68 protein-coding genes (1 of these 68 only partly in view) are annotated in these 111,641 nt (G+C 72.6%); 43 read left to right on the plus strand and 25 right to left on the minus strand.

What is annotated here, in order from left to right; all coding sequences use genetic code 11:
- The 9 genes in view from I4Q55_RS34635 to acpS are tightly spaced (at most 3 nt apart) and all read left to right on the plus strand, a layout consistent with a single transcriptional unit that may run on beyond the window.
- A protein-coding gene (locus tag I4Q55_RS34635) for an ATP-grasp domain-containing protein (RefSeq protein ID WP_206794129.1) crosses the window boundary here: on the plus strand, window positions 1–578 show its final stretch. Its footprint begins 766 nt before the window's first position; only the last 578 of its 1,344 coding nucleotides appear in the window; the start codon falls outside the window, past its left edge; the stop codon is at window positions 576–578.
- Complete coding sequence (locus tag I4Q55_RS34640) at window positions 575–1,873, plus strand: type III PLP-dependent enzyme (RefSeq protein WP_206794131.1); 1,299 nt, start codon at window positions 575–577, stop codon at window positions 1,871–1,873. Before I4Q55_RS34635 ends, I4Q55_RS34640 begins: the two co-directional genes overlap by 4 nt.
- Window positions 1,870–2,136 carry an acyl carrier protein gene (locus I4Q55_RS34645; protein WP_086848245.1) on the plus strand — a complete coding sequence of 89 codons (267 nt, stop codon included), beginning with the start codon at window positions 1,870–1,872 and terminating at the stop codon, window positions 2,134–2,136. Before I4Q55_RS34640 ends, I4Q55_RS34645 begins: the two co-directional genes overlap by 4 nt.
- A 3-nt stretch (window positions 2,137–2,139) precedes the next feature.
- Entirely contained in the window at window positions 2,140–3,003 is an 864-nt protein-coding gene (locus tag I4Q55_RS34650) for a hypothetical protein (RefSeq protein WP_206794134.1), read from the plus strand.
- Window positions 3,003–3,950, plus strand: a complete 948-nt coding sequence (locus I4Q55_RS34655) for a 3-oxoacyl-[acyl-carrier-protein] synthase III C-terminal domain-containing protein (protein ID WP_206794136.1) — start codon at window positions 3,003–3,005, stop codon at window positions 3,948–3,950. Before I4Q55_RS34650 ends, I4Q55_RS34655 begins: the two co-directional genes overlap by 1 nt.
- Window positions 3,947–4,555 (plus strand): acyl-CoA dehydrogenase family protein, encoded by a 609-nt coding sequence (locus tag I4Q55_RS50720; protein ID WP_206794138.1) that lies wholly within the window; start codon window positions 3,947–3,949, stop codon window positions 4,553–4,555. The genes I4Q55_RS34655 and I4Q55_RS50720 overlap by 4 nt, the downstream gene beginning before the upstream one ends.
- Window positions 4,552–5,691: an acyl-CoA dehydrogenase family protein gene (locus tag I4Q55_RS34665; RefSeq protein WP_206794140.1), complete on the plus strand. Its 1,140-nt coding sequence runs from the start codon at window positions 4,552–4,554 to the stop codon at window positions 5,689–5,691. Before I4Q55_RS50720 ends, I4Q55_RS34665 begins: the two co-directional genes overlap by 4 nt.
- Window positions 5,684–6,433, plus strand: a complete 750-nt coding sequence (locus I4Q55_RS34670) for a hypothetical protein (protein ID WP_206794142.1) — start codon at window positions 5,684–5,686, stop codon at window positions 6,431–6,433. The genes I4Q55_RS34665 and I4Q55_RS34670 overlap by 8 nt, the downstream gene beginning before the upstream one ends.
- Window positions 6,430–7,092 carry a holo-ACP synthase gene (gene acpS / locus I4Q55_RS34675; protein ID WP_206794144.1) on the plus strand — a complete coding sequence of 221 codons (663 nt, stop codon included), beginning with the start codon at window positions 6,430–6,432 and terminating at the stop codon, window positions 7,090–7,092. Before I4Q55_RS34670 ends, acpS begins: the two co-directional genes overlap by 4 nt.
- Before the next feature lie 192 nt (window positions 7,093–7,284).
- Here acpS and I4Q55_RS34680 read toward each other — a convergent pair whose 3' ends face one another.
- Window positions 7,285–8,268, minus strand: a complete 984-nt coding sequence (locus I4Q55_RS34680; RefSeq protein WP_206794146.1) for a LuxR C-terminal-related transcriptional regulator — start codon at window positions 8,266–8,268, stop codon at window positions 7,285–7,287.
- 184 nt (window positions 8,269–8,452) lie between these two features.
- On the opposite strand from I4Q55_RS34680, the gene I4Q55_RS34685 reads away from it, so the two are divergent.
- The 5 genes from I4Q55_RS34685 to I4Q55_RS50725 all read left to right on the plus strand — a co-directional run bounded on the left by I4Q55_RS34685 (window position 8,453) and on the right by I4Q55_RS50725 (window position 15,095).
- A complete protein-coding gene (locus I4Q55_RS34685) occupies window positions 8,453–8,719 on the plus strand; it encodes a phosphopantetheine-binding protein (protein WP_206794148.1) in 267 nt (88 codons plus the stop codon).
- The gene (locus I4Q55_RS34690; protein ID WP_242547324.1) at window positions 8,712–10,244 is read left to right on the plus strand and encodes an acyl-CoA ligase (AMP-forming), exosortase A system-associated; all 1,533 of its coding nucleotides are present in this window, start codon (window positions 8,712–8,714) and stop codon (window positions 10,242–10,244) included. The genes I4Q55_RS34685 and I4Q55_RS34690 overlap by 8 nt, the downstream gene beginning before the upstream one ends.
- A gap of 88 nt (window positions 10,245–10,332) precedes the next feature.
- The gene (locus I4Q55_RS34695) at window positions 10,333–11,172 is read left to right on the plus strand and encodes an ABC transporter ATP-binding protein (RefSeq protein ID WP_206794150.1); all 840 of its coding nucleotides are present in this window, start codon (window positions 10,333–10,335) and stop codon (window positions 11,170–11,172) included.
- Complete coding sequence (locus I4Q55_RS34700) at window positions 11,156–11,917, plus strand: ABC transporter permease (protein WP_206794151.1); 762 nt, start codon at window positions 11,156–11,158, stop codon at window positions 11,915–11,917. Before I4Q55_RS34695 ends, I4Q55_RS34700 begins: the two co-directional genes overlap by 17 nt.
- A gap of 22 nt (window positions 11,918–11,939) precedes the next feature.
- Complete coding sequence (locus tag I4Q55_RS50725) at window positions 11,940–15,095, plus strand: beta-ketoacyl synthase N-terminal-like domain-containing protein (RefSeq protein ID WP_206794153.1); 3,156 nt, start codon at window positions 11,940–11,942, stop codon at window positions 15,093–15,095.
- A 255-nt stretch (window positions 15,096–15,350) separates the two neighbouring features.
- Here I4Q55_RS50725 and I4Q55_RS34710 read toward each other — a convergent pair whose 3' ends face one another.
- The 8 genes from I4Q55_RS34710 to I4Q55_RS34745 are packed head-to-tail and all read right to left on the minus strand — an operon-like array spanning window position 15,351 to window position 40,895.
- Entirely contained in the window at window positions 15,351–16,097 is a 747-nt protein-coding gene (locus tag I4Q55_RS34710; protein WP_206794156.1) for a thioesterase II family protein, read from the minus strand.
- On the minus strand, window positions 16,094–17,170 hold the full coding sequence (locus I4Q55_RS34715; RefSeq protein ID WP_206794157.1) for an HAD family hydrolase: 1,077 nt from the start codon (window positions 17,168–17,170) through the stop codon (window positions 16,094–16,096). Before I4Q55_RS34715 ends, I4Q55_RS34710 begins: the two co-directional genes overlap by 4 nt.
- Entirely contained in the window at window positions 17,167–18,306 is a 1,140-nt protein-coding gene (locus I4Q55_RS50730) for an acyl-CoA dehydrogenase family protein (RefSeq protein ID WP_206794158.1), read from the minus strand. The genes I4Q55_RS34715 and I4Q55_RS50730 overlap by 4 nt, the downstream gene beginning before the upstream one ends.
- Window positions 18,307–18,309: 3 nt before the next feature.
- Window positions 18,310–18,561 (minus strand): acyl carrier protein, encoded by a 252-nt coding sequence (locus tag I4Q55_RS34725; RefSeq protein ID WP_003066161.1) that lies wholly within the window; start codon window positions 18,559–18,561, stop codon window positions 18,310–18,312.
- A 27-nt stretch (window positions 18,562–18,588) separates the two neighbouring features.
- Window positions 18,589–19,431, minus strand: a complete 843-nt coding sequence (locus I4Q55_RS34730; RefSeq protein ID WP_206794159.1) for a 3-hydroxyacyl-CoA dehydrogenase family protein — start codon at window positions 19,429–19,431, stop codon at window positions 18,589–18,591.
- 35 nt (window positions 19,432–19,466) lie between these two features.
- A complete protein-coding gene (locus I4Q55_RS34735) occupies window positions 19,467–28,379 on the minus strand; it encodes a type I polyketide synthase (RefSeq protein WP_206794160.1) in 8,913 nt (2,970 codons plus the stop codon).
- A gap of 8 nt (window positions 28,380–28,387) precedes the next feature.
- Window positions 28,388–32,926, minus strand: a complete 4,539-nt coding sequence (locus I4Q55_RS34740; RefSeq protein ID WP_206794161.1) for a type I polyketide synthase — start codon at window positions 32,924–32,926, stop codon at window positions 28,388–28,390.
- Window positions 32,927–32,954: 28 nt separating this feature from the next.
- Window positions 32,955–40,895: a type I polyketide synthase gene (locus I4Q55_RS34745; RefSeq protein ID WP_206794162.1), complete on the minus strand. Its 7,941-nt coding sequence runs from the start codon at window positions 40,893–40,895 to the stop codon at window positions 32,955–32,957.
- Between the two features lie 483 nt (window positions 40,896–41,378).
- On the opposite strand from I4Q55_RS34745, the gene I4Q55_RS34750 reads away from it, so the two are divergent.
- The 10 genes from I4Q55_RS34750 (at window position 41,379) to I4Q55_RS34795 (ending at window position 53,901) form a co-directional block, all read left to right on the plus strand.
- Window positions 41,379–42,608, plus strand: coding sequence for a pyridoxal-dependent decarboxylase, exosortase A system-associated (locus I4Q55_RS34750; protein ID WP_206794163.1), 1,230 nt, complete (start codon window positions 41,379–41,381; stop codon window positions 42,606–42,608).
- A gap of 121 nt (window positions 42,609–42,729) precedes the next feature.
- Window positions 42,730–45,120: an AfsR/SARP family transcriptional regulator gene (locus I4Q55_RS34755; RefSeq protein WP_206794165.1), complete on the plus strand. Its 2,391-nt coding sequence runs from the start codon at window positions 42,730–42,732 to the stop codon at window positions 45,118–45,120.
- A 192-nt stretch (window positions 45,121–45,312) separates the two neighbouring features.
- Window positions 45,313–46,239 carry a TIGR03564 family F420-dependent LLM class oxidoreductase gene (locus I4Q55_RS34760; RefSeq protein WP_206794167.1) on the plus strand — a complete coding sequence of 309 codons (927 nt, stop codon included), beginning with the start codon at window positions 45,313–45,315 and terminating at the stop codon, window positions 46,237–46,239.
- Between the two features lie 122 nt (window positions 46,240–46,361).
- The gene (locus I4Q55_RS34765; RefSeq protein ID WP_307793395.1) at window positions 46,362–47,285 is read left to right on the plus strand and encodes an ABC transporter permease; all 924 of its coding nucleotides are present in this window, start codon (window positions 46,362–46,364) and stop codon (window positions 47,283–47,285) included.
- Entirely contained in the window at window positions 47,285–48,280 is a 996-nt protein-coding gene (locus tag I4Q55_RS34770; RefSeq protein ID WP_206794169.1) for an ABC transporter permease, read from the plus strand. The genes I4Q55_RS34765 and I4Q55_RS34770 overlap by 1 nt, the downstream gene beginning before the upstream one ends.
- A 10-nt stretch (window positions 48,281–48,290) precedes the next feature.
- Window positions 48,291–49,961, plus strand: a complete 1,671-nt coding sequence (locus tag I4Q55_RS34775; RefSeq protein WP_206794171.1) for an ABC transporter substrate-binding protein — start codon at window positions 48,291–48,293, stop codon at window positions 49,959–49,961.
- The gene (locus I4Q55_RS34780) at window positions 49,958–51,616 is read left to right on the plus strand and encodes an ABC transporter ATP-binding protein (protein WP_206794173.1); all 1,659 of its coding nucleotides are present in this window, start codon (window positions 49,958–49,960) and stop codon (window positions 51,614–51,616) included. Before I4Q55_RS34775 ends, I4Q55_RS34780 begins: the two co-directional genes overlap by 4 nt.
- Before the next feature lie 156 nt (window positions 51,617–51,772).
- Window positions 51,773–52,507: an aldo/keto reductase gene (locus I4Q55_RS34785; protein WP_206794175.1), complete on the plus strand. Its 735-nt coding sequence runs from the start codon at window positions 51,773–51,775 to the stop codon at window positions 52,505–52,507.
- Window positions 52,508–52,576: 69 nt separating this feature from the next.
- Window positions 52,577–53,314, plus strand: a complete 738-nt coding sequence (locus tag I4Q55_RS34790) for an alpha/beta hydrolase (protein WP_206794178.1) — start codon at window positions 52,577–52,579, stop codon at window positions 53,312–53,314.
- Window positions 53,311–53,901, plus strand: coding sequence for a TetR/AcrR family transcriptional regulator (locus I4Q55_RS34795; protein WP_206794180.1), 591 nt, complete (start codon window positions 53,311–53,313; stop codon window positions 53,899–53,901). The genes I4Q55_RS34790 and I4Q55_RS34795 overlap by 4 nt, the downstream gene beginning before the upstream one ends.
- Here the strand turns inward: I4Q55_RS34795 and I4Q55_RS34800 are convergent.
- Both I4Q55_RS34800 and I4Q55_RS34805 read right to left on the minus strand, forming a co-directional pair.
- Window positions 53,887–56,736 (minus strand): glycoside hydrolase N-terminal domain-containing protein, encoded by a 2,850-nt coding sequence (locus tag I4Q55_RS34800; protein ID WP_206794182.1) that lies wholly within the window; start codon window positions 56,734–56,736, stop codon window positions 53,887–53,889. The two genes, I4Q55_RS34795 and I4Q55_RS34800, sit on opposite strands and share 15 nt — an antisense overlap.
- Window positions 56,737–56,751: 15 nt before the next feature.
- Complete coding sequence (locus I4Q55_RS34805; protein ID WP_206794184.1) at window positions 56,752–58,098, minus strand: RICIN domain-containing protein; 1,347 nt, start codon at window positions 58,096–58,098, stop codon at window positions 56,752–56,754.
- A gap of 283 nt (window positions 58,099–58,381) precedes the next feature.
- On the opposite strand from I4Q55_RS34805, the gene I4Q55_RS34810 reads away from it, so the two are divergent.
- Window positions 58,382–60,721 (plus strand): beta-L-arabinofuranosidase domain-containing protein, encoded by a 2,340-nt coding sequence (locus tag I4Q55_RS34810; protein ID WP_206794186.1) that lies wholly within the window; start codon window positions 58,382–58,384, stop codon window positions 60,719–60,721.
- 184 nt (window positions 60,722–60,905) lie between these two features.
- Here the strand turns inward: I4Q55_RS34810 and I4Q55_RS34815 are convergent, their stop codons facing one another.
- Window positions 60,906–61,556 carry a DUF4230 domain-containing protein gene (locus I4Q55_RS34815; RefSeq protein WP_242547325.1) on the minus strand — a complete coding sequence of 217 codons (651 nt, stop codon included), beginning with the start codon at window positions 61,554–61,556 and terminating at the stop codon, window positions 60,906–60,908.
- A gap of 71 nt (window positions 61,557–61,627) precedes the next feature.
- Between I4Q55_RS34815 and I4Q55_RS50335 the strand changes: the two genes are divergently transcribed.
- Window positions 61,628–61,762, plus strand: coding sequence for a hypothetical protein (locus I4Q55_RS50335; RefSeq protein WP_277992029.1), 135 nt, complete (start codon window positions 61,628–61,630; stop codon window positions 61,760–61,762).
- A gap of 1 nt (window position 61,763) precedes the next feature.
- Here I4Q55_RS50335 and I4Q55_RS34820 read toward each other — a convergent pair whose 3' ends face one another.
- Window positions 61,764–62,336, minus strand: coding sequence for a TetR/AcrR family transcriptional regulator (locus I4Q55_RS34820; RefSeq protein WP_206794188.1), 573 nt, complete (start codon window positions 62,334–62,336; stop codon window positions 61,764–61,766).
- 128 nt (window positions 62,337–62,464) lie between these two features.
- Between I4Q55_RS34820 and I4Q55_RS34825 the strand changes: the two genes are divergently transcribed.
- Window positions 62,465–63,016: a hypothetical protein gene (locus tag I4Q55_RS34825; RefSeq protein WP_206794190.1), complete on the plus strand. Its 552-nt coding sequence runs from the start codon at window positions 62,465–62,467 to the stop codon at window positions 63,014–63,016.
- Here I4Q55_RS34825 and I4Q55_RS34830 read toward each other — a convergent pair.
- Window positions 62,994–64,322, minus strand: coding sequence for a glycoside hydrolase family 6 protein (locus I4Q55_RS34830; protein ID WP_206794254.1), 1,329 nt, complete (start codon window positions 64,320–64,322; stop codon window positions 62,994–62,996). The genes I4Q55_RS34825 and I4Q55_RS34830 overlap by 23 nt on opposite strands.
- Window positions 64,323–64,706: 384 nt before the next feature.
- Between I4Q55_RS34830 and I4Q55_RS34835 the strand changes: the two genes are divergently transcribed.
- Window positions 64,707–67,076, plus strand: coding sequence for a ricin-type beta-trefoil lectin domain protein (locus I4Q55_RS34835; protein ID WP_206794192.1), 2,370 nt, complete (start codon window positions 64,707–64,709; stop codon window positions 67,074–67,076).
- Between the two features lie 115 nt (window positions 67,077–67,191).
- On the opposite strand, the gene I4Q55_RS34840 is transcribed toward I4Q55_RS34835, so the two are convergent.
- On the minus strand, window positions 67,192–67,473 hold the full coding sequence (locus I4Q55_RS34840) for a hypothetical protein (RefSeq protein ID WP_206794194.1): 282 nt from the start codon (window positions 67,471–67,473) through the stop codon (window positions 67,192–67,194).
- Window positions 67,474–67,631: 158 nt separating this feature from the next.
- Here I4Q55_RS34840 and I4Q55_RS34845 point away from each other — a divergent pair, with 158 nt between their 5' ends.
- The gene (locus I4Q55_RS34845; protein WP_206794195.1) at window positions 67,632–67,886 is read left to right on the plus strand and encodes a hypothetical protein; all 255 of its coding nucleotides are present in this window, start codon (window positions 67,632–67,634) and stop codon (window positions 67,884–67,886) included.
- A 27-nt stretch (window positions 67,887–67,913) separates the two neighbouring features.
- Here I4Q55_RS34845 and I4Q55_RS34850 read toward each other — a convergent pair whose 3' ends face one another.
- Together I4Q55_RS34850 and I4Q55_RS34855 are read right to left on the minus strand one after the other, a co-directional pair.
- Complete coding sequence (locus tag I4Q55_RS34850) at window positions 67,914–68,696, minus strand: ABC transporter permease (RefSeq protein WP_307793396.1); 783 nt, start codon at window positions 68,694–68,696, stop codon at window positions 67,914–67,916.
- Window positions 68,689–69,654 carry an ATP-binding cassette domain-containing protein gene (locus I4Q55_RS34855; RefSeq protein ID WP_206794197.1) on the minus strand — a complete coding sequence of 322 codons (966 nt, stop codon included), beginning with the start codon at window positions 69,652–69,654 and terminating at the stop codon, window positions 68,689–68,691. The genes I4Q55_RS34850 and I4Q55_RS34855 overlap by 8 nt, the downstream gene beginning before the upstream one ends.
- 102 nt (window positions 69,655–69,756) lie before the next feature.
- Between I4Q55_RS34855 and I4Q55_RS34860 the strand changes: the two genes are divergently transcribed.
- Complete coding sequence (locus I4Q55_RS34860; RefSeq protein WP_206794199.1) at window positions 69,757–70,611, plus strand: TetR/AcrR family transcriptional regulator; 855 nt, start codon at window positions 69,757–69,759, stop codon at window positions 70,609–70,611.
- 90 nt (window positions 70,612–70,701) lie between these two features.
- On the opposite strand, the gene I4Q55_RS34865 is transcribed toward I4Q55_RS34860, so the two are convergent.
- On the minus strand, window positions 70,702–75,318 hold the full coding sequence (locus I4Q55_RS34865) for a DUF6531 domain-containing protein (RefSeq protein WP_206794201.1): 4,617 nt from the start codon (window positions 75,316–75,318) through the stop codon (window positions 70,702–70,704).
- Between the two features lie 245 nt (window positions 75,319–75,563).
- Between I4Q55_RS34865 and I4Q55_RS34870 the strand changes: the two genes are divergently transcribed.
- Window positions 75,564–77,177: a long-chain fatty acid--CoA ligase gene (locus tag I4Q55_RS34870; protein ID WP_206794202.1), complete on the plus strand. Its 1,614-nt coding sequence runs from the start codon at window positions 75,564–75,566 to the stop codon at window positions 77,175–77,177.
- 4 nt (window positions 77,178–77,181) lie between these two features.
- Here the strand turns inward: I4Q55_RS34870 and I4Q55_RS34875 are convergent, their stop codons facing one another.
- Window positions 77,182–78,870 (minus strand): GAF domain-containing protein, encoded by a 1,689-nt coding sequence (locus tag I4Q55_RS34875; RefSeq protein ID WP_206794204.1) that lies wholly within the window; start codon window positions 78,868–78,870, stop codon window positions 77,182–77,184.
- Window positions 78,871–79,015: 145 nt separating this feature from the next.
- On the opposite strand from I4Q55_RS34875, the gene I4Q55_RS34880 reads away from it, so the two are divergent.
- Both I4Q55_RS34880 and I4Q55_RS34885 read left to right on the plus strand, forming a co-directional pair.
- Window positions 79,016–80,398 carry an MFS transporter gene (locus tag I4Q55_RS34880; protein ID WP_206794207.1) on the plus strand — a complete coding sequence of 461 codons (1,383 nt, stop codon included), beginning with the start codon at window positions 79,016–79,018 and terminating at the stop codon, window positions 80,396–80,398.
- Window positions 80,399–80,403: 5 nt separating this feature from the next.
- Entirely contained in the window at window positions 80,404–82,005 is a 1,602-nt protein-coding gene (locus I4Q55_RS34885; RefSeq protein ID WP_206794209.1) for a tannase/feruloyl esterase family alpha/beta hydrolase, read from the plus strand.
- Here I4Q55_RS34885 and I4Q55_RS34890 read toward each other — a convergent pair.
- The 3 genes from I4Q55_RS34890 to I4Q55_RS34900 form a co-directional block, all read right to left on the minus strand.
- Entirely contained in the window at window positions 81,986–85,642 is a 3,657-nt protein-coding gene (locus I4Q55_RS34890) for a glycoside hydrolase family 3 C-terminal domain-containing protein (RefSeq protein ID WP_206794212.1), read from the minus strand. The two genes, I4Q55_RS34885 and I4Q55_RS34890, sit on opposite strands and share 20 nt — an antisense overlap.
- A 221-nt stretch (window positions 85,643–85,863) precedes the next feature.
- Complete coding sequence (locus I4Q55_RS34895) at window positions 85,864–86,193, minus strand: L-rhamnose mutarotase (RefSeq protein WP_206794214.1); 330 nt, start codon at window positions 86,191–86,193, stop codon at window positions 85,864–85,866.
- A gap of 46 nt (window positions 86,194–86,239) precedes the next feature.
- Complete coding sequence (locus I4Q55_RS34900) at window positions 86,240–86,998, minus strand: FadR/GntR family transcriptional regulator (protein WP_206794216.1); 759 nt, start codon at window positions 86,996–86,998, stop codon at window positions 86,240–86,242.
- A 154-nt stretch (window positions 86,999–87,152) separates the two neighbouring features.
- On the opposite strand from I4Q55_RS34900, the gene I4Q55_RS34905 reads away from it, so the two are divergent.
- Genes I4Q55_RS34905 through I4Q55_RS34920 form a run of 4 tightly spaced genes read left to right on the plus strand, consistent with a single transcriptional unit; the run spans window position 87,153 to window position 91,353 of the window.
- Complete coding sequence (locus I4Q55_RS34905; RefSeq protein ID WP_206794218.1) at window positions 87,153–88,421, plus strand: ABC transporter substrate-binding protein; 1,269 nt, start codon at window positions 87,153–87,155, stop codon at window positions 88,419–88,421.
- Between the two features lie 4 nt (window positions 88,422–88,425).
- Window positions 88,426–89,373 (plus strand): sugar ABC transporter permease, encoded by a 948-nt coding sequence (locus tag I4Q55_RS34910; RefSeq protein ID WP_307793397.1) that lies wholly within the window; start codon window positions 88,426–88,428, stop codon window positions 89,371–89,373.
- The gene (locus tag I4Q55_RS34915) at window positions 89,373–90,200 is read left to right on the plus strand and encodes a carbohydrate ABC transporter permease (RefSeq protein WP_206794220.1); all 828 of its coding nucleotides are present in this window, start codon (window positions 89,373–89,375) and stop codon (window positions 90,198–90,200) included. The genes I4Q55_RS34910 and I4Q55_RS34915 overlap by 1 nt, the downstream gene beginning before the upstream one ends.
- A gap of 1 nt (window position 90,201) precedes the next feature.
- Entirely contained in the window at window positions 90,202–91,353 is a 1,152-nt protein-coding gene (locus I4Q55_RS34920) for a mandelate racemase/muconate lactonizing enzyme family protein (protein ID WP_206794222.1), read from the plus strand.
- Window positions 91,354–91,696: 343 nt separating this feature from the next.
- On the opposite strand, the gene I4Q55_RS34925 is transcribed toward I4Q55_RS34920, so the two are convergent.
- The 3 genes from I4Q55_RS34925 to I4Q55_RS34935 form a co-directional block, all read right to left on the minus strand.
- The gene (locus I4Q55_RS34925) at window positions 91,697–91,927 is read right to left on the minus strand and encodes a hypothetical protein (RefSeq protein WP_206794224.1); all 231 of its coding nucleotides are present in this window, start codon (window positions 91,925–91,927) and stop codon (window positions 91,697–91,699) included.
- A gap of 141 nt (window positions 91,928–92,068) precedes the next feature.
- Window positions 92,069–93,298, minus strand: a complete 1,230-nt coding sequence (locus I4Q55_RS34930; protein WP_206794226.1) for an HNH endonuclease signature motif containing protein — start codon at window positions 93,296–93,298, stop codon at window positions 92,069–92,071.
- A gap of 152 nt (window positions 93,299–93,450) precedes the next feature.
- Window positions 93,451–93,966 (minus strand): hypothetical protein, encoded by a 516-nt coding sequence (locus I4Q55_RS34935; RefSeq protein ID WP_307793398.1) that lies wholly within the window; start codon window positions 93,964–93,966, stop codon window positions 93,451–93,453.
- Window positions 93,967–94,003: 37 nt separating this feature from the next.
- Between I4Q55_RS34935 and I4Q55_RS34940 the strand changes: the two genes are divergently transcribed.
- The 6 genes from I4Q55_RS34940 (at window position 94,004) to I4Q55_RS34965 (ending at window position 111,543) form a co-directional block, all read left to right on the plus strand.
- Window positions 94,004–94,369 carry a MarR family transcriptional regulator gene (locus I4Q55_RS34940; protein WP_307793399.1) on the plus strand — a complete coding sequence of 122 codons (366 nt, stop codon included), beginning with the start codon at window positions 94,004–94,006 and terminating at the stop codon, window positions 94,367–94,369.
- Window positions 94,370–94,424: 55 nt separating this feature from the next.
- Complete coding sequence (locus I4Q55_RS34945; RefSeq protein WP_206794230.1) at window positions 94,425–95,603, plus strand: serine hydrolase; 1,179 nt, start codon at window positions 94,425–94,427, stop codon at window positions 95,601–95,603.
- Window positions 95,604–95,860: 257 nt separating this feature from the next.
- Window positions 95,861–98,884: a DEAD/DEAH box helicase gene (locus I4Q55_RS34950; protein WP_206794232.1), complete on the plus strand. Its 3,024-nt coding sequence runs from the start codon at window positions 95,861–95,863 to the stop codon at window positions 98,882–98,884.
- Window positions 98,877–99,596, plus strand: a complete 720-nt coding sequence (locus I4Q55_RS34955; protein ID WP_206794234.1) for a hypothetical protein — start codon at window positions 98,877–98,879, stop codon at window positions 99,594–99,596. The genes I4Q55_RS34950 and I4Q55_RS34955 overlap by 8 nt, the downstream gene beginning before the upstream one ends.
- Window positions 99,597–99,699: 103 nt before the next feature.
- Window positions 99,700–100,377, plus strand: a complete 678-nt coding sequence (locus tag I4Q55_RS34960; RefSeq protein ID WP_206794237.1) for a helix-turn-helix domain-containing protein — start codon at window positions 99,700–99,702, stop codon at window positions 100,375–100,377.
- 240 nt (window positions 100,378–100,617) lie between these two features.
- Window positions 100,618–111,543, plus strand: coding sequence for a calcium-binding protein (locus I4Q55_RS34965; RefSeq protein ID WP_206794239.1), 10,926 nt, complete (start codon window positions 100,618–100,620; stop codon window positions 111,541–111,543).
- Window positions 111,544–111,641 lie beyond the last annotated feature (98 nt).

Consider the following 111,641-nt stretch of genomic DNA (forward strand, 5'->3'; position numbering starts at 1 on the left):
AGTTCGTCGTCTCCCGCACCGGCGGCGTCCGGTTCGAGACGGTCAAGGCCGCCGTGCTGAAGAACGGCGTCCACCAGGGCCACCGCTTCCCGGTCGAGCTGCCGCCGGTCGCGGCGCGCGAGCTGGCCGAAGCCGTCGAAAAGATCGGGCGCGCGCTGCACGACGAAGGCTTCTTCGGCATGGTCGGCGTCGACGCGATGCTCGCCGCCGACGGCACGCTCTACCCGTGCCTGGAGATCAACGCCCGGTTCAACATGTCGACCTACCAGAGCCGGATCGCCGAGAAGTTCATCCCCGAGGGCCGGCACGCCATCGCGGCGACCTTCTCGCTGAAGCTGCGGCGTGAACACACTTTCGCCGAGGTCGAAAGCGCGCTCGGCGACCTGTTCTTCACCGGCGCCGGCGACACCGGCGTGCTCGTCAACAACTTCGCGACGCTGAACGCCGCGAACACCGGCGAGGGCTCCTTCCACGGCCGGCTCTACGCGATCTGCGTCGGGGACTCGCCCGAGGAGGCCCTCGCCGTCCGGACCGAGGCCGAGCGCCGTCTCGCCGCCATGGCAGGAGAGGACGCATGACCGAGATCGACTACCAGGACCTGGCCGCGCGCTTCGGCACGCCGCTCTACGTCTACGACGGCGACGTCCTGCACGCCACCATCACCGGCCTGCGGGCGGTGCTGCACCCCGCGATCGAGGTGTTCTACTCCCTCAAGGCGAACCCGAACATCAGCGTCTTCGCCGCCCTGCACCACGGCGGCGCGCGCGCCGAGGTTTCGTCCATTGTGGAGCTGCAGACCGTGCTCACGGCCGGGGCTCGGCCCGGCGACATCATCTTCCTCGGCCCGGGCAAGAGCGAGCAGGAACTGCGCGCGTGCCTGGAAACCGGCGTGTACGCGATCGTTTGCGAGTCCTTCGACGAGCTGGACGACATCGAACGGCTCGGCGCCGAGCTGGGCAAGCAGCAACGGGTGCTGCTGCGGATCAACCCGACCTGCGCGATCAGCGGCTCCCGGCTCACCATGGGTGGCAAGCCCCGCCAGTTCGGCATCGACGAGGCCCAGGTCCTCGCCGCCGGGCCGCGGCTGGCGGAGTACCGCCACGCCGACGTCGCCGGCATCCAGGTCTACATGGGCACGCGCATCCTCGACGCCGACGTCATCGGCAAGAACACGCGCTACGCCCTCGACCTGGCCGAGCGGGTGGCCGCCGAGACGGGGATCCGGCTGGAAGCGGTCGACATCGGCGGCGGCCTCGGCGTGGCCTACTTCGAGGGCGAGGACGACCTCGACGCCGCCGACGTCGCCGCCGAGATCAACCCGATGCTGGAGGCGTTCCACCGGGCGCACCCGGCGACGCGGCTGATCATGGAGTCCGGCCGGTTCCTGGCCGGCCGCGCCGGGGTCTACGTGCTCGGCGTCCGGTACGTCAAGGAGTCCATGGGGGAGCGGTTCGCGATCGCGGACGGCGGCACCCACCACCACATGGCGGCCGTCGGCATCGGCTCGTTCGTCAAGCGCAACTTCCCGGCCGTCCTGCTCACCCCGCGCGCCGCAGGCGAGGACACCGACGACACGGTCGAGCCGGGCCCGTGGACCGTCACCGGCCCGCTGTGCACGCCCAACGACACCCTGCTCAAGCAGGTGAAGCTGCCCGACCTGCGTCCCGGCGACCTGGTCGGCGTCCTGAACTCCGGCGCCTACGGGCCGTCGGCCTCGCCCGGGCTGTTCCTCAGCCACGGGTTCCCCGCCGAGGTGCTCGTCCGCGGGGGTGCGGCCTACCTGGTCCGCGATCGCGACGAGCCCGCGGACCTGCTGCGCAAGCAGCACCTGCACCAGCCCTCCACCGACAGCATGGGAAGTGAGCCGAGATGAACCGCACCGAGATCGTCGCCCACCTGGAGATCGCCCTGTCCGCCGTGCTCAACAAGGAGATCGGCGGCGTCACCCCGGAGCTGCGCCTGTTCGAGGACCTGGCGCTCGACTCCACCAGCGTCATCGAGCTGCTGATGAGCCTCGAGGACACGATCGGCCTCGAGATCGACCCGGACGAGCTCGGCCCGGAGGTCTTCCGCACGGTCGGCAGCCTGACCGACTACATCGAGTCGGCCTTCGCCAGGTCCGCCGCGGCGGTCTGAGCCATGTCCCTCCAAACGCTCGCGCCGCCGGGCCGGGCCGCGGTACCCCCGCGCCCGGCCGGGGTGCACCTGAGCGGCGTCACGCACCGGGTGTTCACCGAACGGGCCAAGCCGGTGTTCGGGATGCGCCCGGAGCTCGCGCGGCTCATGGTCGAGACCTTCGGCGCCGCGGCGGACCAGGAGGACTTCCTGGCCCGCACCGGCAACGGGTTCATCGAGATGACCGAGGCCCTCCTGGAAGCCGCGGGCACCCCGCTGCCGCCGCTGGACGCGGTGGTGCTCGCCTACCACTCGCCCGACCTCTACCACTCGGAGGTCGCCGGCTGCTACCTGGCCGGACGCCTGCCCGGCAACCCGGAACCGTGCTCGGTCGCGGCCCCTGGCCCGGGTGCGGCCTTCACGGCACTGCGCCTGCTGGACGGCCTCTGCCGGATCGGCGAGGCGGCCTCGGCGGCGCTGCTGGTGTACGACCAGAACGCGGTGCTGTGGGACAGCGGCCACCCGGCCACCCACCGCCCCGACGCGGCGGTTCTGCTGCGGGCGGGCGCGACCGGCGACGTCGCGGTGACGGAGCTGGAGGAGGTCCGGCTCGGCGGAACCGGCCCGCACACGGCGACCCTGGCGTTGGCGGACGTGCTGTACCGCCACCCGGGCGTCCGGGTGCTGGCCGGCGCGGGCCTGGCCAAGCGCCTCGCGGGCACGCCGTATGCGGGCCGCGTCGAGGCGGTGCCGGACCTGTGGTGCACCGGCGTGTGGGCGGGGTTGGCCCGCCTGTGGCCGCTGGCGGAACCGGTGCTGCTGGCCGACTTCGAGCCGGCGAGCGGGACGTTCTGCAGCTGCCTGCTCGTGCCGGGGAGGGAGCGCTGATGGACACGGGGCTGTCCCAGGTCGCCGTGCGGCTGCCCGGCCGCGTCGAGGCCGTCGACGACGTGCTCGTGCGGTCGGGCGCCAAACCCCTGGAGCGGCGCATGTTCGGCCGCATCTACGGCCTGCGCGACAGCCCGGTGCTCGCGCCGGGCGAGCGGATGGCGAACCACCTGGCCGAGGCCGGACGGACCGCGCTCGGCGGCGGGCCGGCGAGCCTCGTGCTCTACGGCCACACGCTGCTCATCGCCGAGCTGGATCTGTGCGGGGAGTTCCCCGACCGGCTGCGCGACGCGCTCGGCCTGCCCGGCGTCCCGTTCTTCGGGGTGTCGCACGTCAACTGCACGTCGGTGCTGCGCTCGGTCGAACTCGCCCGCCGCTACCTGGCCCGGCCCGGCGCGAGCCCGGAGGACCGCGTGCTCGTGCTCGGCGGCGACCAGGGCAGCGCGAGCGACCGCGGCCGCTACATCCCGGGCACGACCGTCGCGGGCGACACCGCCGCCGCGGTCGTGGTCGGGACGGGGCCGTCGCGCTACCGCTACCTCGGCGGCGCGAGCGCCCGCGACACGCGGTTCCACCGCAGCCTGCGGATGACCAAGGAGGAGTTCGCGCTCTTCGGGAAGGTCTGCTGCGAGCAGGCCGTGTCGGTCGTCGGCGCCGCGGCCCGGAACGCCGGCCTCGCACTGTCCGATGTGGACTGGGTGCTGCCGGACCTGTCCAACCGCATGTTCTGGCGCACCTTCAGCGGGCTGTCCGGGTTCCCGGCCGCCCGGATCCCCCTGGACCTGGTCGCCGAGCGCGGGCACAACTTCGGGGTCGACTCCCTGCTCGCCCTGCAGCACGCCGACGCGGCCGGCCGGCTGCGTCCCGGGCAGCGCTGCGCCCTGGTCTCCGTGGGCCAGGGCGCCTACTTCCAGTCGGTGATCGTCGAGGTCGTGGAGGAGAAGTGACCACCAGCCTGCTCGAATGCGAGCGAGCCGCGCGCAGCGACGGCCTCGCCGCCGGCCTCGCGCGAGCCCTGCCCGCCACCCCGGCCGACCGGCTGGCGCCCGGCCGGTACGCGGCCGTGCCCGCCGCGGCCGTCCCCGAAGGCGCCGAGGTACGCACGCACAGCCTGGCCGACCGCGAGGACATCGTCTTCCTCGCCACCCCGGGGCGTCCCCGCGAAGAGCGGGACGCCCTCGCGCTGGCCGACTTCGGCCGGCACCTGGCCGCGGTCCGGCTCGGGGTGCTGCGCTCGGTGCTCGACCACGTCGTCGAGCACCTGTCGCAGCGCACCAGCGGCGACGAACCGCTGATCCGCAAGCAGCTCGTCGTCGGCGCGATCGGCGACGTGATGGCCGCGGTGGAACGGCTGCGTGCCCAGGTGCGCTCGCAGCGGCACCCGGTCGCCGTGGCCGACGTCCACCGCGAGCTGGACGAGCTGGGCTGGCGGGTGGCCCAGCACCTCGGCGCCTCGGGCTTCCTGGCCACCTCGCCCGCGCGGTCGCTCTACGTCTCGGCCCTGGTGGCCGGCACCTGGGTGGACCGGGAACCGGAAGGAGAACCGGCATGATCGAGCTGAGCGACCGCGTCCGCGCGGTCCGCGACCTGAGCCGCGAGGCGGCCGTGGACCTGCGGGCGCGGGCCCTGGCCATCGACACCGACCCGGACGCGATGGAGGAGCACTACGGCTCGCCCGTGTTCGAAATGGTCCGGCAGGCCGACACACCACCGCGGTACCGCGAATCGCTGCCGTCGACACCGTTGCTGCGCGCGATGGAGCGCGGTTCGTGCCTGGAGAACGTGGCCGGGCTGATCGAGCTGGCCCGCGGCGACGTCGGCGCGATCCTGGCCTGCCCGTCACCCGGCCTGGCCGGGGTGTTCGTCGAGCTGCTCGGCACGCCCGAGCAGCAGGAGTGGTTCTTCACCCGGCTGCACGGCGGCCGCCGCTGGTCGTTCTTCGCGATGACCGAAGAGGGTCGCGGCAACGACGCGACGGCGATGGAGACCCGCTTCGACCGCGACGGCGACGGCTGGCGCCTCACCGGCGGCAAGTGCTACGTCGGCAACGCCGCCCGCGGCAGCGTCGGCGTGGTGTTCGGCCGCACCGGCCGCGGCGCGCTGTCGATCCGCGCGGCACTGGTCGAGGTCCCCACGCCCGGCTGGCACGGCGAGAAGCTCGAGATGATCGGCCTGCGCGGCGCCTACATCAGCCGGCTGTCCTTTTCGGACGTCGCCATCCCCGCCGGCCGGATGCTGGGCGACCACCTGCCGGCGACGCGGCGCGGGATCTTCGCCGCCATCACGACGTTCAACCACATGCGCGTCCGGATCGCCGCGTCCGCCGTGGGCACCGCCCTCGCCATGGTCGAGTACGTGCTGGAGCACCGCAAGAACGCCCCCGGCGGGCAGCTCGCCCTCGCCCGCGCCGAAGCGGGCCGCGAGCTGGTGTACGAGGCGGCGGCGCGGATCGACGGCGACCCCGAGCGCGGCTACCTCTCCAGCGCGGCCAAGCTCGGCGCGGTCGGCCTGGCGGTGGGGACGGCGCACTGGGCGTCGGCCGCGCTCGGCCCGGCCGGCCTGATCGAGCACCCGCTGCTGGAGAAGTGGACGCGGGACGTGCACGCGTTCGAGTTCATGGAGGGCACCAGCAACATCCACCGCCTGCACGTGGCTCGCGGGTACCAGGCGGGAGACGCGGATGCCTGACCTCGGGATCGACACGATCGCGTTCGCCGCGGCCCGCCGCGAGGAGTACGTGCCGCTGTCGTCGTTGCCCGGCGCCGCCGACCTGGTGCCGCCGGAGCGGCTGGCCGCCGCGGGGATCCCGGTGTCCCGCCTGATGGTCCGGATCCCGGAGGACGACGACGTCGACGTCAGCGCGCAGGTGCTCGCCGCCCTCGGGCCGCCGGTCGTCCCGCAGCCGCTGTTCTTCGTGCGGTCGGGTCCGCTGCGCGACCCGAACGTCGCGGCGCTGGCCGGGCTGGTGCACCGCAGCGGCTGGGCGGGCGAGGACGTCGGCCTGTCGCACCTCGACGAGCTCGGCGGCACGGCCGTCTTCGGCCTGCTGGAGTGGGCGGTCGAGAGCGAGGCGACGGCGGTGATCTGCGACGAGCCGCTGTTCGCCGACGCGGCGGGCGGCCACCCGCGGTTCGCGGCGGTCGGCCTGCGGCTGCGTCGTGGATCCGCCGCGCTGACGGTTTCCGGTTGCGGAGAAGGGAAACCGGCGCTCACGGGTACTCACCGGTTCACCGGGCGGGGCCCCTGCGACGCGTGGCTGGCGTTCTGCGCGGCACTGGCCGAAGGCGTGGTCGCCGACGGGGACCGAGTCCTGCTGCACACGCGCGGGCCGCTGCGTGAGGGCTGGCTTTCGCTGCGCGCGGTGGACGTCTCCGCGGTCCGGCTGGTCCCCGCGGCCACGGCGAGCTTGCTCGGGGGGCGGAGTGGATGAGAATCGGCGTGGACCTGATGTCGATCCCGCGGTTCGCGGAGGTCGCGGCGCACCACCGGTACCGGACGCTGGTCTTCACGCCGGTGGAGCTGGAGCAGGCCGCCCGGATGGGTGCCGAACGGTCCCTGGAACGGCTGGCCGGGCGGTTTTCCGTCAAGGAGGCCACGTGCAAGATGCTGGGCCGTGGTTTCGGCCAGGGCCTGCGCTGGCGTGACATCGAGGTCACCAACGACGACTGGGGAGCGCCGCTGGTGACACTGGGCGGCGGCGCGGCGGAGATCGCGGAGGAAGCGGGCCTGGAGGAGATCGTGGTGACGTTGAGCCACCAGGCGGACCTGGTGGTCGCGGTCGCGGCGGCGGGGTGCGCCCGTCCGCCCCGCCCGTTCCGCCGCGCGGCGGAACCTGCTTCGGCCGCACCGGTCCCGGCCCGCTTCGACGAGCTGGCGGCCTTGGCGGCCGACTTGTTCGCGGTCCCCGCCGGCGAGGTGGCCACGGCGACGTCGTTCGCGGGCGACCTGGGTGTCACGTCGGTGGTGGTGATCGAGCTGCTCGCCCGGATCGAGCACCGGTACGGCATCCGGATCCCGGAGGCCGGCATCTACCGGATGACCGATCTGCGGCGCACCTACGGCGTGGTCGCCGAGGCGGCCGGCTGGTAGGGCGGGCAGCGAGAAGGGGCCTTCCGCAAGCGCAAGGCCCCTTCTCGCCAGTGAGTGTCGCTCGAGGACCTGGCTGGGCGCGGCCAAGCGCCCCAATGTGGCCTTCGGTGCGTTGGACGCACCCAAGGTGGCCTTCGGTGCGTTGAGCGCAACCAAGGCCACATTGGGGCGCTGGGGAGCCGGGGTCGCGGATCAAGCCAGCGTGAAGCGGGCGGCCGCCTGCACCCCGGCCTGGAAGCGCGACACCGCGTCCAGGTTCTGCAGCATCGCGGCGATGTGCCGGCGGCAGGTCCGCACCGACATCCCCAGCCGGCGCGCCACGACCTCGTCCGTCAGGCCCTGGGCCATCAGCCGGGCGATCGTCTGCTGCAGGTCGTGGGCGATCTCGCCGCTGTAGCCCTGGTCCTCGGCCGAAAACGGCGTCGCGCCGTCCCACAGCTGGTCGAACAGGCCCAGCAGGAACCGCACCATGCCCTGGTCGCGCACGCGGCGGGCCGACAGCTCGGCGACGTCCAGGGTCACCGCCAGCGACCGGTCGAAGACCACCGCCGCCTCCGGTACCCGGCTCAGCGTGCGGATCTGCGCCCCGCGGCCCGCGAGCTGCGTCAACCGGGCGCGGGCCGCGTACCCCGCGCGGCTGCGGTGCGGGCACACCACCCGCACGCCGACGCCGTCGCCCAGTACCGCGCAGCACGCGTCCAGCAGCTCGTCGACCAGGTCGTCGGCCGCCTCGCCCGGGTGCAGCACCACCAGCTCGTCGCGGCAGACCTCGGCCGCCAGCTTCACCAGGCCGCGGATCTCGGCGACGCCCTCCAGGCGGTCGAGCGTGCCCGCGGCGCCCGCCGGGGCGCGGGTGATGCCGTCGATGCGCTCGCGCAGCCGGTCGGCCAGCTCGCGCCGCTCGTACATCGCGCGCTCCAGCGGCGTCACGACGAGCTCCGCGGCCGCCGCGGGCTCGCGCGGGACGAAGCCGTCGGCGACCGCCCGCAGCAGCTGCAGCTCGACCAGCCGGGCCGCGGCCGCCCGGACCGTGTCCGCGGGCAGGCCGAGGTGCGCCGCGGCGGTGTCCACCGACGAAATCCGGCCGCAGCGGGCCGCGTAGCGGTACAGCTCGGCTTCGGGGTCGGGCTCGGGCACGGAGAACGCCCCGAGCGGCGGAAGAGTGGCCGTCGACATCGTGCCTCCCAGGAAATCCGGCTTCTGCGGCTTCCACCGTCGCAGCCGGGCTTCTCGGCCCGCTCTCATGCTGCTCTCGCCCGGCGGTGGCCGGATGAGAGCGCGGTGATGGCCCGGTGATTCCGGCCGGTGGTGTCCTCGGGAGGACCACGGTTGACCGCCGAAAGCGAAACAGGGTGACGCAATGTCCGACACACTCCCCATCCCGCAAGGGTTCCTCGAGATCCTGATCGCGCACCTGCCCTACGCGCTCGGGGACCGGATCGCCGAGGACGACGACCTCGCCGCGCTCGGGCTCGACTCGATGGGCGTCGTGCAGCTCGTCACCGACCTGGAGGAGACCTTCGGGTTCGAGCTGCCCGACGAGCTGCTCACCGAGGACACCTTCGCCACCGCGGGCAGCCTGTGGACCGCCGTCGCGGAGTTCGTCCCGGAGCCCGCCGATGTCTGAGGCCGCCGCCCCGGTGCGGCTCGACGCGCTCCTCACCCGCGGCGCGCCCGGCGATCCCGCCCTGACCTACAAGGACCGGACACTGACCTACGGCGAGCTGGCCGACCAGGTGAGCCGCGTAGTCCGCGGCCTGCACCGGCTCGGCGTCCGCCGCGGCGACCGGGTGGCGGTGTACGCCGAGAAGCGCCTGGAAACCGTCGTCGCGCTGTTCGCCGCCGCGGCCGCCGGCGCGGTCCTGGTGCCGCTGAACCCGCTCTTCAAGGCCCGGCACCTCGCCCACGTCGCCGCCGACTGCACGCCGAAGGTGGTGTTCACGACCGCCGAGCGGCTCGCGACGGTCCGCGAGGCGGTGCCGGAACCGGCTCCGGTCGTGGTCTTCGGCGAACCCGCGTGGGACGCGTTGACCGCGGCCGGACCGGAAGCGGTCCCGAGCGCGGTGATCGACCAGGACCCGGCCGCCATCATGTACACCTCCGGCAGCACCGGCGGCCCCAAGGGCGTCGTGCTCTCCCACCGCAACCTGCTCGCCGGCGCCGCGAGCGTCGCGGAGTACCTCGGCCACACGCGCGACGACGTCGTGCTCGCCGCGCTGCCGCTGAGCTTCGACGCGGGCTTCAGCCAGCTCACCACCGCGTTCGCCGCCGGCGCGCACGTCGTGCTCGTGAACTACCTGCTGCCGAAGGAAATCGTCCGGCTCTGCGCCCGGCACGGCGTCACCGCGCTCACCTGCGTGCCGCCGCTGTGGCTGCAGCTGGTCACCCAGGAGTGGCCCGCCGAGGCGACCACGCGGCTGCGGTACTTCGCCAACACCGGTGGCCGCATGCCCCGCGCCACGCTGACGCGGCTGCGCGAGATTTTCCCGCAGGCGCAGCCGTTCCTGATGTACGGCCTCACCGAGGCGTTCCGCTCCACCTACCTCGACCCGGCGGAGGCCGACCGCCGTCCCGGCTCGATCGGGAAGGCGATCCCGAACGCCGAAGTCCTCGTGCTGCGCCCCGACGGCTCGCCCTGCCGTCCCGGCGAGCACGGCGAGCTGGTGCACCGCGGCGCGCTCGTGGCCCTCGGCTACTGGAACGACCCCGGGCGCACGGCGGAGCGCTTCCGCCCGGTGCCGGGCCCGGACGGCCTGGTGCGGCCGGAGATCGCCGTGTGGTCGGGCGACACCGTCTACCGCGACGAGGAGGGGTTCCTCTACTTCGTCGGCCGCGTCGACGAGATGATCAAGACGTCGGGCTACCGCGTCAGCCCCGCCGAAGTCGAAGAGGCCGCCTACGCCACCGGCCTGGTGGGGGAGGCGGCCGCGTTCGGCGTGCCGGATCCCGCGCTGGGCCACCGGATCGTGCTGGCGGTCGCGCCCGAAGGGGACGCCGAGGCGATTTCCCGGGCGCTGGCGAAGGAACTGCCCGCGTACATGCTGCCGCGGCGGATCGAGGTGCTGCCAAAGCTGCCCCGGTCGGTCAACGGCAAGTTCGACCGCGTCGCGCTGCGCGAATCGCTGACCGCGGTGCCCGCCGTCCCCGAATGACGGCAGTTTCCTGCCACCGCGGGAGCCCGCCGCTCCCGCCGTCCTCGTGCGACAGTCCGAAAGCCGTGAACCGCAAGGAGCGATCCCCATGTTGCAAGCAATCGACCTCCGGAAACGCTATGACGAAGTGCAGGCCCTCGACGGCTTCAGCCTCGAGGTCGCCGCGGGCGAGATCGTCGGGCTGGTCGGCCACAACGGCGCCGGCAAGACCACGTTCGTCGAGATGGTGTCCGGGCTGCTGCGCCCGGACAGCGGCACGGTGCTCGTCGACGGCGAGTCGCCGACGCGCGCCCGCGACCGCATCGGCATCTCCCCGCAGCACATCGCGCTCTACCGCCCGCTGACCGTGCGCGAGCACCTGGAGCTCTACGGCCGCCTCGCCGGCCTGCGCCGGGCCGCACTGCGCTCGGCGATCGACGACCTCACGGCCGCGCTGCGGCTGGAGACCTTCCTGAACCGCACCTGCGGCCTGCTCTCGGGCGGCCAGCAGCGGCGGGCGCAGGCCGCGACGGCGCTGGTGCACCGGCCGGCGCTGCTGCTGCTCGACGAGCCGACCGCCGGTGCCGACCCCGAGACCCGTCAGGCGCTGCTCGACGTGGTCAAGCAACGAGCAGGCGAGGGAGCCGCAGTGGTCTACACCACCCACTACCTGACCGAACTGACCGACCTGCAGGCCACGATCGCGGTGGCCGCCGAAGGCCGGGTGATCGCGCGCGGCGGCGCGGACGAGCTGCTGTCGGGCCTGCCCGGCGAGGTCCGCGTGCGCACCGCCGACGACGAGGTGGCCGTCTCGACCACCGACCCCACGGGCACGCTGCTGGAGCTGCTGCCCACGGTGACGCGGCCGGTCGAGTCCGTCGAGCTGCGCAACCCCAGCCTGGACGACCTCTACCACTCCCTGGCGGTGACCGATGTCGACGCGCGCTGACTCCCTGTCCCGGGCCGGTGCCCTCGTCCGCTACAACGCGATCCTGCGCCTGCGCGACCCGTCGCAGCTGATCAGCTACCTGATCACGCCGATGATCTTCATGGTGCTGTTCCAGCCGCTGTACGTGAAGGCGCTGGGCAGCGGCGCGGTCGAGGCCGTCACCGGGCAGTTGGTGATGTTCTCGGTGTTCGCGATGGCGATCGTGGGCAACGCGATCTTCGTCGAACGCGAGTGGCGCACGTGGGACCGGCTGCGGGCCAGCCGCGCCGCCCGCGCGGAACTGCTGATCGGCAAGGCGGTCCCGGTGTTCGTCGTGCTGCTGATCCAGCAGGGCGTGCTCATCATCTACGGCTGGCTCGTCGTGGGCATGCCGTTCCCGGTGTCGCCCGGCCTGGTGTTCGCGGCGATGTGCCTGTGGGGCTTCATGCTGCTGGCCATGGGCGCCGCACTGTCCACTGTGGTCCGCAGCCGCGGCGACCTGATCGTCGCCGTCGACCTCGGCGCGATCACGATCAGCTCGCTGGGCGGCTCGCTGCTGCCGGTGTCGCTGATGCCGTCGTGGGCGCAGGCGATCGCGCCGTTCTCCCCGGGCTACTGGGGGCTGTCGCTGATCCGCGCGGCCGTGGCCGGCAACGCCGACGCGATGCTGCGCCCGGGGCTGATCGTGCTCGGGATCGGGCTCGCCACGGGCGCGTTCGCCACCTACCGGCTGGCCCACGGCTGGGGCCGCAGCCACCTGCTCTGACCGACCGGAGAAAGGACCTGCCGTGACGGAACCGGCACCCGAATCGGCCGTGGCGCTCGTCGGGATGGCGGGCCGGTTCCCCGGCGCCGCCGACGTCGAGCAGCTGCGCCGCAACCTCGCGGCCGGGATCTCCGGCCTGCGCGAGCTGACCGACTCCGAGCTCACCGCCGCGGGCGTGGACCCGGCCACGCCGGGCCACGTCCGCGTCGGCGGTCCGGTGGCCGGCGGCGTCGAGACGTTCGACGCCGCCGCCTTCGGGCTGGGCGCGCGGGAAGCGGAGACCCTGGAACCGCACCACCGGCTGCTGCTGGAGTGCGCGTGGGAGGCCCTGGAGCGGGCCGGCTACCGGCCGGCCGACCCGGGGCTGCCCGTCGGGCTGTTCGCCGGTTGCGCGTTCCCCGACTACCTGACCCGCAACCTGACCGGCCTCGCCGCCGAACCGGGCGGCAAGCCGCTGTTGTCGGCGGGCGTGGAGCGCGACTCGCTGACGTCGCTCGTGTCGTACAAGCTGGGCCTGCGCGGCCCGGCGATCACGGTGCAGACGTACTGTTCGACGTCGCTGGTCGCGGTGCACCTGGCGTGCCAGAGCCTGCTGACGTACGAGTGCGACCTGGCCCTGGCCGGCGGCGCGGCGCTGCCGCTGCCGCAGACCGGCGGCCACGTGCACGCCGAAGGGGACATCCTCTCGCCCGACGGCCGGGTGCGGGCCCTCGACGCCGAGGCGAACGGCACGGTGATGGGCTCCGGCGCGGCGGTCGTCGCGCTGAAGCGCCTGGAGGACGCCCTCGCCGACGGCGACGTCGTGCACGCGGTGATCCTCGGCTCGGCGGTCAACAACGACGGCCGCGACCGCGCCGGCTACCCGGCGCCCGGAGTGGCCGGACAGGCGGCGGTGGTCGACACCGCGCTGGCCGTGGCCGGGGTGAAGCCCGAGACGGTGGGGTACGTCGAGTGCCACGCCGTCGGCACGCCACTCGGTGATTCGATCGAGCTGGCGGCGCTGAACCGGGTGTTCGGGCCCGGGCGGGCGGCGCCGTGCGTGCTCAGCTCGGTCAAGCCGAGCATCGGGCACCTGGACCGGGCGTCCGGGGTGACGTCGTTGATCCGGGCGGCGCTGAACCTGCGTGACGGCGTCCTGCCGGGTACTTTCGGTTTTCGCACGCCGAATCCCGCTCTCGGTGACCGGTTCACCGTGCTGCCCGCCGACGCTCCCTGGCCCGCGGACGGTGTGCCGCGGCGGGCGGGTGTCAGCTCGTTCGGGGTGGGTGGGACGAACGCGCACGTCGTCCTCGAAGAGCCGCCTTCTCGGGTTCCCCGGCACTCGAGTGGTCCTCATGTGCTGACCTTTTCCGCCGGAGATCGTGGCGCGCTCGACGAGGTGACCGCGCGGCTGCGGGCCCACTTGGCCGCGCACCCTGCGCTGGATCTCGGTGACGTGGCGTTCACCCTGCAGGTCTCGCGGGGCCACTTCGCGCTGCGGCGGGCGGTGGTGGTCCGGGACCAGGCCGACGCCCTGGCCGCGTTGGCCGACCCCGGCCGGTGGATCGACGGTGAGACCCGCCGCCGTGACCCGCGGGTGCGCCTGATCGCGGGCACCGGCTCGGACTGGACGGCAACGGCTGCGGCCGCGCACCGCCTGCTGGCCGGGGCCGAAGTCCCCGCTCCGGCGGCGACTCGCGAGGGGGCGCTGTCGGCGGTGTCCGCCGGCTTGACCCGGCTGGGCGTCCGGCTGGACGAGGGCGCGCCGGAGACGGTCGTCGTCGAGGCCGGGTTTCTCGCCGAGGAGCTGCTCGCGATGCTGGCCCGGCTGTGGCTCGCGGGCTGCACGGTGGACTGGCCGGCGTTGCACCGCGGGGAGGGACGGCGGGTGGAGCTGCCGCCGTACCCGTTCCAGCGCAAGCGGTTCTGGGTCGAGGCGGCGCCTTCGCGTCCGGCCGCGCACGTGCCGTCGTGGCGGCTCGACCCGCAGCCCCTGAGCGGCTTGGAGAGGCGGCTGCGGGCGGCGGGGCCGTGGCTGGTGTTCGCCGGCTCACCGGTGGGTGAGGCGTTGGCTTCGCGCATCACGCTGGCCGGAGCGGAGGTGACGACGGTGCGGCCGGGCCCCGGCTTCGCGTTGCTCGACACCGGCGACTTCGTCGTGGGCCCCGGCGACCTGCCGGAGCTGCAGCGGTCGCTGGTGGTGGTCCCCCGCACGGTGGTGCACGGCTTCGCCCTGGGTGGCGCACCGGGGGACATCGAGGCGGCGGCCGAGCTGTGGCCGGGAATGGTGACGCTGACGTCCGGAGCGGTGGGGGTGCTGGGCCCGGACCTGACGACGCCGTCGCACGCGGGCCTGACGGGGCTGACCGCCCGGCACGTCGACGTGGGTCCGGAGGCAGCGATCGACCAGGTGCTGGCGGCGGTGCTGAAGGGGGAGACGCCCCTCGCGGTACGGGGCGACCAGTCCTGGCGGCTGCACCACGAGCCGTGGGAGCCGGAGGTGCACACGGGTGTCGGCACGCCGGACCTGGTAGGGGCGGGTGCGGTCCACCGCGGCGCCGAGGAGCTGGGCCCGCCGAGGCAAGCTGTGGTGCATCGCGGTGCCGGTGTGGCAGGGCTGCGGGAGTCGGTGGCGGCTCGCGGTGCCGACCTGCCGGGTCTGGGGGAGTCGGTGGTGGGTCGCGGTGCCGACCTGCCGGACCTGGGCGGGCAGCGGGGCATCCTCCTCGTCCAGCCGGACCCCGCCGGCCGCGTCCTCGCCGCCCACGCCAGGGTCGCCCGGCTCGCCGGCCGTGGGCAGTGGACCACCGTCGTGTCCAGCACGGACCCCACCCCGGAAATCCTCACCGCCCTAGTCGCCGCCGACCACCTCACCGAGGTGGTGCTCTCCGGGGTTCCGCTCGCCCGGCCGGTCCCGGCCGGCGAGACGGCGCAGCCGGCGGCTTCGATCCGGCCGCGACCGGCGCTGGGAACGCCGTTCGTCGAGCCGGAGCCGGGCCTCGAGCAGGAGGTGGCGGCTCGCTGGGCCGCCGCGCTGGGCTACGCCGAGATCGGCGCGGACGACAACTTCTTCGAACTGGGCGGCCGCTCCGCCGGCGCCGTCCGCATCGCGGCCTGCTGGCACCTCCCCGCGACGGCGGTCGTCGAACTGCCGACGGTCCGGCTCCTCGCCGCCCGCATCGCCGAGCTCGGTTCCTGACCCGCAGGCGAGAGGCCCCTTCCCGGAACCGGGAAGGGGCCTCTCGCCTGGGTGATGGGCCCGCCGCCAGGGGTATTGGCGACGGACCCGCCACGATCAGGGGTAGCAAAGCGTGATCGAAGGGGCATCAAGCGTGTCTGGAGGGGCATCAAGCGTGTCTGGAGGGGCATCAAGCGTGTCTGGAGGGGCATCACACGCGATGCCCCTCCAGACACGCGAGATGCCCCGCGAATCACCCGTGATGCCCCGGCCGGCTCAGGACCAGGGGCGGAGGGCGGTGGCCAGGTGGGCCAAGGTGACGTCCTCCTGCTCCAGCACCGCGAAGTGCCCGCCCTCCAGGACATGCCCGCGGAACGGCCGGACCGTCTGCTCCCGCCACGCCAGCACCGACTCCACACTCGCGCGGACGTCCGCCGTGCTCGCCAGTGCCGTCACCGGTACCTCCAGCGGCGGCCCCGCCACGTACCCGTACGTGTTCTTCACCGTCAGGTCCGCCCGGATCGGCGGCAGGATGAGCCGCAGCACGCGGGGGTCGTTCAGGAACACCTCCGGCGTGCCGCCCAAAGCGCGCAGCAGTGCCACGATCTCCGCGTCGCCCATGCCGGCCACGATCGGGTCGTCCGGTGTCAGCCACTGCGGGGCCGGGCAGCCCGACACCACCAGCTGCACCGGCGGCGCGGCACCACGGCGGGCGATCTCCCGCACCAGCTCGAACCCGACCAGTGCGCCCAGGCTGTGGCCGTAAATCGCGTACGGGGAGCCGGCCGGCAGCACGAAGTCCGCCAGATCGGCGACGTACGTCGACATCGCCGTGTGCGGCGCGTCCTTCTGCCGCGTCTCGCGGCCCGGTGGCTGGAGCGGGCACACCGTCACCCCGGGCAGCCGGCCGATCCACGACCGGAACGCCGACGCCGAACCGCCCGCGTGCGGCAGGCAGTACAGCCGCACGTTCCCCGCGGTCGCGGGGAACGGCAGCCAGCGGCTCGCGACGGCCGTCGTCACGACTCCACCTCGAGCGTCACGTACGCGGGCGGCTCCTGGACCGCCGTCAGGTCCGCCGCCAGCACCACGTGCGCGCCCTCGCGCGAGACCTCGCGGAACCCGCTGAACGCGTACGTGATCTGCATCATCCGGTTCCGCCCGGTCTCGACGAAGTCCGCGCGCAGCCCCGCACCCGCCGCCCGGGCCAGGCCCATCACGTGGCCCAGCAGGACCGTCCCGACCCCGCGCGACATCACGCGGCACGACATCAGCATCATGTTCAGCCGCCAGTCCGGCGCGCCCTTCTCCAGCAGCGCCAGGCCGATCTTGCCGTAGGAGCCGAACTTGTCGGTCAGCGACGCGACGAGCAGCACGTGGTCCGGAGACGAGCGCAACGCGTCCAGCTCGTCGTAGGAGTACGTCCGCCCGGTCGAGTTGAGCTGGTTGGTGCGGACCGTCAGCTCCTCCGCCCGCTGCAGGTCCTCCCGCCGGGCCGGCGCGATGGTGAACCGCAGGTCCAGGCTCGCCAGGAAGTCCTCGCCGGTCCCTTCGAAGTCCGCCTCGACGTCGTCGCGGGCGAGCTGGCTGAAGTACATCCCGCGCCGCTGCGCCGACTCGTCGGTGACGAACCGCGGGGCGAACTCCGGACGCCGCAGTACCTCGTCGGCCGCCAGAATGTCCACAGTGGTCACCTGGGGCAGCGCGAAGGACACCTCGGCGCGCTCGAACTCCTGGTCGTCGACGAACGCGAACGCGTCCAGCCCCAGGTTGAGCTTCTGCGCGAGCTGGCCGATCGACACCGACTTCGCGTTCCACGAGATGCGCGGGAACAGGAAGTACTCGTCGAGGCCGAACTCGCGCAGCTTCGCCATCGCGGCCTCGTGGTCGTTCTTGCTGGCGACCGAGTGCAGCACGCCCATCGCGTCGAGCCGCTTGACGTGCTCGACCACCCACGGCCGCAGCCGGACGTCGCCGTCTTCGAGCAGGACCCCGTCCCAGACGGTGTTGTCGAGGTCCCACACCACGCACTTGATCTTGCCCTGCACCGGCTTCTGGGCGGGAACCACGGATGCCGGGGAGATGAGACTGGTCACGGTACCTGCTTCCGGTAGGCCTCGGCGGCGATGGTCATCCGCTGGATCTCGGTGCTGCCCTCGATGATCTCCATGACCTTCGAGTCCCGGTAGAACCGGGCCACGGGGTAGTCCGTGCCGCAGCCGTTGGCGCCGTGCACCTGCACGGCCTCCGACGCGTGCTTCGCGGCCGCGACCGAAGCGAAGTACTTCGCCACCCAGGTGGCCATGATCGTGGCCGAGTCGCCGCGGTCCTTGAGCCGGCCGGCCTCGGCCAGCAGCAGCCGGGCCGCGCGGACGTCGGTGACCATGTCCGAAAGCTTCGCCTGGATCAGCGGCAGGTCCTTCAACGGCGTGCCGCCGACCGTGCGCCGCGTCGTGTAGTCCGCGCACGCGTCGGCACACGCCTGGATGATGCCCACCGACCCGGCCGCGACGCTGTAGCGGCCGAGGTCGAGCGTGCCGGTGAGGACCATGCCGGAGGCGAAGCCGCTCGGCCCGAGCAGCGCGTCGGCACCGAGCCGGACGCCGTCGAACGCGATGGACGCCAGCATCGACGAGCGCGTCCCGAGGATGTCGTCGATCGGGGTGACCGTGACGCCGGGCGCGTCGCGCGGCACGAGCAGCGCGATCGTGCTGGCCGGGCCCTTCGCGAAGACGAGGAACAGGTCCGCGCGCTGCCCGTTGGTGGTCCACTTCTTGAGCCCGTCGAGCCGCCAGCCGTCGCCGTCCGGGACGGCGGTCGTGGTGATCGCGGCCGTGTCGCTGCCCGCGCCGGGTTCCGACAGGCAGAACGCGCCCAGGACGCGTCCGCTCGCCAGCTCCGGGCCCCACCGGCGTTGCTGCGCCTCGGTGCCGAAGCGCAGCAACGCCCAGGAGAGCATGGTGTGCACGGTCAGCAGGCTCCGGACCGACGAGCAACCGCGGCCGGCCTCCTCGTGGATCTCGCCGAGGGTGACCATGTCGGTGCCGGAGCCGCCGAGCGCGGGCGGCAGGAACGGCGCCCACAGCCCGGCTTCGGCGATCCTGTCCAGCAGGTCCTCGGGGATCCGCCCGGCCTTGTCCCACGCGTCGGCGAAGGGGACGACGTGCTCGTCCACGAAGGCCCGCGCGGCCTCGCGGCCGGGCGCGCGGACCGCGGTGAGTACCTCCGGCACGGCTCAGCCCACCGTCGCGGCCGGGCGCAGGCGGCCGACCAGCTCGGTCATCGCCGCCGCGGTGCGGAAGTTGTCGATCCGCAGCTCCTCGTTGGGGATGGTGACGGCGAACGTCTTCTCCAGGTGCATCACCAGCTCCATGGCGAACAGGGAGTTGATGTAGCCGAGCGAGAAGATGTCCTCGGTCGCGGTGATCTCGGCCTGCGGGAAACGGCCGGTGATGAAGGCGAGGATGTCGCCGGTGGTCTCGGACATGGTTGTTTCTCCTTCTGGGTAAGGGAATCAGCTGTAGGTGTAGAAGCCGCGGCCGCTCTTGCGGCCGTGCAGGCCGGCGTCGGTCATCTGCTTGAGCAGCGGGCAGGGGCGGTACTTCGAGTCGGCGTAGTGCTCGTACAGCACCTCGACGCTGTAGAGGATCGTGTCGACGCCGATCAGGTCGGCGGTCTCCAGCGGGCCCATCGGGTGGCCGAAGCAGCCGCGGAACACCTCGTCGACCGACTCGGCCGTGGCGACGCCCTCGTGCACCAGGTAGGCGGCCTCGTTGACGGTCAGCATGAGCACGCGGTTGGACACGAAGCCCGACGCGTCCTTCACGTCGACCCAGCGCTTGCCGATGCTGGTCAGCAGCTCGCGGGTGCGCAGGATGGTCTCCGGCGTGGTGTGGAAGCCCGGGATCAGCTCGACGACCGGCTTCTGCGGCACCGGGTTCATGAAGTGCACGCCGATGACGCGGCCGGGGTTCTTCCCGACCGACGCGATCCGCGTGATCGGCACGGCCGAGGTGTTGGCGATGATCACCGTGTCCGGGCCGCAGACCTCGTCGAGCTCGGCGTGCACGGCGGCCTTGACGGCCCAGTCCTCGGTGACGTTCTCGACGAGGATCTCGGTCTTGTCCAGCGCGGCCAGGCCGACCGCGGTGGTGATCCGGGCGAGGATCTCGTCGGCGTCGAGCGCGGGGCCGCCCATCAGCCGGCTGAGCCGGCAGTTGCGCGTGATCGCGGCCCGCGCCTCCTCGAGGATCCGCTCGTCCTTGTCGACCAGCACGACCTCGTGGTCGGCGGCGGCGAAGTCCTGGGCGACGCCGATGCCCATGACGCCGGCGCCCACCACTCCCGTGACTGCCATGACTGTTTCCCTTTCTGCTGTGCGGACTGGGTCGTTCAGGCCCGGCGCCGTCGGGCGGCCGCGGCCTTGATGCCGGAGCGGCGCAGCTGTCCCTGCGCGCTGCTGTCCGGTGCGGGTTCGGGGGTCTCCGGGCCGCCGGCGGCGATCTTCGCGAGCGCGGCGACGGTCGGGGCCTCGTGGATGATGTGCGGCGGCAGTTCCGCGTCCGGGAACGCCGTGCGCAGCGTCGCCAGCAGCGAGATGCCGAGCAGGGACGTGCCACCGAGCTCGAAGAAGTTGTCGGCCGCGCCGACGCGGTCCAGGCGCAGCGCTTCGCACCACGCCTCGGCCACGGCGCGCTCGGCGTCGCCTTCGGGCTCCTGGAACGGCGTGACCAGCTCCGGCCGCGGGTGCCGGTCGGCGGTCGAGCCGCCGTGCGCGGCCGACGTCACCGCGTCGACGCTGAACCGGGCCGCCACCGCCGTCACCGCCGGCAGGTCCTGGGTGGACACCACGACGTGCGGTTCGCCCGCGGCCAGCGCCCGCAGCAGCGTGCGCCAGCCCTGCTCGAAGTCGATGCCGAACTTGGCGCGGTGCTCGCGGAAGTAGGTCTGGATGTCCTCCTCGTACCCGGAAAGCCCTTCGTCCCAGGCGTTCCAGGTCCACTCGCCCCACGAGATCGACACCGTGCGGGCGCCGTGGTGCGCGGCGTAGGCGTCGAGCCACGCGTTGCCGGCGCAGTAGTCGACCTGGCCGGGGCCGCCGCCGGTGACCGAGGTGATCGAGGAGAACAGCGCGACGAAGTCGAGGTCCAGCCCGGCGGTGGCCGCGCTGAGCGCGCGGGAACCGGGCAGCTTCGGGGCGAGGACCTGGTCGGCGTCGCCGGGCTCCTTGAACTGCATCAGCCCGGTGCCCGGCACGCCCGCGGTGTGCAGGATGCCGTGCAGGGCCCCGAACCGCTCCAGAGCCACGGTGACCGCGCGCCGCACGTCGGCCTCCTCGGCGACGTCGCCCTCGACGACGACCACCTCGCCGCCGAGCGCCTCGATCTCGAGGACGCGGGCGACGCGGTCGCGGATCGCCGGCGGCACCTCGTCGGTGCCGCCGGCGATCCCGGCCCAGCGCTCGCGCGGCGGCAGGCCGCGGCGGCCGAACAGCACCAGCTTCGCGTGGCTGTCGCGGGCCAGCCGCTCGGCCATCGCCAGCCCGATCCCGCCCAGACCACCGGTGATCAGGTAGACGCCCTGGTCACGCAACACTTCCTTGGCCTGCTCGATCGGCTGCGGCGCCAGGGTCTCGTAGCCGGGCAGCCAGCGCCGCGAGCCGCGCAACGCGACGACCCGACCGGGGGACGGGCGGTGCAGCTCGGCGACCACCGCGGCGGCACCGGCGGCCGCGTCGACGTCGATGAGTCGCGTTCGGACACCCGGGTACTCCATCGGGATCACCAGGTTCGGGCCGGTGAGCGTGGCCGCGTCGGGCCGGAGCTCGCCGTCGTGCAGGACGCGCTGGGTGCCGGTGGCGGCGAGGTCGAGCGTCCAGCCGCCGAGGCCCAGCTCGCCGGCGGCGCGGGCCAGCGCGACGAGCGTGTGCAGGCCGAGAGACAAGGAGTCGTCGTCGAGGTTCCACAGGTGGACGACGCGGTCGAGCCGGGTGCCGCCGCGCTTGAGGTCGCGCAGCAGCCGCAGCAGGTCGCCGACGTCGCCGGGGCGGACGGTGGCGTCCGGGCCCGGCCGGTACCCCGTGCCCGGCCGGACCACGGTCACCGGGTCGCCGGTGCGGCGGATCCCGTCGAGGACGTCCTCGGCGAGGCCGGGCCGGGCGAACACGAGCCAGGACGCGGGCCGCGGCGCGGCGGGCGCGGCGGAGGTCTGCCGCCAGGTGGGCAGGTTGATCCACTGCTCCTCCGGCAGCAGCGGGATCCGGTCGAACTCCTCCAGAGGGCCTTCCGCGGGCGTTTCGACCCGGGTGGCGCCCGTGGCGGGTGCCGCCTCGATCCAGTAGCGCTGCCGCTGGAAGGGGTAGGTCGGCAGCGGCACGCGGCCCGGGGCGGTGCCGCGGTAGACCGGCGTCGCCGTGCCGCGCCCGTGGTAGGCGGACCAGTCGAGACCGGCGCCGAGCAGCCACAGCCGGGCCAGGCCGTCGGTGAGCACCTCGTCGGCCGGTCGCGGGTCGTCGGCGGCGGGCAGGGTGGCGGTGATCATCGGCCAGCGGCTCGCCGGGCTCAGCCCGCGCAGCAGCGCGCCGAGCGACGGGCCCGGGCCGATCTCGACGACGGCCAGGTGCTCGTCGGCCAGGAGCTCGGTGGCCGCGTCGGCGAACCGCACGGTCTCGCCCATGTGCCGCGCCCAGTACCCGGGGTCGGTGACCAGCTCGGCGGTCGCGTAGGTCCCGGTGACGTTGGACAGGTAGGGCAGCTCGGGCGCGTTGAGCGTGACGTTCGCGGCGATCCACGCCGTCAGCTCGGCCGCGGCCGGCGCCAGCATTCGCGAGTGGAAGGCGTGGCTGGTGCGCAGCGGACGGCAGGGGATGCCGGCCTCCCGCAGGTCCTGCGCGAGCCGCTCGACAGCCGGGTGTTCCCCGGCCACCACGACCAGGTCCGGGCCGTTCACCGCGGCGATGTCGAGGCCGGCGAGGTCGAAGCGGGTCTCCAGTTCGGTGACCGACAGCGGGACGGCGGCCATCGACCCGCCCGGCAGGGCGGCGATGAGCTCCGCGCGCTTGGCGACCAGCGCCAACGCGTCCTCGAGCGAGAGCACCCCGGCCAGGCAGGCGGCGACGTACTCGCCGAGGCTGTAGCCGAGCATCGCGGCGGGCCGCAGTCCCCAGTCCATGAGCGTCCGGGCGAGGGCGTAGCCGACGGCGAACATGAGCGGCTGCGCGAGTTCGGTCTGCTGGAGCCGGGCGGCGCGCGGGTCTTCGTCTCCGCCACGGCCGAGCAGCGCGGCCAGGCTCGGCCCACCGCCCCGGGGGCCGGTGACGAGGTCGCCGTCGAGGTGCGCGAGGCACTCGTCGAGGTGGGCGCGGAACACCGGCTCGCGCCGGTAGAGTTCGCCGGCCAGGCCGGGGTACTGCTCGCCGACGCCGGCGAAGAGGAAGGCCACCGGCCGGTCCTGCACCGGCTCCACCCGGGTCGCGGGGGCGGCCAGCGCGGTGACCGCGGTGTCCACATCGGACGCCACGGCGGCGCGCCGGTGTTCGAACGTCTTGCGGCCCTCCTGGAGGGTGAACGCGACGTCGGCCAGCCGCGCGCCCGGGGTGCCGGCGAGGTGCTCACCGAGGCGCCGGGCCGCGGTGTCGGCCGCGTCGGCGGTGCGGGCCGAGACCGGCAGCACCTGGTAGCGGCGCTCGGTGTCCGGGTCGCCCGGGGGCGGCGCGGGCCGGTCGGGTGGCTGTTCGACGACGACGTGCACGTTGGTGCCTCCCATGCCCAGCGAGTTGAGCCCGGCGATCCGGGGCCGGCCGCCGTCGGTGTGCCACGGCGCGAGCTCGGCGGCCACCCGGAACGGGCTGTGCGCGAAGTCGATCTCCGGGTTCGGCGCGGTGTAGTGCAGCGTCGGCGGGATCAGGCCCTCGCGGACGACGAGCGACGCCTTGATCAGCCCGGCCGTGCCCGCGGCGCGGTCGAGGTGCCCGACGTTCGGCTTCACCGAACCCAGGGCGCAGTACTGCTTCTCGGCGGTGTCCCCGAACGCGCGGGTCAGCGCGGCGACCTCGATCGGGTCGCCCAGCTCGGTCGCGGTGCCGTGGGCCTCGACATACCCGACGTCCTCGGCGGCGACACGCGCGTCGGCCATGGCGTCGGCGATCACCCGCGACTGCCCGCCCACGCTCGGCGCGGTGTAGCCGACCTTGAGGGCGCCGTCGTTGTTCATCGCCGAGCCGCGGATCACCGACCAGATGTGGTCGCCGTCGCGCAGGGCCGCGCCGAGCTTCTTGAGGACGACGACGGTGGCGCCGTCGCCGAACATGCTGCCGTGAGCCTGGGCGTCGAAGGTGCGCACGTGCCCGTCCGGCGACTCCTGGCCGCCGGGGGAGTGCAGGTGCCCGATCCGGTCGGGCACGCGGACCGAGACGCCGCCGGCCAGCGCCATTTCGCAGTCGCCTGCCCGCAGGCTGCGCATCGCGGTGTGCACCGCGACCAGCGACGTCGAGCAGAAGGTCTGGACGGCCATGCTCGGGCCGCGCAGGTCGAACAGGTAGGAGACGGTGGTGGTGAGCGCGTCCTTGTCGTTGCCCATGACCAGCTCGTAGATGCTGGCGTCGGCGTCGGAGGTGAACTGCCCGGCGATGCCGAGCAGGTAGGTGGACAGGTTGCAGCCGCCGAAGACGCCGACGCGGCCGCGTTCGCCGGGCTTGGCGTACCCGGCCTGTTCGAGGGCTTCCCAGCAGACTTCCAGGAACAGCCGCTGCTGCGGGTCGGTCAGCGCGGCCATGCGCGGGCTGAGGCCGAAGAACGCGGCGTCGAAGCCGGTGACGTCGTCGAGCACGGGCCGCGCCGGCACGTAGGCCGGGTCGCGGACCTGCGCCGGGTCGACCCCGGCGGCGATGAGCTCGTCCGGGGTGAAGAAGGTGATCGACTCGACGCCGTCGCAGAGGTTGCGCCAGAACTCGTCGATCGTCCCGGCGCCGGGGAACCGGCCGGCCATGCCGACGATGGCGATGTGCCGGTCGAGTTCGTCGTCGTCGGCGTTGGTCACCACGACCGGTGCTGTGGGCTTGGTGACCGGCGCTTGGTCGTCGAGGGTCGCGGCGAGTGCCTGGACGGTCGGCAGTTCGAACAGCGTGACGGTGGGGATGGCGACGCCGAAGCGCTCCTTGACCAGGGCGAGCATCTGCAGGGCGAGCAGCGAGTTGCCGTTGAGGTCGAAGAAGTTGTCCCGCGTGCCGACCGGTTCGACGCCGAGCACGGACGACCAGACCTCGGCGAGGCCGCGTTCGGTGGCGGTCATCGGCGGGGTGTAGGGCTGCGGCAGGTCGGGCCGCGGGAACCGGTCGGCGGTGGCCGTGGTGGTTTTCGCCGCGCCGGGGAGCCGTTCGCCGAGCCCACCGGCGGCGACGATCACGGCCGGGCCGGCGAGGTGGTCGAAGGCGGTCAGGGCCTGGGCGCGGGTCATGGCGTGCCGGGCCATGGACGCGCCGAGCCGGGCATCGAGCCGTTCGAGGGTGCCGGGCCAGGTGTCCCACGCGGCGGCGATCCAGCCGGGACGGCCGTGGGCCTCGGCGAGGAGGGCCGCGTTGGCGGCGGCGTAGCTGCCGAAGGTGACGCCGCCGAGCAGCGCGGAGGTGGAGGAGAAGAGAACTGTCCACTCGGGACGCTCGGGCAGTTCGTCCAGAACTGTGGCCAGCACGCGGGCGCCGCCGACCTTGGCGCCGAAGTGCCGGGCGATGCTGGTCTCGTCCATTTCGGACAGCGACCGGAAGCCGGCGGAGTCGGCCGCGGCGTGCACGATGCCGTCGAACCGGTGTTCGGCGAGCAGCGCGCGGACGGCGGCGGGGTCGGTGATGTCCACGCTCGGGGTGTGCACCTCGGCCCCGAGGGCACGCAGCCGCGCGACGGCGGCATCGGTACCCCCACGGCGGCCGGCGAGGACCAGGCGGCGCGCGCCACGGGTGGCGAGGTGCTCGGCGACGGTGAGTCCGACGTCGCCGAGCCCGCCGGTGATGAGGTAGCTGCCGCCCTGGCGGATCGCGAGTGGGGAGGTGGGGCCGGCGGGCCGGTAGTCGGGGACGAGCCGCCGATCGCCCCGGTAGGCGACGAGCGGAGTACCGGCGGACCGCAGTTCGGCGGCGAGCACGGCGGCGGCTTCGGCGGGGGTGTGGGCGGCGTCGAGGTCGACGGTGCCGGCCTCGAGGTTCAGGTATTCCTGGTTCGCGACGACCGGGAGAACGGCGACCGCGGCCTGGGCAGGGCGCATCCGGCCGGGGTGTGTTGCCGGGCCGCTGTCAACGGACTCGGGACGCGCGGCACCGGCCGCCTGGCCCGCGCGGGTGGCCACCACCACCCGGACCGCGCGCGACCCGTCACCCGCCGCCGCGGCCAGCGTGCGCGAGACCGCGTGCACCGCCGCCACGTCGTCGTCCACGTCGAGGACCGACAGGTCCACCACCGTGTCCGCCTCGGCCACGGCCACCACGTCGCCGAGCAGTGCCGTCAGCGCCTCGGCGACGCCGCCGCTGTCCGGCAGGATCGCCACCCGGCCCGTCGTCCCGTCCGCCGCCGCGGGCGCCGGATGCCACGAGGGCGTCAGCAGCCGCACGTGCTCGTCCGGCTCCGCGGCGAGCCGCGGCACCGAAGGCGTGACCGTCCCGGGCGCGTCGATCCAGTACCGCGACCGCTGGAACGGATACCCCGGCAACCCGACCCGCCGGGCCCCACGCCCGCCGCGGACACCCGCCCAGTCGAGATCCACTCCGGCCAGCCACAGCCGCCCGGCCGCGGAGGCCAGCGCGGTGACCGCCGAGGCCGGGTCGTCGGCACCCGGCAGCGTCGGGATCACCGACGCCCAGCGCGCGGGCGCGCACGCCCGGTGCCCGCGCACCATCGCGCCCAGCGAACGGCCCGGGCCGAGTTCCAGCAGCACCGTGTCCTCGTCGGCCAGCACCGTCGCCAGCGCGTCGTCGAACCGGACCGGCGCGCACATGTGCTCGGCCCAGTACCCGGGGTCGGGCGCGTCGGTGACCAGCGAGCCGGTCACGTTCGAGACATAGGGGATCGCCGGCGCGGACAGCGTGACGTTCGCGGTCACCCACGCCGTCAGCTCCTCGCGCAGCGAAGCGAGCTGCCGGGAGTGGAAGGCGTGCGTGGTCGCCAGCGGCCGGCACGGCACGTCGTCGGAAGCCAGCGACGCCCGAAGGGCCGAAACCGCCTCAGCAGTGCCGGACACGACGGTCAGCTGCGGCCCGTTCAGCGCGGCGACGTCGAGGTCCAGGCCGGCGATCCGGGCCCGCACCTCCTCGGCGGGCAGCGGCACGGCCGCCATCGCCCCGCCCGGCAGCCCGGCGATCAGCTTCGCCCGGTGCGTCACCAGCGCGAGGGCGTCCTCGAGCGAGAGCACCCCGGCCAGGCACGCGGCCACGTACTCGCCGAGGCTGTACCCGACCAGCACCGACGGCTCGACGCCCCACGACCGCACCAGCTGCGCCAGCGCGTACTCGACGGCGAACAGCGCCGGGTGCAGCACCTCGGTGCGGTCACCCGCGCGGTCACCGCCGGAGCCGCGGCCCAGCAACGCGGCCAGCCCGCCCGAGCCTTCCCGCGAGCCGAGCATCTCGTCCAGCACGGACGTCTCCAGCAGCGCGCGGCAGCGGTCCAGCTCGGCCCGGAACACCGGCGCCGTCTCGTACAGTTCCGCGGCCAGGCCCGGGTACTGCTCACCCGTGCCCGCGATGAGGAACCCGACGCGACGGCCGGTGCCCGCGTCGCTCGAAGCCGACGCCGCCCCCGACGCCAGCAGCCGCGCCGCTTCCCCGGCAGAATCGGCCACCAGCATCCGCCGGTGCCCGAACGTCGTGCGTCCACTTTGGAGCGTGTGGGCGACGTCGGCGAGCGCGTCGCCGGACGTCTCCAGGTGAGCGGCCAGGTTCGCGGTGGCCGCGTCCGCGGCGGCAGCCGAGCGGGCCGACCACACGAGCAGCTCGGGGCCGGTCGCCGTCGTGGGGGAGAGCAGCGGTGCCTCCTCCAGCACGACGTGGGCGTTCGTGCCGCCGATGCCGAACGCGCTGACGCCGGCGCGGCGCGGGGTGTCCGTGCGCGGCCACGGCGTGCGCTCGGTGACCACGGTCAGCTCGGCGCCGCCCGCGGTGAGCTGCGGGTTGGGCGTGCCGAGGTTGCGCGTCGGCGGGATCTCCTCGTGGTGCAGTGCCAGGGCCGTCTTGATCAGGTTCGTCACGCCGGCGGCGCGGTCGAGGTGCCCGACGTTCGTCTTCACCGAGCCGATCCGCAGCGACCGGCCGGCGAAGACCTGCTGCAGCGCGGCGATCTCGGCGGCGTCACCCAGCGCGGTGCCGGTGCCGTGCGCCTCGACGTACCCGATGTCCGCCGGCTCCAGCCCGGCGGCGGCGAGTGCCTCGGCGATCACCGTGGCCTGGCCCTCGACGCCGGGCGCGGTGAAGCCAACCTTGCGGCCGGCGTCGTTGTTGACCGCCCAGCCGCGCAGCACCGCGTACACCCGGTCGCCGTCGGCGAGGGCGTCTTCCAGGCGGCGCAGCGCGACCACGCCGACGCCGCCGCCGAGCGGGGCGCCCAGGCCCGCCGCGTCGAACGCGCGGCACTCGCCGTCCGGCGGCGCGATGCCGCCCTGCTGGTAGAGGTAGCCGACGCGGTGCGGCACGCCGATCGACACGCCGCCGGCCAGCGCGACGTCGCATTCGAAGTTCGCCAGGCTGCTCGCCGCGACGCACACCGCGACCAGCGACGTCGAGCACGCGCTCTGGACGCTGAACGCCGGTCCGGACAGGCCGAGGGTGTGCGAGACCCGGGTGGCCAGGGTGTCCTTGTCGTTGCCGAGGGCGATGGCGATCTCGCCCAGCTCGCGGGCCGCGTCCGCCGGGGTGAGGTTGTGGGTCAGGTAGGTGCTCCACGCGCAGCCCGCGAACACGCCGATCGCGCCGTCGAACCGCGCCGGGTCGCACGCCGCGTCTTCCAGCGCGTGCTGGCTGTGCTCCAGGAAGAGCCGGTGCTGCGGGTCGAGGATCTGGGCTTCCTTGGGGTTGATCCCGAAGAAGCCCGCGTCGAACTCCTCGACGCCGGTGACGACGGCGCCCGCCTTGACGTAGGCCGGGTCGCCGAGCCGGTCGGCGGGCACGCCCGCGGCCAGGAGCTCCTCGTCGGTGAAGCGGGTGATGCCGGAGCGGCCGGCGCGCACGGTCTCCCAGAGCGCGCCGACGTCGGCGGCGCCCGGGAACCGGCCGGCCATCCCGACCACGGCGATGTCCGTGGGGGAGATCTCGCTGCTGGTGTCGGTCACGGTGTCCCTCATTTCCGGGTGCCGGCCAGGCGGCGGCGCCGGCCGCGCGTGGAGCCGGTGGTCGCCGCCCGCGGGGCGGGGGAGTCGGTGTCGGTCAGTGCGGCGGCGAAGGCGGCCACGGTCGGGTGGCCGAAGAGGACGGCGGGCGCGATTTGGCGGCCGAGCCGCTTTTCCAGCGCCGCCACCATGGCCATGCCGACCAGCGAGTTGCCGCCGAGGTCGAAGAACGGGTCGTGGACGCCGACGGCGTCGATGCCCAGGAACTCGCCCCAGACGCCGGCGATGTCGGTCTCGAGCTCGCCGCGCGGGGCGGCGTACTCGGTGCGCAACGGCGGCCGCGGGTACCGCGTCTGCGGCGTCGGCGCCGCTTCGAGCAGTCCGCCGAGGTCGTTGAGCGCGGCCAGCTCGCGGCGGGCCGCCGGCAGGTCCTGGCGCAGCGCGACGACCGTGCCGCGGAGGCCGTGGCCGGCGAGCTTGTCGAGCAGCGCGCACCCGGCTTCGGCGGTGAAGCCGTAGCGGCGGCGGTAGGCGAGGCGAGCTTCGCCGGTGGCCGCGTCGGCCCAGGCGTCGTGCTGCCAGTGGCCCCAGGCGACGGTCACCACCTGGGTGTCCGCTGTGGACAGTGCGGCGCCGTGGGCGTCGAGGACGCTGTTGGCCGCGCAGTAGTCCGCTTCGCCGATGCCGCCGACGACCGTGACGATCGAGGAGAACAGGACCAGGCGCCGGGGCCGCGCTTCGAGGAGCGGGCCGACCGCCCGGACCTTCGGGGCGATGGTTCGCCGCATGTCCTCGGCGGTGCGGCGCTGCGCGAGCCCGCCGCCGGGCAGGCCCGCGGCGTGCACGATCGAGTCGACCGGTCCGCCGGCTTCGTCCAGCGCCTTTCGCAGCTGTTCGGGATCGCCCGCGTCGGCCTTGAGCACCAGTACTTCGGCGGCGCCGAGTTGCGCGAGGTCGGCTGGGGCCGCGTCGCCGGTGCGGCTGATCAGGACGAGCTTGCGGGCGCCGTGGCGGGCGAGGTGTTTCGCGACGATCATGCCGAGCCCGCGGGTGCCGCCGGTGATCACGTGCGTGCCGCCCCAGTCCGGGGTGACGTCGTCGAGCGTGATCTCGGTGTACTCCTGGAGCCGGCGGCGGCCACCGCGCCAGCCGGCGAGCACCGGTTCGACCGCGGCGTCGCCGGGCCACGGGCGGGCCAGTTCGGCCAGGAGGTGCTCGGCCGGCGTGCCGGGTTCGACGTCGACGCCACGCCACCGCAGGCCGGGGTACTCGGCGCGGACGCCGCGGCCGAGGCCGTGCACTCCGGCGGCGTCCGGGTCGGTGAGGTCGCCGCCGGTGATCTCGGCCGCGCCGGTGGTGACGGTCAGCAGGCGGACGTCGTGGCCGTCGAGGGCCTGGACGGTCCGGAGGAGGTCGTCGAAGCCGCCGTCGTGGACGACGTGCACCGGCTGGGGGAGCTGGGCCGGGTCGGTGCCGACGGTCATGCCCGCCTTCGTGGCCAGCGCGGCGAGTTCGGCGTTCGTGGTGATCAGCGAGCCGTGCGGGGTGCCCGTGGGCCGGGTGGGGTCGAGGCGCCAGACCGGGGCGTAGATTCGGCCTCCTTCCGCTGCCGGCTCGGTTCGAGTGCGGGTCGCCTGGGGCCAGAACTTCGTGCGCTGGAACGGATAGCCGGGCAGGCTCACGATGCGGCCGCCGCTTTGCCCGGGCTTGACGTCGACGCCGAGTTCCCACAGCCGCGCGAGAGTCTCCAGCAGCGCGACGCCTTCGGCGGGCCGGTTCTCGACGGGCCAGGGCGCGGGCAGGGTGCCGAGCACGGTGGGGCGGGCGTCGGCCTGGTTCTGGCGGACGAGGCCGCCGAGCGTCTGGCCGGGGCCGAGCTCGACGTAGGCGTCGACGTCCTGGGCGGCGCAGTACCGGACACCGTCGGCGAACCGGACAGGGCGGCAGAGGTGACCGGCCCAGTACCGCGGGTCGACGGCCTCGGCGTCGGTGAGGACGGTGCCGGTCGCGTTCGAGACGATCGGGATCTTCGGTGCCTGCCGGGGCACGGAGGCGACCAGGTGCGCCAGCTTCTCGCGGGCGGGTTCCAGCAGGCTGGAGTGGAACGGGTGCGCCGAGCGCAGGGTCCGTGCGGCGAGTCCGGCGTCTTTCAGGTACTTGGCCGCGGTTTCGACGTCCTGCGGTGATCCACTGAGGACGGTCATCTGCGGGCCGTTCAGCGCGGCAATGTCTATTGCGGACGTCTTGAGTGCGGCGGTCACCCGGTCCGCATCGGCGGCGACGGCGAGCATCCGCCCGGCGGGTGCCTGCCCGATCAGCCGGGCCCGTCCGGTGACGACGTACAGGGCGTCGGCGAGGGTGAAGACCCCGGCGAGGCAGGCGGCGACGTACTCGCCGAGGCTGTAGCCGACGAGCAGGCCGGGCCGGACGCCGCGGGCCGCGAGGACCTGCGCGAGCGCGTATTCGACGGTGAAGAGGAGAGGATGGGCGACCTCGGCGCGGTCGAGGAGTTCGTCTTCCGGGCTTTCGCCGAAGAACGACGTTTCGGTGGTTCGCGGTTCCGCGAAGAAGGCGGCCCGGAGGTCGACACCGCACCGCTCGGCGGCGATCGTGCAGCAGTCGTCGACGGCGGCGGCGAAGACGGGTTCGTCCCGGTAGAGCCGGGTGGCCAGGCCGCGGTACTGGTCGCCGACACCGGGCAGGAGGAAGGCGACCGTGGGCGAGCCGGGCTTGCGGTGGACGCCGGGCGTCTGCGCGGCGGAGGCGAGCTGCCGGGCGGCATCGTCGAGGCTGGTCGCGACGACGGCCCGGCGGTGGTCCAGGTGCGCCCGGCCGTCACGGAGGGTGTGCGCGAGGTCGGCCAAGGTGAGGTCCGCGGCTGTGATTGCCGAGGCATCACGCGTGATTGGCCGGGCATCTCGCGTGATCAGCGGGGCATCACTCGTGTTTGGCGGGGCATCGCTCGCGGCTCGCGCAATGACGCGTGATGCCCCTCCAGTCACGCGTGATGCCCCTCCAGTCACGTGAGATGCCTGTCCAGTCACGTGTGATGCCTCTTCAGGCACGGTTGATGTCCGTGAGGCATCGGCGGTGAGCTGGCCGAGGCGGGCGAGCTGCGCGCGGAGCGCGGCCGCCGACGCGGCCGAGACCGGGATCAGCTCGGCGGCCGGCGGTACCGGCTCTGCCCGGACCTCGGCCGGGGCGGCCTCCAGGACCAGGTGGGCGTTCGTGCCCGACCAGCCGAACGAACTCACCCCCGCCACCGCCGGGCGGCCATGGTCCGGCAGCGGCGCCAGCCCCGTCGAAGGCCGGACCGCCGCGTTCGCCAGCACCTGCTCCGCCGGGTCGTTCATGTGCAGGTTCGGCGGCACCTCGCCGTTCTCCAGGACCAGCACCGTCTTGATCAACCCGGCGATCCCGGCCGCCGTGTGGGTGTGGCCGATGTTCGTCTTCACCGCGCCGACCGTGAGCGGCCGGGAAGCGGGACGGTCCCCGAACACGTCACCCAGCGCGCCCAGCTCGATCTCGTCGCCCAACGGCGTTCCCGAGCCGTGCGCCTCCAGGAAGTCCACGTCGCCCGGGGCGGCGCCGGCGTCGGCCAGCGCACGGCGGATCACCTCGACCTGGGCACCGCGGTTGGGCGCCGTCAGGCCGTTGCTGCGGCCGTCCTGGTTGACCGCCGAACCGCGGATCACCGCGCGGACGCGGTGGCCGTCGCGCAGGGCGTCGGACAGCCGCGCCAGCAGCACCATCCCGCCGCCCTCGCCCATCATGTAGCCGTCCGCGCTCGTGTCGAACGTGTGGCAGCGGTCGGTCGGCGACAGCAGGGCGTTTTGGCTGCTGTACACGTACAGGAACGGGTGCAGCGCCAGGAACCCGCCGCCCGCCAGCGCGTAGTCGCACTCGCCCGCCCGCAGCGCGCGGGCCGCGAGGTGCACCGCGACGAGCGTCGACGAACACGCCGTGTCCAGCGAGAACGCCGGGCCGCGCAGGTCGAAGTGGTAGGCCAGCCGGCCCGCGACGACGCTGGCGAGGCTGCCCTGGCCCATGTACGGATCCGCGTACACGCCGGTGCCTTCGCGCTCCGCCTCGACCTGGCCGTACTGGAACGCGTCGGAGAACCCGAGCAGCACACCCGTGCGGCTGCCCGCCAGCCGTGGCGCCGGGGTGCCCGCGTCGTCCATCGCCTCCCACGCCAGCTCCATCAGCAGGCGCTGCTGCGGGTCCATCCGCAGCGCTTCCTGCGGGGCGTAGCCGAAGAACCCGGCGTCCCATCCGTCCACTTCGGACAGGAAGGCGCCGCGCCGGCGGACGCCGGGCGCGTGGTCGAAGCGGCCGTCCGGGACGTCGCCGACTTCGGCGGCGCGGCCCTCGCGCAGCAGCTGCCAGTACGCGTCGACGTCGGAAGCGCCGGGGAACCGGCACGCCATGCCGATCACGGCGATGGGCTCGCTCTCGCGGGCCTCGTACTCGGCCAGCCGGCGGCGCGCGCCCGCGAGCTCGACCGTCGCCCGCTTCAGGTAGTCGCGAAGCTTTTCTTCGCCGGTCATAACCGAACCCCTATCCGTTCGCAAAAGGTCAGCGCTTGTCGATGAAGGCGAAGAGCTCGTCGTCCGTGGCGAGGTCGAGCGCCGGCTCGGAGCCGAGTTCGGCCAGTGCCTCCCGCAGCACGTCCGCCAGCCGTGCGCGCTCCTCGACGCCGGCGTCCGGCAGGACTTCGCCGAGGGCCTCGCGCAGCCGCTGCGCCGGGTCGGGTGGCGGCGGGAGCAGCTCGCCGAGCAGGTGCGCGGCCAGCAGTTCGACGGTCGGGTGGTTGAACAGCAGCGACGCGGGCAGCCGCAGCCCGGTGCCGGCCCCGATGCGGTTGCGCAGCTCCACCGACGTCAGCGAGTCGATCCCCAGTTCGCTGAACGGCTTCGCCACTTCGACCGACGCCGGCGACCGGTGCCCGAGCGCCGTCGCGACCTCGGTCCGGACGAAGCCGGTCACCGTCGCGGCCGCCGTTTCCCGGTCCAGTCCGGCGAGCTGCCCGGACAATCCGGTTGCGGCCGGAGCGGCCGGGGCAGCGCGGCGCACCGGCACCAGACTCCGCAGCACAGCGGGGATGTCGTCGGCCGCGCGCAGGGCCGCGGTGTCCCAGGTGGACGCCACGACCGTGCCGGACAGCCCGAGCGCGACGTCGAACGCGGCCAGCCCCTGTGCCTCGGTGATCGGCCGGACTCCGGTGAGCCGCGCGCGGTCGGCGCCGGTCATCGCGGCGGTCATGCCGGTGGCCGTGTCCCACAGGCCCCAGGCGATCGACACGCCCGGCAGCCCGCGTGCCGCCCGGTGCTCGGCCAGCGCGTCGAGAGACGCGTTCGCGGCGGCGTAGTTCGCCTGGCCGCGGTTGCCGAGGACCCCCGCGATCGAGGAGAACAGCACGAACGCGGCGAGGGGCTGGTCCGCGGTCAGCTCGTGCAGCAGCCAGGCGGCGTCGCGCTTCGGCCGCAGCACGGTCTCCAGCTGGGCCTTCGTGAGCCCGGTGATCGTCGAGTCGTCGAGCACGCCGGCGGCGTGCACCACCCCGGTGAGCGTTTCGTTCTTCAGGAGCGCGGAGAGGGCGGCGCGGTCGGCGACGTCGGCCGCGGCCACCCGGACGCGGGCGTCCAGCCCGGCCAGCCGAGCCGGGACGTCGCCACCGCGGCGGGAGACCAGCAGCAGGTCGCGGACGCCGTGCGTGGTCACCAGCCGCTCGGCGACCAGGGCGCCGAGCCCGCCCGTGCCGCCGGTCACCAGGACCGTGCCGGCGCCGAAGTCCACTGTGGAGGGTTCGGCGGGGCACCGCGCCAGCCGGGGCACCAGCACCGCGCCGTCGCGGACGGCGAACTGCTGCTCGCCGGCGTCGAGCGCGGCCGCGAGCGGAGCGCCGGGGCGGGCGCCGGCGAGGGCGAAGCGGCCGGGGTGCTCGGCGATCGCCGACCGGACGAGCCCCCACACCGGCGCGCCGCCGGGCGAGCCCGGGTCCTGCAGGAACACCAGCCGCGAGCCGTCGCAGCGCGGGTCGAGCAGCCAGCGTTGGACGAGGTCGAGCACGGCGGGCAGCTCGTGCGCGGTGGTGAGCACGACGGGCGGGACGACCTCCGGCAGCTCCGTCCCGATCACCGTCCACTCGCGGTCGGTGCCGCCCCCGGCCGCGACCGGCGTCCATTCCACGCGGTAGAGCTCCGCGGCGGCACTCGGCTGGGCAGCGGGGCGCAGCAGCAGCGACTCGACGCCGCCGAGCGGGGTGCCGGCGGTGTCGTAGAGGGTGACTTCGACGCCGGTGGTGGCATTGCCGGACAGCCGGGCCCGCACCGCACCCGGCAGCGGCGAGGTGACGCGCAGGCCGCCGAAGGAGAACGGGAGCAGGAGCTCGGTGCCGTCGAGGACGAGCGCGTGCAGCACGGCGTCGAGCACCGCGGGGTGGGCGGCGAACTCGCCTTCGGCGGGCAGCTCCACCTCGACGTACCGGTCGTCGCCGTCGCGCCACAGCGCGGTCAGGCCCTGGAACGCCGGCCCGTACTCGTACCCGCGTTCGGCGAGCCGCGGATAGACGTCGCCGAGGTCGACCGGCTCCGCCCCGGCCGGCGGCCAGACCGGCAGGGGAGTGGCGGACAGTGGCTCCGGGCTCACCGTGCCGGTCGCGTGGCGCGTCCACGGCCCGTCGCCGAGTCGCGAGTGGACGGTCAGCGGCCGGCGGCCGCGGTCGTCCGCGCCGCCGAGGCCGACCTGGACCTCGACGACGCCCGACGCGGGCAGCGCCAGCGGCGCTTCCAGCGTCAGGTCCTCGACGCTCCCGCCGTCCGCCGCTTCGAGTGCCAGCTCGGCGAACCCGGTGCCGGGGAACAGGACCGTGCCGCGGACGGCGTGCCCGGCGAGCCAGGGCAGCGAGGTGAGCGAAAGCCGGCCGGTGGCCACCGAGCCGTCGCCGTCGGCGACCGGGGTGGGCGCGCCGAGCAGGCCGCTGCCGCCGTCGGTGAGCCAGTAGCGCTGCCGGTCGAACGCCGAGGTCGGGACGTCCGGGTGGCGGGTGACCGGGCCGAGCAGCCGCGGCCAGTCGACTCCCGCGCCCCGGACGTGCGCGGCGGCGAGGGCCAGCAGGAACCGCCGACGGCCGCCTTCCCCGCGGCGCAGCGTGCCGACGGCGGTGCCGTCGATGTCCGCGTCGGCGAGGATCTCCTGCACCGCGCCGGCGAGGATGGGGTGCGGGCTGACCTCGACGAACAGCGGCCGCCGGTAGCCGGCGAAGGCCCGGATGGCGGCGTCGAACTCGACCGGCTCGGCGAGGTTGCGGTACCAGTAGGCCGCGGTCAGCTCCGAGCCCGGCAGGAAGCCGCCGGTGCAGGAGGAGCAGAGGGTGGTCGCGGTGTCGGCGGGAGCCAGCTCGCCGATCTCGTGGAGCAGGGCGTCGCGGACCGCTTCGACGTGCGGGGTGTGCGCGGCGTACGCCACGGGTGTGCGCCGGATCTGGACGTCGGCGCAGGCGGCGGCGAACTCCTCGATGGCGGCGAGCTCTCCGCCGACGACGGTGCCGGCCGGGCCGTTGTCCACGGCCGGCCACAGCCGCCCGGCCCACGGTGCCAGGCGGTCCCGCACCTGCGCGACGGGCAGGCCGACGGCGAGGATCCCGCCGGTCCCGTCGAGTTCGGCGGTGAGCAGCCGGCTCCGGACGGCGATGACGCGGGCGGCATCGGCGAGCGGCAGCGCCCCGGCCACGACGGCCGCGGCCAGCTCGCCTTGGGAGTGGCCGACCACCGCGGCCGGGGCGACCCCGGCGGCCTGCCACAGTCCGGCGAGGGCGACCATGACGGCGAACAGCACGGGCTGCACGACATCGGTCCCCTCCAGGCCCGGCGCCCCGTCGGCGCCGGTGAGCACGTCGAGCACGGACCACCCCGTGTGCGGCCGCAGTGCCTCGGCGGCATCGGTGAGCAGCCGCGCGAAGTCTTCGTCGGCGGCGAGCAGGTCGGCGGCCATGCCGGGCCATTGGGCGCCCTGGCCGGGGAAGACGAAGACGGGCTGTGCCTCGCCGGCCGCGGTGCCGGTGACGAGCGCGGGATGCGGGGCACCCTCGGCGAGCGCGGTCAGGGCGGCGACCAGCTCGGCCCGGCCGGCGGCGACGACGACCGCGCGAGAGGTGCCGGGACGCCGCCGGGCGAGGAGCGGACCGGTGGCGGCGAGGTCGTGGTCGGCGGCGGTTTCGGCGTAGGTCCGGAGGCGGGCGGCCTGGCTGCGGAGGGCGGTGTCGGTGTGGGCGTGGATCGGCCAGACCAGCGGCTCGGCGGGCAGGGGCGCGGCGGGGGTTTCGGTGTGGGCGGGTATGCGGGTGGCCCGGGCGCCGAGGCCGGGTTCCGCGTAGGCGCTCAGCGGCCCGGCAGGCGCCGGTTCCTCCGCAGGCGCCGCTTCCAGCACCACGTGCGCGTTGGTTCCGCTGATCCCGAAGCTCGACACCGCCGCCCGCCGCGGCCGCCCGTGGTCCGGCCACGCCTGCGCCGCCGACAGCACCTTCACCCGGCCGCTCGCCCAGTCCACGTGGGGGCTCGGCACCTCGGCGTGCAGCGTGCGCGGGATCGTCTCGTGCCGCAGGGCCTCGACCATCTTGATCACGCCCGCCACCCCCGCCGCGGCCTGGGTGTGGCCGATGTTGGACTTCAACGAGCCCAGCCACAGCGGTGTCTCGCGGTCCTGCCCGTACGTCGCCAGCAGGGCGTGTGCCTCGATCGGGTCGCCCAGTGCCGTGCCGGTTCCGTGGGCCTCGACCACGTCGATGTCCCGTGTGGACAGTCCGGCGGCCGAAAGCGCGCGCCGGATCACCTGCTGCTGTGCCTGGCCGTTGGGCGCGGTGAGGCCGTTGCTGGCGCCGTCCGAGCCGGTCGCGCCGCCGCGCAGCAGGGCCAGCACCGGGTGGCCGTGGCGGCGGGCGTCGGACAGGCGCTCCAGCACCAGCATGCCCGCGCCCTCGGCGAAGGCCGTGCCGTCGGCGTCCGCGGAGAACGCCTTCGCGCGGCCGTCGGCGGAAAGGCCGTTCTGCCGCGTGAAGTCCACCAGGTTGCCGGGCGCCGCCATCACCGTGACGCCGCCCGCGAGGGCCAGCGAGCAGTCTCCGCGGTGCAGCGCGTCGGCGGCCAGCTGGATCGCCACCAGCGACGACGAACACGCCGTGTCGATCGTCAGCGCGGGCCCGCGTAGCCCGTACGTGTAGGCGATCCGGCCCGACGCCACGCTCGGTGACGTCCCGGTGAGGCGGTGGCCGTCGACGAGCCCGGTCGGCTCGTGCAGGCGCGGCCCGTAGTCCATGGCCATCGCGCCGACGAACACGCCGGTGTCGGTCCCGGCGAGGGAACCGAGCCCCGCGCGCTCGATCGCCTCGTGGCTGATCTCCAGGAGCACCCGCTGCTGCGGGTCCATGGCCAGTGCTTCGCGCGGGCTGAGGCCGAAGAACGCGGGGTCGAACCGGTCGGCGTCGTGCAGGAACCCGCCGAAGCGGGTGGCGCACGAGCCGGGGCCGGCCTCGCCGAGGAGCGTGTCGAGGTCCCAGCCGCGGTTCGCGGGCAGCTCGGTGACGGCCTCGCCGCCGGCGGCGACCAGGTCCCACAGCTCGGCGGGAGAGGTGATGCCGCCGGGGAAGCGGCAGCCCATCGCGACGATCGCGATCGGGTCGTCCTGCTGTGGCGCGATTTCCGCCGCCGGAGCGGTGTCGCCCGGCCGGGCCCGCAGGTGCGCGATGAGACGAGCAGGCGTCGGGAAGTCGAACAGCAGCGTCGTCGGCAGCTTCAGCCCGGTGGCGGCCTGCAGCCGGGTACGCAGCTCCACCACGCTCACCGAGTCGAACCCGAGGTCCTTGAACGTGCTCGCGGGGTCGACGGCGCCGGTGCCGGCGTGGCCCAGGACAGCCGCGGCCGTGGCGAGCACCAGGTCCGCCACCTGCGTGGGATCGACGGCGACCGGGGCGACGGCCACCTCTTCGCCGAGCCAGTGCCGGGTCCGCTGGAACGCATACGTCGGCAGGTCCACCAGCCGCTCGCCCGGCACCTCCCACCGGACGCCCGCCCCGGCGACGAACGCCTCGGCGAAGCTGCGCCGCAGCCGGTCGCCGTCACCGTCGTCCCGGCGCAGCGTGCCGACGACGGCCACCGTGCGGTCGGCAGCTTCGGCCGTTTCCTCGATGCTGCCCAGCAGCACCGGGTGCGGGCTGCACTCGACGAACCGCGCGCCACCGGCCGTCAGCGCGCCCGCCGTCGCGTCGGCGAACCGGACCGGGCGGCGCAGGCTTTCGAACCAGTATCCGGCGTCGAGCCCGGCGGTGTCGAACGGCTCGCCGGTGAGCGCGGAGACGAACGTGACCGAAGTGGACACCGGGCGCACCGGGGCCAGCAGCCGCAGGATCTCCTCACGCAGCGGATCCACCGCCGCCGAGTGCGACGCGTAGTCCACCGGCAGGATCTTCGCGCGATAGCCGTCCGCGGTGAGCGTGGCGTGCAGGGCCGTCAGCGCGTCGGCGGGCCCGGACAGCACCACCGAACGGGTCCCGTTCACCGCGGCCACCGAGACGTCGGCGGGCAGCAGCGGCCGGACGACGTCCTCGGCCGCGCCGACCGACATCATCCCGCCGCCACGCGGCATCCCGGCGATCGCGCGGCTGCGCAACGCGACCACGCGGGCGCCGTCGGCCAGCGACAGGGCGCCGATCGCGGTGGCCGCGGCGATCTCGCCCTGCGAATGCCCGACGACGATCGACGGCGTGAGCCCGGCATCCCGCCAGACCTCCGCCAGCGACACCATCACCGCCCACAACGCGGGCTGGACGACGTCGACGCGCTCGAGGTCGGCGGTGCCGTCCCGCAGGTCGCCGAGAAGCTCGTGGCCGAGGAAGGGCACCAGCGCCGCCGAGCACTCCGCCAGCCGGCGGGCGAACACGGGCGAGTCGCGCAGCAGCGCGCGGGCCATCTCCGGCCACTGCGAACCCTGCCCGGGGAACACGAGGACGTCGGCGCCGTCGACGATCCGCCCGGTCACGACGTTCTCCGACGGCGTGCCGGCGGCCAGCGACGCGAGATCGCCGAACACGACCGCGCGGTGCTCGAACAGGTCCCGGGTGCGCAGCAGCGACCGGGCGACGTCGCCGTGGGCGTGCTCCGCGAGGTGGTCCGCCAAGGCGCGGGCCTGGGCGGGCAAGGCGGCGGCCGAGCGCGCCGAAAGCACGAGCGGGACGTCGCCGGCGGCGACGTCCTCGGGCTCGGGGACGACCGGGGCCTCGGCCACGACGAGGTGGCAGTTGGTGCCGCCGACACCGAACGAGCTGACGCCGGCGACGAGCCGCTCCCGCGGCCGCGGCCACTCCCGCGCCTCCCGCACGACTTCGAGGTTCAGCGTCTCGAACGGGATGGCCGGGTTGGGCGTGGCGAAGTTCAGGCTCGGGCTGAGCCGGCGTTCCCGCAGGCACACCAGCACCTTCAGCAGCCCGGCGATGCCGGCGGCGCCTTCGAGGTGGCCGACCACGGTCTTCACCGACCCGACCGGCAACGGTTCCGGGCGGTCGCCGGCGAACGCGGCCCCGAGGGCTTCGGCCTCGATCGGGTCACCCACCGGGGTTCCGGTGCCGTGCAGCTCGACGTACTGGACGTCGGCCGGCGCGACTCCGGCGTCGGCGCAGGCCAGGCGGATCACCTCGGTCTGCGCCTCGGCCCGCGGCACGGTGAGGCCCGCGCCGCCGCCGTCGTTGTTCACCGCGCCACCCAGCAGGACGGCGTGGACGCGGTCGCCGTCGGCGAGCGCGGCGCTCAGTGGCTTGAGGACGACCAGGCCGCCGCCCTCGCCGCGGACGTACCCGTCGGCGCGGCTGTCGAAGGTGTGGCAGCGGCCCCGCGGCGAGAGCGCGCCGAAGCGGTCCACGGTCTCGGTGCCCGCCGCCAGGAGGTTGAGGTTCACCCCGCCGGCGAGCGCGACGGCCGTGGTGCCGCGGCGCAGCTGCTCGGCCGCCAGGTGCACCGCCACCAGCGACGACGACTGGCCCGAGTCGACGGTCAGGCTCGGGCCGCGCAGCCCGAGCACGTAGGAGACGCGGTTCGCGATGAGGCTGCGGTGGGTGCCGGTGAGGGTGTGCGGCCCGGCGCCGAGGCGGTCGTGCAGGAGCGCGTAGTCGCCGTTGATCGCGCCGACGACGACGGCGGTGCCGCTGCCGCGCAGCGTGCCGGGGGCGATCCGGGCGTCCTCGCAGGCTTCCCACGCGAGCTCCAGCACCAGCCGCTGCTGCGGGTCCATCGCCGCGGCCTCGCGCGGGGAGACGCCGAAGAAGGGCGCGTCGAACCCGTCCACATCGGACACGAAGCCCCCGCGCCCGGCGCTGTCGCCGTCGGGCAGGCGCCCCGGCGGGACTTCGCCGACGGCCTCGCGGCCCTCGGCCAGCAGCCAGCGCAGCCGCGCCGGGCCGTCGGCGCCGGGCAGCCGGCAGGACATGCCGACCACCGCGATCGGCTCACCGGGAGCAGGCAGGGAAGACATAGTTCACCCATCGTCGGAAGGGATCGCGGAAATCGGGAATGCGTGCTGCTGACCGAATTGCACCGGTTTCGGGGAATTCTCCGGTGGCGCCGGTGGATTCCGATCGTGCGGGCTGCGCACCCCGTTCGTCAAGGGGTGTTTCCCGGGCCGGCGGTGGCAGGCAGGCGACGGCAGGAAGCTGCCACCGGAGCAGGCCACCCGGCTGGAGCAGCGAGGGTGGGTGACTGCGCCGAACGGTGTGGTCAATTGCTCTGACCTGCGAAAACGTCTGTCCAAACCGTACTGGATGATGCTGTGGGCGTGACCGCGCGGACACCGTAGGTACACCTGGGTACCGCGGTCCCCGCATGGGTGCCGAATCTGGGTGAGGACTACCCATGTCCGGGTGGGTGGGTAGTTGCTTCAGTGGTCCCCGTGCCGCCGGGAACTGCCGGTGGTGCTTTTCCGGTTGCTATTTCCCCGTGCTCGAAGAAAAGGAAAGCGATGGCGAACACGACGGAAGCCGCGGCGGCGCCGCATCGCCGCGCCGGCGGTGTGCTCACCGTGGGCGGCGTGCCCGTGGACCGGCTCGCGGCGCGGGTCGGCACCACCCCCTTCTTCGCCTACGACCGCTCGCTCGTCACCGCCCGCGTCGAACGGGTGCGGGCCGCGCTGCCCGACGGCGTCGAGCTGAGCTACGCGGTCAAGGCCAACCCGATGCCCGCGCTGCTGCACCACCTCAGCGGCCTCGTCGACGGCCTCGACGTCGCCTCCGCCGGCGAACTGCGGCAGGCACTCGACACGACCGTCCCGCCCGGGCGGATCAGCTTCGCCGGGCCCGGCAAGACCGCCGCCGAGCTGGCCCGCGCGGTCGCCGCCGGCGTCACGGTCGAGCTGGAGTCCACCACCGAGCTGGCCCGCGTGCGGGACGCCGGTGACCGCCTCGGCCTCACCCCGCGCGTGGCGTTGCGGGTGAACCCGGACTTCGCCGTGCGCGGGTCGGGCATGCGCCTGGGCGGCGGCCCCCAGCAGTTCGGCATCGACGCTGAGCGCGTCCCCGCCGTGCTGGCCGAGGTCGGCGCCGCGGGCCTCGACTTCCAGGGCTTCCACGTCTTCGCCGGCTCGCAGAACCTGCGCGCGGAAAGCCTGTGCGAAGCCCAGCGCGCCACGGTCGACCTGGTGCTGCAGCTCGCCGAGGCGGCGCCCGGCCCGGTGCGGTCGGTGAACCTCGGCGGCGGCTTCGGCATCCCCTACACCGCCCGCGACACCGCGCTGGACCTCGACGAGGTCGGCGAGAACCTGGCGAAGCTCCTCGACGTCTCGCTGCGGCCCGCGCTGCCCGAGGCCCGCGTGGTGATCGAGCTCGGCCGCTACCTCGTCGGCGAGGCCGGGGTGTACCTCACCCGCGTCGTCGACCGGAAGGTCTCGCGCGGCACGACGTTCCTCGTCGTCGACGGCGGCCTGCACCACCAGCTGGCCGCGTCCGGCAACTTCGGCCAGGCCATCCGCCGCAACTACCCGCTGGCCCTGGCGTCCGCGCCCGGCGGTCCCGAAGAGACGGTGACGGTGGTCGGCTGCCTGTGCACCCCGCTCGACCTCCTCGGCGACCGGGTTTCCCTGCCCGGCGCGGGAATCGGCGACCTGATCGCGATCTTCCAGGCCGGTGCCTACGGCCTGACCGCCAGCCCCACCGCCTTCCTCGGGCACCCGGCGCCGCCCGAAGTCCTCGTCTGACCCCGGAGGGAACACCGTGCAGACCACCGTGCCGACACCCGGAGCCGCGGCGCTCCACCCTGTGACAACCGGGGGCTCCGCCACCCGGAACCCTCCGAACGAAGCCGGTCCCGGTTTCCGCGTGCTGGGCCTGCTGCAGGTCCGCGGCCGCGAGCCCGTCGTCGTCACTGCCCGCCGCCAGCAGGTGGTGCTCGCCCTGCTGCTGCTCAACGGCAACCGCGTGGTGCCCCTGGAAGTACTGCTCGACGCGCTCTGGGGCGCCGAGCCGCCCGCGACGGCCCGGGCGCAGGTCCAGACCTGTGTGTCGGCGCTGCGCCGCGCGCTGGCGAAAGCCGGGCTGGGTGAGCGGATCTCCGCGCGCGGCAGCGGCTACTGCCTCGACCTCGCGCCGGGGGAGCTGGACCTGCACGAGTTCGAGACGCTGGTGGCCCGCGGCCGGGCCGCGCGGCGGCCGGAGGAGGCACGTGCCGCATTCCGCGCGGCGCTGGCGCTGTGGCGCGGGGAACCGCTGACCGGGATCGACAGCGCCGTCGTGCGCGCCCACCAGGTCCGCATCGCGCAGCGGCGCGTGGAGGTGCTCGAGGACTGTCTCGACGCCGAGCTGGAGCTGGGGCTGCACCGCGAGGTCGTCGGCGAGATCTCGGTGCTGACCGAGGAACACCCGCTGCGCGAGCGGTTCGTGCTGCAGTTGATGACCGCGTTGCACCGGTGTGGCCGGCGGGTCGAGGCGCTCGCCGCCTACCGGGCCGTGCGCCGCCGCTTCGTCGACGAACTGGGCCTGGAGCCCGGGGCGGCGCTGCGCGAGCTGCACCAGGACATCCTCGCCGGGGCGGGCGAGGCGCCGCCCGGCGGCCGCGCGGTCCCGCGGATGCTGCCCGCGCGCCTGCCGTACTTCACCGGGCACGAGCGGCTGCTGGCCGGGCTGCGGCGCGGCCTGACCGACGACGGCCCCGGCGCGGCGGCGGTCACCGTCCTCACCGGACGCGGCGGGGCAGGCAAGTCCGCCGTCGCGGCGGAGGCCGCGCACCGGGCCGCACCGGCGTTCCCGGACGGGGTGCTCTACGCGCGGCTCGCCGAGGAGGACGCCGCGGACGTGCTGGCGCGCTTCCTGCACGCCCTCGGCGTGCCCGCGGCGGAGATCCCCGAGGACCTGGACGGCCGCGCCGCGCTGTACCGCGGCGTGCTGGCCGGGCGCCGGGTCCTGACCGTGCTGGAGGACGCGGCGGGCCTGGCGCGCGTCACGCCGTTCGTCGCGGACGCCCGGGGCTGCCGGCTGCTCGTGACCACCCACGCCCGCGTGGCGGCCCGGCCCGGGGTGGCGGTGGCCGAGCTGGACGTGCTGGACGGCGCGGAGGGCGTCGAGCTGCTGTCGGCGCTGGTCGGCGAGGACCGCGTGACGGCCGAGCTGTCGGACGCGGTGGAGCTGGTCGAGCTCTGCGGCGGGCTGCCGCTGGCGGTGACGGCGGCGGCCACGCACGTCGCAGCCCGGCCGGGCCGCACACTGGCCCAGGAGGTGGCGCGGCTGCGGGCCGAGGACGACCGGCTCGGCCGGCTCGGCGCGGGTGTCCGGGCGGCGGTCGGCCGAGGCCTGGAGGAGCTGCCCGCGGCGGCCCGGGAGCTGTTCGCGCGGCTGGCGTTGCTGCCGGCGGGCAGCTGGGCGGGCTGGACCGCCACGGCGCTCGGGCCGGCCGACGCGCTGGAGTCGTTGGTCGACGCGCGCTTGGTCGACGTCGCCGGGGCCCGCTACCGGCTGCCGTCGCTGACCCGGCTGCTGGCGGTGGAAATGCTGGCGGAGCAACCACTTCCGGCGCCGTCCCGGCGGCTGTTCGGGGCCTGGCTGCAGGTGACGGACGAGGTCCGCGGCGTCGCGGCCGGCGGTGCGCCGCGGACGCCGGTCGCGGCCGAACTCGGCGACGTGAGCACGTGGTACGACCGGGAGTCGGCCGGGCTGCTGGCCGCGGTGCGTCAAGCCGCGGAGGCGGGGGAACCGGAGTACTGCGCGGAACTGGCGCTGGCGGTGGCCGACCTGGCGGGGGCGCGGGGCCGGTACGCGGACTGGCGGGAGAGCGGCGAGACGGCGTTGCGAGCGGTGCTCGCGGCGGGCGACCGCCGAGCGGAGGCGGCGCTCGAACGGTCGCTGGGGGAGCTGGCAGTGCGGGAAAGCCGGTTCGCCGACGCGGCGGGCCGCATCACCCGGGCACTCACCGCGGGCGAGCAGGCCGGCGGCATGAGCTGGGACGAGCTGGTCCGCCAGGTCCTGGCCGGGGTCGACCGCGCCCGCGCGGCGGTGGCGGGGCCGGTGGTGCCGGGGTTGCCGCCCGCGGAGGTGGGCACCGGCAATCGCACGGCCTCGCCGCGGATCGCGGTGGGACGCAACCAGTACGAGCTGGCGGCCGACCGAGCCCAACCGGACGGCATACCCCGTTCGGCGGGCCGCGCGGGCCACCGCCGCCTGCCCCGCCCCCGCCCGATCTCGTGGCGCCGCGAGTCGGAATACCCCGAGGAAGCCTGACCCTCCCGAACGCGGTCGTGGGGGGGGGACACATGTGGAAACCAGGTTTCCCAACACCACCCCCCCCTCGCTTTTGTTTTTTCCACTCACCCCCCACCCCACCCCCCCCCCCCCCCCCCCCGGCCGCGGCAGCCCACCCGGCCGTCTCGTCCCGCAGTGAGCCTGATCCCCTCAGCCACCCGAAGGAACACCATGACCATCGGTGCCGCCCTCCCCGCCGGCGACCTGGCCGGAGCCGCCAACAGCGTCGACGCCCTGCTCGCCCAAACCCGCGAGGCCGCGGCCGCCGGCCTGCGCTCCGTCTGGTTCTCCCAGCTCTTCGACCACGACGCCCTCACCCTCGCCGCCCTCGCCGGACGCGAAGTACCCGGCCTCGCCGTCGGCACCGCCGTCGTCCCGCTCTACCCGCGGCACCCCCTCCACCTCGCCGCCCAGGCGCAAACCGCCCAGGCCGCCACCGGTGGGCGGTTCACCCTGGGGCTGGGACTCGGCGTGCCCGGGCTGCTCGAACCCGCCTTCGGCTTCGAATACCCGCCGCCCATCACCTCCCTGCGCGAGTCGCTCACCGTCCTGCGCGACGTCTTCGACGGCCGCCGTCCCGCGTTCGACGGCGAGACCCTCACCGCCTGCCCGCCGCTGCCCACCGCCGTCCCCGGGGGTGGTGACGTCCCGATCGTCGTCGCCGCCATGGGGCCGCGGGCGCTGCGCGTCGCCGGTGAGCTCGCCGACGGCACCCTCCCGTTCCTCGCCGGCCCGCGGGCGCTCGCCGAGCACGTCGTGCCCGCCCTCACCAAGGCCGCCGCGGGGGCCGGGCGGCCCGAACCGCGGGTGATCGCCGCCGTGCCCGCTGTCGTGACCGACGACGCCGACACCGTCCGGCAGGTCGCCGCCGTCCACCTCGGCTACTACGGCGACATCCCGTCCTACCGCCGCATCCTCGACGTCGAAGGCGTCGCCCACGCGGCCGACCTCGCCCTGATCGGCGACGAGCGCACGGTCGAAGCCGGCCTGCGGCGGTACTTCGACGCCGGGGCGACCGAGATCGTCCTCATCCAGTCCGGCATGCGGTCGGCCCGCGAACGGCTGCGCACCTGGCAGGTGGCGGGAAATCTGGCGTAATCGCCCACGAACCGGACGCCGCCGGGAAGTATCGTTCCACATCTTGAGACGGTGGATCGATCACGGCCCGGACTGCCTAAGGTCCCTGATCGTCACTCGATCGGCTGAACCTTGAAGGTGCTGTGTCCGCCCCTGCCCTCCCGCCGCTCGCGGCGCGCTCCCTGCCCGCCGCGGTCTGGCGTGCCGTCCGGTCCGGGCGGTGGACGTCGGTCTGCGCCGTCCTGATCGCCGTCATCGTGCTGCTCGCCGCCGGCGCCGACCTGTTCGCCGGAATCGAAGGGCAGAGCCTCGTCCCGGACATCTCGACGCTCGGCCCGACCGGGCTCCCGGCCGGGGCGCTCGGCGGCGTGAGCGGCGCCCACTGGTTCGGCGTCGAGCCGCTGACCGGCGTCGACCTCTTCGCGCTCGTCGCGCACGGCGCGCGGACGTCGCTGCTCGTCGGGCTCGGCGCCACCGTCCTGGGCACCGCGCTCGGCGTCGTGATCGGCGTCAGCGCCGGCTACCTCGGCGGCTGGTGGGACCGCCTGGTGACCTGGACCGCCGACGTCATCCTCGGCTTCCCGTACCTGATCTTCATGATCGCGCTCGGCGCGGTCCTGCCGGTCGACTTCCCGCGGCAGATCACGCTGATCGTCGTCCTCGGGCTCTTCGGCTGGCCCCGCGTGGCCCGGATCGTCCGCGCCCAGACACTGACGCTGGCCAAGCGCGACTTCGTCGCGGCGGCCAAGGTCATCGGCGGCGGCCCGTGGCACGTGTTCACCAAGGAACTGCTGCCCAACCTGTGGGCGCCGGTCATCGTCGTCGCCAGCCTGTCGATCCCGTCGATGATCGGCAGCGAAGCCGCGCTGTCGTTCCTCGGCGTCGGCGTCCTGCCCCCGACGCCCAGCTGGGGCCGCACCATCAGCACCGCCATCGACTTCTTCGAAACCGACCCGATGTACCTGGTCTTCCCCGGGCTCCTGCTGTTCCTCGTCACGCTGGCCTTCAACGTCGTCGGCGACGCGATCCGCGACGCGCTCGACCCGCGCTCGGGAGGCATGGTCTGATGCGCACCGCCCGCTTCGTCGCCACCCGGTTCGCCGGGATGCTCCTGGTCCTGCTCGTCGTCGCCTTCGTGACGTTCGTCGTGTTCTACATCCTGCCCGCCGACCCGGCCCGGATGGCCTGCGGCCGCCCGTGCACCCCCGAAGGCCTCCAGGTGGCGCGGGAGTTCATGGGCTACGACATCCCCTGGTACGGGCAGTTCTTCGAGTTCCTCGGCGGGATCGTCGGCGGCCGCACGTTCGGCACCGGCGCCGCGGCGATCCACTGCACCGCGCCGTGCTTCGGCTGGGACTTCCAGAACAACGTCGACGTGCTCAGCGAGATCGGCGACCGGATCGAGGTCAGCTTCTCGGTCGCGCTGGGCGCCGCGGCGATCTGGATCGTGTTCGGGGTCGGCCTGGGCGTGCTTTCCGCGCTGCGCCGGGGGACCGCCGCCGACCGGATCACCATGGCCACCGCGATGGCCGGGGTGTCGATGCCCGCCTACCTGGCCGGGATGATCGGCATCACGATCTTCGCCTTCGGCCTCGACGTCGTCCCGAAGTCCGGGTACGTGCCGCTGAGCGAAAATCCCGCCCAGTGGGCGTGGCACCTGGTGCTGCCGTGGTTCGTCCTGGCCTTCCTGCACGCCGCCATCTACGCGCGGCTCACCCGTGGGCAGATGCTGGAAACCCTCGGCGAGGACTACATCCGCACCGCGCGCGCCAAGGGCCTGACCGAACGCAAGGTCGTCGGCCGGCACGCACTGCGCAACGTCCTGCTGCCGGTGATCACGGTGTTCGGCGTCGACCTCGGCTCGCTGCTGGCCGGGACCGTGATCACGGAGCGGATCTTCGGCATGGCCGGCGTCGGGCGGCTGCTCGTCGACGCCATCGCGTCGCTCAACCTGCCGGTGCTGCTGGGCGTGACGCTGTTCTCGGCCCTGCTCGTCACGGTCCTGAACTTCCTGGTCGACCTCTGCTACGGCGCGCTCGATCCGCGAGCGCGTCTCGTCTGAAAGGGACATGATGAAACAGCTGCGGTTCGCCGCGGGGGTGCTCGCCGCCCTCACGCTGCTGACGGCGTGCGGCGCCAACGACACGCCGGCGGGGCAGGGCGGCACCGTCAAACCGGGCGGGAACCTCGTCCTGCTCAACGACGCGCCCTCGATCACGTGGGACCCGGCGAAGAGCTCGAACCTGGTCGTCACCACGCTCGGGCTGATCCACCGGCGGCTGACGTCGTGGGACGTCGCGCCGGGCAAGGACACCACGATCGTGCCCGACCTGGCCACCGACACCGGACGGCCCGGCGACGGCGGTAAGACGTGGACGTTCACCCTCAAGGACGGCCTGAAGTACGCCGACGGCTCGCCGATCAGGAGCGAAGACGTCAAGTGGGGCCTCGAGCGCTCGTTCGCGCCGGCGTTTTCCGGCGGCCTGGCCTACCACAAGGACCTGCTCTCGCCGGGCCTGGCGTACAAGGGTCCGTTCGAGGGCAAGGAACTCGACACGATCCAGACGCCGGACGCGAAGACCATCGTCTTCCACCTGGCCCGCCCCTACGGCGACTTCAACTGGGTCGCCAGCACCCCGGCCTTCTCGCCGGTGCCGAAGGGCAAGGGCGCCGAGGCGAACTACGGTGACCACCCGGTCGCGTCCGGCCCGTACCAGCTGGCGAGTTACGAGCGCGGCAAGTCGGCGAAGCTGACGCGCAACCCGAACTGGAACCGCGACGAGGACAAGACGCGGCTGGCCAACCCGGACACCATCGAGTTCCAGCTCGGCCAGGACACCAGCGTCATCTCCAAGCGCCTGATCGACGACACCGGCACCGACCGCAACGCCTTCGGCATGTCGTTCGCCTCGCCCGCGCAGCTGGCGCAGATCCAGGGCAGCGCGTCGGCGAAGTCCCGGCTGGTGACGTCGGAATCCGGGGCGCTGGCCTACCTTTCGCTGAACACCCAGCGCGGGAACCTGACGAACCCGAAGGTGCGGCAGGCGTTCCAGTACGCCGTCGACAAGGCCGCCTACCAGGTCGCCAGCGCGGGCAGCGCCCAGCTGGCCGGCGACGTCGCCACCACGCTGATCACGCCGGGCCTGCAGGGCCGCGAGCAGTACGACCTGTACCCGGCGCCGCCGTCCGGTGACGTGACGAAGGCCAAGCAGCTGCTGGCCGAAGCGGGCTTCCCGAACGGCATCGACGGTCTCGTGCTGGCCACCCACAACGAGAACGGCTACCCGGAGAAGGCGGCGTCGATCCAGGCGTCGCTGGCCCGTGCGGGCATCAAGGTCACCATCAAGGCGCTCGACGAGGACACCTACACGTCCGAAGTGGACACCAAGGGCCTGTCCGACTACGACCTGACGCTGACGTCGTGGCAGCCGGACATCCCGTCGGCCAACGCGAACATCCAGCCGCTGTTCCAGTCCACCGAGATCGGCAACGGCGGGGTCAACGAGTCGCGGTACGACAATCCCGAGGTCGACAAGCTCATCACCGAGGCACAGGCCACTGTGGACCCGGTCGAGGCGGGCCGGAAGTGGGCGGCGCTGGACAAGAAGATCCTCGCCGACTCGCCGGTGGTGCCGTTGATCTACACCCGCAACTCGTTCCTGCACGGGTCGCAGGTGGGTGACGTCCGGATCGGGCGCTTCCCGGCCTACGTCGACTACCGCAAGTTCGGGATCATCCAGTGAGCGGAGCCGGGCTCCTGCGGCTGCACGACGTCGCGGTCTCGTTCGGGGACGTCGAAGCCGTCCGCGGGGTCGGTTACGAGGTCCGCGAAGGCGAGGTCGTCGCGGTGGTCGGGGAGTCCGGCTCCGGCAAGACGGTCACCGCGATGTCCCTGCTCGGCCTGCTCCCGCCCACGGCCCGCGTGACGGGCCGCGCGGAGCTGGCCGGGCGCGACCTCTACGCGCTGACCCCGGCCGAGCTGCGCGCGGTCCGCGGCGGCGACGTCGGGATGGTGTTCCAGGAGCCGATGAGCGCGCTGAACCCGGTGTTCACCATCGGGGACCAGCTCGTCGAGGCCATCCGGACGCACCAGGCGCTGGCGGCCCCCGCCGCCCGGGAGCGGGCGGTCGAGCTGCTCACCCTGGTCGGGCTGCCGGACCCGCGCGAGCGGTTCCGGTCCTACCCGCACGAGCTGTCCGGCGGGCAGCTGCAGCGCGTCGTCATCGCGATGGCGGTGGCGAACGAGCCCCAGCTGCTGATCGCCGACGAGCCGACGACGGCGCTGGACGTCACCGTGCAGGCGGAGATCCTCGAGCTGCTCCGGGATCTCCGCGAGCGGCTCGGGACGGCGATCCTGCTGATCACGCACGACATGGGCGTGGTCGCCGACCTGGCCGACCGGGTGGTCGTGATGCACGACGGCCGCGTGGTCGAGCAGGGCCCGGTCGAGGAGATCTTCACGGCACCGGCCGAGGACTACACGCGGCAGCTGCTCGGGTCGGTCGTCTCGCTCGGCGGCGCGGTCACCCCGCACGCGGCGTCGTCGATCCCGGACGTCCCGGCGGTGGCTCCGCTGCTGCGCGTGGAGAACCTGTCGGTCACCTACCGCGGCCGGTTCCGCACCCTGTCCGTGCACGCCGCGGCGGGGGTGAACCTGCACGTGGAGCCGGGGGAGGTGCTCGGCCTGGTCGGGGAGTCGGGTTCGGGCAAGAGCACGGTCGCCCGGGCGGTGACGGGGCTGCTCGCGCCGTCGGCCGGTTCGGTGCGCGTCGGGGACGCGGACATCACCCGGGTCCGCGGCCGGGCGGCGAAGGCGTTGCGGCGCCGGATCGGCGTGGTGTTCCAGGACCCGCTGTCGTCGTTGAACCCGCGCACGACGGTGGGCGAGAGCGTCGCGACACCGCTGCGGCTGCACCGCGCGGTCCGGCCGTCCGAAGTGGACGGACGGGTCGCGGAGCTGCTGTCCGCGGTGCAGCTGTCGCCGTCGCTGGCCGCGCGGTACCCGCACGAGCTGTCGGGCGGCCAGCGGCAGCGCGCGTGCATCGCGCGGGCCCTGGCGTTGCGCCCGGACCTGCTGGTGGCCGACGAGCCGACGAGCGCGCTGGACGTGACGATCCAGGCCCGGATCCTGGACCTGCTGCGGGAGCTGCGGCAGGAGTTCGGCTTCGCCTGCCTGTTCATCAGCCACGACCTGGCGGTGATCGAGCAGCTCGCCGACCGGGTGGCGGTGATGCACCAGGGCCGCGTGGTGGAGCAGGGGCCGGCAAAGGAGGTGTTGACGGCACCGGCGCACCCGTACACGCAGAGGTTGCTGTCGGCGGCGCCGGTCGCGGACCCGGAGGCCCAGCGCCGGCGCCGGGAGACCTGGCGGCAGCTGCGCCAAGCCGGCCCGGGGTGATGCGCCCCAAGGTGGCCTTCGGTGGCGCCATCGTCCCGTCGTCCGGGTCCCGTGGGAGTCGGCGGCGGGGTACGTCGGCTGAGAGATCCCGCGGACAGGGCGGTCCGCCGTCGGGGCATTGCGGTGGAGCGCACTCCAGCTCCTAGGTTCGCCGGCGTGCGATACATCAAACTCGGAACGACCGGACTGGAAGTCTCCGCCATCACGCTCGGCTGCATGAGCTTCGGCGAGCCGGACCGGGGCGGCGAGCCCTGGTCGCTGGGCGCGGACGCGAGCCGGGACATCATCAAGCAGGCCCTCGAGGCCGGCGTCAACTTCCTCGACACGGCCAACGGGTACAGCGCCGGAAGCAGCGAAGAGATCGTCGGCCAGGCGGTCAAGGACTTCACCCGGCGCGAGGAGGTCGTTCTCGCCACCAAGGTGTGGATGCGGATGCGCCCCGGCCCGAACGGCGCCGGGCTGTCCCGCAAGGCGATCTTCGCCGAGCTCGACGCTTCCCTGAAGCGACTGGGGACCGACTACATCGACCTGTACCAGATCCACCGCTGGGACTACGGCACCCCGATCGAGGAAACCCTCGAGGCGCTGCACGACGCGGTCAAGTCCGGGAAGGTCCGCTACCTCGGGGCCTCTTCCATGCACGCCTGGCAGTTCGCCAAGGCCCTGTACCTGGCCGACCTGAACGGCTGGACCCGGTTCGTGTCGATGCAGGACCACTACAACCTCATCCACCGGGAGGTGGAGCGGGAGATGCTTCCGCTCTGCGCGGACCAGGGCATCGGCGTGCTCCCGTGGAGCCCGCTGGCGCGGGGCAGGCTGACGCGGGCCCGGGACACCGCCACGGCGCGTGCCGGGAGTCGTTCTACAAGCGCCCGCCGGCGCGGTGAGTGACCCCCTCTCTTTAAGTGGGACAGTGTCCCGTATCGTAATCGGGACAACGTCCCACTTAAGGAGTTCCCCATGGCGATCACCTACGTGCTGGTCCACGGCGCCTGGCACACCGGGCAGTGCTGGGCGCGGGTCGTGCCGCGGCTGGCCGCGAGCGGGCGGCCCGTGTTCACCCCGACGCTCACCGGCTACGGCGAAACCCGGCACCTGCTGAGCCCGGACGTCGGCCTCCGCACGCACACCGCCGACGTCGTGCGGCTGCTGGCCGACGCCGATCTGCGCGATGTCGTCCTCGTCGGGCACAGCTACGCGGGCCTCGTCATCTCCGCGGTCGCCAACGAGGTGCCCGAGCGCATTGCGCGGCTCGTCTACCTCGACGCGATGGTGCCCGTCCACGGGGAAAACGGGATCGACGTCATGCCGATCACGCGCAGTATGCTCGGCACCGGCTGGCGGGTCCCGCCGCTGCCCGAGCTGCCGCCACCCTTCGGCCTGTTCGGGGTGACCGAGCCCGGCGACGTCGCGTGGTTGCGGACCCTGCTCTCCGACCAGCCGATCCGGTGCCTCGAAGAGCCCGTCGCCCTGGACAACCCGGCCGCCGCCGCCATTCCGCGCACGCACATCCACTGCACCGTGAAACCGGCGGGATTCGACCGGCGGCCGGTGCCCGCGCTGCAGCCGAACGGCGAACCCGCGGACGTGCGGGAGCTGGCCGCCGGGCACGACTGCATGATCACCGCGCCGGCGGAGCTGGCCGAGCTGCTGCTCGACGCCCGCGTGCCGGCCGGGGCCGGTAGCATGCGGTCGTGAGCGATTCCCGGACGGCGGCGGGGAAACCGCCGCAGCGTGCCGACGCGCGGCGCAACGCCGGGAACGTCCTCGAGGCGGCGGCGGAGGTGTTCGTGACCTCCGGCGTCGACGCGCCGATCCGGGAGATCGCCGCCCGGGCCGGGGTGGGCACGGCGACCATCTACCGCCACTACCCGACCCGGGCCGACCTGATCCTCGCCGTGTACCGGCTGCAGGTCGAAGCCCTGGCCGAGGCCGGTCCGGCGCTGCTCGCCGACGAGCCGGGGCCGCACCGGGCGCTCGTGCGGTGGATCGACCGGTTCGTCGACTTCGTCGTCACCAAGCAGGGGCTGGCGTCGGTGCTGCAGTCCGACGAACCCTGCTACGACCCGCTGCACGCCTACTTCCTCGAACGCCTCGTCCCCGTGTGCACGCAGCTGCTCGACGCCGCCGCGGCGGCCGGGGAGATCGTCCCCGGCCAGGACGCCCACGAGCTGATGCGCGGCGTCGGCAGCCTCTGCGCCGGCGCGCGGACGGCGGTGCCCTACGACGCGCGGCACCTGGTGCGGCTGCTGATCAACGGCCTGCGCCGATCAGGCCCGCTGTAACTGGAACCGCTGGTTGGCCGCCCCGGTCACCGTCCACTGCGAAATGCGCGTGCCGTCGGCGGTCGAGGCACCCCAGACGTCCATCGCGAGCCCGCTGGCCCGGTTGACCAGGCTCACCACGCCGCCGCCCTGGTCGGTCACCCGCCACTGCTGCGTCGTCGCGCCGGTGTCCGGCTGCTGCGTGATGTCCGCGCCGCTCGCGGTCGAAGCGACCTGGAGCACCAGGCCGCTGGTCCGGGACCGGATGCGGTGGAAGCCGCCGTCCGAGGCCAGGAAGTCGAACTGCTGGTTGAGCGCACCGGTGGCCTGCCACTGGATCAGCGCCGCGCCGGCCGCCGTCGAACCGCCGCTGATGTCGGCCGGCTTGCCGCTGTGCTGGGCGACGAGCCGGTAGTTCACCCCCGGCTCCACCACCGGCGGCGGGCCGCCGAGGGCCGTAACGCGGTAGGTGTGGCCCGCCTGGCCCGCGAACCGGACCAGGTCGGCTTCGACGGACACCGGCTGGACCTTCGTGCCGCTCGTGGTGTCGAGCACCTCGTAGGTCCCGGTGAACAGCCGGCTGCGGACCTTGACGTCGCCGTCGCGGTCCGGCGTGACGGTCAGCTGCGTGGCCGCGCCGGCGCTCCAGGTCGCCCCGACCGTGTAGCCGCCGCGGCCGCGCAGGCCCGTCACGCTGCCGGTCGGCCAGGCGGGCGGCAGCGCGGGCAGGACGTGCAGCTCGCCGTTGTGGCTGTGCAGCAGCAGCTCGGCGATGCCGGACGTCGCGCCGAAGTTGCCGTCGATCTGGAACGGCGGGTGCAGGTCGAACATGTTGGGCGCCAGCCGGTCGGTCCGCACCAGGAGCCGGATCAGGTCGTGCGCCTTGGCGCCCTCCTCCATCCGCGCCCAGTAGTTGATCTTCCACGCGAGCGACCAGCCGGTGCCGTCGTCGCCGCGCAGTTCGAGCGTCCGCCGGGCCGCGGTGAACAGCTGGGGCGTGCCGCGCTTGCTGATCTGGTTGCTGGGGTACAGCCCGTACAGGTGCGAGATGTGCCGGTGCGTCCGCTCGGTCTCCACCCAGTCGTAGAGCCACTCCTGGATGTTCCCGCGCGAGCCGACCTTCATCGGCGCCAGCCGCTGCCGGGCCGCCCTGACCTGGTCGGCGAAGGCGGCGTCCACGCCGAGCACCTGGCACGCGCCCGCGCAGCCGTCGAACAGGTCACGCAGGATCTGCATGTCCATCGTCGGGCCCGCGCACACCGACGCGTTCGTGTGGTGGTTCAGCTCGGGGGAGTTCGACGGGTTGGTGACCAGGTAGCCCAGCGAGGGTTCGGTCACCAGCGTGTCGAGGAAGAACTGGGCGGCGCCCTTCAGCAGCGGGTAGCGGGCGCGCAGGAAGGCGACGTCGCCGGTGAACCGGTAGTGGTCCCAGATCATCGTGGCCAGCCAGGCGCCGCCGGTCTGCCACATGCCGGCCTGCGCGAAGTCCACAATGGAGGATCCGCGCCACCCGTCGGTGTTGTGGTGGGTGACCCAGCCACGGGCGCCGTACTCGACCTGTGCCGTGCGCGCCCCGGTGACCGAGAGGTCGGCGATCATCGCGAACACCGGTTCGTAGCACTCGGCCAGGTTAGTGACGTCGGCCGGCCAGTAGTTCATCGGCAGGTTGGCGTTGAGCGTGTACTTCGACTCCCACGACGGGTTCAGCTGGTCGTTCCAGATGCCCTGCAGGTTGGCCGGTTGCGTGCCCGGCCGGGACGAGGAGATCAGCAGGTAGCGGCCGAACTGGAAGAGGAGGGCGGCGAACTGCGGGTCGCTGACGGTGTTGTGCCGCGCGATCCGGACGTCGGTCGGCTGGTCGGCCGCCGCGGTCCGGCCGAGGTCGAGCGTGACCCGGCCGAACAGCTTCTGGTAGTCGGCCACGTGCCGGCTGCGCAGCGAGTCGTACGACAGGCTCTGCGCGGCCGCCAGCCTCGACCGCGCGATGCCCTGGTAGTCGCCGTTCACCGTGCGGTAGTCGACGTAACTGGTGCCGACCGAGATCAGCAGCGTCACCGCGTTGGCTCCGGACACCCGCAGCGTCCCGCCGGAACTGCTGGTGGTCCCGCCTTCCGCCGTGGCGTTCACCAGGGCGAGGAACCGGACCGAGCCGGCGATGCCACGGCTGTCGCTCGAAACGCCGTCGAGCGCGATCGTGGTGCCGTTCGGGCTGGACGTCGACCCGCGCTGCGGGGTGCCCAGCGACGCCGAGAACGAGATCGAGCCGGGTGTTTCGGCCGTCAACCGCGCGACGATCACCTGGTCCACCGCGCTGGCGAACACTTCACGCCGGTAGCGCACGTTGTTCGCGACGTAGGTGACGACCGTCGTGGCGGTGGTCAGGTCGAGCCACCGCTGGTACGACGACACCCCGCTGTTGCCGGGCAGCGCGAGGCTGAGGGTGCCGACCGGCTGGTACGGCTGCTGGGCGGCCGGGGAGCCGAGCATCTTCTGGTCGATCAGGGACTGCGCCTGCGTCCACTGGTTCGAGAACACCAGCTGCCGGATCTGCGCCAGCGCCGCCGCGCCCTGGGGGTTGCTGTAGTCGTGCGGGCCGCCCGCCCAGACCGTGTCCTCGTTGAGCTGCAGGCGTTCGGTGTCGGTGTTGCCGAACACCATGGCACCCAGCCTGCCGTTGCCGATCGGCAGCGCGCGCAGCCACTCGGTGCCGGCCTGCCTGTCGTACCAGAGCGCCAGGTCGTTCACCGCGCGGACGTCCGCGGGCGCGGCGGAGGCGGGCCGGGCCGTCGCCGTCCACGCGAGGGGCACCAGGGCGGCGCCCAGCTGGATCGCTTGCCGCCGGGTCAGGTCGGGCATCGTCGTCCTCCGCTTTCAGGCGCGCTGGAGCTGGAACCGCTGGTTGGCGCCACCGGAGGCGGCGTACTGCGAAATGCGGGCCCCGTCGGCGGTCGAGGCGCCCCAGACGTCGAGCGCGAGCCCGCTGGCGCGGTTGACCAGGCTCACCGCGCCGCCACCCTGGTCGGTGACCTTCCACTGCTGGGTCGTCGCGTTGGTGTCGGGTTGCTGGGTGACGTCCGCGCCGGAGGCCGTGCTCGCCACCTGCAGGACGAGCCCGCTGTGCCGGGCGCGGATCCGGTAGTAGCCGTCGGTGGTGGCCAGGAAGTCGAACTGCTGGTTCGCCGCGGTGTGCGGCGCCCACTGGATCAGTGCGGCACCCGCCGCGGTGGACGCCCCGCTGATGTCCGCCGACTTGCCGCTGTGCGCGGCCACCAGCGAGTAGTTCACGCCGACCTGCACCGGCGGGGTCGGGTTCGGGTCGCTGCCGCCGAACTGGCTGAAGAACTTCCAGATCTCGGTTTTCGTCCAGCTCCGCGCGCCGCTCTCGCAGCCGGAGCAGCCGTCGACCGGGCCCTGCTGGTGGCCGCCGTCGAACGGCGCCCAGACCACCGGGTAGCCGGCCCGGCAGCCCGAATAGACGGTCAGGTAGTGGGTCCTGCTGCCCACGGCGGGCTCGGGGGCGTTCTGCGGGGTGCAGCCGTTGTTGCGGACGAAGGTGTCCCGCAACCCGCGGCCGGCGCCGATGTTGTCCGACACCCCGTGGATGCCCAGGTACGCGACCGGCTGCGTGCCGCCGCTGCACCCGCTGATCGCGCCGGGGGCGGCGATCGCCGCGACCGCGCGGAAGACGGTCGGCCGGGCGCACGCGAGCGCGTAGCTCATCGCGCCGCCGTAGCTGAAGCCGACGGAGAACAGCTGCGTCGTGTCGACGCAGAGGTCGTTCGTGATCAGCCGGACCATGTCGTCGGTGAACGTCACGTCCTCGCCGCCGGGATTGCCCCAGCCGTTGTTGAGGCCTTGTGGCGCCACGAAGATCGTGGAGTTGCCCGACTGCGACTGCATGCCGTAGTAGGCCCAGGCGTAGCCGTCGCTGCCGCCCCCGGCGACCTGTTCGGCGGTGCCACCGAGCCAGTGGAAGCCGAAGGCCAGCCGGTGCGGCAGGGTGTTGTCGTAGGTGTCGGGGATCTTCAGGATGAAGCTGCGGCTCTTGCCGTTGCTCTGGATGGTGCGTTTCCCGCTGGTGAGCGTGGGATTCTTCCCGCAGCCGGCGCTCGGCGTGCCCGCCGGCGCGGCTTCGGCGGCGGGGGGAGCGGCGCCGACGGCCAGCGCGAGCAGCGCGGTGGTCACGAAGGTCCGGAACAACGAACGGTGCCTGGGCATGCAAACCCCTTCGGCCGACGGGGAAATCCTCGAGACGGCTGCTCAAGGGTGTTTGCGTTGTAGCACGGATTTCGAATGCGCGTCCAGCCGGGAATGAAAATTTCACTTCTGCTGTCGACGCGGGAAATGTTTTGGTGAAAATTCTGTGAAAGCGTTTCCTGGGCCGGCGCGGCGACGGTCGGCCGGACCGGGCCGGCCGCCGGTCCCCGAGGGTCGTGACAAGCGTTGTTGTTAGCGCTAACATGCACGCCGTCCTTCCGTTCACCGACGATCGGAGCACCTGGTGACCTCACCCTTCAGCCGGCGGCGGCTGCTGCAAGCCGCCGGAGCCACCGCCATCGCCTCCGCGGCCGGATCCGCCGCCGGCTGGGCGCCCGCCGCTTCGGCCGCCGCGGCACCCGCCGCCCTGGCCGCCGCGGCGGCCGGGCCGGTCCGCCCGGACCTGGGGGTGTCCGCGTACCCCTTCGAGCTCGGCCAGGTGCGGCTGACCGCGAGCCGGTGGCTGGACAACCAGAACCGCACGCAGAACTACCTGCGGTTCGTCGACGTCAACCGGCTGCTGTACAACTTCCGCGCCAACCACCGGCTCTCCACCGGCGGCGCCGCCACCAACGGCGGCTGGGACGCGCCGGACTTCCCGTTCCGCAGCCACGTCCAGGGCCACTTCCTGACCGCCTGGGCCCAGCTGTGGGCCGTCGCCGGCGACACCGCCTGCCGGGACAAGGCCACGACGATGGTCGCCGAGCTCGCCAAGTGCCAGGCGAACAACGGCGCCGCCGGGTTCGCCGCCGGCTACCTGTCCGGCTTCCCCGAGTCGGACTTCGACAACCTCGAAGCCGGGCGGCTGACGAACGGCAACGTGCCGTACTACTGCATCCACAAGACCATGGCCGGCCTGCTCGACGTGTGGCAGTACATCGGCAGCACGCAGGCCCGGGACGTGCTGCTCAACCTGGCGGGCTGGGTCGACCGGCGGACCGCCCGGCTCAGTGCCGCGCAGATGCAGTCGGTGCTGAAGACCGAGTTCGGCGGCATGAACGCGGTGCTCACCGACCTCTACCAGTTCACCGGCGACGCGCGGTGGCTGACCGCCGCGCAGCGGTTCGACCACGCCGCCGTCTTCGACCCGCTGGCCGCCAACCGCGACGAGCTCAACGGGCTGCACGCCAACACGCAGATCCCCAAGTGGATCGGCGCCGCCCGGGAGTACAAGGCCACCGGCACCACCCGCTACCGCGACATCGCCACGAACGCCTGGAACATCACCGTCGGCGCGCACACCTACGCCATCGGCGGCAACAGCCAGGCCGAGCACTTCCGCGCGCCCAACGCGATCGCCGGCTACCTCAACGCCGACACCTGCGAGAGCTGCAACACCTACAACATGCTCAAGCTGACCCGGGAGCTGTTCGCGCTGTACCCGGACCGCGCCGACCTGGCCGACTACTACGAGCGGGCCCTGCTCAACCAGATGATCGGCCAGCAGAACCCGGCCGACAGCCACGGGCACGTCACGTACTTCAGCTCGCTCAACCCGGGCGGCCGCCGGGGCGTCGGCCCGGCGTGGGGCGGCGGCACCTGGAGCACCGACTACAACTCGTTCTGGTGCTGCCAGGGCAGCGGTATCGAGACCCAGACGAAGCTGGCCGACTCGATCTACTTCTACTCCGGCACGACGTTGATCGTGAACCTGTTCCTGCCCTCGGTGCTCAACTGGACGCAGCGCGGGATCACGGTCACCCAGACGACGTCGTTCCCGGTCGGTGACACGACGACGTTGACCGTGACCGGGAGCGGGACCTGGGCGATGCGGATCCGGATCCCGGGGTGGACCTCCGGGGCGACGATCAGCGTCAACGGGGTTGCGCAGAACGTCGCGACCACTCCGGGTAGCTACGCCACCTTGTCCCGGACCTGGACGTCCGGGGACACCGTCACCGTCCGGTTGCCGATGAAGGTTGCCCTGAAGCCGGCCAACGACAACGCGAACGTCGCCGCTGTCACCTATGGTCCGGTTGTCCTCGCCGGGAACTACGGCTCCAGTACGCTGCCGTCGCTCAACCCCGCTTCGGTCACCCGGACCAGCAGCAGTGCGCTGACCTTCAGTGCCACCGCGAACGGTTCCGCGGTCAATCTGGTTCCTTTCTATGACGCGCAGGGTTTTCCGTACACCGTTTACTGGAACACCGGTGGTGCCGGGGCGACCACCTACCGGCTGGTCAATGTCGGGAGCGGGCTGGTGCTCGGTGTCGAGAACATGTCCACCGCCGATGGGGGATGGGCTCTGCAGTGGTCGGACAGCGGTACCGCCGACCACAACTGGGAGATGATCGCCGACGGGAGTGCCGTGCGGTTCCGGAACGCCCACAGCGGGAAGGTGCTCGGGGTGCTCGACATGTCCACCGCGGACGGGGCTCGGGTGCTTCAGTGGTCGGACAACGGGACCGCTGATCATCGGTGGACGCTTCTCGACCAGGGGGACGGGACCTCGAAGATCCGGAATGTCAACAGCGGGAAGTTGCTGACCATCGCGAACGGGTCTACCGCTGCTGGTGCCTATGCCGTGCAGGGGCCGGACAACGGTGCCGCGGCCAATCGGTGGCGGTTGGTGCGGAACGGCTGAGCTGTGTTTCTCCGCCACCCCGAAGCCCGATTGTGACTACGGCCGGCGGCACCGCGTCAAGGCGGGAAAGCGTGCCTTGACCCGGCACCGCCGGCCGTGTTCTGGCTTCGGATCGGGGTTGCGGGGGGCCTGGGTGCCGCCGTGGCCGGGTCTTGTGGTGACCTCTCGGTTCTCTTTGCGCTGCTCAACCGGTGTCGCTGTCGGCGTACTTGATGGTGATGTTCTTGAAGCCGAGCGACTGCAGGAGGCCGGTCAGCATCGTGCGGGTGTTCCGTTCCGCGTCGGCCTTCAGTGAGCTCTTCGCGGCCGCGGCCTGGATCTGCTTCTGGGCCAGCTCGTACAACGCCTGCTGGGAGTTCGGGTTGCCGTTGAGGAACTCGTTGATCCGGGTGAACAGACCCTGCTGCTGCGCGTACACGTGGGACTCGTGCACGTCGAGCGTCGCCGGTGCCAGTTGCGCGTGCCCCAACGTGATCGTGGCCGACTGGCGGTCGTCGGAGACCTGGACCGCGTTGCCCTTCAGGTGCGAAAAGTCCACGTAGGCGTTGTTCGTGCCGACGCCGATGAACAGGGTGTCGCTGCCCACCAGGAAGCTCGGCAGGATGGAACTGGTCGTGATGTCGACGACCACCTGGAACGAACCGCTGGCCGCCTCGTACCGGGACAGCTCGACGATCGACTGCAGCAGCACCGGGCCGGAGTGCTCCTCGGTCTTCTGGGCGAACGGGTTGCGCAACTGGGGTAACAGGTGCACGGCCGAGGCGACGAGGACCGCCGCGATCAGCACCACCACAGCCGCGGCCAATGCGACGAGCCGTTTGCCCCAAGCTCCCATGCCGGGAGGAATACCCACGCTGTGGCCCGGCCAACCGAGGGGTACGGTCGGGCCGGGCGAAGGGAGACGTCGTGCGCAAGTGGTGGCTGTGGATCCTGCTGGTCGTCCTCGTCATCCTGGTGCTGGGCCTGATCTTCGGCAGCGGCTACCGCCGGGGGACCCCGGTCGGCGCGCCGGCGGGCCCGGTGGTGGTCCGGGCCGCCTGAATCACCGGGTCCGGGCGTCGCGGTAGCTCAGAATGCCTTCCACGCCGCGGAGGAACGTCGCGCAGATCGGGGCCGGGTCGGTGAGGCAGCCCGCGGCCATGGCGCCGTCGCGCAGCATCACGAAGTGCTGGGCCGCCGGCTCCGGGGCGGTCTCGCCCGTTTCGGCGAGCAGTTCCGTGACGGTCTCCAGGAACCACTGCCGGTGCGCCAGCACGGCTTGGTGGACCGGGTGCGCGGGGTCCGGGTACTCCGCGGCGGCGTTGAGGAACGCGCAGCCGCGGAACCCGGGCGCCCGGATGCCGTCGGCGATCGTCGCCGCGACCGCCCGGACGGCGTCGGCGGGTGAGCGGTTCGCCGAGGACGTCCGCGCGGCGGCCACGTCGGCGCGGATCATGCGGTCGGCTTCGGTCAGGTAGGCGACCAGCAGGTCGTCCTTGCTCGGGAAGTGGCGGTAGAGCGTGGCCCGCGTGACGCCCGCTTCGGCGATGACCCGGTCGATACCGACCGAATGCAGGCCCTCGCCGTAGAACAGCCGGCTCGCCGAGGCCAGCAGCCGTGCGCGTGCTTCGGACACTGGACGTCCCACCTCCCGGTTCGCTGATCCGAGCCTAGCAGATAGAACGGTCGGTCTTGACGGCGGTGGCCGCGCGCTGTCATAGTCGTCGGCAACGAGACAGATCGTTCTATCTACCGGGAGAGTGCATGACCACGAACACCGCTCCGGCCGCCGGCGTCGCGGAATCCCTGCGCCGGCTCTACTTCGTCCGGTTCGGCTTCGCCCTCGTCTGGGCGGGCCTGCTCTTCGCGACGGCGTCGAGCCTCGGCCCGGTCGCCATCGCGTTGCTGGTGCTGTACCCGCTGTTCGACGTGGTCGCCGCCGTGCTCGACGCACGTTCGGCGACGGCCGGCAAGCCGATCGCGGCGCTCTATCTGAACGTCGCGATCAGCCTGCTCGCCGCCGCCGGCCTGGCCGTCGCCGCCGCGTCCGGGATCCCGGACGTCCTGCGGGTGTGGGGCGGCTGGGCGATCGTGGCCGGTCTCGTCCAGCTCTTCGTGGGCGCCGCCCGGCGTGGCCTCGGCGGCCAGTGGCCGATGATCCTCAGTGGCTCGATCTCCGTCGTGGCCGGCACTTCCTTCATCATTCAGGCCACAATGGACGGTGCGTCGCTGACGGCACTGGCCGGCTATGCCACGCTGGGCGGCGTCTTCTTCCTCGTCTCCGCGCTGCGGCTCAGGAGCAGGACGTCCCGTTGAGCGTCGGCTCCTGGAACGGCGGCGTGCCGCCGTTGTAGTTCGCGTTGTAGCCGAGCGTGGTCGTCGCGTTCGTGCCCAGGCTGCCGTTCCACGACGCGTTGCCGACCGTGACGACGTCGCCGCCGTCGCTCCAGGTCCCGTTCCAGCCGTTGGTGACGGTCACGCCGGGCGCGGAGAACTTCAGTGTCCAGTTGCTGAGGGCCGCACCGCGGTTCTCGATGACGATTTCGCCGGTGTACCCGGTCGGCCAGCTGCTGACCACCCGGTGCGTGACCTTGCAGCCGCCGGTCGGCTGCGGGGTCGTGGTGGTCGGCGTCGTCGGCGTGGTGGGCGTCGTCGGCGTCGTCGGGGTGGTGGTCGGGACCGGCCCGGCCGCGATGGCGAGGTCGTAGGCCCGCTGGGGCACGAACTGGCCGGCCGTGGCGATGCAGCCGTCCGCCTCACCCGGCGGCTTGACCCACAGGAACGCGTCGATCTGGCCGTCCCCGGTCTGGTTGGTGCTCGGGGTGCCGATCGCGCGCCCGGCCGGGTCGCACCACTCGCTGCCCAGCGGCCCGTTGCCGTTGCGGCTCGTGTCGACCACCGCTTTCAGCCGGGAGTCGCCGAGCTGGCCGAGGATCGCCTTGGCGTAGGCGACTTCGTCGGCGGTCGAGCGGTAGTTGGACACGTTGGTGGAGATGCCGTCGGCGCTGTTGGAGATGTCCGCGGCCCGCAGCCGTGCCGCCGCCTCGCCGGGCGCCAGCCAGGCGGAGTGCCCGATGTCGAAGTACACCTTCGCCTGGCTCGAGCCCGCCTTGAGCTTCTTGCCCGCGTACGCCATCGACGCCGTGGTCTGACGCTGCTGGTCGCTGTTCTGGCAGCTCGTCATCAGGGGCAGCACGTCGGGCTCGAGCACGATGGCCGCGGGGCGGCCCGCCAGGCCGGCCGCCACCTGGTCGATCCAGGCGCGGTAGGCGTCGTGCGACGGCGCGCCGCCGCTGCTCGCGCCGCCGCAGTCGCGGTTGGGGATGTCGTAGACCACCATGATCGGGATCTTGCCCGCGGCCGCCGCCGCGCTGGTGTAGGCGTCCACCTCGCCGCGCACCGTGGACGTGTTCGTGGTGGTGAACCACCGCCCCTGCGGGACCGCGGCGATGCGGTCGCGGATCACCGCGGTGCGCGAGTCGCCCGGGTTCGCCGCGACCCACTTGGCCGCGTTGGTGGTCGGGTCGGTGTAGTACGCCGAGGCGGCGGCCTGCGCGCCGGTCCACGTCGTCATGGCGACGACGCCGGTCACGGCCACGGCGGCGAGCCCGCCGGCGGCCACTGTCCTGCTTCGCATGCACGTTCTCCTTCGAACGAGGGGCGCCGGAAACACTGCCTGGGAGCGCTCCCAGCAATCGGAGACTGTAGCCGGGGAAGGCGGTCCGGGAAAGGGGTCACGGCTGTTGTGCTCGCTCGCCGACGCGAAAATTACATTTGCGCGATGCGTTGTTGCACGGCCGTGAAACCTCGCTGAGCAGCGAGGATGCTCTTCCGGCGAAGGATGCGATGCGTTGTTTCGTAAAGTGCGGCTGCCGGGTGGGGCCGGCAGTTTGTTCGGGGCAAGGGTGACTGTTAGCGTTAACGCCCGGTGTGTTCGCCGCCGGCCGATTGTTGCGCCGGCAGGCCCGAGAGTTTCGCCGCCCCTTCGTCGGAAGCGAGGACAACCATGTTCCGGAGCGCGGGAGCCGTGGCCGCGGCGGTGCTCTTGGCCGCCGGCGTCGTCGCCGCGGCGCCGCCCGCCCAGGCCGCCACCTCGATCACGATCAACGGCGGTTCGGGCGGGCGCACATTCGACGGCGTCGGCGCGGTCAGCGGCGGCGGTGGCAACAGCCGGCTGCTGATCGACTACCCCGAGCCGCAACGCGGTCAGATCCTCGACTACCTGTTCAAGCCCGGTTACGGCGCCGCGCTGCAGATCCTCAAGGTGGAGATGGGCGGGGACACCAACTCCACCAGCGGCGCGGAGCCCAGCCACGCCCACTTCCGCGGCGACCTCGACTGCAACCGCGGCTACGAGTGGTGGATCATGGAACAGGCCAAGGCGCGCAACCCCGGCATCAAGCTCGTGGGCCTGCCCTGGGGCGCGCCGGGCTGGATCGGCAACGGCACCTTCTTCTCCAACGACCTCACCGGCTACTACCTGTCGTGGCTGGGGTGCGCCAAGCAGCACGGGCTGACCATCGACTACATCACGACCGTGCAGAACGAGAAGCAGTGGAGCGCGGACTGGACCGTCACCATGCGGAACGCGCTCAACGCCAACGGGTACAGCGCCGTCAAGGTCATCTCCGGCGACTCGTGGCCGGGGGACTGGGGTCCCGCGAGCGCGATCCCGACCAACACGGCCTACCGCAACGCGACCGACGTGCTCAGCGCCCACTACACGTGCGGCTACCTCAGCGCGCAGACGTCGTGCACGGTCCCGGCGAACGTCATCAACACCGGCAAGACGCTGTGGTCCAGCGAAAACGGCTCCCAGGACTACAACGACGGCGCCAAGCCGCTGGCCCGCGGCATCAACCGCGTCTACCTCGACGGCAAGATGACCGCCTACCTCAACTGGGACCTGATCGCCGCGACCACGCCGAACATCCCCTGGCCGACCGTGGGGCTGATCCTGGCCAACCAGCCGTGGTCGGGCTGGTACTCGGTCGGCAAGGACGCGTGGGCGCTGGCGCACACGACGCAGTTCACCGCGCCCGGCTGGAAGTACCTCGACTCGTCCAGCGGCTACCTGGGCGGGAACCGCGCCAACGGCAGCTACGTCTCGCTGAAGTCGCCGAACAACACCGACTACAGCACGATCGTCGAGACGATGGACGCCACGTCGGCCCAGACGCTGAACCTGAACGTCACCGGCGGGCTGTCCACCGGCCCGGTGCACGTGTGGGCGACCAACCTGAACTCGAACAACCCGGCCGACCACTTCGTCCGCGGCGCCGACATCACCCCGTCCGGCGGGGCCTTCTCCTTCACCGCCCAGCCCGGCTACCAGTACACCTTCACGACCACCACCGGGCAGGGCAAGGGCACCGCGACGAGCCCGCCGCAGGGCTCGCTGAACCTGCCCTACGGCGACGACTTCGACGGGTACGCGACGGGCAAGGAAGCCAAGTACCTGATGGACATGGAGGGCGCCTTCGAGACCGCTGCCTGCGGGGGCGGCCGCGCGGGCACGTGCGTGCGCCAGGCCGCGACGCAGAAGACGATCCCGTGGAAGAAGTTCGTCGATCCGTACGCGCTGCTGGGCAACGTCGCCTGGAGCAACTACACGCTCAACGTGGACGTGCTGCTGGAGAAGGCCGGGTACGTCGAGCTGATCGGCCACGCCGGCTCGCAGGACACCGGCAACCAGGGCGCCATGAACGCCTACTACCTGCGGGTGAGCGACACCGGTGCCTGGTCGATCCGCCGCAACAACACGAGCCAGCAGATCACGACGCTGCGCAGCGGGACGACGGCCGCGCTCGGCACCGGCAGCTGGCACAAGCTGTCACTGGGTTTCTCCGGCAGCACGATCACCGCGGCCGTCGACGGCACGGTGCTCGGCACGGTCACCGACGGCACGTTCCCGGCCGGCCAGGTCGGGATCGGCACGAGCGTGGGCGAGACCGCGCAGTTCGACAACCTCGCCGTCACGGGGACGGGCGGCGGCACGACGTCGGTGCTGCGCAACACCGGTTCCGGCCGCTGCCTCGACGTCCCGAACGTGTCCCAGACGAACGGCACCCAGGTGACGCTGTGGGACTGCAACGGCGGCGGCAACCAGCAGTGGACGCTGACCTCCGGGAAGCAGCTGCTGGTGTACGGCAGCAAGTGCCTCGACGCCGAGGGCGCGGCCACGACGGCGGGCACCAAGGCGATCATCTGGGACTGCACGGGCGGCACCAACCAGCAGTGGAACACGGCCGCCGACGGGACGATCACGGGGGTCCAATCAGGACTGTGCCTGACGCCGGGCGGAAACGGGAACAGCGCACCGGTGACCCTGCAGGCGTGTACGGGCGGAAGCGGCCAGAAATGGACGCGAGGCTGACTCGCCCGGCGATTTCCGCACATTGCCGAACCCTTGTTCCGCTATCTGCGGATAGCGGAACAAGGGTTGCCGGAACGGGTGCACCCACCACCCGCACCGGCAGCCCCGGGCAGGGTCAGCGCGCGGCGCGGGCCGCCGTGGTCCGCAGCCCGACCATGCCGTCCGAAGACATGTCACGCAGGTCTCCCAGCCCGGCGAGCACCTCGGGAGTTTCCTGGACACAGCCGTGGTTCTTGCAGTTCACGTGCCCGTAGTAGTAGCCCGCGGCCCCGCCGATGATGCCCGCGGCGGCGACGATCCAGCAGGTGCAGAGCGTCGGCAGCATGACCTCGGCCTCTGCCCGGAGCGGTTGCAGATCGCCCGAAACGAGCGTGGCGACGGATTCGACTCGGTTCACTTTTCCTCCTCGGGCCGCGTGGAGCGTCCACGTCGCAGGCAATGGTAGGCGGCCGATCGAGAGTGCGACTCCTCACGTTGGCTGATGTTTCCCGCGATGACGCCGAGGTAACGTGCCCGTGAACGCCGTCGTTCGCACAGTACGAAAGCAGGTCCGAAATGAACGTCGTCGAAAAGGCCATGAACCGCGACGCACCGGCCGCCTGGCAGGAAGCCCAGTACCCCCCGCTCTGCAACGCCTTCTTCCACATAGCCACCATCGGCCTGGGCGCCTTCGCGGCCACCTACAACCTGTGCAAAGCGGCCTACCACAACGGCGGCCACCTGGACACACCGGACATTCTCGTGGACGAGGCCGCCGGGTTCTCCGCCGACGCTCTCGTCCACGCCCGGACCACCGCACTGCTCCGCTGAGGCAAGTTCGAAGCGCCGGACGGCTCCTCACGCCGTCCGGCGCTTGAACAGGCGGCCGGTCGCCGCGACCGACACGGCGAGGATGCCGGCGCACCACGCGAGGGCGAGCCAGGCGCTGTTCCCGACCGGGGTGCCGAGCAGGAAGCCGCGCAGTGCCTCGATCAACGGCGTGAACGGCTGGTTCTCCGCGAACCCGTGGATCCACGCCGGCATCGTGTTCACCGGCACGAACGCGCTGCTCGGGTACGGCAGGAACATCACGAAGAACGTGAAGCCGTTCGCCGCCTCCGGGGTTTTCGCCAGCAGGCCGACCGCGGCGGACGCCCACGACAGCGCCAGGATCGCGGCCAGCAGCAGCCCGGCGGCCGCCAGCCAGTCCACAAAGGACGCCGAAGGCCGGAAGCCGATCAGGAACGCGACGCCGAGCACCAGCACGGTCGAGACGAGGTTGCGGGCGGTGCTCGCGGCGACGTGCCCGCCGAGCACGGCCGCGCCCCGCACGTCCATCGACCGGAACCGGTCCATGATCCCGCTGGTCATGTCGTTCGTGACGGCCACCGCGGTGAGCGAGGCGCCGAACGACGCGCACAGCATGATCACCCCGGGCACGACGTACGTCACGTACTCGGTGCCGGTCCGGATCGCGCCGCCGAACAGGTAGACGAACAGCAGCATCAGCATGATCGGCAGGGCGAGCGAGGTGATCAGCGCGTCGCCGTTGCGGATCGTCAACGTGGTCGCCCGGCGGGCCAGCACACCGAGGTCGCCCAGCGGCGAGGCGGGACGGGTGGCGGAGAGCGTGTCAGACACCGGCTCGCTCCTTGTCGTGGGTGGTGGTCGCGTGCCCGGTCAGCGCCAGGAACACGTCGTCGAGGGTCGCGGAGTGCACGGCGAACCGGTGTACCGCGGTCCGGTCCGGGTCGAGCGCGTCGAGCAGGGCGCGGACGTGCCCGGCGGTGCCGTCGGTCGCGACCGACAGCGAGAGCCGCTCGCGGTCGGGCAGCAGCGCCCGGTCGCGCAGGTGGGCGGCGAGCGTGTCGAACGCGGCCCGGTCGGTGAGCGTCAGGTCGAGCCGGTGGCCTGACACCCGCTGCTTGAGCTGCGCCGCGGTGCCTTCCGCGACGATCCGGCCGCCGTCGACGAGTGCGATCCGGCCGGCCAGCTTGTCGGCCTCTTCCAGGTACTGCGTCGTGAGGAAGATCGTGACGCCGGAGCGCGCGAGCTCGGCGAGCACGGTCCACATCGCGGCCCGGCTGCGCGGGTCGAGGCCGGTGGTGGGCTCGTCGAGGAAGATCACCGCGGGCGCCGCGATCAGGCTCGCGGCCAGGTCGAGGCGCCGGCGCATGCCACCCGAGTAGGTGCCGGTGCGCCGCGTGCCCGCTTCGGTCAGGTCGAACTGCTCCAGCAGCTCGGCGGCGCGGCGGGTGGCGGCGCGCCGGGACAGGCGGCAGAGCCTGCCCAGCATCACCAGGTTCTCCGCGCCGGTCTGCGCCTCGTCGAGCGCGGTGTCCTGACCGGTGAGGCTGATGCTGCGGCGCACCAGCCCGCGCTCCCGCACCACGTCGTGCCCGGCGACCCGCGCCGAGCCGGCGTCGGGGCTGGTCAGGGTGGTCAGGATGCGCACGGTGGTGGTCTTGCCGGCACCGTTCGGGCCGAGCAGCGCGAACACGCTGCCAGGTGGGACGTGCAGGTCGATGCCGGTGAGGACCGGCACCGGACCGTAGGACTTCGTGAGGCCGGTAGCCTCGATCGCTGGTTCGCCGGACATGGTTCCCCCTGGGAGTCGGCGGGCTTACTGCGTACGGCATAAACTCTACTGCGTAGGGTGTAAACAGTGAATCAGGGTTTTCCCTGAGGCGAGGTCAGGGTGATGAGCGGCGACAACGCGGAGACCGGGCTCCCGGCCAGTTTCGAGCTGGTCTGGGGCGTGCGCGACCGGCCGGCCAAGGGGCCCAAGCGCGGGCTGTCGCTCGAGCAGATCGTCGAGGCGGCCATCGACGTCGCCGACGCCGAGGGCATCGGCGGGGTCTCCATGAGCCGGGTCGCGAAGGAGCTCGGCGCCTCGGCCATGTCGCTCTACCGCTACGTCGGCTCGAAGGACGAGCTGCTCGCGCTCATGATCGACGGCGCGTTCGGCCGGCTCGACATCGCCGAGCCCGCCGAAGGCACGTGGCGCGAGCGGCTCGAGCGCTGGGCCGAGATCGAGCTCACCGGCTACCGCCGGTTCCCGTGGGTGCTGCGCATCCCGATCGCCGGCGCGCCGATCATGCCGAACCAGCTGCGGTTCCTCGAATGGGGACTGCGAACCCTCGGCGGCACCGGGCTCGCGGAGGAGGACAAGCTTTCGTCGGTCCTGCTCGTCACCAGCTTCACCCGCAGCTTCGCCATGCTGAGCAGCGACCTCGCGGCGGCGTCGGAGTCGGCGGACCCGACGGCCCGCGCGATGCCGAAGTACGGCGAGCTGATCAAGAAGCTGACCACCCGGGCGGAGTTCCCCGCCCTGCACGCGGTGGTCGACGCGGGCACGTTCGACGACGACGGCGAGTTCGACGGTCTCGACCACGACTTCCGGTTCGGGCTCGAGCGCGTGCTCGACGGCATCGGGAAACTCGTCGACCGGGTCAGCCGGCGGGCCGGGATCGGGGACCTCACCCGTAATCGAGCAGGCATCTCGCGTGATCAGAGGGGCATCTCGCGTGATCAGAGGGGCATCTCGCGTGATTGAAGGGGCATCACGGGTGATGCCCCTCCCGTCACGCGTGATGCCCCTCCAAGCACGTGAGATGCCCGGTGGGACACGCCTGGTGGCGCTACCTCAGCGCTTGGTGCGGTCCCAGATCACCACCGGCGGTGCGTCCGGGTAGTCCGTGTCGTGTGCGATGACCTTGTCCACCTTCGGGTTGTGGCGCAGGATCGGGAACTCGTCCATGTCGAACACGTTGTTGGGCCGGCGCGAACCCAGCTCGTCGCCCTGGCCCGGCCAGCCGCTGGACTTGCCCGGGGTGTTCGGCAGGGCGATGTGGACGTCGCCTTCCGCGTTGTGTGCCAACGCCTTCGACGCGTCCTTCCAGACCTTCTCGCCGTTCGGGTGGTTGTCGGCGAACTTCGGCATCTCGACGCCGTTGTCCTTCAGGATTCCTTCGAGCGTGTTGCCGCCGTTCTTCTTCGCCAGGTCGATCGCCGGGTCCTCGATCGAGCCGTGGTACTTCGAGTCGGAGAGGGGCTTGCCGGTCGCCGGGTCGACGACCGAGTCCTTGATGTGGCCGCCCGACCAGAACCAGGACTTGTCCTTGCCCGGCGCCATCATGTCGTTCCACTTCTCCGAGAACTTGGCGTACTGCTCGTCGGTCATGTTGTGCGGGCGGATCTTGCCGTCCGGGTCGCGGAACTCGTCGAGGCCGTCCGGCTTCTTGGAGCCGGGCGGGAGCTTGCCCGCGTCGCCGCCGCCCGCCGGGTTGTCCGGGGACTTCGGGCCGCCCGTCTTGCCGCACGGGCTCTGCGTCAGGCCGAGCGGGTCGCTCCGCAGGTGCGGCTGCTCGACGTAACCCACCGGGTCGGATGCCGCCGCGAGGCCGAGCGGGTCCTGGCTCAGGTAGCGGCCCGTCCGCGGGTCGTAGTAGCGGTAGACGTTGTAGTGCAGGCCGGTTTCGGCGTCGCGGTACTGGCCGGGGAAGGCCAGCGGCATCGGCGCGGTACCCGGCGTCGACGGCAGCAGCTCGCCCCAGAAGCTCGTCCGCGCCTGCCACTCGACGCCGCCGTCCGGGCCCAGCAGCTCGGTCGGCGTGCCGGCCGGCGACGTCACCACCGTGTGGAACCGCACCTCGGCGCCTCGCTGCTCGACCTGGACCACCGGCCGGCCGTCGTCGGGGTGCCGCTCCCAGGTGAGCACGCGGGAAGACCCGTCGTCGGTCAGCTCGATCTCCTCGACGAGCTCGCCGCCGCTCCAGACGAACCACGTCTCGGTGGTCTTCCGCGGCGCGCCGTCGTCGCCGAGGATCCAGCGGCGCTTGGCGAACCGGCGGCCGAGCGGGTCGTACAGGTAGGTCCAGAACGACTCGTCCGGGCCGATCGCGGCGACCAGCCGGTCCAGCTCGTCCCAGACGAAGCGCCACCCGGCGGTCCCGGTCACCCGGCCCTGCGGGTCGTGGCCGTACCGCGTCCCGGCCGGCGGCACGAGCCGGCCCGCCGCGTCGTAGGTGAAGCGCTCGACGCCGTCCGGGGTGACCACCTCGGCGACGCGGCCCGCCGGGTCGAACCCGAACCGGACCGGCCGCGTGTCCTCGATCGCGGCGAGCCTGCCGTCCGGCGTGTAAACGTAGCCACGCCGGCCCACGCCGGCGATCGTCTGCTCCCCGAGCCGGTCGGCCGCGTCGAAGGACTGGCGCAGGACGACGTCGCCGTCGACCGCCCGAGCGATCTCGCGACCGGCTGCGTCGTACTCGAACGTGACCTCGTGCCCCGCGATGCGCAGTGACGCCGGCCGGTCGCCGTCGTAGCGCCACTCACTGTCCACACCGGACAGTGAGGTGCGGTGGACACCGGCGGCGTCGTAGGTCCAGCGCACGCCGACGCCGTTGACGGTCTCTTCCCGCACCCGCCCGCGTTCGTCGCGCACGATCTGCAGCACCGACTCGTTGTTGATCGCGTACTCGAGCTGCCCCAGCGCGTCGTAGGCGTACCCGGTGACACCGGTCGCCGTCCGCCGTTCGACGACGTTGCCGAGCGTGTCGTAGGCGTACTCGGTGACTTCGCCGAGGCCGTTCGTCATCCGCCGCAGCTGCCCGGCCGCGTCGTAGGCGTAGGTCAGCCGGCGCCCGTCGAAGTCGGTCTCCTCGACGAGCCGCCCGGCGGGGTCGTACGTGTAGCGCCAGGTCTGGCCCCGCGGGTTGGTCACGGCGGCCAGCCGCAGTTCGGCGTCGTAGCTGTACGCCGTGCGCGCGCCCGCCGCGTCGAACTCCTCGATCGGCAGGCCGAACGGGCCGTACGTGCGCCGGGTCGTCCGCCCGGCCGCGTCGCGGTGCTCGACGACGCGGCCTTCGCCGTCGTGGCGCCAGCTTTCCCGCTCCCCGTCGGGGCCGATCCGCCAGGAGCGCCGGCCCTCGGCCGTCCAGCCGAGCCGGGCCGCGCCGCCGGACGCGGTGTGCACCAGCCGCGGCCGGCCGAAGGGGTCGCGGTCGCCCGGCCGCGCCGCCGCGGTGATGACCGGTTCGTCGCCGAGGGGGTCCGCCGGGCCGTCGACACGCAGCCGGGTCGAGACGCCCGGGAGGGCGGCGTGGGGATCGGCCGCCGGGGCCACGGCCCGCGCGTCGCCGGACCGCAGCTCCACCTCGCCCGTCCCGGCCGGCGCCAGCCGCACCACGGAACCGTCCGGCCGCGTCACCGTCGTCAGCACGCCGTTTTCGTAGCCGTAGAACGTGATCCGGCCCAGTTCGTCGGCCTGCGAAAGCAGGTCGTCGTAGCGGGTCCACGAGTACCGGCGCGTGTGCCCGAGCGGGTCGGTCCGCTCGACGAGCTGGCCCGCCTCGTTCATCCGGTACGTCCAGGTGTGGCCCGTCGCGTCGGTGTAGCGGGTGGTCCGGGCTTCGGTGTCGTAGGCGAACGTGCCGTTGAGGTAGCGCTCGGCGCCGACGCTGCGGACGCAGCGGCCCGCGGCGTCGTAGACGTAGCGGTACCAGGTGCCGGTGCGGTCCTGCCAGCCGACGATCCGGTCGTCGACGTCGTAGTCGAGGTTCACCGGGCGCCCGGTGAAGCCGGCGATCTGGGTCAGCTGGCCGAGCCGGTTGTAGCCGTACCGGACGACCGGCGCGCCGCCGGGCACGCCGAGCGCGACGATCCGGCCGCCACCGGTGCCGACGCCGATCTCGGTGCCGTCGTCCCGGCGCAGCAGCCGCGGCGCGCCGCTTTCGTCGTGTTCGATCGTGGTGCGGGAGCCGCCCTGCTCGATGACCGTCAGCGGCAGCACGCGGCCGGGGGAGTCCGCGAACACCAGGTCGCGGGCGCCGGTCGAGAGCCGGTAGCCCCCGGCGGTCCGGCGCAGCGGGTGGCGCGGGCCTTCGATCGGCAGCACGGGCCGGTCGCCATCGGGTCGCGGGTACACGAGGACCATGCCGTCCTCGGCGAAGAACCGCAGGTGCTCGCGGTCGGCTTCGAGCCGCTGATCCAAAGTGGACGCCCACGAGCGGCCGAACCACCGGCCGGCGCGGTAGGCCGACAGGTGCGTGCGGGAGAGTGTCAGGTCGCCCGCGTCGCCCGGCAGGGTCAGGTCGACCTGCCGCAGCACGACCTCGCCGGTGGCGACGTCGACCGGGTCGGAGACGCAGACCTTCTTGTCGTCCGGCACCGCGCGGTCCCGCGGGCCGTCGCCCTTCGGGTCGCCCTTGGGCTTGCCGCCACCGTCGGCGCCGCCCTTCGGGGTACCTCCGGGCGGGTCGGCCTTCGGCGGCGGGGTGTCGGCCGGCGGGTCGCTCTTCGGTGGCGGGTCCGCCTTGGGCGGGGGATCGGCCTTGGGCGGCGGGTCCGCCTTCGCGCCCGCCGCGCTGGTGCTGTCGTCACCCTTCGGCGGCGGATCGGTCTTCGGCGGCGGCGCGTCCGGATCGCCCTTGCCGTTGCCCTTCGGACCACCGATGTCCTTCGGCCCGCTCTTGATGTCGGTGTGCTTCGGCGGCGGCGCCGCCTTACCCGGCTTGATGTTCCGCAACGCCTTGGCCGCGTCCGCGAACAGGTCACCGGCCCGCTTGAGCAGCGGCATCAGTGCCTTCAACGCCGTGACCAGGCGCTTCACCAGATCGGCGATCTTCGACGCGGTCTTCGCCACCGCGTTGATCACCTGCGGCACCACCCACGTCATCCCGATCCCGAGCGTGAACACCACCTGCAACGCCCAGCTGATCAGATGCCCGATCAGCTCCGCGATGATGTCCCGCACCAGCGCCCGCACCGCCGCGACGACCTCACCAGCGGTCTTCACCCCGCTGGAGGCGCCTTCGCAGCCTTTCTGCGCGGTCTCCAGCAACGTCACCGTGTCCTGCGCGCGCTGCCGATAGGTGTCCGCGGCGGCGCCGGTCCACGAGGAGACGTCGGTCTTGACCATGCCGGTCAGGTCCGCGCCGACGCTGCCCAGCTCGGTGGCGATGTTCTTCCACGTCTCCGACTGCGCGGCGATTTCGTCGGCGTTGCCGGTCAGCCCGTTGAGCGCCTCCTTCAGCGGCCCGACGTGCTCGATCAGCCACCCCACCCCGGCAGCCAAGATCGCCCCGAACGGGTCCATCGCCATCGACAACGCATCCAGCGCCGTCCCCACCGCACCCAGCGCCACCGACGCCCAGTCGCCACTCTCGATGGCCGACTTCAGATCGTTCGCCGACTCCAGCAGCGAAATACCCGAGTACGCCTTCGTGGAATCCTTGGTCTCCGCCACCAACGGGTTCGCCACTGCTCGACCTTCTTCTCGCCGGGTCCTGGCGACAAAATTAGCAGCGCCCGATCGTGCCGAGCCGGCGCCGGAACCCCGCTGCCCGAAAAGCCACGATCGCTGTCCACGGCGGGCAACGGCCGTCCGGCGTGGAGGTGATCACCACCGAAGACGGCCGACGAGTGGGCGGTTCTGACCTCTCCGCGGCGTCGAGGCCGCTCTTAAAGTCACTCGCGACGGAAGGTTCCCCGACCGGAAGAGGCGCCATGGACGGGCTGATGCAGCCACGGCCGCTCACCCTCGCCCACCTCCTGGAGCGTGCCGAGCGGCTCTACGCGCACAAGGAAGTCGTCACGGCCGGCGGCGAGCGGCTGACGTACGCCGAGGTGGCCGCCGGGACCCGGCGCCTGGCCACCGCGCTGGACGAACTCCGCGTCCCGGCCGGCGCCCGCGTCGCGACCTTCGCGAGCAACCACCGGCGGCACCTCGAGCTGTACCTGGCCGTGCCGGTGACCAAACGGGTGCTGCACCCGATCAACATCCGGCTCCCGGCGGACCACCTCGAGTACATCGCCGAGCACGCCGAGGACGACGTCGTGTTCGTCGATCGCGCGCTGCTGCCGCGGATCTGGCCGAGCGCCGACCGTCTGCCGCGGGTGCGCCACTGGGTGGTGCTGCCGGACGACAGCGGCGAGCCGATCCCGGCGGACCCGCGCGTCCGGCACTACGACGATCTGGTCTCCGCGGCCGCGCCCGGCACCGGCTCGTTCGAGGACACCTTCACACTCGCGGACGAGCACCTCGCGTCCGGGCTTTGCTACACGTCCGGGACGACCGGGCGGCCCAAGGGCGTGCTCTACAGCCACCGCTCGACGGTCCTGCACGCCCTGGGAACGCTGGCCGCGGGCCTGATCGGCCTGTGCGAGAGCGACGTCGTGCTGCCGATCGTGCCGATGTTCCACGCCAACGCCTGGGGCCTGCCCTACGGTGCGATGCTGGCGGGCGCGTCCCTGGTGCTGCCCGGCCCCTCCGCGGACCCGGACCACCTGCTGGGGCTGATGGCGGCCGAGCGGGTCACGGTCGCCGGGGCCGTCCCCACGGTCTGGACGAGCCTGGCACCCCGGCTGCGGGACCACGACCTGAGCGCCACGCGGTTCCTGCTCGCCGGCGGCTCGGCCGTCCCGCCGGCGCTGTCGGAGACCTACCGCGCCGCGATCGGCGTGCCCCTCACGCATTCCTGGGGGATGACCGAGGTCAGCCCGGTCGGCGCCATCGGCGGCACGCGCACCCAGCACCGGGACGCGCCCGTCGCGGAGCAGGTGGCGGTGCGGGCCGCCCAGGGCCAGCCGCTGCCGCTGGTGAACCTGCGGATCGTCGACGTCGAGACCGGCCGGGAGCTGCCCCGCGACGGCGACGCCGTCGGCGAACTGCAGGTCGCGGGCCCGTGGGTGGCGGGCGGCTACTACCGGGTCGACGCGGACAGCAGCTTCACCGCCGACGGCTGGCTGCGCACCGGCGACCTGGCCACCCTCGACGCCGACGGCTACCTGCGGCTGGTGGACCGGATGAAGGACCTGATCAAGTCCGGCGGCGAGTGGATCTCCTCGGTCGAGCTCGAAGGCGCGATCACCGCCCACCCCGACGTCGTCGAAGCGGCGGTGATCGCCCGCCCGGACCCGCGGTGGATGGAACGCCCGGTGGCGTACGTCGTGCTGCGCGAAGGCAGCGAGACGACGGCCGAAGATGTCTTGACGCACCTCACACCGTTGGTCGCGAAGTGGTGGCTGCCCGACGAAGTCGTGTTCGTGCCCGCCCTGCCGAAGACGGGCACCGGCAAGATCTCGAAGAGCGCCCTGCGCGGCTCGGCGCGGATCGCCTGAAGCGTCAGGACTCGAGCGCCCGGAGCTGGTGCAGCCGGAGCCCGAGCTGTAGTTCCAGGTCGTTCTCGTACCGCCAGCCGGAGCCGAGCACCGTGCCGGCCCGGTCCAGGCGCTTGAGCAGCGTGTTGACGTGCAGGTGCAGCGCGCGGGCGGTCGCGGCGACGTTGGCGCGGTGGGCGTAGTACGCGCCGAGCGTGCCGACCAGGTCCGTGCCCCGCTTCCGGTCGTATTCGAGGAGGGCGCCGATCGACCCGGCCAGGAACCGGTCGAGCTCGCCGGCCCGCTCGGGGTCGAACACCATGGCGTACAAGGCATACCGGCGGGTGGTGGCGCCGCCGTCGGTGTGCCCGAGCGCGCGCATGACGGCGCCGCAGCGACCGGCGAGGGAGAAGGCGCGGGCCCAGTCGTGGCCGCTCGCCCGTTCCCCGACGACGATGGCGGGACCGCCCAGCGTCCGCCGCAGTCTGCTGTGGACACTCGCGACGGTGGCCTCGTCGTCGGCGGCGGGCAGGATCACCGTGGCCCGGCCCAGGTGCTCGCCGGCCAGCCCGGCGCGGTCCCGGGCGATGTCGTGCAGGTGCCGCGCGAGGTCGGCAGGCGGCACCGCGGGGGAGTCCGCGACCACGACCAGATCCAGGCGGTCGACGTCGATGCCGCGCGCCCGGGCGCGGGCGCGCTGGGCCGGTCCGATCCCGGGACTGCCGACCATGAGCTCGGTCAGCAGCTCGCCGCTCAGCCGTTCACCGGCTTCGGCCACGGCCCGCTCCTTGAGGATGAGCAGCCCGAGGATGTGCGTGGCGCGTTCGAGGGTCCGCAGGTCCGTGTCGTCGCCGGTGCCCGGCGGCCGGCTCCACACCAGCGCGCCGAGGTAACTGTCGCCCGCCTGGACGGCCGCCACGCTGTGGTCGGTTCCGTCGGCTCCGGCCGACGTCGTGCAGCGGCCCGTGCGGTGGGCCTCCGCGACGGCGCCGGCCAGGTCTGTCCCTTGTGGACTCTTTGTCCGGCCGAGGAGCGTGACGGCGCCGCCCAGCTGGTCGGCCAGGTGCTGCGCGACGTCACCCGGCGTCCCGCCGTCCAGCACGACACCGGTCAGGGCTTCGTGGATCGCCTGCGCCCGCTCGATCTTGCGGTACGCGACCCGCAGCTCCCGCAACGCCGTCCGGCTCTCCTCGTAGAGCCGCGCGTTGTCGAGGGCGACGGCCGCGTGGTCGGCGAAGGCGTTCAGCAGCGCGATCTCCTCGGCCTGGAAGGACCGTTCGGAGCGGTCCGCGGCGAACAGCGCGCCGACGGCCTCACCGCGGATGACCAGCGGCACGCCGAGCAGCGCGACCAGGTCCTCGGTGACGACCAGGCGGTCGAAGTCCGGGTCGTGCCGGATGCGCGTCGAGGTGGCGTAGTCGCGCACCCAGTGCGGGCTCTTGGACGCCAGCACCTTGCCGCCGAGCCCCACGGTGGCCGGGATGGTCGCGGCGAGGAACTCCGCCGAGATCGTGCCCTCCGACGCGCGCGCCGACAGCCTGCCATCCGCGCCGACCAGCGAGAGGTAGGTGAAGTCGGTGCCGATCAGGTCGTGGGCGTGGTGGACGATCGACTGCAGGACCTCGTCGAGCTCGCCGAGGGCGGTGAGCGACTTGACGGTCGCGTACAACGACGCCAGCTCGCGCTGCCGACGTGGTTCCGCCGTGCTCGTCACGGGACGCCCTCCTTGGCGTGGGGGTGGGCGAAAGACCCACCGCTGCGGCGGGAGGAGTGGGTGGTCCACACCTCAGCCCGCAGCGTAACCGCGTCCTAACATCACCGCCATCACCAGCCGGCGCTCCTCGACGAAGGCGGCACCCATGGCCATTCCGCTCACCCAACCCGACGGGCAGTCCGGCACCGGGGTGCCCGCGGCTCCGCGCCGGGGCTTCCGCAAGCTGCTCGCGGCCGGGCTGATCGGCAGCTCGATCGAGTGGTACGACTTCTTCCTCTACGGCACCGCGGCCGCGCTGGTGTTCCCCAAGGTGTTCTTTCCGGAGGCCTCGGCGCTGACCGGGACCCTCCTGGCGTTCAGCACCTTCTGGGCCGGGTTCGTGGCACGGCCGATCGGCGGCGTGCTCGCCGGGCACCTCGGGGACAAGTACGGGCGCAAGCCGGTGGTCGTCGCGTGCCTGGCGCTGATGGGGGCGGCGACGTTCCTGATCGGCTGCCTCCCCGGCGCGGCGAGCGCCGGCGCGCTGGCCCCGACGCTGCTGGTCGTCCTGCGGTTCCTCCAGGGCCTCGCGGCCGGCGGGCAGTGGGGCGGCATCGTGCTGCTGCTGACCGAATCCGCCAGTCCCAAGCAGCGTGGCTTCGCCGGGACGTTCGGGCAGACCAGCGTGCCGGTGGCGGTGATCCTGTCCAACCTGATCTTCGTCGCGGCCAGCGGCGTGCTGCCGGACGCGGCCTTCCTCAGCTGGGGCTGGCGCATCCCGTTCCTGCTCAGCGTCGTGATGTTCGGCGTCGTGCTCTACATCCAGGCCAAGGTGGAGGACACGCCGGAGTTCCGGCAGCTGCGGGAAGCGTTGGCGGACAAGGAAGGGCCGGTGGTCCGGGCGCCGCTGGCCCAGGTCCTGCGCCGCAAGTGGGGGACCATCCTGCTCGGCTGCGGGCTGCTGTCGGCCACCAACAGCCTGTTCTACGTCAGCATTTCCGGGCTGCTGAGCTACGGCACCGGCACGCTCAAGCTGCAGCGCGACGCGCTGCTCGCGGTCGTGCTGCTCGGTTCCGTGGCCATGCTCGCGACGATCCCGTGGTCCGGGCACCTCTCGGACAAGGTGGGCCGCCGCCCGCTGATCCTCATCGGCGGGCTCGGTGTCGCCGGGTGGGCCTTCCCGTACTTCGGGCTGGTCGGCACCGCGTCGCTGCCGCTGATCTTCGTCGCCGTGACGGTGGGGTTCGTGTTCCAGTGCCTCACCTACGGCCCGATCGCGAGCTTCCTCGGCGAGCTGTTCGCGCCCAGTGTCCGCTACTCGGGTGCGTCGCTGGCCTACCAGCTGTCCGCGATCGTCGTCAGCGGCGGTACGCCGTTCCTGATGACGGCGCTGATCGCGGCGGCCGGGAGCACGTGGCCGGTCGCCGGCTACATCACGCTGATGGGGCTGATCACCTTCGCCAGCGCGTGGTTCCTGCCCGAGACGAACCCCGCCGAGGTCCGCGCCGATCCGCACGCCGTCCCGGGCGCGCACCTGCACGGGAAGTGACGGCGATGAGGAAGGCCGTCGTGTCGGCCGCCGTGGTGCTGGCGGCGAGTGTGCCCGGACCGGCGCTGGCGTCTCCTGCCACGCCGGACTGCGCCGGGCTGGCCGGGGTGCGGATTCCGGCGTCGGTGATGAGCCTGCCGACCTCCGGCGGGATCGTGACGGCGGCTTCCGCCGGTGACTCCTGCCGGGTGGACGCCGACCTGTTCCCGGTCGACCCGGCCGCGCCGGCGATCAAGCTGCGCGTCGCCCTGCCCCGCGTCTGGAACCACAAGGCGCTGATGTTCGGCGGCGGCGGGTTCAACGGGACGATCCCGGACGTGACGGCGAACGTGCCCTTCGGCCCCGCCGACCGCCCGGCACCGCTGGCCCGGGGGTACGCGACCTTCGCGAGCGACTCCGGCCACCAGCAGAACCCGGCGTCCCCGCCCTCGCTGGACGGCTCGTTCGGCATGAACGACGAAGCCCTGGTCAACTTCGCCGCGGGCGACGCGGTGAAGAAGACGCGGGACGCGAGCCTGTTCCTGATCCGGCGGGCGTACGCGGCCACGCCCGCCGAAGTCTTCTTCGCCGGTGGGTCGACGGGCGGCCGCGAGGCGCTGGTCGTCGCCCAGCGGTGGCCGACGGCGTTCGACGGCGTGATTTCCGCCTATCCGGCGTGGAACAACCTCGCCGAGATCCTGGACCTGGGGTACCTGGCGCAGGTGCTGTCGCGCCCGGGTGCGTTCCCCGGTCCCGCGAAGCAGACGCTCCTCTACGACAGAGTCGTTGCCGCGTGTGACGGCCTCGACGGTGTCGCGGACGGAGTCGTTTCGAATCCGGGCTGCCGCTTCGACCCGCGCGTGCTGCGCTGCCCGGGCGGGACGGACACCGGCCCGGCGTGCCTGTCGGACGCGCAGATCGGGGCGGTGACGGCGATGTCGTCACCGTTCGAGTGGCCGTACCGGATCGCCAGCGGCGAAACCGGGTACCCGGGCTTCCCGTTCCTGTCGGGGGCGGACATGCGAACGCCGTTCCTCGGCTTCGGCACCACCGCGCCGGCCGACCCGATGCCGGCGACCAGCGGCTACGGGATGCAGTACTGGGACCAGTGGGTCAAGTACTTCCTGACCCGCGACCCGAGCCGGAAGGCCCTGGACATCGATCCCCGGCGCCCCGGAAAGTGGCTGGACCGGATCAGCGCGTTGTCGCTGATCGAGGACCGCAACAACGCGGACCTGCGCCCGTTCGCCCGCGCCGGCGGCAAGCTGATCCTGCTGCACGGCGCCGCGGACGAGCTGGTGTCGCCGTACTCGACGAGCGACTACTACGCGCGGGTGCGCGCGGTGGCAGGTCCTTCGCTGACCGACGCTTTCCTGCGCTACTACGTCGTTCCCGGCGCCAACCACGCCAACTTCGGAACACCGGCGTTCGCGGCGAGCTGGGACTCGCTCTCGGCGCTCGAGCGGTGGGTGGAAACCGGCCGCGCGCCGGTGGGGCAGGTCGTCACCGACCTGGCCCACCAGCGTTCGCGGCCGTTGTGCGCCTACCCGGGCTGGCCCCGGTACCGCGCGGGCGACCCGGACAGCGCCGCCAGTTTCGGCTGCTCGCTCAGCCGATGGCCATGGTGAAGATGTGCATCGCCGTCGTGCCCATGTTGGCGCCGTCGCTGATGTCCGGCAGGGTCAGGTACTGGACCGTCTTGCCCGGCTGCAGCGGGATCGGTGCGTAGTACAGGCTGACCCGCTGGTCCAGCCGTCCGTTGCTGTTGTTGAGGTACGGCAGCGTCGTGAGGATGTCGCCGCCGGTGGCCGCGTTGGCCCACCAGTCCGCGAAACTCACCGTGTGGGACTCCGTCGTCCCGTCCGTGTACGTCACCGTGGCCGTTCCGCTCGGGCTGCCGTAGTCGCCGGCGCCGATCAGGCCCAGTGTCTTCCCGGAGCCCGAGATCGCGATCGTCTGGCCGCCGGCCGGGCCGCCCGCGACCACGTTGTCCGGTTCACCTGGCCGGACGTCCGGCCAGGTGAACGTCAGCCCGTTGTGGGTGAACGTGGCTCCCGGCGTCAAGCTGGGCGTCGCCGCGGCCAGGGCCTGGGCCGAGAAACTGGCGTTGCCGCCGTCCAGGTTGCCCGCGCCCGGGGTGGCGTCGTCGCTGATGCCCACGTTGTTGTACGCCGCCGCCAGCGACGGGTACGGCGGGCGGGGCAGCAGCACGGTGTGCGCGTCCACCGCGGTGCCCCGCCCGTTGGCGGAGGTGAACACGGCCTGCGCCGAGACGTCGAACTTGCCGGGCTGCGCCGAGGCCGGCACGCCGATCTCCCAGGTGGTGCTGACCGTCTGCCCGGCGGGCACGGTCGCGAAGGCGGAAGGTGAGGTGGCCTTCGCGGTCCAGCCCGTGGGCACGCTGAGCGTCAGGGCCACGTCCCGCAGCGGCCGGGCACCGGCCGGGTTCGGCAGCGTCGTGGTGGCGGTGTACGTCGTCCCCGCCTGCACCTGCGCCGGCGCGCTGAGCGTGAACGGCTGCTCGACCACCACCGGTGTGCTGCCGGTGACGCCGTCGACCGTGACGCTGATGGTCGCGACGCCGGGCGCCACCATGGTCACCTGGCCGGTCCGGCTCACCTGGGCCACGCGCGGATCGCTGCTGCGGTAGCCGATCCGGGCCCGCGAGAGGTCGGCGAACGACTGGTCGTCGCGCACGGCCTCGACGACGCGGTCGGCCGGGACGTGCTGCGCGGCCTGCGGCGTGACGTCGGCGATCCACGGGTTCTTCGCCGTCAGGTCGAGGCGCTGACCCGGCGTGAACACGACCTGGCCGGGCTGCACGGTCACGTACCGCGTCTTCGGCTTGAGGGCTCCGGTGACGGCGACCGCGGCCGAGCCGGCGAGGTGGCCGGAGTCGGCGCCCACCTCGAACCGGTACGCGCCGGGGTACACGACTTCGCGGCGCTTCCCCTCGTCCCAGAAGGACAGGTCGCTGATCCGCACCGGGAAGGTCACGTGCTGGGTCTGGCCCGGAGCCAGCACCTTCGTCTTCTTGAAGCCGGCCAGGCGATGGCGCGGCAGCTCCACGCCGGGCACCCCGAACGCCGTGGCCGCGTATAGCTGCGCGACGGTGGCGCCGGGCGTGCTGCCGGTGTTCGTCACGTCCGCGTGCACCGTCACCTGGCCGTTCGCGTCGACGGCCTTGGTGTCCGCGTGCACGCGGGAGTAGGCGAACTTCGTGTAGGAGAGGCCGTAGCCGAACGGGTACGCCGGCGTGCCGGTGAAGTACTGGTAGGTGCGGCCGAGGCCGCCGGTCTGCGACGGCGTCAGCCCGTAGTTCTTCATCGCGGGCAGCTGCGAGTCGTCGGCGTACCAGGTGAAGTTCAGGTGCCCGCTGGGGTTCTGCCTGCCGAACAGCACGTCGGCCAGCGCGGTGCCCTGGCTTTCGCCGTTGTAGGCGCTGAAGACGATGCCCGGGATGCCTTCGGCATGGCCGAGGGAAACGGGACCCGCCGACTGGACGGCCAGCGCGGTCCGCGGGTTGCCGGCCGCCTTGACCAGGTCGATCAGCGAGTCGTAGTTGCCGGGCATGGCGATGGTGGTCCGGTCCCGGCCCTCGGTGGCCACGTTCCCGTCGGTCCCGGCGAACACCACGACCAGATCGGCCGTCTTCAGCGCGGCCAGGGTTCCGGCCGAGCAGCTCGCCGCCGTGGTCGTGCCGGTCGAGGTGCCGCACGCGTCGAACGTGACCGTGGCGTCCGGGCGGGCGGCCTTGACCGCGGCCGTGATGCCCTGTACCGCGTTCACCTGCAGCGTGGGCTCGCCGGAGTAACCGCCGAGGGTGACCTTGTTCGCGAGGTCGCCGACGACGACCACGCTGCCGAGCTTCGCCGGGTCGGCGGGCAGCAGCGGTGCCTTGGTGCCCGGGACGGGGTCGTTCTTCAGCAGCACCAGCGAGTTCGCGGCGACCTTCGCGGCCAGCGCCCGGTGCTCGGCGCTCTGGATGACGTCCTTGGTGATCTTCGTGTAGGCCACGCGGTCCGGCGGGTCGAACTCGCCGGTCCGCATGCGCGTGGTGAACACGTGCACCAGCGCGTTGTCGAGCACGCCTTCCGACAGCACCCCGGCCTTGATGGCCTCCTGGATGTTGGCGACGGTGGCCTCCGCGCCGGTGCAGTTGAGCTGCGTGCCGGCGCGCAGCGCGTACGCCTGGCCGCCCGCGGCACCGGAAACCTTCTGGCCGGTGGCGGTGTTCGTCCACTGCGTCCCCGCGCCGGCGGTGGCCGTGGTCCAGCCCGGCGGCGCCCAGTTGTGGCTGCCCGGCGCGTAGATGTCGCCGACCGCGCCGCAGTCGGAGGTGGTGTAGCCGTCGAAGCCGTAGGTGCGCTGGGCGATGGCGTTCGCGGTGTACGTGTCGGCCGGCGCCGGCGTGCCGTTGATGGCGTTGTACGCCGTCATCAGGCCGGAGACGCGCGCGTCCTGGATGAGGTGCCGGAACTGCCGGGTGTAGTAGTCGCGGATGTTGGTCTCGGTGGTGTCGGAGGAGTCCGCGTGCCGGTCGTTCTCGACGTCGTTGAGCGCGTAGTGCTTGGCGGTGGCGGCGACCTTCAGGTACGGCGTCATCGGCCGGCCGTCGGGCGTCTGCCCCTGGTAGCCGTTGACGAACGCGCCGGCCATCTTCGCGACCAGGTACGGGTCTTCGCCGAAGCCTTCGTCGGTGCGGCCCCACCGCGGGTCCCGGTCGAGGTTCACCGTCGGCGCCCAGTAGGTGAGGGAGCCGTAGTTGTTCTTGTCCGGGCCGATGTTGTTCTGCCCGACACCCCACAGCGACTTGTCCAGCATGCCGCGGGCCTCGTCGGAGATCGCCGTGGTCTCCTGGTGGATCAGCTCCGGGTCCCAGGACATCGTGCTGGCCAGGTTGGTCGGGAAGCTGGTGGCGTGCACGCCACCGGTCGCGGCGCCGTCGTCGGTGTTCGCGCCGAGGGTGTTGAGGCCGTGCTGGCCCTCGCTCCAGTAGGTGTACTGCTGCACGCCGAGCCGCGGAATGGCCGGCGCGCTGTTGGTGCGCAGCTGCAGCACCTTTTCGGGCAGGGTCATGCGGGCGACGAGATCGGCGGCCCGCTCGGCGAAGCTGTAGTGCGTGTCGCGGTAGACCGGCAGATCGGCCGGTGGCGCGGGGGCTGCCGAAGCGGCGGGGACGAGCGTGGCCGCGGTCATCGTCACGGCGAGCAGGGGAGCGGCGGTGAGCCGCACCCGCCGCCGGCCGGGGAAGCGCAAGGACATCGGATCTCCGTCGCAGAAGGTCGGATGGGCCGGGTGCTCCGGTGCGTCACCGGCCGGTTCGCAGGCTGGTCCGTGACCATCGTTCGCAGGAAATCCGGTTCTGGCAAGCAAAGCACGGCCACCGCGGCGTCACCGCAGGCCAAAGCCCCGGCGGCGGCTGAAAATTTCACCGCCGGCGGCAGGGGCATGAGCGGTTCCTGGCCGCCCGCACGGGAAACCCGTCAGGGCGACAGGTGCCAGACCTCGTCCATGGGCGTCCACCAGGCGCCGCCTTCGCGGGCGGAAAGCGACTCCTGGCACGGGTCGGTCAAGGCCCACCAGCGCTGCGTCTCGGGGTCGGCGGCGATGCGCGCCTGATCGGCGTCGTGGTCTTCGCCGACGTATTCGTAGTAGCCGAAGAGCAGGTCGTCGTGCAGGAAGATGGTGAAGTTGCGGATGTTGGCCTCCCGCAGCTTCGCCTCCACCCCGGGCCAGACCGCGGCGTGCAGCCGCAGGTACTCCTCGCGCCGCTCCGGGCGCAGGCGGATCAGCATGCCGTAGCGCTGGGCCATCGAACTCCTTCTCTGGGGAAACCTCTGGGGGAACGCGGAACCGTGGTCATCGCTCGAGGCGGGCGAGGTCGCCGGACGCGGGGCGGCGGGCCAGCCACGCTTCGGTGATGTGGTCGAACATCGCCTTCGCCGCGCCCTCCGGGTCGCCGGCCGCGATCCGCTCGTAGATCCGGCGGTGTCCCTTGTTCGAGGCCACGCACAGGGCACGCTCGCTGGGGCCGACGTACCGCGCGGTGTTCACCACCTGGTTCTCCAGCGCGCGCACGACGCCGCGGGCGAGGCGGTTGCCCGAGACCTGCATGATCGTGTCGTGGAACGCGAGGTCCTGCTCGCGGTAGGCCACCGGGTCGTCGACGAGCTCGTCCATGAGGTCCACCAGCTCGCGCAGCCGCTCGACGACGTCGGGGCCGGCGGTGCGGGCGGCGACCATGGCCATGTCCGATTCGAGCAGCCGGCGCGTCACCACCAGGTCGTCCAGGACGGCCGACGTCTCGTCCTCGGCGATCACCGCCGCCAGCACGAGCTCGTCGAGCATGTTCCACAGCGACGACGGGTTCACCACCGTGCCCGCACCCTGCCGGACCTGGACCAGGCCCTTCGCCTGCAGTAGCTTTACGGCCTCGCGGACCACCGTGCGGCTCACCGAGAAGCTCTCGCACAGCGCCGGCTCCGAGGGCAGCGACGTCCCGGGCGGGTGGACGCCGCGCACGATCCGGTCCACGAGTTCGGCGGTGACCGCGCTCCCCAGGTTCGCCGGGCGGCGCACCCAGTCAGGGGCGGCGGGTTGCCGGTCTGATGCCGTCATCGTTCCTCCGGTCGTACCGGCGCCGACCTGCGTCGAACGCACGGGAGAAGTTTACACAGTTGCAGCGTTGACGTCATACGTCATACGAGTTACGTTTCTGCGCACTGTGCCGGGCCACTCCCCGTCCGGCCACCGTCTGGAGAAGTGAGCAGCGATGAAGCAGCGCACACTAATCTCGGCCGTACTGGCGACGGCGTTGGCGTTGACCGCCGGGTGCGGAAGCGCCGCCGGCCCGGCCACCCCGTCCGGCGACGCGAGCGGCAAGCTCGTGGTCTGGGACTGGAAGTCCGGCGACGCCAAGGCCGCCGGCTACGTGGCGAAGGCCAAGGCCGAGTTCGCCAAGCAACACCCCGGCGTCACGGTCGAGTTCGTGGCCCAGCCCTATGACCAGTACTACACCCTGCTGGGCGCGGCGATCCAGGCCAAGCGCGGACCGGACGTCATGCTCTTCAACGGCGGCGGCCAGATCCGCGACCGGGTCGCCGACCTCGAGCCGCTGGACTCCTACGTCGCCGACGACCGGTCGCGGCTCAGCGGCTGGGACGCGTTCAGCAAGGACGGGAAGGTCTACGCCGAGCCGGTCACCCTGCAGGGCCACCCCCTCTACTACGACAAGGGGCTCTACGAGAAGGCCGGGCTGAACCCCGGCGCCCCGCCCCGCACGTGGGACGAGTTCGTCCGCGACTGCGGCACCATCTCGGCCAAGACCGGCGCGAAGTGCTTCGCGCTGGGCAACAAGGAAGGCGCCGGCATCCAGTTCTGGCTCTCGGCACTGGGGTCGGCGAGCCTGACGCCGCAGGAGTACACCGACTGGATCGCCGGCAAGCGCACCTGGACCTCGCCGGACGTCAAGCGGATCTTCGAGCTCTGGAAGCAGGTCAACGACGCCGGGCTCAACACCGAAGGCCCCAACTCCACCGCGATGTTCAACGACGCGTTCGCGCTCTTCCAGTCCGGCAAGGCCGCGAACGTAATCGGCCTGATGTCCGACGTCGGGCACTGGAAGGACTTCGCCGAGTTCCTCGGCGCGGACAAGGTCGGCGTGATGACCGCGCCGCGCGTCAACCCGGCCGCCACGCCGAGCCTCCCGTACGACGGCGGAATCGGCTACGCGGTGGCGAAGGGGACGAAGGACCCCAAGCTGGCCGCGGACCTGGTCCGGGCGCTGAGCTCGACCGACGCCCTGAAGTCCTTCTACGCCGACAGCGGCGCGATCGCCGCGGACACGTCGATCGACGTCTCGGCGGGCGGTCCGGCCGTGGCGACGATCGTCTCGGAGGTCAAGAACGGCAAGCCCGCCCTGCACGTCGCGCTGTCCTCGAAGACGCTCGACCTCATGGGCCGGCTCTCGCAGCAGCTGCTGAGCGGGTCGATCGGGGTCGACGAGGTGCTGCAGCAGCTGGCCGCGTCGGACCGGGGCTGACGCCGTGACCGGGTACTCTCCCGCCCCGGTGGACCGGGCCCCGGCCCGGCCCGCCGGGGGCCCCGCGCCGGTCCGGCGCGCCCCGCGGGGAACGCGGCTCGAGCGCTTCGCACCGCTCGTCTTCGTCGCCCCGGCCGTGCTGGTCGTCGTCCTGCTGCGGCTGTGGCCGCTGCTGCTCGGCGTCAACTTCTCCTTCACCGGGGACGGCGTCCGCAACGGCATGGCGGTCGGCTTCGACAACTACGTGACATTGTTCGGCGATCCGCTGTTCCGCACCGCGCTGCGCAACGTCGGGCTGCTCGTGCTCCTGCTCCCGGTCGCGGTCGCCATCCCCGGCCTGCTCGCCACCTTCATCCACCTGAAGGTGCCGGGCCACCGGGTCTACCGCGGCGTCTACTTCTTCCCGGCCGTGCTCTCCCCGGTGATCGTCGGGGCGATCTTCAACCTGCTGCTGGCCTTCGACGGGCCGGTGAACGCCCTGCTGGGCCTGGTGGGCCTCGGCCCGGTGGACTGGCTCGGCGATCCCGACGTGGCGATCTTCGCCGTCGTCGGGGTGCACGTCTGGGCGACGTTCGGCATGGCGCTGGTCGTCTTCCTCGCCGGTTTCTCCACTTTGGACTCCTCGCTGCTGGACGCGGCCAAAGTGGACGGTGCGTCGCTGCCGCAGACCATCCGGCACGTGATCGTCCCCGGCCTGTCCCGCACCATCCAGTTCGTCTTCGTCACCACCATGATCGGGATGCTGACCTCGATGTTCGGCCTGCTGTACGTGATGACCAGCGGCGGCCCGGCCGGCTCGACCTACCTGCCCGAGTACTACGTCTGGTTCCAGCAGGGGCACCTGAACCAGCCCGCGCTCGCCTCCGCGGCGTCGACGGTGCTGTTCCTGATCATGCTCGTGGTCGGCATGGCCCAGATCGGCATCCTGCGCCGCGCGGGAAAGGAGGACTGATGCCGGGTTCCCGGCTGACGAAGTGGCTCGCCGCCGTCCCGATGGCCGCACTGGCCCTGGCGACGATCTACCCCCTGGTGTTCACCGCGAACGTCGCCATGAAGGACCGCCGCGAATACACCCTCGACCGGTTCGCCCCGGCCGGCGCGCTGCGCTGGGACAACGTCGCCAGGGCGTGGACCAGCGTGGGGATGTCGCGGTACTTCCTCAACTCGGTCGTCGTCGTGGTGTGCTCGGTGGCGGTGCTGCTGCTGCTCGGGTCGATGGCCGGCTTCGCGCTCGGCCGACTGCGCTTCCGCGGGTCGTCCGTGGTGTTCCTGGGCATCCTCGCCGCGCTGTTCGTGCCGTTCCAGGTGATCATGGTCCCGCTCGCGCGGATCATGGCGGGCACCGGGCTCATCGACACCTACCCCGGGCTGGTGCTCGCCTACGTGGCGCAGTTCCTCCCGTTCACGGTCTTCCTGATGACCAGCTTCTACGCGGCCGTGCCGCCGGAGATCGTCGACGCCGCCCGCGTCGACGGCACCACCCTCTACGGCGTCTACTGGCGGATCATGCTGCCGCTGGGTGCCCCGGCGCTGTTGTCGGTCGGGGTGCTCAACGCCCTCTTCTGCTGGAACGACGTCCTCATTTCGCTGCTGCTGATGCCGTCCGCCGAGCACCGCACACTGATGGTCGGGGTGACCGCGCTGCGCGGGCAGTACTCCGCCGACATCCCCACGTTCGCCGCGGGGGTGCTGATCGCCGCGGTGCCGGTGCTGCTCGTCTACCTGTTCCTGCAACGCCAGATCGCCGACGGGGTCACCGCCGGGTCGACGAAGGGATGAAATGCGCATCACTGGTTTCCGGGCCCTCACGACCGTCCAGGACTGGGGCCGCCCGGTCGGCGACGCCAACGGCGTCCACGCCGGCGGTGTCGTCCGGATGCCGATCGTCGTCGTCGAGACCGACGAAGGCGTCACCGGCGTCGGGCTCGGGTCACACGTGCAGGCGGAGACCGTCTTCGCCGCGATCGAGGGCGAAGACCCGCGCGGCGTGACGGCGCTCTACGACCGCATGCTGCGCCGGACGTTCAAGGCGGGGCACGCCGGCGCGGTGTTCGGCACCATCGGCGCGTTCGACACGGCGTTGTGGGACATCAAGGCGAAGCTGGCCGGCGAACCGCTCTGGCGGCTGCTCGGCGGCCGGGACCGCCGCGTGCCCGCGTACGCCTCGGGCCTCGACATCGCGCTGGACGACGACGAGCTGGCCGAGCTGTACCGGACGTACGCCGGTCACGGGCTGCGCGCGGCGAAGCTCAAGGGCGGCCTGGACGTCGACCGCGACCGGCGCCGCCTGACGCTGGTCCGCGACGTCCTCGTCGAAGCCGGCGGCGGCACCCGTCCGGGCCTGATGCTCGACGTCAACGAGAACTGGACGCGCAAGCAGGCCGTCCGGCACGTCGGCGAGCTCGAACGGACCCTCGACCTGACCTGGATCGAGGAACCGGTGCGGCGCTGGGACGTCGAGGGGCACGCGACCGTCGGCCGCGGCGTCCGCGCCTCGGTAGCCACCGGGGAGAACCTGACCGGGCTGGAACAGCACCGGCCGCTGATCACGGCCGGGGCGGTCGACGTCGTCCAGACGGCCGCGGGCTGGGGCGTCACCCACTTCCTGCGGGTTGCCGCCTTCGCCCACGCCCACGACCTGCCGGTCAGCCCGATCGGCACCACCCCGGTGGGACTGGCGCACGCGGCGACGGCGGTGCCCAACCACCTGGTGACCGAGCTGCAGGACCTCCACCCCCCGGTCGGCATCTCCCTGGAGCACGAAATAGGCGACGGCGCGTTCATCCTCGGCGACGGCCCCGGCCTGGGGGTGTGCCTCGACGAGGCGGCCATCGCGGCGGCCGGGCACCGGCTGCCCGACCCGGCATCGGACGGTTCCCACATCCGGCCCGACCGCGCCGGTTACCACCTGCTCCCGGCCTTGGGAGCCTGAGCGGGTTTCGCTGGGACCTCCCCGTCGGGCAGCCGCTACGCGGAGGTGACCGACGGGGAGGCCCGCGCGGTGGTCGACGTGGCGTGGGAGGTGGGGATCCGGCTCTTCGTCACCGCGCCGCACGACGGGCCGGGTCGCGCCGAGCGCCGGCGGGCTGTTCACCAAGGTCGGCCGGCTGCTGGTCCCGGACCCGGCCGGCCCGGCGACGAGGGGTTCGTGGTCCCGGCGACCCGACGCCGGGAGTGGGACGGCGTCCGGCACCTCGGCCGGGTGGACGGTCTGGGAGGAGGTGAACCAGTGGCGGCTGCCCGTCCGGTTCGTCCGCGGTCCGATGTGGACATCGCTATTGCTCGCGGGCCGCCACACGCTGCTGGAGCAGCCGGCGGAGCTGCTCCAGCTGTGTGCCCGGTGTCGAGGTGGTTGCCGCCGGGATGTTCAACTCCGGGCTGCCGGCCGGCCAGGACGTGCCGGACGGCGCCACCCACCACGGAACCACCCTCCCGGCGGTGACGGCGGCGGTCGTCGGAGCCCGCACGCAGACGGAGATCCGGGCGGCCGCGGCGGCTCTGGCCACGCCCCTGCCCCGGCGAGTTGTGGGCGGAAGGCCTGCTCGACGCCGACGCCGACGCCCCAGAGCCTGTGCCGAAGTCGTGTCGAGCTGGTGTGCTCGTGGGTGTGGGCCCGTAGCCGTGGGGCTGCGGGCCTTTTCCCGTGTTCATGCTGTGAATGGGAGTGGTTCGTGGAGGTTGTTGCGCCTTGGTTTGCGGCGTCGGTCGATGAATACCGGTGGCAGGAACTCCGGCAGGCCGTCGGTGGCGATGCGGACTTCCCAGCCGGAGCGGTGCAGGAGCCGGTGGTGGTGGGCGCACATCAGCACCAGGTTGGTGAGATCTGTGGGGCCGCCGTCTGCCCAGTGCCGGATGTGGTGACCTTGACAGTGCCGGGGTGGCCGATGACAGCCCGGGAACGCGCAGCCTCGGTCGCGGAGGAAGAGGGCGCGGCGGAGTCCGGCGGAGATGAGGCGGCGGAGGCGGCCGAGGTTGAGGGGTTCGCTTTTGTCGCCGAGGACTGCGGGGATGATCATGGCGTCGCAGGCGTGCACCCGCGCTTCGGCGGCGGTCATGGCGCCGGTGTCGCCGAGGGTGGCCTTGCCGACGCCGGATTTCAGGTCTTCCAATGACACGGCGACCATGAGGTGGGCGCGTTCTCCGGCCTGCATCGGCAACTCCGGAGAATTCAGAGCCAGGTCGACGGCATCGGAGAAGGCATCCCCGTAACGCTGCGGGGTGGTGCGAAAGTCGGGACCCTCGTCGCCGGTGCGGCGCTCGGCCAGGGCATCCAGCAACGCGTGGGCGCGGGTGCCTGTCTCATCGTCGAACCGGCCGCTCAGTTCCCAGATGCCGGTTCTTTTGCGGCGCAGGAACAGCTCCCGGGTCGGGGCGGCGGGTTCGGTGTCGTCGGGGGCGGGCCCGTCGGGGACGAGGTGGGCGAGGATGCGGGCGCCGAGGGCGGCGACCTGCTTGTGCCCGGCCTCCTCGGCGAAAGCCAGCAGGTTGGCCTCGGCACTCACGCCATGCTCGGGCGGGACCTGGGTCAGGACGTTGGTGATCACGTCGATCATCGGGTTGCTCAACCGCCCGGCGCGGGCGGCAGCGCCGGTGGCGGGCGCGAGTGCGGGGATGGGGCTGCCGTCGAGGTTGCGGCCGGGGTTGAGCAGGCGGGCGCGTTTGATCAGCCGTTCCGTAGCCGGCTTCGGCATATCGGCCAGATGCTCCAGCAGGCGGGCGGCGGAGCGGTAGCCGAACAGCTCCATCACCCCCCGCTGCTCGATTTCCACCAGCACCGCACCAAGTTCGGCCTCAGCGGACCGCATCGACGCGACTAGCTCACTGAGGCGGTCGGCGAGAGCCACCGCCTCGGAGGAGAGAGCCGCGTCGTTGGTCATGTCTCCAAGTTACCGGCGATCGAACACAGGGTCATCACTCGATACGGTGGGAACAAAAGGTAAAGCCGCTGTCCGCACCCGAGAACACCGAAAACCACGCCACGGCGAAGCCGTGCTTGAAACCCAGCCACCTCTTCTCGCCGCCCGAGGTTCTACCGGTCCATAGTGGACGGTCGTGGCCGAGACGGCTCCGCGGCGCCCGGCTCGGCGGCGGGACGCACGCGGAAGACCTGGCGGACCAAGCCGATCCCCCAGACGAGCGTCAACGCGATCACCGTGGGGTTCTTCAGGAACAGCAGGACGGCGAGGTAAGTCTGCCGGGCGGGCTCGGGTAGCAGCGTCGCCAGGACGTGTTCGGCCAGGACTTCGAAGACGAGGACGGCCGCGCCGAGGAACGCGCTCTGCCACAGCAGGCTGCGCCAGTGCTTGCGCGCGAACGCCCGGCCCGCGCTCCAGCGGAGGGTCAGTCCGCGCATTGCGAGGCGCCAGAGCAGGACCACCAGGACGATCCGGGCGGCCAGGACGACGACCTCGGAGGCGAGGGCGGCGCCGTGGGGGATCTGCCCAGTCCAGTTGACCACGAACAACCGCTGGATCGAGGCGATCGACGACAGGCCCACGATGGGCCGCCAGTTGCCGGCGTAGCAGCGCCAGGTCCAGCTCGGCACTTCCAGTGCTCGCCTCAGGTCGCCGTTCCACGAAGCGGTGGGCGCGAGCCTGGGCGTGACGGCGGTGGACCAGCGCGCCCTCGCGATGATCGCGGCCGCCGGTTCGATGTCGGCGGGGGACCTGGCCAAGCAGATCGGCCTCACCCCGGGCGCGGTGACGGGGCTGGTCGACCGGCTCGAGCGCGCGGGGCTCGCCCACCGCGCACCGGACCCGGCCGACCGCCGCCGGCTCGTGATCACGGCCGTGCCCGGAGCGTTCGGAAAGGTCTTCGCCGGCCTCGACGCGGCCATGGCCGAGCTGAGCGGCCGCTACACCCCGGCCGAGCAGGCGGTGATCGCGGACTGGGTGACGCGCACGATCGACGTCTTGCGTGCGCAGACCCGGTTGCTCACGAAGCGGTGATGCCGTCCGCCCGGGTGCGCTACCGTTGCCGGGTCCGCAGACACCGGGGGGAATCATGCGTCGACTGGTCGTCTCCGCCGCTTGCGCCGTGCTGCTGGCCGGCGGCACCGGTACCGCCGCCGCGGAACCGGACTCGCGGCAAACCGCGTTGGACGTCGCCGTGCAGGCCGGGAACGTCGGGATGATCGCCGTCGCGGCGGATCCGGGTGGGCGGTGGCGGGGGCGGGCCGGGGTCGCCGACGTCGTCACCGGGGCGAAACCCGATACCGGTGGGCGGTTCCGCATCGGCAGCGTGTCCAAGACGTTCACCGCGACGCTCGTGCTCAAGCTCGCCGCGAAGGGCAGGCTGCGGCTGGACGACCCGATCGCGAAGTACCTGCCCGGCCTGCTGCCGTACCCGGAGCCGATCACCGTGCGGCAGCTGCTGCAGCACACCAGTGGCGTGCCCCGGGACCTGGCGCCGCAGTACACCTGGACCACCGCCGAGGAAGTGGACACCGAACGCTTCGTGCACTTCGGCGAAGTCGAGGCGATCCACGGCAGCACCGTGCAGCCGCTGCTGTTCCCGCCGGGCACGAGCTGGGCGTACTCCAACACCGGCTACAACGTGCTGGCCCTGCTGGTGGAGAAGCTCACCGGCCGGGAGTTCGAGCAGGTGCTCGCCGACTGGATCACCGGGCCGCTGCGCTTGGCGGACACCTTCCTGCCGCGGGACTTCCCGTGGGTCCCGCGCCCGGCCCTCCGCGGGTACGAGCAGCTCTACCCGGCGCCGCGGGGGCTGACGGACGTCACCGTCTACAACTTCAGCCGCTACTTCGGCGCGGGCAACATCATTTCGAGCGCGGCAGACCTGAACCGCTTCTTCCACGCGCTGGTCGGCGGCGAGCTGTTGCCGGCCGACGTGCTGGCGCAGATGAAGACCACGGTGCCGTGGCCGGGCGAGGGCGGGCTGGTCGGCTACGGGCTCGGGCTGATGCGCATTTCCCTGTCCGGGATCTGCGGTCCCGGCGCCCCCGATGTCTGGGGCCACGGCGGAGACGTGCCCGGGTACAACACGTGGAGCATGAGCGACGCGGCCGGCACGCGGGGGATCACGGTCGCGTCGAGCCCCGACCTGACGGCCTCGCCCGCCGCGGCGTCCCGCCGGATCCTGGCGATGGTCACGGAGTTCTGTACGCCGGACCTGCCGGCGGCCCCGGAACGCGCCGCGCGGATCCAGGCCGCGCTGCGTTGACGCGGGTTGCGCCGACCCCCGCCCGCGCCGGGCGGCCGGGCTCGTGCCGCAGCCCCGAGCCGGCGTGGGTCGACAGCGTGGCCCGCGGCGCCGCCCGGCTTCGGTCGCGATACTCGGCGAACAGGCCGGCCGGTGCCGGTACCGGCTTTCGAGGTCGGGCCGGACGGTGACCGCGGCCCGGTGAACATCCCGCCGGCGGCGGCGGCCGGGCCCCGTCGTGCGACGATCGGCGGGGAACCCGGACCGGAGGAAGACCCTTGCCCCTCGTGCACGCTCTGTGGTCTCCGGGCCGCGGCCTGGTTCTCTGGGCGGAGCACGACCGGCGCCCGGTGGGCACGTCGAGCCGCTCGACGCGGATCGCGCTCTCGCACCCGTTCGCCGTCTCCAGCTCGGACCTGACCGCTCTGCATCCCGGCAAGCCCACCTCGGTGACCTTGCTGCTGCCGTCGCGGGCGAACCGGCCGCTCGCCGCCACCGAGCTGCAGGCAGGCGGCAAGCCACGTGGCCCGGCGCCGTCGCTGCGGGCGTGGTCCGTGCCCGCGTTGGTCGTGGACGCGGCCGAGCTGGACGACCTCGACTGCTCCGCCTCCTACGGCGCTTCGGTCACCCACCTGCAGGCCGTTGCCCGCCTGGCCGGGGATCTGGTGCGCCGCGGTCGGGTACTGCCGACGCTGCTCCGGCGGGGCGACGCGGCGGAGGCCCGGTGGCGCCCGGTGCTGCAGGGCGTGGACTTCGTCGCGTTCGACGCGCTGGTGGCGGCCATGCCGCCGGTCGGGCGGGCCGAACAGATCGCGCCGCTCATCGGGGCCTCGCCGCGGGCGCTCGGCACCGATGCCCTGCACACCCTGGTCGACGCCGCGGTCCGGGACCGGCTGGCGCGGGCCGAGCCGCCCGTCGACCTGCGTGGGGGCCAGGGCGCGGCCGGGGTGTGGCTGGCCGCTCTGCAGGGCGGCGATCCCCGCGTCGACCTGCCACTGGACGAACTCCGCGTCCTGGCTGAGGCCGTCGCGAAGTGGGACGAGGTCGCCGACACCGACGTCGTCGACGGCCGGGCCTGCTTCCGGCTGGCCGAGGTCCGCACCCTGCGGCAGCCGGACGCGGACGATCCCGACGACCAGACCGGCGACGGCACCAAGTGGCAGCTGCAGTTCCTCCTGCGTGCCACGGCCGATCCGAGCCTGCTGCTGTCGGCCGGGCAGATCTGGTCCGGCGAGGCGAACGGCCTGGTCCGGGACCCGCGGGGACTGCTCGTCGCCGAACTGGGCCGGGCCGCGCTGGTGGAACCGGTGCTGGCGCCGGCCCTGCGCCGGACGCAGCCGTCCGAGTACGACCTGACCGTCGAAGAAGCCGAACGCTTCCTCACCTCGGGGGCGAACCGGCTGATCGAGGCCGGGTTCGAAGTGCAGCTCCCGGCCACCTGGGACGGCCGGCGCCGGCTCGGGCTGCGGCTGTCCGTCCGCAGCACGCCGGCCGAGCAGGTCGTCGCCTGCACCCGGGTCGGCCGCGACGAGCTCGCCGCGTTCCGCTGGTCGATCGCGGTGGGCGACGACGAGATCGGCGAAGAAGAGCTGGGCAGGCTCGTCGCGGCGAAGACACCGCTGGTGCGGCTGCGGGGGCGGTGGATCAGCGTCGACGCCGACCGGCTCCGCGCCGGTCTCGAGTTCCTGCGCCGGGACCCGGCCCGGCAGAACCGCCGCCCCACCGCGGCCGAGCTGCTGGAAACAGTCCACTTGGGACTGGAGACGCCGCTGCCGGTCGTCGACGTCCGCGCCGACGGCTGGGTCGGGGACGTCCTGGCCGGGCGGGTCCGGCAGACGCTGCGGCCGGTCGAGCTGCCGCCGTCGTTCCAGGCCACGCTGCGCCCCTACCAGCAGCGGGGCGTGGCCTGGCTCGCGTTCATGTCGGCGCTGGGACTCGGCGCCTGCCTGGCCGACGACATGGGCCTCGGCAAGACCGTCCAGACGCTGGCGCTCGAAGCGCTCGAGCGGGCGGACGGCGAGCGCCGTCCGACGCTGGTGCTGTGCCCGATGTCGCTGGTCGGCATGTGGCAGCGGGAGGCGGCGAACTTCGCCCCGGGCCTGCGGGTCCACGCCCACCACGGCAGTGCGCGCGGGCACGGGGACGCGCTCGCCGCGCAGGTGGCCGCGGCCGACCTCGTCGTCACGACCTACGCCACCGCCGCCCGCGACGCCGGCGAGCTCGAGACGTTCGACTGGCGACGCCTGGTGCTCGACGAAGCGCACGCCATCAAGAACGCCGACACCGCGACGGCCAAGGCGGTGCGCCGGTTCCCGGCCGGGCACCGGCTCGCGCTCACCGGCACGCCGGTGGAAAACCGGCTGGCGGACCTGTGGTCGGTGCTGGACCTGCTCAACCCCGGGCTGCTCGGCAGCAGGTTCGAGTTCCGGCAACGGTTCGCCGTCCCGATCGAGCGCCGGGGCGACACCGCCGCGGCCGCCGCGCTGCGCCGGCGCACCCAGCCGTACCTGCTGCGCCGGGTGAAGACCGATCCCGCGATCGTCCCCGAGCTGCCCGAAAAGATCGAGATCCGGCAGGAGTACCGGCTCACCCGCGAACAGGGCACGCTGTACCGCGCGATCGTCGAGGAGATGATGAAGAAGATCGAGGACAGCCAAGGCATCAAGCGCCGCGGCAACGTCCTCGCCGCGATCACGAAGCTCAAGCAGGTCTGCAACCACCCCGCGCACCTGCTGCACGACGGTTCCCCGATCGGCGACCGCTCCGGCAAGGTCACCCGCCTCGAAGAGGTCCTGGCGGAAATCCTCGCCTCGGGAGACCGGGTGCTGTGCTTCACGCAGTACACCGAATTCGGCCACCTGCTCGTGCCCCACCTGGCGGACCGGCTCGGCACCGAAGTCGGATTCCTGCACGGTGGCCTGGCCAAGGGGGCGCGCGACGCGATCGTGGACCGCTTCCAGTCCGGCGCCGGGCCGCGGATCTTGTTGCTCTCGCTCAAAGCCGGCGGCTCCGGGCTCACGCTGACCGCGGCCGGCCAGGTGCTGCACCTGGACCGCTGGTGGAACCCGGCCGTGGAGAACCAGGCCACCGACCGGGCGTTCCGGATCGGGCAGGGCCGCACCGTCCAGGTGCGGAAGTTCCTTTGCCCGGGCACCATCGAAGACCGCATCGACACCCTCATCACCAAGAAACGCGCGCTCGCGGGAATGGTGGTGGGCGAAGGCGAATCCTGGCTCACCGAACTGTCCACCGACGCGCTGCGCGAGGTGCTCACCCTGGGGGAGGACGCGATCGATGACTGAGCCACTCCCGTGGTGGGCGACCCGGTTCGTCCGCGCGTTGACGTCGATCGGCGTCCCGCTGCCGGCGAAGGGCCAGGGGCGCGTCGCGTCCTTGACGGTCGGTGCCGGGCGGGTCGACGCCGAGGTGCGCGACGGCCGGCCGCACCAGGTGCGGATCGGCCTGGCGGCGTTCGGGAAAGCGGACTGGGCGGCGATCACCCACGCCCTCGCCGCGAAGGCGTCGCTCACCGTCCAGCTGCTGGGCGGCGAGCTGCCCCGCGACGTCGAACAGGTCTGCCAAACGGTCCGGCTGCCCTTGTTCCCGTCGGCGGCCCGCGAGGTTTCGCTGGACTGCACCTGCCCGGCCGCCGAAGTGCCCTGTGGCCACCTGAACGCCGTGTTCTCCGCGCTCGTGGCGCGGGTCGCGGAGGATCCGTTCACCGTCCTCGCGCTGCGCGGCCGGAACCGGGAGGCGCTGCTCGAGGAACTGAAGCACCGGCTGATCTCCGCCGAGCCACTCCACCCCGGCGACGGGTCCCCGGCCCTGACCGACGTCATGGCCACGTTCTTCGCCGGTGGTCCGGCCCCGGGCCTCGGTGGTGCGGCGCCATTGCACGCGCCGCGGACGGCGTCCGACGTGCTCCTGGACCAGGCGCCGCCGTTCGCGATCACGGTGGGTGGCGAAGTCGTCGCCGATCTGCTCCGGCCGGCCTACCGGGCCCTCACCGGTTAGCAGGGCGGGCCCTCACCCACCTGTGGGAGGTGCCGTAACGACGTGGCGACGCGGCGCGACTTGCCCCCCGGCACGGCCATTCGGCCCAGGAGGGGAGGCGTCGATGTTCACGGACGGCTCTGACTTGCGGCTGGTCGAAGAGGCCGGGCGGGCTCCGGGCCGGAGTGTGCTGGCCGGCGCGTTCGCGCTGCTGGAGGCACTCGCCGACGCGAAGGCCGAACTGGGACTCACCGAGGCCGCCCGCCGGGCGGGGCTGCCCAAGTCCACCGCGCACCGGCTGCTGGAGCAGCTGTGCGGGATGGGCGCGGCCGAGCACCGCGTCCGCGGCTACGGCGTCGGGCCGATGTTCGGCCGCCTGTGCGACGGCCGCGACCGCGGGCACGCGTGGATCCGCGCCGCCGCCGGACGGCCCGCGGTCCGGCTGGCCAAGCTCTCGCGCACGGACGTCGTGGTGTGCGTGCTGTCCGCCGCCGAGGTCCTGGTGGTCGCGACGTTCGCCGGCCACTCGGCCCGGCTGCCGGTGGTCCGGCCGGGCACGGTCCTGCCGCCCCCGACCCCGTTCGCCGACGTGCTGCTGGGCGGGTGCGGCACGGGAACCGGCCCGGAGGTGGCCGGGCGGAGCTGCGCCGCGGCCCCGATCCACGCCCCGGACGGCCGGGTCGTCGCGGCGCTGGGCGTCCTGAGCCCCTCGGCCGACGAGCTACCGCGGCTGCGGCCGCTGGTGACGTCCGCCGCCGCGGAGGCCGGGCGCGAGCTGGCGGAACCGCTGCACCTCCGCTGAGCGACCCCGGCAAAGCGCCCCAAGGTGGCCTTGGTTGCGTTCAACGCACCGAAGGCCGCCTTGGGTGCGTTGGACGCACCGAAGGCCACATTGGGGCGCTTGGGGACAGGAGCCGAGGGGCGCGGCGGGTCCGGGTCCACTGAGCGGACCCGGCTCTTCCCGAAGATCCGTCCCTTTTGTCAGTCTCGCCCGGTGAGCGGCGCCGGTCTTCCGTGCGCCCGCGACAGTGGAGGTTGACCCATGGGCTCCAGACGCTGGCTCGGACTGACCACGGCGTTCGCGCTCTCGCTCGGCGGCATCGTCGTGACCGCCGCTCCGGCCCGGGCGGCCGACCCCGGTGTCACCACCCTGGTGAACGCCCTCGCCGCCCCCGCGAACAGCTTCGCGGCCTGGTCGAAGGGACTCGGCACGCTCGGCCAGCTCGCCAAGGCGCTGCCCGCCGTCCAGACCAGCCCCGGCGCGGCGCTCGGGTTCGACACCCTGGCGCAGGAAGCCTTCCACACCGGGACGAAGAAGCTGGCCGACGCCGTCGACGACGCCGATCTCGACATCGACCAGCCGATCAGCCTCAGCGCCGACCGCACCGGGACGCTGAAGACCACGCTGACCTCCGTCGGCGAGGACAAGCGGCTCGACCTCACCCTCACCGTCTCCCGCGTGCTGCAGGACCAGGCGCTGAGCGTCCCGCTGCCGATCGGTGGCGGCACCAACGCGCCGCAGTCGGCCTTCTCCTCGACCGGCGGCGTGCGGCTCACCGTCAGCACCACGATGAAGCTGAGCCTCATCTGGGACAAGGCCCACGACAAGGCCTACTTCGTCAACGACGGGACCACCCCGGCCTTCACCGTCGACGCCGAAGCGGGCTTCCCCGACGCGAACGCCGTCAAGGCGGTCAAGGCCGCGGTCGGCATCCTCGGCGTGCGGCTCGCCGACGATTCCTCCCTCGACCTCAAGGCGCACTTCGCGGCCACGATCAACGATCCGGACAACGACGGGAAACTCGCGTTCACCAACTTCGACGGCACCGCCGGCGAGCTCGCCCAGAACGGTTCGCTGGCCGGCCTGGTCAGCTTCGGCTTCGCGAGCCCGGCCGGGTCGCTGACCGGCTCGCTGCACCTCGCCGCCGCGCCGGCGAGCTCGTTCTCCCTCGAACTGCCCGCCGTGGACGCCAAGATCGGCATCCAGTGGCCCGACATCGCCACCGGCACCCCGCAGATCGTGCCCGAGGGCATCGACACGGTCGGCCCGTTCCTCAACATGACCCCGCGCGACCTGGCCACCGGCCTGGCCCAGCTGGCCACGACACTCACCTCGATCCAGCGCGCGAAGTGGGGCGACGCCGCGAACCCGGTCGGCAACCTCGACTTGCCGTTCCTCAAGGGCACCCTCGCCGACGCGATCCAGCTCAACGAGTCGATCAAGAAGTTCCTGCAGGACAACACCAAGACCGCCGCGGACCCGGCACAGGCCGGCGAGCCGCTGTTCGTGTCCCTGCAGGAGATGCTCGACAAGCTCAACACCGCGGCGAACCTCCCCGGTGGCGGCAAGATCGGCGTCTCCGACGTCCACTTCCCACCGGGCACGACCAAGCTCGACTTCAAGATCACGATCTCGCGCCAGGCACCCACGACGGCCGTCGACCTCAACGCGGCCGCGGCGGCGGCGTCCGGTCCGGCGGGCAGCCCGGGGAAGACGACCTACACCCAGACCACGCTCAAGGACGAGAACCAGAAGTGGAAGCCGGGGGAGTTCGCGGGACGGCACGTCGTCGCCGGAGCCGCCGGGGCGACGGTAGAGAACAACAACGAGAACACCCTGTTCCTGCAGGCGCCCGGCTGGACGCCGGTCGTCCCCGTCGCCAACGCGCCCTACACGATCTCCGGGATGCAGGGTGACGTCGGTGTCGTCCAGCTCGGCAACGACCTCAAGACCGGTGGCCGCGGTGTCGGCGAAGCCAACGCGGTCAACGCCACCGCGAAGGTCAAGCCGTCCTACGACGCCGCCGTCACGCTGGTGCTCGACCTGCGGAACCCCACCGTGCACAACCCGCCGATCGAGCAGAAGAACCCGGACGGCAGCACGATCCTCGTCGGCGCGACGCCGACCGGGCCGGACCGGGTGCTGCTGCGCACCGCCGGCGCTCCCTCGCTGTTCACCGCGGACTTCCCGATGGACGCCGACGTCGACATCTTCGCCAACGCCGGTTTCCTCCAGGTGGAGCTCAAGGGCGCGGCCCACGTCTGCCACCCGGACGCGGGCGCCGACTGCGGCGGGACCCCGGACGCCGACGACCACATGCTCCAGGTGAAGCTCAAGGACCAGGGTGACCTGACCTTCGGCGCGGTCGTGGACAAGCTGCTGCACGACCCCGGCGCGCTGCTCGACTTCCAGGTCAGCGTCCGCGGCGCGGGCGGGGTCGACGCGAGCGCGCCGGGCACCGGTGACTTCCTCAAGGGCGCCACCGCGCACGCCGGGTTCACCTGGAACGACCTCACCAAGCTCACCGGCTCCGACGGCCCGCAGTTCAGCACGAGCGACCTGTCCGAGCTGGCGAACTTCGACTTCGACCCGGCCAACCCGAAGGCGCTGTTCTCGATCGTCCTCAAGACGCTGCAGACGCTCAACGCGTCGATCAGCGACGCCTCCCCGGCCGGCGCCGCGGTGTTCGGCACCAAGATCCCGCTGGTCGGCCGCTCGCTGCGGGACCTGCTGCGAGCCGACGAAGCCGGCTCCGGCCCGAAGGTGACCTACGGCGCCAACTCCGTGAAGGACACCGCGCGCAGCGTCGAGAAGGGCAACGCGTTCCCGCAGACCCTCATCGGGCGCACGGTCGTCGCCGGGACCCAGGTGGGCATCGTCGGCAGCGTCACGGCGGACACCCTCGTCCTGGCCGGGCCGTGGGCCAGCCAGCCCTCGCCGTCGACGGCCTACGTGATCCGGTCCGAACTGGACGACGTCATCTCGATGCTGGAAGCGGCGCCGTCGGACAACCTGCAGCGGCTCGTCCAGACGATCAACGAGCGTTTCAAGGGCAGCGCGCCGGTGCAGTTCGAGTACGCCGACCTCGCCGGGACGCCGTCGCTGATCATCCGGCTGGACTGGAAGCGCGCCTACCACACCAGCACCCCGGTGCAGTTCGACTTCAGCCTGCCCGCGGGCACCCAGCGCGTCGCCGGCGTGCAGGGCGAAGGCTCGGTGTCGCTGGGCGTCGGCGGCGAGGTCAAGATGGGCCTGGTCGTCCCGTTGCAGCCGGGTTCCGGCCCGGCCGACGCGAACGCCCTGCGCATCCTGGACGACTCCAAGATCGGCGTGCAGCTCGACGCCGCCGTGGAGAACGCCACCATCGCGACCACCCTCGGCCCGCTGACCGTCTCGCTCGGCAACCCGAAGTCGGCGGACAAGGCGACCGCGAAGGCGTCCTACTCGCTCGACCTGGCCAAGAGCGGCGGCACCGGTACGCCGGTGACGTTCTCCGAGTTCGTGGGCGCGGTCGGCCCGTCGGTCAACGCCGCGAGCACGGCGGTGAACTGCGGCCTCGACGGCAGCACGCCACTGGGCCTGTGCGCCAAGTTGCCGCTGTACATCAGCGAAGACGGCGGCGCGACCTACGGCAAGGTGATCACCGACGACACCAAGGCGAACGACTTCGCGTTGCGCCTGCCCAAGTCCACGACGCCGGACGACTACTTCGACCTCGGCGGCGCCGCCATCGACGGCCACCCGCGGCTGGAGACCCCGGACCCGACGCTGCTGGGCCAGGAGCTGGCCAAGCGGCTGATCGACTTCGGCAGGCTCGACGGCCTCGACAGCTACCTCAACCTGGTGGAGCAGGCCCTCAACACCGCCAGCTTCGGCGGCAAGCTGCCGCTGCTCGGCGACGACCTCCAGCAGGGCGCGGACTTCATCGGCAAGCTGCGCGCGGCGATCCACACCGCGCTGGACCAGCTGCCCGCCGACGGGCACTTCACCGACATGGCCGCGGTGCGCGGCTGGGTGAACGACCAGCTCGGCGCGAAGCTCGCCGCCGCCGGCCTCAACCCGGACACCGTCACCGTCGACACCGTGTGCAAGACGCGGCTGGGCACGGTCGGCGTCCCGACGGTCGCGCTGCACGAAGGCGCCACGGCGGCCGACAAGACCTACCGGTACGTCATCGCGTCCTACGCCACGATCAACGGGGAGAAGAAGCAGGCCAAGGCGAGCGACCCCGGCTCGATCACCACCGGCCCGGCCACACTGTCCGCAACGGACTCCCTGGACATCTCCTGGGAACCGGTCGACAGCGCTTCCGGGTACATGGTGTTCCGTGAGGAAGGCGGCGTCTTCAAGCTCATCGCGGACGTCACCGGCACCAAGACGACCGACACCGGCGCCGCGGCCATCGGCGGGGCCCCGGAGAACCCGGCCGAGAACCCGCAGCCGCACGACTGCGCGTACAACGACCTCGACGCCGTGACGATCAGCCTCAACGTCAGCCAGGGCGACTTCAGCGGCGACCTGCTCAACTGCGCCGGGCTGCCGGCCGGCCACGAGTGCCTGAAGAAGTCCGTGCCGCTGGACCTGGGCATCCCCGGGTTCTCGCTCAAGGCCGACGGCGGCGCGGGCCCCGAGGTCCAGCTCGGCTGGCGGCTGCACCTGGCCATGGGCATCAGCCGCAGCGAAGGGTTCTTCGTCATCACCAAGGACTCCGCGCAACCGGAGTTCGCGGTCGGGCTGAACGTCACCCTGCCGCAGAAGATCAACGCGCAGCTGGCGTTCATCAACATCACCGCGGAGAACTGCACCAAGGACCTGAGCGCGGACGACTGCAACGCCGCGGCCGCGCCCCCGGCCAACGCCGTCCTGCCACTGTTCGGCGGCGCGTTCAAGATCGACCTGATCGCGCCGGACGACCCGACCAACGGCCGGCTGCACCTGACCGACCTGCAGAACGCCGGACTCGACCGGCTCGCCGACGTCAAGCTGCACGCGAGCGCGGACATCAACTGGCTGCTCAAGGCGCGGCCGGGTGACGACGCCGGGTTCCCGGGCATCCAGGCGAACTTCCGCCTGCACTGGGCGTGGAACAACGTCAAGCCGGGCACCAACAGCGCCGACGGCGGCAACAGCCCGCTGACGCTGGCGTTCGACAAGGTCGCCATCGACAGCGGCGAGATCTTCGGGAAGATCCTCGGCCCGATCGTCAACAAGGTCAAGCAGGTGACCGGCCCGCTCGACCCGGTGATCAAGACGCTGTACGCGCCGATCCCGGTGCTGTCGGACCTGTCCCACCTGGCCGGCGGCGGCGACGTCACGCTCGTTTCCCTCGGCAAGGCGTTCAGCACGATCGCGGGTGGCCCGGACCTGAAGTTCGTCGACACGATCGCGGGGATCATCACCTTCATCAACAACTTCCCGACGTGCACGACCACGTGCCTCATCCCGCTCGGCTCGTTCGAGCTCGGCGGCCAGAAGGCACTCGACACCACAGCGACCCCCGACAACACCGAAAGCCTGATCAGCACCAAGAAGGACGCCGGGGGCGGCACCACGTTCGCGCCGCTGCTCGACACGATCAACGGCAAGAACTCCAACCCGAACTCGGTCAACCCGATGACCACCCAGGCGTCGGCGGCCGGCTTCAGCTTCCCGGTGTTCGAGAAGCCGGCGTCACTGTTCAACGTGCTGCTCGGCGGCGACGTCGACCTGGTCAAGTTCGACTCCGGGCCACTGCGCCTCGGCTTCGACTGGCGCCAGCAGTTCGGGCCGGTGTACGCGCCGCCGCCGGTGGTGATCACCCTGCACGGCTCGGCGTCGGTAACCCTGCGCATCGTCGCGGGCTTCGACACCTACGGCATCCGCAAGGCGTTCGAGGCGGCCCGCGCGGGCACCCTCGACCTCGGCACCGTGGGCAACGCGTTCCTGCAGAGCCTGTTCTTCTACACCACGGAAAACGGCAAGCCGATCCCGGTGGTGACCTTCACGGGCGAGATCGCGGCCGGGGCCGCGGTCACGGCGGTGATCATCACGGTCGGCATCGAGGGCGGGCTCGGCCTCACGGTTTCGTTCCTGTGGAACGATCCCAACCACGACGGGAAGTTCCGGATCACGGAGTTCCTGCAAACGGCGTTGAACAACCCGATATGCCTGTTCACGGTGTCCGGGCGGCTCTACGTCTTCCTCAAGCTGTACGTGACGGTCGGGTTCGGCCCGTTCTCGGTGTCGTTCAGCTTCACGATCGTCGACGTCACCCTGCTCGACTTCACCGCGACCCCGAACTGCACACCACCACCGCCGAAGCTCGGCGGGCTGAGCGGCGACGGGAAGACATTGGTCGTGTACGCGGCCGCGCTCGGCCACACCGCGCAACGCGGCGGCGGCGCGGGTGACCCGTACGAGTCGAACAACCAGGAGAAGGACACCGTCAAGATCACTTCACTGCACGACTACGCCAACCCGGCGAACCCGGCGTTCACCGGCGTGGCCGTGGACATGCTCGGCATCCGGCGCGAGTTCCGGAACCCGAACATCGAACGCGTCATCGTCGACGGCCGCGGCTACGCCAAACCGATGAGCGTCACGTTCATCGGGGACGCCAAGGCCGACACCACCAAGACCGGCCCACCACCGCCGACCGCGCAGTTCGACCGTGACGCCGTCGTGTTCGGCGGCACCAAGAACGACCAGATCAAGACCGGTATCGGCCACTCATGGGTCGACGGCGGCGCCGGCGACGACGTCATCGTCACCGGTGACCGGACCGTGCTCGCCGCGAACAAGACGAGCTACGTCCGCGACGACGCGAAAGCCCGCGTCGCGGGTGGTCCCGGCGTCGACAGCATCACCGTCGGCAACGGCGTGGACATCGTCGCGGGCGACTCGAGCCTCGGCGCGCCCCCGGTGACGTCGATCGGCCTGAAGGAACTCAAGAACGACGGCCGCGACAGCGGCGACCCCCTAACAGACGGCACCGGAGGGCCGAGCGTCTCCGTGCCGAACTGGGCGCTGCTGCCCGATCCGGCGGGCGGCACCGGCACCGGCGACGCCGGCGACACGATCAAGGTGGGCCTGGCCAAGTCGACCGCGTTCGGCAACGGCGGCGACGACACCCTCGGCGTCTCGGCCGACGACCCGCTGAAGGACGTGCCCACCTATCCGCAGGCGCTGTTCGTGTCGCAGGGCGCGACGCTCGTCGGCGGCGACGGCAGCGACCGGTTCGCCGGCGGCACCGGGCCGGACAAGATCTACCCGGCGGCCCAGGTCGATCCCGGCATCGACGGCTACGGCTCGGACGACGCCAACACCTCCGGCGGTCCCGAAGGCGGGCCGATCAACACGATCGACACCGGCAGCGGCAACGACACGGTCTACGGCGGCAAGGGCCAGGACCGCGTCACCGGCCACTCCACCAAGGACCAGCACGACGACTTCCGCGGTGGCGGCGGCAACGACATCCTGTTCGGCGGCTTCGGGCCCGACACGCTCTACGGCGGCCCGGACGACGACTACGTGATCGCCGAACCGTCCACTCTGGACTTCCCGAACCCGGGGAAGACCGACGGCTTCGGGCCGTTCTACGTCGTCACGCACACCCCGCTGCCGCAGGGCGTGACGCCGTCGCCCAAGACACTGGTCGGTGGCCTCGGCTTCGACCACGTCATCGGCGGTGACGGTGGCGCGGACGTCTACGGCGACAAGCAGACGACGCCGTGCAAGGCGGGGACGCCGATCCCGTCGACCCCGGTCGACGAGTCGGTGAACGACCCGCTCGACGGCAACGACCGGATCATCGGCGGCGCGGGCGTGGAGAACGTCCGGGCCGGTGGCGGTGACGACAACGTCGATGCCGAAGCGGCGAACGACCTGGTGTGCGGCGAGAAGGGCAAGGACGCGCTGCACGGCGGCCGCGACGCGGACCAGGTCTGGGGCGGCTCGGACGACGACGCCGTCCACGGCGACGCCGGGGCGGACATGCTCTATGGCAACGACGGCGCCGACACGATGTTCGGCGGCGACGACCCCGACACCATCGAGGGCAACAACGGGACGGACTGGGTCTCCGGTGGCCTGGCCGGCGACACGATCGTCGGCGGCACCCGGGCGGCCGGCCAGCCCGACGACGGCGACAAGCTGTTCGGCGACACCGGCCCCGACACGATCATCGGCGACAACGGTGATCCGCTGGTGCCCGGCGGCCCGGTGTTCGACCTGGCCAGTGCCGACCCGGCGCTGGGCGGCGACGACACGATCTCCGGCGGCTTCGACAACGACGCGTTGTTCGGCGGGCTGGAGAACGACACGGTCTTCGGCGGGAAGGACCCCGACCGCATCGAAGGCAACCCGGGTGCCGACACGCTGAACGGCGAGACCGGCGCCGACGACATCATCGGCGGCAGCCACCAGACGCCGGGCGACCCGGCGGTCAAGAACGCGGCCGGCTACCCCGACGCGGGCGACACGATCTCCGGCGGCGACGCCGACGACGTGATCACCGGCGACAACGCCACGATCACCGGTACAGGCGGCGGCGACACCGGCGACCCGGTCACGCGGGGCCGCGGGCTGTCGGCCGGACGGCACGTGGTGCTGTTCGACCTCGGCTACACGCCGGTGGCGGGCACGTCCGGCGGAGATTCGATCTTCGGCGGCGAGGCCACGGACGTCATCTACGCCCAGGGCGGCACGGACACCGTGCACGGCGACGCCGGCGACGACTACGGCGAGGGTGGCCAGGACGCGGACAAGCTGTTCGGCGAGTCCGGGCAGGACGACCTCGTCGGCGGCTCGTCGTACGTCGAGTCGGGCACCGGCCAGGGCACGGCGGGCCAGCTCGACACCGGCGACACCATCTCCGGTGGCGACGACGCCGACCTGATCACCGGCGACAACGCCTTGCTGACGCGGGACGCGGGCATTCCGAAGAGCCCGATCACGCAGGGCCGCTTCGACACCGACGCGCAGGGCGCGGCGCCGATGGTCCAGCGCAGCATCCAGCTGTACGACCTGGGCGACGGGCCGGTGCCGAACACCTCCGGCGGCGACGACATCACCGGGGACAACGGCTGCGACGCGATCCTCGGCCAGTCGGGCAACGACCGGCTCAAGGGCAACGCCGACGGCGACTACGCCGAAGGCGGTCCCGGCCGGGACTGGATCGAAGGCAACGGCGGCGACGACGACCTCGTCGGCGGCAGCTCGGTGATCTTCGGTACCGACACGGCGTTGACCACGCAGGGTCAGCCGGACATCGGTGACGTCGTGTTCGGCGGCACCGGGGACGACGTGGTGCTGGGCGACAACGCGATCACCGACCGGATCGCGCCGCCGTCGCCGTACCTGCTCCGCGTGGGCAGCACCGGGACGTTCGAGACGCAACGTTCGCTGCGGCTGCTCGACCTCTCGTGGAGCAACGGGTTCCTCGGCGCGCCGGCGCGTCCCGTCGCGGGCGGGGACCAGCTGTCCGGTGGTGGCGGCGTCGACGTGGTCTTCGGCCAGGACGGCGACGACCAGATCTCCGGCGGCGCGCACGACGACTACGCCGAGGGCAACGGTGGCCACGACACGATGTTCGGCGACCGCACCCTGGCCGAAGCCGGGATCCCGATCACGCCGCCGAACCCGGTGTGGCCGGGCGCGGCCTCGGGCGACCTCGGCGACGTCTCCGCACCCAACGGGCAGGACGACCTGCTCGGCGGCAGCTCCCTGGCGGTCTTCCGCGACACGGCCGACGACGTGCACGGCGACGGCGCCGCCGACTTCGTCCTCGGCGACGGCGGCACCGCGGTGCGGGACATCGTGGACCAGACCGGCAAGCCGGTGGCGCTCGGCGACGACCTGTCGAAGGTGTCGCTGCCGCTGACGAACCGGATCTACGCCAAGCGCTACCCGGCGACCCCGCCGGTGGGTGCGGCGTTCGTCCGCCACGGCGCGGGCGGCGCTCCCACCCGCTTCTGCACCACCACGCAGGCCACGTGCGAGGCGCTCGGCGCGTCGGGCGGGGACAACCTGTGGGGCGACGCGGGCGAGGACACGTTGTACGGCCAGGACGGCAACGACCTGATGCACGGCGACACCGGCACGACGACGGCTCCGGGCGACGGCGCCGACGACATGTACGGCGAGCTGGGCGACGACCGGATGTGGGGCACCGGCGGCGACGACGCCATGGTCGGCGACCGCGGCGGCATCGTCGACGTGTACCAGGACGGCTCGAACAAGTTCGTGATCGACAACAGCCAGGTGCCCGCGATCCACTACGAGGGCTTCCTGCCCGGCTCGGTCACCCGGCAGGTCGACCTGCAGCACGACGTCAACGGCGACGCGTTCGCGGCACCGGGCAACGCACCGGCGATGCCCCACCGCGGTGACCTGGAAGGAGGCACCGACCGCATCCGCGGCGGCGACGACCACGACTCGATCCACGGCGGCTTCGGCGACGACCTGGCCAACGGCGATTCGGGCGGGGACATCGTCTTCGGCGACGACGGCGCGGACGTGCTGTGGGGTGGCAAGGGAAGCACCGACCCGGCCAACCCGAACGACCGCGGCGTCAACGACTCGCTCGTCGACTACGTCCTCGGCGGCAAGGGCGCGACGTCCGGCCCGTCGGTCGATCCGAACACCGGAGCGCTGGGTTCGGACATCATCGACTGGCGCCCGCGCGGCACGTACGGCACGCCGGGTCAGACGACGTGCACGGCGAACCCGTGGCCGCAGACGTTCGGCAACGGCAAGAACGCGGTGACGGTGGACCCGTGCACGTGGTTCGAGCTGACCGAGTTGCACAACGCCGACGTCGCGGACAACCAGCACCACCAGGGCATCGACTGGATCTACGGCGGCTGGGACCGTGACGTGCTGCAGGCCGACGTGGCCGACAACGGCCCCAACCAGGGCGACCGCCTGCTGGACTGGGGCGGAGCGTACAACCTGTACACGCACTGCAACGCGGCCTACGGCGGCTACAACGACGTCCGTCAGTTCAGCCCGACGCACCAGGACTTCCTGCAGCGGTGGGCGTACTCGCTGGGCGCCGGCCAGGCGGCCGGGGACGTGACCACGGCAGGCACGTCCGCGTTCGACGAGCTGGCGCTGGTGTACCAGTCCGACCTGCAGGAGCACGGGTCGGGACCGGCGTTCCCGACCACGCCGGGGCATTTCGACAACCCGAACGCCTGCGCACCCTGACAGGGAGGAAGAGCCACGGCGGGCGCCCCGAATCCCGGGCGCCCGCCCGGCAGGCCGACCCAAGGGGCAAAATGCAAAAAGATTTGGCACATAGGCGT

Origin of the sequence: Amycolatopsis sp. MtRt-6, from assembly GCF_017308975.1 — a bacterium.
GTDB lineage: Bacteria > Actinomycetota > Actinomycetes > Mycobacteriales > Pseudonocardiaceae > Amycolatopsis.

Excerpts from the sequence above, each read along its gene's own strand:
- I4Q55_RS34920 (WP_206794222.1), top strand. The coding sequence starts at position 90,202 with ATGCGCATCACTGGTTTCCGGGCCCTCACGACCGTCCAGGACTGGGGC.
- I4Q55_RS34955 (WP_206794234.1), top strand. The coding sequence starts at position 98,877 with ATGACTGAGCCACTCCCGTGGTGGGCGACCCGGTTCGTCCGCGCGTTG.
- I4Q55_RS34945 (WP_206794230.1), top strand. The coding sequence starts at position 94,425 with ATGCGTCGACTGGTCGTCTCCGCCGCTTGCGCCGTGCTGCTGGCCGGC.
- I4Q55_RS34725 (WP_003066161.1), bottom strand. The coding sequence starts at position 18,561 with ATGTCCGAGACCACCGGCGACATCCTCGCCTTCATCACCGGCCGTTTC.
- I4Q55_RS34770 (WP_206794169.1), top strand. The coding sequence starts at position 47,285 with ATGCGCACCGCCCGCTTCGTCGCCACCCGGTTCGCCGGGATGCTCCTG.
- I4Q55_RS34825 (WP_206794190.1), top strand. The coding sequence starts at position 62,465 with ATGACCACGAACACCGCTCCGGCCGCCGGCGTCGCGGAATCCCTGCGC.
- I4Q55_RS34760 (WP_206794167.1), top strand. The coding sequence starts at position 45,313 with ATGACCATCGGTGCCGCCCTCCCCGCCGGCGACCTGGCCGGAGCCGCC.
- I4Q55_RS34800 (WP_206794182.1), bottom strand. The coding sequence starts at position 56,736 with ATGCCCGACCTGACCCGGCGGCAAGCGATCCAGCTGGGCGCCGCCCTG.
- I4Q55_RS34805 (WP_206794184.1), bottom strand. The coding sequence starts at position 58,098 with ATGCCCAGGCACCGTTCGTTGTTCCGGACCTTCGTGACCACCGCGCTG.
- I4Q55_RS34890 (WP_206794212.1), bottom strand. The coding sequence starts at position 85,642 with ATGTCCTTGCGCTTCCCCGGCCGGCGGCGGGTGCGGCTCACCGCCGCT.
- I4Q55_RS34685 (WP_206794148.1), top strand. The coding sequence starts at position 8,453 with ATGTCCGACACACTCCCCATCCCGCAAGGGTTCCTCGAGATCCTGATC.
- I4Q55_RS34885 (WP_206794209.1), top strand. The coding sequence starts at position 80,404 with ATGAGGAAGGCCGTCGTGTCGGCCGCCGTGGTGCTGGCGGCGAGTGTG.
- I4Q55_RS34750 (WP_206794163.1), top strand. The coding sequence starts at position 41,379 with ATGGCGAACACGACGGAAGCCGCGGCGGCGCCGCATCGCCGCGCCGGC.
- I4Q55_RS34870 (WP_206794202.1), top strand. The coding sequence starts at position 75,564 with ATGGACGGGCTGATGCAGCCACGGCCGCTCACCCTCGCCCACCTCCTG.
- I4Q55_RS34645 (WP_086848245.1), top strand. The coding sequence starts at position 1,870 with ATGAACCGCACCGAGATCGTCGCCCACCTGGAGATCGCCCTGTCCGCC.
- I4Q55_RS34670 (WP_206794142.1), top strand. The coding sequence starts at position 5,684 with ATGCCTGACCTCGGGATCGACACGATCGCGTTCGCCGCGGCCCGCCGC.
- I4Q55_RS34650 (WP_206794134.1), top strand. The coding sequence starts at position 2,140 with ATGTCCCTCCAAACGCTCGCGCCGCCGGGCCGGGCCGCGGTACCCCCG.
- I4Q55_RS34835 (WP_206794192.1), top strand. The coding sequence starts at position 64,707 with ATGTTCCGGAGCGCGGGAGCCGTGGCCGCGGCGGTGCTCTTGGCCGCC.
- I4Q55_RS34845 (WP_206794195.1), top strand. The coding sequence starts at position 67,632 with ATGAACGTCGTCGAAAAGGCCATGAACCGCGACGCACCGGCCGCCTGG.
- I4Q55_RS34655 (WP_206794136.1), top strand. The coding sequence starts at position 3,003 with ATGGACACGGGGCTGTCCCAGGTCGCCGTGCGGCTGCCCGGCCGCGTC.
- I4Q55_RS34905 (WP_206794218.1), top strand. The coding sequence starts at position 87,153 with ATGAAGCAGCGCACACTAATCTCGGCCGTACTGGCGACGGCGTTGGCG.
- I4Q55_RS34855 (WP_206794197.1), bottom strand. The coding sequence starts at position 69,654 with ATGTCCGGCGAACCAGCGATCGAGGCTACCGGCCTCACGAAGTCCTAC.
- I4Q55_RS34860 (WP_206794199.1), top strand. The coding sequence starts at position 69,757 with ATGAGCGGCGACAACGCGGAGACCGGGCTCCCGGCCAGTTTCGAGCTG.
- I4Q55_RS34690 (WP_242547324.1), top strand. The coding sequence starts at position 8,712 with ATGTCTGAGGCCGCCGCCCCGGTGCGGCTCGACGCGCTCCTCACCCGC.
- acpS (WP_206794144.1), top strand. The coding sequence starts at position 6,430 with ATGAGAATCGGCGTGGACCTGATGTCGATCCCGCGGTTCGCGGAGGTC.
- I4Q55_RS34880 (WP_206794207.1), top strand. The coding sequence starts at position 79,016 with ATGGCCATTCCGCTCACCCAACCCGACGGGCAGTCCGGCACCGGGGTG.
- I4Q55_RS34775 (WP_206794171.1), top strand. The coding sequence starts at position 48,291 with ATGAAACAGCTGCGGTTCGCCGCGGGGGTGCTCGCCGCCCTCACGCTG.
- I4Q55_RS34895 (WP_206794214.1), bottom strand. The coding sequence starts at position 86,193 with ATGGCCCAGCGCTACGGCATGCTGATCCGCCTGCGCCCGGAGCGGCGC.
- I4Q55_RS34665 (WP_206794140.1), top strand. The coding sequence starts at position 4,552 with ATGATCGAGCTGAGCGACCGCGTCCGCGCGGTCCGCGACCTGAGCCGC.
- I4Q55_RS34965 (WP_206794239.1), top strand. The coding sequence starts at position 100,618 with ATGGGCTCCAGACGCTGGCTCGGACTGACCACGGCGTTCGCGCTCTCG.
- I4Q55_RS34640 (WP_206794131.1), top strand. The coding sequence starts at position 575 with ATGACCGAGATCGACTACCAGGACCTGGCCGCGCGCTTCGGCACGCCG.
- I4Q55_RS34900 (WP_206794216.1), bottom strand. The coding sequence starts at position 86,998 with ATGACGGCATCAGACCGGCAACCCGCCGCCCCTGACTGGGTGCGCCGC.
- I4Q55_RS34680 (WP_206794146.1), bottom strand. The coding sequence starts at position 8,268 with ATGTCGACGGCCACTCTTCCGCCGCTCGGGGCGTTCTCCGTGCCCGAG.
- I4Q55_RS34730 (WP_206794159.1), bottom strand. The coding sequence starts at position 19,431 with ATGGCAGTCACGGGAGTGGTGGGCGCCGGCGTCATGGGCATCGGCGTC.
- I4Q55_RS34960 (WP_206794237.1), top strand. The coding sequence starts at position 99,700 with ATGTTCACGGACGGCTCTGACTTGCGGCTGGTCGAAGAGGCCGGGCGG.
- I4Q55_RS34930 (WP_206794226.1), bottom strand. The coding sequence starts at position 93,298 with ATGACCAACGACGCGGCTCTCTCCTCCGAGGCGGTGGCTCTCGCCGAC.
- I4Q55_RS34745 (WP_206794162.1), bottom strand. The coding sequence starts at position 40,895 with ATGTCTTCCCTGCCTGCTCCCGGTGAGCCGATCGCGGTGGTCGGCATG.
- I4Q55_RS34740 (WP_206794161.1), bottom strand. The coding sequence starts at position 32,926 with ATGACCGGCGAAGAAAAGCTTCGCGACTACCTGAAGCGGGCGACGGTC.
- I4Q55_RS34815 (WP_242547325.1), bottom strand. The coding sequence starts at position 61,556 with ATGGGAGCTTGGGGCAAACGGCTCGTCGCATTGGCCGCGGCTGTGGTG.
- I4Q55_RS34915 (WP_206794220.1), top strand. The coding sequence starts at position 89,373 with ATGCCGGGTTCCCGGCTGACGAAGTGGCTCGCCGCCGTCCCGATGGCC.
- I4Q55_RS34700 (WP_206794151.1), top strand. The coding sequence starts at position 11,156 with ATGTCGACGCGCGCTGACTCCCTGTCCCGGGCCGGTGCCCTCGTCCGC.
- I4Q55_RS34790 (WP_206794178.1), top strand. The coding sequence starts at position 52,577 with ATGGCGATCACCTACGTGCTGGTCCACGGCGCCTGGCACACCGGGCAG.
- I4Q55_RS34695 (WP_206794150.1), top strand. The coding sequence starts at position 10,333 with ATGTTGCAAGCAATCGACCTCCGGAAACGCTATGACGAAGTGCAGGCC.